Annotated in this window: 102 protein-coding genes and 5 tRNA genes (2 of these 107 running past the window's edge); 56 read left to right on the forward strand and 51 right to left on the reverse strand. The window is 43.3% G+C overall.

Going from position 1 to position 115,343, the window contains the following annotated elements; all coding sequences use genetic code 11:
• Nucleotides 1–603 carry the final stretch of a protein translocase subunit SecD gene (secD, locus tag J3U67_RS01785; protein WP_100140159.1) on the forward strand. The gene continues 1,251 nt to the left of window position 1, outside the view, so 603 of the gene's 1,854 nt are visible here — the last part of the coding sequence; the start codon falls outside the window, past its left edge; its stop codon occupies nucleotides 601–603.
• Nucleotides 604–609: 6 nt separating this feature from the next.
• On the forward strand, nucleotides 610–1,545 hold the full coding sequence (gene secF, locus J3U67_RS01790; protein WP_267403526.1) for a protein translocase subunit SecF: 936 nt from the start codon (nucleotides 610–612) through the stop codon (nucleotides 1,543–1,545).
• A gap of 190 nt (nucleotides 1,546–1,735) precedes the next feature.
• On the opposite strand, the gene J3U67_RS01795 is transcribed toward secF, so the two are convergent.
• Complete coding sequence (locus J3U67_RS01795; RefSeq protein ID WP_267403527.1) at nucleotides 1,736–2,380, reverse strand: hypothetical protein; 645 nt, start codon at nucleotides 2,378–2,380, stop codon at nucleotides 1,736–1,738.
• A gap of 181 nt (nucleotides 2,381–2,561) precedes the next feature.
• Here J3U67_RS01795 and J3U67_RS01800 point away from each other — a divergent pair, with 181 nt between their 5' ends.
• Complete coding sequence (locus tag J3U67_RS01800; RefSeq protein ID WP_267403529.1) at nucleotides 2,562–2,918, forward strand: Spx/MgsR family RNA polymerase-binding regulatory protein; 357 nt, start codon at nucleotides 2,562–2,564, stop codon at nucleotides 2,916–2,918.
• Between the two features lie 20 nt (nucleotides 2,919–2,938).
• Entirely contained in the window at nucleotides 2,939–3,676 is a 738-nt protein-coding gene (locus tag J3U67_RS01805) for a UDP-2,3-diacylglucosamine diphosphatase (RefSeq protein ID WP_267390270.1), read from the forward strand.
• Nucleotides 3,677–3,860: 184 nt separating this feature from the next.
• Here J3U67_RS01805 and rho read toward each other — a convergent pair whose 3' ends face one another.
• Complete coding sequence (gene rho / locus J3U67_RS01810; protein WP_100140154.1) at nucleotides 3,861–5,123, reverse strand: transcription termination factor Rho; 1,263 nt, start codon at nucleotides 5,121–5,123, stop codon at nucleotides 3,861–3,863.
• 870 nt (nucleotides 5,124–5,993) lie between these two features.
• Here rho and J3U67_RS01815 point away from each other — a divergent pair.
• Nucleotides 5,994–6,497, forward strand: a complete 504-nt coding sequence (locus tag J3U67_RS01815; protein ID WP_267403790.1) for an FKBP-type peptidyl-prolyl cis-trans isomerase — start codon at nucleotides 5,994–5,996, stop codon at nucleotides 6,495–6,497.
• A 57-nt stretch (nucleotides 6,498–6,554) separates the two neighbouring features.
• On the opposite strand, the gene J3U67_RS01820 is transcribed toward J3U67_RS01815, so the two are convergent.
• The 4 genes from J3U67_RS01820 to J3U67_RS01835 form a co-directional block, all read right to left on the reverse strand.
• Nucleotides 6,555–6,630: transfer RNA gene (locus J3U67_RS01820), tRNA-Asn, on the reverse strand.
• Between the two features lie 123 nt (nucleotides 6,631–6,753).
• A complete protein-coding gene (gene argB, locus J3U67_RS01825; RefSeq protein WP_267403531.1) occupies nucleotides 6,754–7,665 on the reverse strand; it encodes an acetylglutamate kinase in 912 nt (303 codons plus the stop codon).
• A gap of 246 nt (nucleotides 7,666–7,911) precedes the next feature.
• The gene (gene ruvX, locus J3U67_RS01830; protein ID WP_267403533.1) at nucleotides 7,912–8,376 is read right to left on the reverse strand and encodes a Holliday junction resolvase RuvX; all 465 of its coding nucleotides are present in this window, start codon (nucleotides 8,374–8,376) and stop codon (nucleotides 7,912–7,914) included.
• Nucleotides 8,369–8,947 carry a YqgE/AlgH family protein gene (locus J3U67_RS01835; RefSeq protein WP_100140246.1) on the reverse strand — a complete coding sequence of 193 codons (579 nt, stop codon included), beginning with the start codon at nucleotides 8,945–8,947 and terminating at the stop codon, nucleotides 8,369–8,371. The genes ruvX and J3U67_RS01835 overlap by 8 nt, the downstream gene beginning before the upstream one ends.
• Before the next feature lie 214 nt (nucleotides 8,948–9,161).
• Between J3U67_RS01835 and gpmI the strand changes: the two genes are divergently transcribed.
• The 3 genes from gpmI (at nucleotide 9,162) to J3U67_RS01850 (ending at nucleotide 13,703) form a co-directional block, all read left to right on the forward strand.
• Nucleotides 9,162–10,685: a 2,3-bisphosphoglycerate-independent phosphoglycerate mutase gene (gene gpmI / locus J3U67_RS01840; RefSeq protein ID WP_267403535.1), complete on the forward strand. Its 1,524-nt coding sequence runs from the start codon at nucleotides 9,162–9,164 to the stop codon at nucleotides 10,683–10,685.
• A gap of 38 nt (nucleotides 10,686–10,723) precedes the next feature.
• Nucleotides 10,724–11,983, forward strand: coding sequence for a murein hydrolase activator EnvC family protein (locus J3U67_RS01845; protein ID WP_267403536.1), 1,260 nt, complete (start codon nucleotides 10,724–10,726; stop codon nucleotides 11,981–11,983).
• Nucleotides 11,984–12,119: 136 nt separating this feature from the next.
• Complete coding sequence (locus J3U67_RS01850) at nucleotides 12,120–13,703, forward strand: S41 family peptidase (protein ID WP_267403538.1); 1,584 nt, start codon at nucleotides 12,120–12,122, stop codon at nucleotides 13,701–13,703.
• A gap of 845 nt (nucleotides 13,704–14,548) precedes the next feature.
• On the opposite strand, the gene ppsA is transcribed toward J3U67_RS01850, so the two are convergent.
• Nucleotides 14,549–16,936 (reverse strand): phosphoenolpyruvate synthase, encoded by a 2,388-nt coding sequence (gene ppsA / locus J3U67_RS01855; protein WP_100156956.1) that lies wholly within the window; start codon nucleotides 16,934–16,936, stop codon nucleotides 14,549–14,551.
• Between the two features lie 422 nt (nucleotides 16,937–17,358).
• Here ppsA and J3U67_RS01860 point away from each other — a divergent pair, with 422 nt between their 5' ends.
• From J3U67_RS01860 to J3U67_RS01875, 4 genes are all read left to right on the forward strand, one after another.
• Nucleotides 17,359–18,180, forward strand: a complete 822-nt coding sequence (locus J3U67_RS01860; protein ID WP_100140146.1) for a pyruvate, water dikinase regulatory protein — start codon at nucleotides 17,359–17,361, stop codon at nucleotides 18,178–18,180.
• 264 nt (nucleotides 18,181–18,444) lie between these two features.
• Nucleotides 18,445–19,215 carry a gamma-glutamyl-gamma-aminobutyrate hydrolase family protein gene (locus tag J3U67_RS01865; RefSeq protein ID WP_267403544.1) on the forward strand — a complete coding sequence of 257 codons (771 nt, stop codon included), beginning with the start codon at nucleotides 18,445–18,447 and terminating at the stop codon, nucleotides 19,213–19,215.
• Nucleotides 19,216–19,223: 8 nt separating this feature from the next.
• Nucleotides 19,224–20,558 carry a glutamine synthetase family protein gene (locus J3U67_RS01870; RefSeq protein ID WP_100140144.1) on the forward strand — a complete coding sequence of 445 codons (1,335 nt, stop codon included), beginning with the start codon at nucleotides 19,224–19,226 and terminating at the stop codon, nucleotides 20,556–20,558.
• 86 nt (nucleotides 20,559–20,644) lie between these two features.
• Nucleotides 20,645–22,033 carry an aspartate aminotransferase family protein gene (locus J3U67_RS01875; RefSeq protein WP_267403546.1) on the forward strand — a complete coding sequence of 463 codons (1,389 nt, stop codon included), beginning with the start codon at nucleotides 20,645–20,647 and terminating at the stop codon, nucleotides 22,031–22,033.
• A 49-nt stretch (nucleotides 22,034–22,082) separates the two neighbouring features.
• Here J3U67_RS01875 and J3U67_RS01880 read toward each other — a convergent pair whose 3' ends face one another.
• The gene (locus J3U67_RS01880) at nucleotides 22,083–22,781 is read right to left on the reverse strand and encodes a class I SAM-dependent methyltransferase (RefSeq protein ID WP_267390257.1); all 699 of its coding nucleotides are present in this window, start codon (nucleotides 22,779–22,781) and stop codon (nucleotides 22,083–22,085) included.
• Between the two features lie 159 nt (nucleotides 22,782–22,940).
• Here J3U67_RS01880 and J3U67_RS01885 point away from each other — a divergent pair, with 159 nt between their 5' ends.
• The 5 genes from J3U67_RS01885 (at nucleotide 22,941) to J3U67_RS01905 (ending at nucleotide 31,069) form a co-directional block, all read left to right on the forward strand.
• Nucleotides 22,941–24,881, forward strand: a complete 1,941-nt coding sequence (locus J3U67_RS01885; RefSeq protein ID WP_267403548.1) for a lytic transglycosylase — start codon at nucleotides 22,941–22,943, stop codon at nucleotides 24,879–24,881.
• Between the two features lie 570 nt (nucleotides 24,882–25,451).
• On the forward strand, nucleotides 25,452–25,778 hold the full coding sequence (locus tag J3U67_RS01890) for an HLGFF motif protein (protein WP_100140140.1): 327 nt from the start codon (nucleotides 25,452–25,454) through the stop codon (nucleotides 25,776–25,778).
• A 31-nt stretch (nucleotides 25,779–25,809) separates the two neighbouring features.
• Entirely contained in the window at nucleotides 25,810–27,135 is a 1,326-nt protein-coding gene (locus J3U67_RS01895) for an MFS transporter (protein ID WP_267403550.1), read from the forward strand.
• Between the two features lie 118 nt (nucleotides 27,136–27,253).
• On the forward strand, nucleotides 27,254–30,082 hold the full coding sequence (gene uvrA / locus J3U67_RS01900; RefSeq protein ID WP_267403552.1) for an excinuclease ABC subunit UvrA: 2,829 nt from the start codon (nucleotides 27,254–27,256) through the stop codon (nucleotides 30,080–30,082).
• A gap of 144 nt (nucleotides 30,083–30,226) precedes the next feature.
• The gene (locus tag J3U67_RS01905) at nucleotides 30,227–31,069 is read left to right on the forward strand and encodes a MetQ/NlpA family ABC transporter substrate-binding protein (protein WP_267390253.1); all 843 of its coding nucleotides are present in this window, start codon (nucleotides 30,227–30,229) and stop codon (nucleotides 31,067–31,069) included.
• A gap of 80 nt (nucleotides 31,070–31,149) precedes the next feature.
• Here J3U67_RS01905 and J3U67_RS01910 read toward each other — a convergent pair whose 3' ends face one another.
• From J3U67_RS01910 to J3U67_RS01935, 6 genes are all read right to left on the reverse strand, one after another.
• The gene (locus tag J3U67_RS01910) at nucleotides 31,150–31,719 is read right to left on the reverse strand and encodes a pseudouridine synthase (RefSeq protein WP_267403554.1); all 570 of its coding nucleotides are present in this window, start codon (nucleotides 31,717–31,719) and stop codon (nucleotides 31,150–31,152) included.
• Nucleotides 31,720–31,790: 71 nt separating this feature from the next.
• Nucleotides 31,791–32,585 (reverse strand): ABC transporter ATP-binding protein, encoded by a 795-nt coding sequence (locus tag J3U67_RS01915; RefSeq protein ID WP_100140138.1) that lies wholly within the window; start codon nucleotides 32,583–32,585, stop codon nucleotides 31,791–31,793.
• On the reverse strand, nucleotides 32,582–33,484 hold the full coding sequence (locus tag J3U67_RS01920) for an ABC transporter permease (protein WP_267403556.1): 903 nt from the start codon (nucleotides 33,482–33,484) through the stop codon (nucleotides 32,582–32,584). The genes J3U67_RS01915 and J3U67_RS01920 overlap by 4 nt, the downstream gene beginning before the upstream one ends.
• 99 nt (nucleotides 33,485–33,583) lie before the next feature.
• Nucleotides 33,584–34,588 (reverse strand): ABC transporter substrate-binding protein, encoded by a 1,005-nt coding sequence (locus J3U67_RS01925; RefSeq protein ID WP_267403558.1) that lies wholly within the window; start codon nucleotides 34,586–34,588, stop codon nucleotides 33,584–33,586.
• Nucleotides 34,589–34,875: 287 nt separating this feature from the next.
• Nucleotides 34,876–35,682 carry a squalene/phytoene synthase family protein gene (locus J3U67_RS01930; protein ID WP_267403560.1) on the reverse strand — a complete coding sequence of 269 codons (807 nt, stop codon included), beginning with the start codon at nucleotides 35,680–35,682 and terminating at the stop codon, nucleotides 34,876–34,878.
• A gap of 125 nt (nucleotides 35,683–35,807) precedes the next feature.
• Entirely contained in the window at nucleotides 35,808–36,473 is a 666-nt protein-coding gene (locus J3U67_RS01935) for a DUF421 domain-containing protein (RefSeq protein WP_267403562.1), read from the reverse strand.
• A 369-nt stretch (nucleotides 36,474–36,842) separates the two neighbouring features.
• Between J3U67_RS01935 and rlmB the strand changes: the two genes are divergently transcribed.
• Genes rlmB through J3U67_RS01950 form a run of 3 tightly spaced genes read left to right on the forward strand, consistent with a single transcriptional unit; the run spans nucleotide 36,843 to nucleotide 39,026 of the window.
• On the forward strand, nucleotides 36,843–37,592 hold the full coding sequence (gene rlmB, locus J3U67_RS01940) for a 23S rRNA (guanosine(2251)-2'-O)-methyltransferase RlmB (RefSeq protein WP_267403564.1): 750 nt from the start codon (nucleotides 36,843–36,845) through the stop codon (nucleotides 37,590–37,592).
• A 43-nt stretch (nucleotides 37,593–37,635) separates the two neighbouring features.
• Nucleotides 37,636–38,070, forward strand: a complete 435-nt coding sequence (locus tag J3U67_RS01945) for an NfeD family protein (protein ID WP_267403566.1) — start codon at nucleotides 37,636–37,638, stop codon at nucleotides 38,068–38,070.
• A gap of 2 nt (nucleotides 38,071–38,072) precedes the next feature.
• Nucleotides 38,073–39,026: an SPFH domain-containing protein gene (locus J3U67_RS01950; RefSeq protein ID WP_100152506.1), complete on the forward strand. Its 954-nt coding sequence runs from the start codon at nucleotides 38,073–38,075 to the stop codon at nucleotides 39,024–39,026.
• A gap of 178 nt (nucleotides 39,027–39,204) precedes the next feature.
• Here J3U67_RS01950 and J3U67_RS01955 read toward each other — a convergent pair whose 3' ends face one another.
• The gene (locus tag J3U67_RS01955; RefSeq protein WP_100152505.1) at nucleotides 39,205–39,582 is read right to left on the reverse strand and encodes an Mth938-like domain-containing protein; all 378 of its coding nucleotides are present in this window, start codon (nucleotides 39,580–39,582) and stop codon (nucleotides 39,205–39,207) included.
• A gap of 147 nt (nucleotides 39,583–39,729) precedes the next feature.
• Between J3U67_RS01955 and J3U67_RS01960 the strand changes: the two genes are divergently transcribed.
• The 3 genes from J3U67_RS01960 to J3U67_RS01970 all read left to right on the forward strand — a co-directional run bounded on the left by J3U67_RS01960 (nucleotide 39,730) and on the right by J3U67_RS01970 (nucleotide 43,872).
• Nucleotides 39,730–41,043, forward strand: coding sequence for a homoserine dehydrogenase (locus tag J3U67_RS01960; RefSeq protein WP_267390248.1), 1,314 nt, complete (start codon nucleotides 39,730–39,732; stop codon nucleotides 41,041–41,043).
• A 395-nt stretch (nucleotides 41,044–41,438) separates the two neighbouring features.
• Nucleotides 41,439–41,873 (forward strand): type IV pilin protein, encoded by a 435-nt coding sequence (locus J3U67_RS01965; protein WP_267390247.1) that lies wholly within the window; start codon nucleotides 41,439–41,441, stop codon nucleotides 41,871–41,873.
• A 91-nt stretch (nucleotides 41,874–41,964) separates the two neighbouring features.
• Nucleotides 41,965–43,872 (forward strand): ATP-binding cassette domain-containing protein, encoded by a 1,908-nt coding sequence (locus J3U67_RS01970; RefSeq protein ID WP_267403568.1) that lies wholly within the window; start codon nucleotides 41,965–41,967, stop codon nucleotides 43,870–43,872.
• Nucleotides 43,873–43,927: 55 nt separating this feature from the next.
• Here the strand turns inward: J3U67_RS01970 and J3U67_RS01975 are convergent, their stop codons facing one another.
• From J3U67_RS01975 to pmbA, 3 genes are all read right to left on the reverse strand, one after another.
• Nucleotides 43,928–45,169 carry a DUF1615 domain-containing protein gene (locus J3U67_RS01975; RefSeq protein WP_267403570.1) on the reverse strand — a complete coding sequence of 414 codons (1,242 nt, stop codon included), beginning with the start codon at nucleotides 45,167–45,169 and terminating at the stop codon, nucleotides 43,928–43,930.
• 50 nt (nucleotides 45,170–45,219) lie between these two features.
• Nucleotides 45,220–45,717, reverse strand: a complete 498-nt coding sequence (locus J3U67_RS01980; protein ID WP_267403572.1) for a disulfide bond formation protein B — start codon at nucleotides 45,715–45,717, stop codon at nucleotides 45,220–45,222.
• A gap of 62 nt (nucleotides 45,718–45,779) precedes the next feature.
• The gene (pmbA, locus tag J3U67_RS01985; RefSeq protein ID WP_267403792.1) at nucleotides 45,780–47,111 is read right to left on the reverse strand and encodes a metalloprotease PmbA; all 1,332 of its coding nucleotides are present in this window, start codon (nucleotides 47,109–47,111) and stop codon (nucleotides 45,780–45,782) included.
• A gap of 142 nt (nucleotides 47,112–47,253) precedes the next feature.
• On the opposite strand from pmbA, the gene yjgA reads away from it, so the two are divergent.
• The 8 genes from yjgA to J3U67_RS02025 all read left to right on the forward strand — a co-directional run bounded on the left by yjgA (nucleotide 47,254) and on the right by J3U67_RS02025 (nucleotide 54,908).
• Nucleotides 47,254–47,784, forward strand: coding sequence for a ribosome biogenesis factor YjgA (gene yjgA / locus J3U67_RS01990; protein ID WP_267403574.1), 531 nt, complete (start codon nucleotides 47,254–47,256; stop codon nucleotides 47,782–47,784).
• A gap of 85 nt (nucleotides 47,785–47,869) precedes the next feature.
• A complete protein-coding gene (gene trpC, locus J3U67_RS01995; RefSeq protein ID WP_267403576.1) occupies nucleotides 47,870–48,658 on the forward strand; it encodes an indole-3-glycerol phosphate synthase TrpC in 789 nt (262 codons plus the stop codon).
• Between the two features lie 45 nt (nucleotides 48,659–48,703).
• Nucleotides 48,704–49,483, forward strand: a complete 780-nt coding sequence (gene map, locus J3U67_RS02000) for a type I methionyl aminopeptidase (RefSeq protein ID WP_267403794.1) — start codon at nucleotides 48,704–48,706, stop codon at nucleotides 49,481–49,483.
• Nucleotides 49,484–49,797: 314 nt separating this feature from the next.
• Entirely contained in the window at nucleotides 49,798–50,082 is a 285-nt protein-coding gene (locus J3U67_RS02005; RefSeq protein WP_100140121.1) for a helix-turn-helix domain-containing protein, read from the forward strand.
• A 117-nt stretch (nucleotides 50,083–50,199) separates the two neighbouring features.
• Nucleotides 50,200–51,072 carry a YgfZ/GcvT domain-containing protein gene (locus J3U67_RS02010; RefSeq protein WP_267403578.1) on the forward strand — a complete coding sequence of 291 codons (873 nt, stop codon included), beginning with the start codon at nucleotides 50,200–50,202 and terminating at the stop codon, nucleotides 51,070–51,072.
• Nucleotides 51,073–51,285: 213 nt separating this feature from the next.
• Nucleotides 51,286–52,884, forward strand: a complete 1,599-nt coding sequence (locus tag J3U67_RS02015; RefSeq protein ID WP_267403580.1) for a peptide chain release factor 3 — start codon at nucleotides 51,286–51,288, stop codon at nucleotides 52,882–52,884.
• A 206-nt stretch (nucleotides 52,885–53,090) separates the two neighbouring features.
• Nucleotides 53,091–53,309, forward strand: a complete 219-nt coding sequence (locus J3U67_RS02020; RefSeq protein WP_267390238.1) for a hypothetical protein — start codon at nucleotides 53,091–53,093, stop codon at nucleotides 53,307–53,309.
• 297 nt (nucleotides 53,310–53,606) lie between these two features.
• Complete coding sequence (locus tag J3U67_RS02025) at nucleotides 53,607–54,908, forward strand: threonine/serine ThrE exporter family protein (RefSeq protein WP_267390237.1); 1,302 nt, start codon at nucleotides 53,607–53,609, stop codon at nucleotides 54,906–54,908.
• Nucleotides 54,909–55,182: 274 nt separating this feature from the next.
• Here the strand turns inward: J3U67_RS02025 and J3U67_RS02030 are convergent.
• Nucleotides 55,183–55,269 (reverse strand) — tRNA-Leu (locus J3U67_RS02030).
• 87 nt (nucleotides 55,270–55,356) lie between these two features.
• On the opposite strand from J3U67_RS02030, the gene rnr reads away from it, so the two are divergent.
• The gene (rnr, locus tag J3U67_RS02035; protein ID WP_267390236.1) at nucleotides 55,357–57,696 is read left to right on the forward strand and encodes a ribonuclease R; all 2,340 of its coding nucleotides are present in this window, start codon (nucleotides 55,357–55,359) and stop codon (nucleotides 57,694–57,696) included.
• Nucleotides 57,697–58,133: 437 nt separating this feature from the next.
• On the opposite strand, the gene J3U67_RS02040 is transcribed toward rnr, so the two are convergent.
• The 8 genes from J3U67_RS02040 to J3U67_RS02075 form a co-directional block, all read right to left on the reverse strand.
• Nucleotides 58,134–58,706 (reverse strand): 50S ribosomal protein L25/general stress protein Ctc, encoded by a 573-nt coding sequence (locus J3U67_RS02040; protein ID WP_100140116.1) that lies wholly within the window; start codon nucleotides 58,704–58,706, stop codon nucleotides 58,134–58,136.
• 63 nt (nucleotides 58,707–58,769) lie between these two features.
• Nucleotides 58,770–59,756 carry a ribose-phosphate pyrophosphokinase gene (locus tag J3U67_RS02045; RefSeq protein WP_100140241.1) on the reverse strand — a complete coding sequence of 329 codons (987 nt, stop codon included), beginning with the start codon at nucleotides 59,754–59,756 and terminating at the stop codon, nucleotides 58,770–58,772.
• Nucleotides 59,757–60,315: 559 nt separating this feature from the next.
• Nucleotides 60,316–60,391 (reverse strand) — tRNA-Gln (locus J3U67_RS02050).
• Between the two features lie 30 nt (nucleotides 60,392–60,421).
• Nucleotides 60,422–60,497, reverse strand: a tRNA-Gln gene (locus J3U67_RS02055).
• 17 nt (nucleotides 60,498–60,514) lie between these two features.
• Nucleotides 60,515–60,590: transfer RNA gene (locus tag J3U67_RS02060), tRNA-Gln, on the reverse strand.
• Between the two features lie 10 nt (nucleotides 60,591–60,600).
• Entirely contained in the window at nucleotides 60,601–61,452 is an 852-nt protein-coding gene (ispE, locus tag J3U67_RS02065) for a 4-(cytidine 5'-diphospho)-2-C-methyl-D-erythritol kinase (protein ID WP_267390234.1), read from the reverse strand.
• 19 nt (nucleotides 61,453–61,471) lie between these two features.
• The gene (gene lolB / locus J3U67_RS02070; protein ID WP_267403582.1) at nucleotides 61,472–62,098 is read right to left on the reverse strand and encodes a lipoprotein insertase outer membrane protein LolB; all 627 of its coding nucleotides are present in this window, start codon (nucleotides 62,096–62,098) and stop codon (nucleotides 61,472–61,474) included.
• Between the two features lie 185 nt (nucleotides 62,099–62,283).
• Nucleotides 62,284–65,130, reverse strand: coding sequence for a tetratricopeptide repeat protein (locus tag J3U67_RS02075; protein ID WP_267403584.1), 2,847 nt, complete (start codon nucleotides 65,128–65,130; stop codon nucleotides 62,284–62,286).
• 328 nt (nucleotides 65,131–65,458) lie between these two features.
• Between J3U67_RS02075 and mutM the strand changes: the two genes are divergently transcribed.
• Nucleotides 65,459–66,280 (forward strand): bifunctional DNA-formamidopyrimidine glycosylase/DNA-(apurinic or apyrimidinic site) lyase, encoded by an 822-nt coding sequence (mutM, locus tag J3U67_RS02080; RefSeq protein WP_267390231.1) that lies wholly within the window; start codon nucleotides 65,459–65,461, stop codon nucleotides 66,278–66,280.
• A gap of 12 nt (nucleotides 66,281–66,292) precedes the next feature.
• Entirely contained in the window at nucleotides 66,293–67,105 is an 813-nt protein-coding gene (locus tag J3U67_RS02085; RefSeq protein WP_267403586.1) for a lysophospholipid acyltransferase family protein, read from the forward strand.
• Between the two features lie 27 nt (nucleotides 67,106–67,132).
• Here the strand turns inward: J3U67_RS02085 and pdxH are convergent, their stop codons facing one another.
• On the reverse strand, nucleotides 67,133–67,765 hold the full coding sequence (gene pdxH / locus J3U67_RS02090) for a pyridoxamine 5'-phosphate oxidase (protein ID WP_267390478.1): 633 nt from the start codon (nucleotides 67,763–67,765) through the stop codon (nucleotides 67,133–67,135).
• 187 nt (nucleotides 67,766–67,952) lie between these two features.
• Between pdxH and hemA the strand changes: the two genes are divergently transcribed.
• The gene (hemA, locus tag J3U67_RS02095) at nucleotides 67,953–69,215 is read left to right on the forward strand and encodes a glutamyl-tRNA reductase (RefSeq protein WP_267390229.1); all 1,263 of its coding nucleotides are present in this window, start codon (nucleotides 67,953–67,955) and stop codon (nucleotides 69,213–69,215) included.
• An 81-nt stretch (nucleotides 69,216–69,296) separates the two neighbouring features.
• Entirely contained in the window at nucleotides 69,297–70,379 is a 1,083-nt protein-coding gene (gene prfA / locus J3U67_RS02100; RefSeq protein ID WP_267390228.1) for a peptide chain release factor 1, read from the forward strand.
• A 42-nt stretch (nucleotides 70,380–70,421) separates the two neighbouring features.
• Here prfA and J3U67_RS02105 read toward each other — a convergent pair whose 3' ends face one another.
• Together J3U67_RS02105 and J3U67_RS02110 are read right to left on the reverse strand one after the other, a co-directional pair.
• Entirely contained in the window at nucleotides 70,422–71,306 is an 885-nt protein-coding gene (locus tag J3U67_RS02105; protein WP_267403588.1) for a DMT family transporter, read from the reverse strand.
• Between the two features lie 50 nt (nucleotides 71,307–71,356).
• Nucleotides 71,357–71,626, reverse strand: coding sequence for a DUF1289 domain-containing protein (locus J3U67_RS02110; protein ID WP_100152486.1), 270 nt, complete (start codon nucleotides 71,624–71,626; stop codon nucleotides 71,357–71,359).
• A gap of 232 nt (nucleotides 71,627–71,858) precedes the next feature.
• Between J3U67_RS02110 and typA the strand changes: the two genes are divergently transcribed.
• From typA to mfd, 3 genes are all read left to right on the forward strand, one after another.
• On the forward strand, nucleotides 71,859–73,673 hold the full coding sequence (gene typA / locus J3U67_RS02115; RefSeq protein ID WP_267390226.1) for a translational GTPase TypA: 1,815 nt from the start codon (nucleotides 71,859–71,861) through the stop codon (nucleotides 73,671–73,673).
• Nucleotides 73,674–74,038: 365 nt separating this feature from the next.
• Nucleotides 74,039–74,527, forward strand: a complete 489-nt coding sequence (locus tag J3U67_RS02120) for a DUF456 domain-containing protein (protein ID WP_267390225.1) — start codon at nucleotides 74,039–74,041, stop codon at nucleotides 74,525–74,527.
• 190 nt (nucleotides 74,528–74,717) lie between these two features.
• A complete protein-coding gene (gene mfd, locus J3U67_RS02125) occupies nucleotides 74,718–78,128 on the forward strand; it encodes a transcription-repair coupling factor (RefSeq protein WP_267403590.1) in 3,411 nt (1,136 codons plus the stop codon).
• Between the two features lie 110 nt (nucleotides 78,129–78,238).
• On the opposite strand, the gene J3U67_RS02130 is transcribed toward mfd, so the two are convergent.
• From J3U67_RS02130 to glyQ, 6 genes are all read right to left on the reverse strand, one after another.
• Nucleotides 78,239–78,937, reverse strand: a complete 699-nt coding sequence (locus J3U67_RS02130; RefSeq protein ID WP_267390223.1) for a M48 family metallopeptidase — start codon at nucleotides 78,935–78,937, stop codon at nucleotides 78,239–78,241.
• 248 nt (nucleotides 78,938–79,185) lie between these two features.
• A complete protein-coding gene (locus J3U67_RS02135) occupies nucleotides 79,186–79,947 on the reverse strand; it encodes a lysophospholipid acyltransferase family protein (RefSeq protein ID WP_267403592.1) in 762 nt (253 codons plus the stop codon).
• A 6-nt stretch (nucleotides 79,948–79,953) separates the two neighbouring features.
• Nucleotides 79,954–80,529, reverse strand: coding sequence for a D-glycero-beta-D-manno-heptose 1,7-bisphosphate 7-phosphatase (gmhB, locus tag J3U67_RS02140; protein WP_100140101.1), 576 nt, complete (start codon nucleotides 80,527–80,529; stop codon nucleotides 79,954–79,956).
• 8 nt (nucleotides 80,530–80,537) lie between these two features.
• Nucleotides 80,538–80,987, reverse strand: coding sequence for a cell surface protein (locus J3U67_RS02145; RefSeq protein WP_257377999.1), 450 nt, complete (start codon nucleotides 80,985–80,987; stop codon nucleotides 80,538–80,540).
• Between the two features lie 41 nt (nucleotides 80,988–81,028).
• Nucleotides 81,029–83,092 (reverse strand): glycine--tRNA ligase subunit beta, encoded by a 2,064-nt coding sequence (gene glyS / locus J3U67_RS02150; RefSeq protein ID WP_267403594.1) that lies wholly within the window; start codon nucleotides 83,090–83,092, stop codon nucleotides 81,029–81,031.
• 22 nt (nucleotides 83,093–83,114) lie between these two features.
• Nucleotides 83,115–84,032 (reverse strand): glycine--tRNA ligase subunit alpha, encoded by a 918-nt coding sequence (gene glyQ / locus J3U67_RS02155; protein ID WP_100152480.1) that lies wholly within the window; start codon nucleotides 84,030–84,032, stop codon nucleotides 83,115–83,117.
• A 179-nt stretch (nucleotides 84,033–84,211) separates the two neighbouring features.
• On the opposite strand from glyQ, the gene trhA reads away from it, so the two are divergent.
• The 5 genes from trhA to J3U67_RS02180 all read left to right on the forward strand — a co-directional run bounded on the left by trhA (nucleotide 84,212) and on the right by J3U67_RS02180 (nucleotide 87,172).
• Nucleotides 84,212–84,835 (forward strand): PAQR family membrane homeostasis protein TrhA, encoded by a 624-nt coding sequence (gene trhA / locus J3U67_RS02160; protein ID WP_267390219.1) that lies wholly within the window; start codon nucleotides 84,212–84,214, stop codon nucleotides 84,833–84,835.
• Nucleotides 84,836–84,912: 77 nt separating this feature from the next.
• The gene (locus J3U67_RS02165) at nucleotides 84,913–85,779 is read left to right on the forward strand and encodes a MetQ/NlpA family ABC transporter substrate-binding protein (protein ID WP_267390218.1); all 867 of its coding nucleotides are present in this window, start codon (nucleotides 84,913–84,915) and stop codon (nucleotides 85,777–85,779) included.
• Between the two features lie 78 nt (nucleotides 85,780–85,857).
• Nucleotides 85,858–86,172, forward strand: a complete 315-nt coding sequence (locus J3U67_RS02170; protein ID WP_267390217.1) for a DUF2288 domain-containing protein — start codon at nucleotides 85,858–85,860, stop codon at nucleotides 86,170–86,172.
• 65 nt (nucleotides 86,173–86,237) lie between these two features.
• Entirely contained in the window at nucleotides 86,238–86,642 is a 405-nt protein-coding gene (locus J3U67_RS02175) for a type IV pilin protein (RefSeq protein WP_100140096.1), read from the forward strand.
• Nucleotides 86,643–86,743: 101 nt separating this feature from the next.
• Nucleotides 86,744–87,172 carry a hypothetical protein gene (locus J3U67_RS02180; protein ID WP_100152477.1) on the forward strand — a complete coding sequence of 143 codons (429 nt, stop codon included), beginning with the start codon at nucleotides 86,744–86,746 and terminating at the stop codon, nucleotides 87,170–87,172.
• 91 nt (nucleotides 87,173–87,263) lie between these two features.
• Here J3U67_RS02180 and J3U67_RS02185 read toward each other — a convergent pair whose 3' ends face one another.
• Nucleotides 87,264–88,079, reverse strand: coding sequence for an META domain-containing protein (locus J3U67_RS02185; protein WP_267390214.1), 816 nt, complete (start codon nucleotides 88,077–88,079; stop codon nucleotides 87,264–87,266).
• Between the two features lie 132 nt (nucleotides 88,080–88,211).
• Between J3U67_RS02185 and J3U67_RS02190 the strand changes: the two genes are divergently transcribed.
• Together J3U67_RS02190 and serC are read left to right on the forward strand one after the other, a co-directional pair.
• Entirely contained in the window at nucleotides 88,212–89,027 is an 816-nt protein-coding gene (locus J3U67_RS02190) for a competence/damage-inducible protein A (RefSeq protein ID WP_267390213.1), read from the forward strand.
• A 313-nt stretch (nucleotides 89,028–89,340) separates the two neighbouring features.
• The gene (gene serC, locus J3U67_RS02195; protein ID WP_267390212.1) at nucleotides 89,341–90,444 is read left to right on the forward strand and encodes a 3-phosphoserine/phosphohydroxythreonine transaminase; all 1,104 of its coding nucleotides are present in this window, start codon (nucleotides 89,341–89,343) and stop codon (nucleotides 90,442–90,444) included.
• Nucleotides 90,445–90,901: 457 nt separating this feature from the next.
• On the opposite strand, the gene nadC is transcribed toward serC, so the two are convergent.
• Together nadC and J3U67_RS02205 are read right to left on the reverse strand one after the other, a co-directional pair.
• Nucleotides 90,902–91,750, reverse strand: coding sequence for a carboxylating nicotinate-nucleotide diphosphorylase (gene nadC / locus J3U67_RS02200; RefSeq protein WP_267390211.1), 849 nt, complete (start codon nucleotides 91,748–91,750; stop codon nucleotides 90,902–90,904).
• Nucleotides 91,751–92,032: 282 nt separating this feature from the next.
• On the reverse strand, nucleotides 92,033–92,989 hold the full coding sequence (locus tag J3U67_RS02205) for an NUDIX hydrolase (RefSeq protein WP_267390210.1): 957 nt from the start codon (nucleotides 92,987–92,989) through the stop codon (nucleotides 92,033–92,035).
• Between the two features lie 220 nt (nucleotides 92,990–93,209).
• Between J3U67_RS02205 and nadA the strand changes: the two genes are divergently transcribed.
• On the forward strand, nucleotides 93,210–94,442 hold the full coding sequence (nadA, locus tag J3U67_RS02210) for a quinolinate synthase NadA (protein WP_267390209.1): 1,233 nt from the start codon (nucleotides 93,210–93,212) through the stop codon (nucleotides 94,440–94,442).
• Nucleotides 94,411–95,934: an L-aspartate oxidase gene (gene nadB / locus J3U67_RS02215; RefSeq protein ID WP_267390208.1), complete on the forward strand. Its 1,524-nt coding sequence runs from the start codon at nucleotides 94,411–94,413 to the stop codon at nucleotides 95,932–95,934. Before nadA ends, nadB begins: the two co-directional genes overlap by 32 nt.
• A gap of 3 nt (nucleotides 95,935–95,937) precedes the next feature.
• Here nadB and J3U67_RS02220 read toward each other — a convergent pair whose 3' ends face one another.
• Nucleotides 95,938–96,456 carry a TlpA disulfide reductase family protein gene (locus tag J3U67_RS02220; RefSeq protein ID WP_267390206.1) on the reverse strand — a complete coding sequence of 173 codons (519 nt, stop codon included), beginning with the start codon at nucleotides 96,454–96,456 and terminating at the stop codon, nucleotides 95,938–95,940.
• Nucleotides 96,457–96,726: 270 nt separating this feature from the next.
• On the opposite strand from J3U67_RS02220, the gene arsC reads away from it, so the two are divergent.
• From arsC to J3U67_RS02250, 6 genes are all read left to right on the forward strand, one after another.
• Nucleotides 96,727–97,083 (forward strand): arsenate reductase (glutaredoxin), encoded by a 357-nt coding sequence (gene arsC, locus J3U67_RS02225; RefSeq protein ID WP_100140085.1) that lies wholly within the window; start codon nucleotides 96,727–96,729, stop codon nucleotides 97,081–97,083.
• Nucleotides 97,084–97,752: a YdcF family protein gene (locus J3U67_RS02230; RefSeq protein WP_267390205.1), complete on the forward strand. Its 669-nt coding sequence runs from the start codon at nucleotides 97,084–97,086 to the stop codon at nucleotides 97,750–97,752.
• A 279-nt stretch (nucleotides 97,753–98,031) separates the two neighbouring features.
• Nucleotides 98,032–99,321, forward strand: coding sequence for a glutamate-1-semialdehyde 2,1-aminomutase (hemL, locus tag J3U67_RS02235; RefSeq protein ID WP_267390204.1), 1,290 nt, complete (start codon nucleotides 98,032–98,034; stop codon nucleotides 99,319–99,321).
• A 618-nt stretch (nucleotides 99,322–99,939) separates the two neighbouring features.
• On the forward strand, nucleotides 99,940–100,206 hold the full coding sequence (locus J3U67_RS02240) for a hypothetical protein (RefSeq protein WP_100140082.1): 267 nt from the start codon (nucleotides 99,940–99,942) through the stop codon (nucleotides 100,204–100,206).
• Nucleotides 100,207–100,332: 126 nt separating this feature from the next.
• A complete protein-coding gene (locus J3U67_RS02245) occupies nucleotides 100,333–100,995 on the forward strand; it encodes a response regulator transcription factor (RefSeq protein WP_100140081.1) in 663 nt (220 codons plus the stop codon).
• A complete protein-coding gene (locus J3U67_RS02250; protein WP_267390203.1) occupies nucleotides 100,971–102,377 on the forward strand; it encodes an ATP-binding protein in 1,407 nt (468 codons plus the stop codon). The genes J3U67_RS02245 and J3U67_RS02250 overlap by 25 nt, the downstream gene beginning before the upstream one ends.
• Before the next feature lie 193 nt (nucleotides 102,378–102,570).
• Here the strand turns inward: J3U67_RS02250 and upp are convergent, their stop codons facing one another.
• The 6 genes from upp to murI form a co-directional block, all read right to left on the reverse strand.
• Nucleotides 102,571–103,203, reverse strand: coding sequence for a uracil phosphoribosyltransferase (gene upp / locus J3U67_RS02255; RefSeq protein WP_100140079.1), 633 nt, complete (start codon nucleotides 103,201–103,203; stop codon nucleotides 102,571–102,573).
• Between the two features lie 75 nt (nucleotides 103,204–103,278).
• The gene (gene grxD, locus J3U67_RS02260) at nucleotides 103,279–103,590 is read right to left on the reverse strand and encodes a Grx4 family monothiol glutaredoxin (protein ID WP_267390202.1); all 312 of its coding nucleotides are present in this window, start codon (nucleotides 103,588–103,590) and stop codon (nucleotides 103,279–103,281) included.
• Nucleotides 103,591–103,608: 18 nt separating this feature from the next.
• On the reverse strand, nucleotides 103,609–104,871 hold the full coding sequence (locus J3U67_RS02265; protein ID WP_267390477.1) for an RsmB/NOP family class I SAM-dependent RNA methyltransferase: 1,263 nt from the start codon (nucleotides 104,869–104,871) through the stop codon (nucleotides 103,609–103,611).
• Between the two features lie 9 nt (nucleotides 104,872–104,880).
• Nucleotides 104,881–105,555: a DUF3108 domain-containing protein gene (locus tag J3U67_RS02270; RefSeq protein ID WP_267403599.1), complete on the reverse strand. Its 675-nt coding sequence runs from the start codon at nucleotides 105,553–105,555 to the stop codon at nucleotides 104,881–104,883.
• A gap of 16 nt (nucleotides 105,556–105,571) precedes the next feature.
• Entirely contained in the window at nucleotides 105,572–106,204 is a 633-nt protein-coding gene (purN, locus tag J3U67_RS02275) for a phosphoribosylglycinamide formyltransferase (protein WP_267390476.1), read from the reverse strand.
• 29 nt (nucleotides 106,205–106,233) lie between these two features.
• Nucleotides 106,234–107,043, reverse strand: a complete 810-nt coding sequence (murI, locus tag J3U67_RS02280; protein WP_267390200.1) for a glutamate racemase — start codon at nucleotides 107,041–107,043, stop codon at nucleotides 106,234–106,236.
• A gap of 235 nt (nucleotides 107,044–107,278) precedes the next feature.
• On the opposite strand from murI, the gene tsaE reads away from it, so the two are divergent.
• Nucleotides 107,279–107,749 (forward strand): tRNA (adenosine(37)-N6)-threonylcarbamoyltransferase complex ATPase subunit type 1 TsaE, encoded by a 471-nt coding sequence (gene tsaE / locus J3U67_RS02285; RefSeq protein WP_267390199.1) that lies wholly within the window; start codon nucleotides 107,279–107,281, stop codon nucleotides 107,747–107,749.
• A gap of 2 nt (nucleotides 107,750–107,751) precedes the next feature.
• Nucleotides 107,752–109,071, forward strand: a complete 1,320-nt coding sequence (locus J3U67_RS02290; RefSeq protein ID WP_267390198.1) for an N-acetylmuramoyl-L-alanine amidase — start codon at nucleotides 107,752–107,754, stop codon at nucleotides 109,069–109,071.
• An 89-nt stretch (nucleotides 109,072–109,160) separates the two neighbouring features.
• On the opposite strand, the gene J3U67_RS02295 is transcribed toward J3U67_RS02290, so the two are convergent.
• The 5 genes in view from J3U67_RS02295 to hlyD are tightly spaced (at most 1 nt apart) and all read right to left on the reverse strand, a layout consistent with a single transcriptional unit that may run on beyond the window.
• Nucleotides 109,161–110,549, reverse strand: coding sequence for an efflux transporter outer membrane subunit (locus J3U67_RS02295; RefSeq protein WP_267390197.1), 1,389 nt, complete (start codon nucleotides 110,547–110,549; stop codon nucleotides 109,161–109,163).
• Nucleotides 110,546–111,643, reverse strand: a complete 1,098-nt coding sequence (locus J3U67_RS02300; RefSeq protein WP_267390196.1) for an ABC transporter permease — start codon at nucleotides 111,641–111,643, stop codon at nucleotides 110,546–110,548. The genes J3U67_RS02295 and J3U67_RS02300 overlap by 4 nt, the downstream gene beginning before the upstream one ends.
• Complete coding sequence (locus J3U67_RS02305; RefSeq protein WP_267390195.1) at nucleotides 111,643–112,770, reverse strand: ABC transporter permease; 1,128 nt, start codon at nucleotides 112,768–112,770, stop codon at nucleotides 111,643–111,645. Before J3U67_RS02305 ends, J3U67_RS02300 begins: the two co-directional genes overlap by 1 nt.
• Entirely contained in the window at nucleotides 112,767–114,521 is a 1,755-nt protein-coding gene (locus J3U67_RS02310) for an ATP-binding cassette domain-containing protein (protein WP_267390194.1), read from the reverse strand. The genes J3U67_RS02305 and J3U67_RS02310 overlap by 4 nt, the downstream gene beginning before the upstream one ends.
• A gap of 1 nt (nucleotide 114,522) precedes the next feature.
• Nucleotides 114,523–115,343, reverse strand: partial view of a secretion protein HlyD gene (gene hlyD, locus J3U67_RS02315; protein WP_267403601.1) — the 3' portion only. The gene runs 169 nt beyond the window's last position; 821 of the gene's 990 nt are visible here — the last part of the coding sequence; its start codon lies off the right edge, out of view; it ends in the stop codon at nucleotides 114,523–114,525.

Below are 115,343 nucleotides of genomic sequence, written 5' to 3' on the forward strand. Positions count from 1 at the left end.
CCAATGAAAATTATCGAAGAACGTACCATTGGTCCGTCACTGGGTAAAGAAAACATCAGTAAGGGATTTCACTCTACATTATGGGGTTTTGTAGTAGTTGCTGTATTCATGATGCTCTACTATCGCATGTTTGGCCTGTTTTCAGTGATTGCCCTGTCTTGTAATCTGCTGTTTCTGATTGCTATTCTGTCTGCAATGCAAGCCACACTCACCCTGCCGGGCATCGCCGCTATCGCCCTGACACTTGGTATGGCAATTGACTCAAATGTATTAATTAATGAGCGCATTCGAGAAGAATTGCGCCATGGAAATACACCGCAGATATCAATCAATGCCGGTTATGATCATGCATGGCACACAATTGTAGACTCAAACATCACTTCACTGATTGCTGGTCTGGCTCTGTTGATTTTTGGTTCCGGCCCCATACGTGGGTTTGCTGTAGTGCACTGTCTGGGGATTCTGACTTCCATGTATTCCTCTGTGGTAGTTTCACGTGCCATTGTAAATCTATGGTACGGCCGCAAACGTAAATTAAAAACCCTATCCATCGGCCACATCTGGATTGCTGATAATGCTCCTACCAGTAAAAACAAGGCTTAAATAATTATGGAATTTTTCAAAATCAAACGTGACATTCCGTTTATGAGCTATGGCAAGCTAACAACGGCGATATCACTAATTACTTTTATTCTGGCTGTATTTTTTCTGGTGACACGCGGATTGAATTTTTCAGTTGAGTTCACTGGCGGTACCGTAATGGAAGTGGAGTTTCAGCAGAGTGCGGATTTAAACAAGATTCGCACTGAGCTGGATGGATTAAAACTGGGTGAAGTTCAGGTACAGGCGCTTGGTACTAATAAACAACTTATGATTCGCTTACCCAACAAAGCGAATATGTCCTCCGCTCAGTTATCTAATCAGGTAATGGATCTGCTTAAACAGCATCAGGAAGGCATAAGCTTACGACAGGTAGAATTTATCGGCCCACAGGTAGGTGAAGAGCTGGTAACACATGGGCTGCTTGCTCTGGGCATGGTTGTTCTAGGCATCATTATCTATTTATCCATGCGCTTTGAATGGCGTTTTGCCGTATCCGCCATCATTGCTAATATGCACGACGTGGTTATTATTCTGGGTTGTTTCGCTTTATTTCGCTGGGAATTTTCACTTACTGTACTAGCAGGTGTTCTGGCTGTGCTTGGTTATTCAGTGAACGAATCAGTAGTGGTATTCGACCGTATCCGCGAGAACTTTCGCAAACCCCATATGCGCGGCAAAAGTGTACCGGCAATCATTGATAATGCTATTACCGCCACCATGAGCCGAACAGTTATTACGCATGGTTCTACCGAAGCGATGGTTATTTCCATGCTCGTTTTTGGCGGAGCGGCACTGCATGGATTTGCCATGGCCTTAACTATTGGCATTGTATTTGGTATCTATTCTTCAGTACTGGTAGCCAGTCCTTTACTGCTGATGTTTGGTTTGAACCGACAAAATCTGGTTAAACCACCTAAACGTAAAGAAGAAGCCGTAGTATAAGTACTAAACAACTACCATTGTTATTATCGTGTAAAAATCTCCAGATTAAATAAAAATCTGGAGATTTTTAATATTCGCTAGTGCCAAACCAAATTTTAATCTATATGCGTAATGCCAGATAACCAATTATCTAACTTTCCAAACAATTAATCAGTGAAAATCCATTTGCATTCTATTGATTTTATTACAATCAATGTAGTGCACGTTCATCCTTCCACCCTTTATCAGTCAAGACTAATATCGCAGCACGCCGTTGTGGTTCCTGTAAAGATTTCCACCAGTTTTCATCAGTGGTTTTAATCAGATTTTCAGCCCATTTTTCCGGTACCAACTTGGCATCATAGACCACCTTGGATATAGTCATACCATTGGCTGGTGTGGGTTCAGTAAAGAGCACAATTTTATCTACCTTTTGTGTACCAAGGCAAAGCAGACTACCCTGAGCACTGTTGAGCACATTAGCTTCACCCTTGCTGGTCCGGTAATACACTGCCTGTGGAATATCTGGTCCACCATTTATATTTAATGTGACATCTTTTCCTTGTTCGTATAAATCTGCATCAGTCAGAATATCCATTTGTTTGAGAGCTGTTTTATTGACTTTCTCTCCATCACTGTTTTTTCTGGCAATCCGAATTTCCTTATTTCCCAGAGTAATCATATTATCAATTCCACCCTGAGCGTTGTCTAGTACCAAATTTACCGCCAGACATACCTTATCATTTTTGCCAAATTCATTAATTGCATCTGTAAAATTACTATTACTCGCCTCTTGTCTGCCACTACAGGCGGCCAGTAGCAGGCTGGCGGCAAATAATAAACTGATTTTTTTCATACCGTCTTTCCTCATAAAATAATATTTTTGCACTGGTTCAAGCATACTGCCAATATGCCAGATTAGCAATGCAGACTCTATATCGTGAGTTTAAAAACAATCTGCATGCAACAAACCAACACTTAAGCTCGTCAGAGCAAACCGGTATAATATTCGTCTGTACATTTACATGGTCTTAATTATGAGTATTCGGATATATGGTATCAGCCAATGTAATACGGTAAAAAAAGTGCGTCAGTGGCTACAAGAGCATGAAATTGATGCTGAATTTATAGATTTCAAAAAAACACCTCCCACAGCTTCAGATATCCAATTTTGGCTGACACAAATACCTAAAGAAACCCTTATTAATCGTAAAGGTACCACTTGGCGTAAATTAAGTACCATCGATCAGCAGGATGCACTCTGCAGCAATGAAGCGGCCATACAGCTGATGATGAATCAACCTTCAGTAATCAAGCGTCCTGTATTAATAAATAATAAACAACGCGTACTTGTTGGCTTCGACGCAGCAAAGTACACTGAATTTTTAGCCTGATATTATTAAATCGACAAACCATGAACACCACTATTTTTATTTCAGACTTACATTTGTCAGAACAAACTCCGCCATTAAATAAACTTTTTCAGCGCTGTTTACAACAATGGCAGGGAAATATTGATGCCTTATATATTCTGGGAGATTTTTTCGATGTCTGGATTGGCGATGATGATGACAGTGATTTTATCCGCACCATCAAAAAAGAGCTGAAAGAATTTACTGCCAGCACGCCGATTTATTTTATTCATGGCAATCGTGATTTTCTGCTGGGAGAAAAATTTTCAGCTGAAAGCGGTATCCAGCTATTAAATGCACCACAACAAATTAATCTTTATGGTCATGATTATATTATCATGCATGGAGATGAGCTATGTACCGATGATGTAGCCTATCAGCAATTTCGTATGCAGTCACGTAATCCATTATGGCAGATGGCCGTATTAAGCAAACCCATAGCAGAACGGAGATTACTGGCCGGACAAATTCGTCAGATGAGTGAGACACGTAAAAATAATGAAGGTAAAAGTGAAATCTCTGATGTCACTGAAAGTGCCATCCAGCAACTGATGGAAAACCATGCTCAAGATTCCTTACCAACGCTGATTCATGGCCACACTCACCGCCCTGCCGTACATGAATCTAAACTGAATAATCAGTTATTCAAACGTTATGTTATACAAGACTGGGCTGAAAATTATGGAGGCTATCTCGCTGTCGATGCTAATGGTGTTCATGTACATGAACTTAAACTTTAAGTAGTTCCAACACGATTTTATGCATTTATAATTATCAGAATCATTTACTGTTTAAATATTGTTCAGTCTGATATTAAAAAGCCATACTGTATTTATCAGTATGGCTTTTTATCAGTATTTAAATATCAAAAATAAAAAAGCCGTGTTTACAGATTAAAACACGGCTTAATAAGGTATTATTTGACTATTTACTACCACGCATTAAATCAAAAAAGTCTGCATTATTTTTGGACTGTTTCAATTTATCAATGATGAATTCGGTAGCTTCAATATCATCCATTGGATGCAAAAACTTGCGCAGCAGCCACATTTTTTGCAGATGTTCATTTGATACCAGCAGTTCTTCACGACGCGTCCCAGAACGATTGATGTTGATGGCCGGAAATAGACGTTTTTCTGCCATACGCCTGTCCAGATGCAATTCCATATTACCCGTACCTTTGAATTCTTCGTAAATTACATCATCCATGCGACTACCGGTTTCAACCAAAGCAGTAGCAATAATCGTTAATGAACCGCCTTCTTCCACATTACGTGCGGCACCAAAAAATCGTTTAGGGCGATGCAATGCATTGGCATCAATACCACCAGTCAAAATCTTGCCTGAAGCAGGTATGACAGTGTTATAGGCTCGTGCCAGACGAGTAATTGAATCCAGCAGAATAATTACATCTTTTTTATGCTCTACCAAACGCTTAGCTTTTTCAATTACCATTTCCGCTACTTGTACATGGCGGGTAGCGGGCTCATCAAATGTAGAAGAAACCACTTCCCCACGTACGGAGCGCGTCATTTCGGTTACTTCTTCCGGACGTTCATCAATCAGCAAAACAAGCAGCTCTGCATCTGGATAATTAGCTGTAATTGCATGGGCAATATTTTGCAACATTACGGTTTTACCAGATTTCGGCGGTGCTACTAGTAAAGCACGTTGGCCGAAACCAATTGGAGCAATCAGGTCTATAGCACGGCCGGTCAGATTTTCTCCTGAACGGATATCACGTTCTAATACAAACTGACGATCCGGAAATAATGGCGTAAGATTTTCAAATAGGATTTTATGCTTGCATACCTCTGGGTCATCACCATTGATTTTATCCAGTCGCACCAAAGCAAAATAACGTTCGTTATCTTTAGGTACACGTACACTGCCTTCAATCGTATCACCGGTATGCAGATTGAAACGTCGAATCTGACTGGGGCTGACATAGATGTCATCCGGCCCAGCCAAATAAGATGTGTCCATACTGCGCAGAAAACCGAAGCCATCAGGAAGAATTTCCAGCGTACCAGAGCAGGTAAAAGCTTCTCCCTGCTTCATTTTGATGCGTACAATCGCAAAAACAAGATCTTGTTTACGCAAACGGTTGGCATTTTCAATGCCAAATTCATCAGCTATGCCCAGTAACTCAGACACATGTAAGTTTTGTAATTCAGAAACGTGCATAAAGATTTAAATGAACTTATTTATTAGAATTTAAGATAAGATGAGTCCGTAAACTCATAATAATTCCTGTTACCAAGCCTTAAATGCATGGGTGTATGCAAAAGAAAGGTAAGGGTATTTTTATTGAAAGTCGATTTGGTTTAACTTTGCCACAGCAAACATTAAACAAAGATTTAGAATTGACCTCTTCTTATAAGTTGCAATTCTATTCTGCATGCTCTCATGATGTCAAGCCATTATCAACATTCAATTAACACTACTGGTAAGAATACCTGCAAAATGCCGAACTGACATCAATCAGTCGCCAAGCAATCCCAAATCCATATTTTTCTCTTTCCATTTCGCATGCTTACACTTCAAAGCTGCTATAATTCTGGTTAATATAATTTTTTTCTTGTTATATTAACAATTTTGTTTTAACGATTTATAGATATTCGGAAGTTATATTTGCCCTAATATTAATTTAGGTACATAAGTGTAAATAAAAGCATTTGGTCTCGCAAAGACAACAGTTATCAATTTTCTGTACTTGAGAAGAGATAAACAAGTGTGAATTTAATAAAAAGAAGATTGTAATGATCTATTAATATGTTATTAAGAAGAACAATATTTTCAGCTAAATAGTGTCTGCATTTCCACACAAATAATTCTGTTTTGTAAGTTTTGAAGATAATAAAATGCATTAGTTTTAAACTGATATTCATTCAAATAGGCAAATTCATCACAAAAAAAATATTACCTACAACTTCTACTTTTGTATTGATAATTGCGAAGCTTGATCAGTAAATTTATTTTTTGTGAATGGCTGGCTATAATTGCTTTTCCTTCAACATTTAAAGAGAAATTATGAAAAGCTTGTCTTTAACTATTATGGGTATCTCAACTTTGCTGGCTGTATCGGCCTGCAACTTTGCGGACAACGGTTTTAAAAGTAATAGTAGTGAGCCGGTAGCTGCATCTTCAGCTACGTCAGCCACCCGTAACCCTCAATTAGCTGGAGATGAGTTTCTGGCCAAAAATAAAACTGCACCTGGAGTTACTACTACTGCTTCTGGCTTGCAATATAAAATCAATCATGAAGGTAGTGGTAAAAAGCCGAAAGCAAGCGATATGGTAACTGTTCAGTATGAAGGGCGCTTGATCGATGGCACAGTATTTGATAGCACAGCACAGCGTAATAATCAGCCAGCCACTTTCCCACTTAACGGCGTCATACCTGGATGGACTGAAGGTCTGCAGCTGATGTCAGAAGGCAGTGACTATACATTTTATATCCCGTCAAATCTTGCTTATGGAGAACAAAGCCCGACAAGCGCTATTCCACCTAACAGTGTTTTAATCTTCAATGTGAAACTGATTAAAGTTGGCGAATAACAGATAAAACGTCCACAATGAAAAAAGCACTCAAATAAATGAGTGCTTTTTTTAAACTGGCTCCCCGACCAGGGCTCGAACCTGGGACCTGCGGATTAACAGTCCGTCGCTCTACCGACTGAGCTATCAGGGAATGAGGCGAAATTATAGCGTTTGTAATTTTAGTGTCAAGCTTTTTGAACAATTATACCAATAAAAAAAATTAAATATTTAATTACACAACAATTAAATATTGTCGGCACCTAAATTAGCACTATTAAGCCTGCTCATTCTGACCAAGAATCATAGTACCCACACCTTTGTCGGTGAATATCTCCAGCAGCAGTGCATGTGGCACACGTCCGTCGATAATGTGCGTGTTGTGCACGCCATGCATGGCAGCCTGCAAGGTAGCATTGATTTTGGGTAACATACCATTTTGTAAGGTACCATCCGCGATTAATGCATTAATATCTGCCGGTGTTAAACGGCTTAATAACTGTTGATTTTTATCCAGTACACCTATGGTATTAGTTAGCATAATCAGCTTTTCTGCTTGCAGGCTTTCTGCCAGTTTTCCGGCCACCACATCTGCATTAATGTTAAAAGCTTCGCCCTGCTCACCTACCCCTACCGGCGCCACTACAGGTATATAGCCGTGTTCGACCATTTCCTCTATCAGCGCAGTATCAATAGACTCTACTTCTCCAACCTGCCCGATATCCTGTCGGGCGTTTTCAGGGGTAGAGACATATAGTTTTCTAGCTTTGATAAAATGGTTATCCCGTCCTGTAATACCTACTGCATGTCCGCCATGTTGATTTAAAAGAGAAGTAATTTCCTTATTTACACAGCCACCAAGTACCATTTCAACAATATTCATGGTTTCATTATCTGTCACCCGCATACCCTGAATGAACTGATTATCTTTGCCTATTTTTTGAAGTAGATCATTAATTTGTGGGCCTCCCCCATGAACAATTACTGGATGGATTCCTACCAGTTTCAGTAAAACTACATCTTTGGCAAAACTTTCTTTCAGTTGGGGATCTGTCATGGCATTACCACCGTATTTGATTACCATGGTTACGCCGGAAAAGCGCCGGATATAAGGTAAAGCCTCGGCAAGAATATTGGCTTTAGTGCTGGCCTCCATTTTATCTAAGCTGATACTGCTATCTGTGCTCATTATGCGTCCTAGTCTGATTAAACTGTTTCTCTATTTACTGAGGTTAAGTTTATCCCCGGTTTCGCAAAAATAAAACCAAATAATGTGAACTGCTGTATATTCACGACAGAGAATATACCGGCATTTTTCGCCAGCTAAGTAGATGATTAACAAAAAATGAAAGAAAAGAAAATTCAGAAGTGCGTTTTCTGAAGAAACTCTAATATTGGAATCGATTTGTAATAAAAAAATGTATCAGAACCTCACCTATTCAACCAATTTGGCTTTACAAGCGCCGGAACTGAAAAACGTTGTCAAAATAGCCTGTGCAGCCACTTGATCTAAAACCTGTTTACGTTTTTTTCCAAAAATACCAGCTTCACTGAGCAAACTATCAGCCACGGCTGATGTCCAGCGCTCATCTACCCAATATACGGATAATTGAAAACGCCCATGCAAACGGTTACCAAAACGCCGGCATTGTGCCGTCGCCTCATCTGAAGCACCATCAGCATGAGTTGGCAATCCAACAACCAGAGCCTTTGGCTGCCACTCTTTGATAAGAGAAGCAATACGTATAAATCGTTCTTCATTGCTGATAAGCGTAATAGTTTCCAGCGGATGTACGGTCGACAATTCCGCCTCTCCTACAGCTACACCAATTCGCGCTAATCCATAGTCAAAACCAAGAACCGTCCCACTTCTTAACGGAGATAAAAGCGAATTAGGCATGTCCTGCCAGCCCGCTCAGATTGGTAATATCAATTTTCAGCAACTGCAAAGCGGCCTTATAACGCTGTTTATAGGGCATATCAAACAAAATTTGCATATCTGCAGGTGCAGTAATCCAGCTATTATCAGCCAGTTCCTGCTCCAACTGCCCTGCCGACCAGCTCGAATAACCGATAGTGGCCACAGCCTTATCTACCTCATTTTCCTGAGTAAGCCCCATAATAATATCGCGAGACGTTGTCATAGCAATATCATCAGTGACCATCAAACTGCTTTCCCATGAACCGGCCGGAGTGTGAACCAGAAAGCCTCTGTCTACCTGAACTGGGCCGCCCATAAGAACATTTTGGCCATGGAACCGTTCCGGCGTTGGGGTTTTAGCAGAGTCAAATAGCAAATCCATCATAATCGGTGACGGCTTATTTACAATAATACCCATGGCACCATCGGCACTATGTTCACACAGATAAATCACGCTTTCTTTAAAAAAAGGATCCTCCATTGCTGGCATTGCAATCAAAAAATGATTGGCCAGAGAAAAACTGAAAGAAGTGCCACGTTGAGCAGCCATATTTTGCATATCCATAAAAAAATAAAATCAAACCAGATATAATTAATTTATCGTTAAATTGGGTCTGTCCAGCTGTTTCTCAAGCCAGTGCTTTTAGCTATAATTCTATCTTACTTTAAAGCTGGTTTAATACCATCCTTCTTAGCCAAACTCTATTGGATAATACTGGCACTTTTGTCAGAATACACAACCCACCATCACAGAAAGGCCAATTGTGTCATTAACCAAACCTGTCGTTCTCTTAATTCTGGATGGTTTCGGCCATCGTGCCGGTGGTGATGACAATGCTATTTTACTGGCACATACACCACATATCGATAATTATCGTCAGCACTACGCTTATGGCACCATTGATGCATCTGAGCGCATGGTTGGTCTACCCATAGGACAATTTGGTAATTCAGAAGTAGGACACTTAAATATTGGTGCCGGCCGAGTTGTCCCTCAGGACATCACCCGTATTGATATGGCGATTGAAGATAAAAGCCTAGAAAAAAACATTGTTTTGCAAGAAGCATGGCAGACCCCTAATCGTACCGTGCATCTGCTTGGCCTGTTTTCAGATGGGGGCGTACATAGTCACATTGAGCATTTTTTTGCAGTAATAGACGCGGCTATTGAAGCCGGTATGCAAAAAATAGTAGTGCATCCGTTTCTGGATGGACGTGACACACCTCCCCAAAGTGCACATCCCTATTTATTGCGTTTGCAAGAATATATGCAGCTGCATCCGCAGGTAATATGCGGCGCCATAGTCGGGCGTTTTTATGCCATGGATCGTGACAATCGCTGGGACAGAGTCGAAGCAGCTTACAATGCTTTATTTGGTGATGCACCCTATCATGCTGTTTCACCGATTTCTGCACTTGAAGCAGCCTATGAACGTGGTGAACAGGATGAATTTGTCAAACCTACAATAGTGAGCCCTGATGCAGAACTGAAAAACGGCGATGCGATATTGTTTCTCAATTTCCGCGCCGACCGTGCGCGTGAATTAACTCAGGCGCTTACCTTTGAAAATTTTACCGGTTTCCAACGTCAGCACACAGTACAGCCTGGCTACTTTGCCAGCATCACAGCCTATGGTGCGCAGTTTCCTCATCCGGTAATGTTTGGCCGCCAATCTGTGCGTAATGGACTAGGTGAATTTCTGGCTGCACAAGGACTAAGCCAGCTGCGCATTGCCGAAACTGAAAAATATCCTCATGTGACCTATTTTTTCAGTGGCGGACGTGAAGAACCGTATATAGGAGAAGAACGCATTATGATTCCTTCTCCTAAAGTTACCACCTATGATTTGCAACCAGAAATGAGTGCTGTCGGGATCACTGAAGAAATCATAGACAGCCTGCAACATCATCGCCATGACGTCATTATTTGCAACTTTGCTAATGGTGACATGGTTGGACATACAGGCTCGCTGGATGCTGCCGTCAAAGCAGTGGAAACATTGGATAGCTGTGTTGCGCGTGTGGTAGAAGCCACGCTGGCTGCTGGCGGTGAAGTAATAATCACCGCAGACCATGGCAACTGCGAACATATGTATGATAAAGAAAATCAACAGCCACATACCCAGCATACAGTTGAACCGGTGCCTTTTATATATATTGGCCGAAAAGCTACCATTCATACCGGCGGAGCATTAAAAGATGTGGCACCTTCCTTATTAGCGGTTCTCGGTCTAAACCCTCCATCAGAAATGACGGGGCGCAATCTGATTGAATTTACAAACAATTGATGAAAACTTTTTTCTGTCTTTCTCTAACCTGTTATTGTATGGCAACTTCTGTTGCCATGGCTGCCAGCAATCAAAAAATTCAACCTGGCAGCGAATTGAAACAGGTACATCAGGCCATATCAGCTACTCAGAATCAAATTAGCAAAACAACTGTTGAGCAGAAAAAAATTGATGCCTCTATGGCAGCAACCAGCCAGCAGCTAAATCAAGCTAGGAATGAATTGGGGCGTCTCAGGCAACAGCAACAAACCAGTATGCGCCAGTTAGAAACACTGCAAACCAGTCTGGATAAAACACGTACACTAATAGCCGAAACTCAGACTCAAATTGCACGCTTACTGAATGCTCATTATCGTAATCGCCAACCAAACAGTGTATATCTGCTACTCAAACAGGATTCGACAGACAAAAAAGGGCGCTCACTACAATATATACGCTATCTGAATGAGGCCAACGAAAGAGTGATTCAGCGTTTACAACAGCAACAGACGCGTATGAGTGAGCAGCAACAGGCAGTAGCAAAACAGCAAAATGAGCTATCAAAATTACGCCAGAAGCAGCAGCAAGTGATAAACAAACTGCAAATACGGCATCAAAGTCAGCAAAGTCAATCCACAGTATTAAGTCAGCAATTAACGGTACAAAATAAACAGCTGCAATCACTCAAGGCTGCTGAAAAGCGTCTGAATAATTTGCTGAGCCGATTATCAGCACAGGCAACCATGCGTCGTCTGGCACAAACAAGTAAACCTAGTAAACAAATTTCAGGCAAAATAGAAAAACCGCAGCCACCCAAAACATCTACCAACTCTGTTAACCGTACAGAGTCCGTTCACAATACATCATCTTCAACACTAACCGCTGAAGATATGGCATTACAGGCTACAGATAACATTAACTCACCATTAATCAAAGGTCTGGCTCAAAAACAAGGTCGTCTTCCACGACCGGTAAGCGGTACCATTGCTGGAAGATTTGGTGAAAGTAGACCTAATGGCGGTATCTGGAAAGGATTGTTTTTTGCCTGTAATAACGCTGTTGTGCATAGCATAGCCAGTGGCACCGTAGCTTATGCAGCTTATTTACAGGGGTATGGCAACACAATTATTATCGATCATGGTGAAGGCTATATCAGTATTTACACTGGCTTAGCATCAATAGGAGTCACGGCCAATCATACGATAGACGCTGGTCAAAACATTGGTATAAGTGGTAAATTACCAGACGGCCAGAATGGACTATATTTTGAAATCCGCTATCATAATCAGGCAATGAACCCATTATCATGGCTGCGCTGAAATAGAATATAGCGCACTATTACCTGTACTTACATTATGATGTAAACTTTGGCCTGAATGAAATATATGAATCACCCTTACAAACAGGTTTTCTAGACCTGAATCATTGTCGCTATCAGAAAGAAAAACAGAAATAATGGCTAATTCCCGATTAAAAAAAGCTGCTTTATATACATTAGGCGCTTTCAGTGGCGTGATTCTAACCCTGAGCATACAGGGCTATGCCAATGAAAAATCCGAAGCATTACCCGTACAATCTTTGCATACAATGGCCGAAGTTTATGGACAAATAAAAGCCAATTATGTTGAGAATAAAACCGATGATACGATTCTAGAAGGTGCCATGAAAGGCATGGTTAATAACCTAGACCCGCACTCAGAATATTTAACGGTAAAAGATTATTCCGATTTACAGGAAAGCACTACCGGTGAATTCGGTGGTTTAGGTATGGAAATCAGTTCAGAAGACGGACTGATTAAAATTGTTGCGCCTATCGAAGATACACCGGCCGATCGTGCAGGTATTAAAAGCGGTGATTACATTGTTAAAATTGACAATGAATCTACCCGAAACATGACAGCCACTGAAGCGGTTAAAAAAATGCGAGGTAAACCAGGCACCAGTATCACACTGACTCTGGCTCGTAAAGATGAAACTCAGCCCATTGTGGTACACCTCACCCGCGCTATTATTAAAGTAAAAAGTGTTCGCTTTAAATTACTGGAACCAAATTACGGCTATGTGCGCATTACCCAGTTTCAGGAACACACGGTCAGCTTGCTGGCTGATGCTCTTAAAGAACTGAACAAACAGAATAAAGCACCACTAAAAGGTTTGGTATTAGATTTACGTGACGATCCAGGCGGTTTATTGAACAGTGCAGTGGGTGTTTCCGCTGTATTTCTGAAACCTGGAGTAAAAGTAGTCAGCACTAAAAACCGCGACAAAAAAGAAGGAATGGTTTTACGAACGATTCCTAAAGATTATGTGGTTAAAGGTAACGATCCGCTCATTAATCTGACGGATGAGCTTAAAAGCATTCCTGTAACGGTTTTGGTTAATTCAGGAACTGCTTCTGCATCTGAAATCGTTTCTGGCGCTTTGCAGGATTACAAGCGTGCTGTAATTGTTGGTACGCAGAGTTTCGGCAAAGGCTCTGTTCAGACTGTTATTCCTTTGTCCAACGGCGGTGCTGTTAAACTGACTACAGCCTTGTACTACACCCCTAATGACCGCTCCATACAAGCACAAGGTATCGTACCCGATGTAGAGGTTAAAGATAAAAACCGCACATACGAAAGCCGCGAAGCTGATTTGGGTGGACATTTGAGCAATCCGCTGGGTGGTAAAGAAGTAAATGGTGATCTATTGGGCGGACAGAAAAAATCCACGTCTTCTGCTTCAGCTAGCGAAGCTGCCTTACATGAAACTGATACTACTGCTGATAAAGACAGTACTAAAGATGCCAAAGCCAATACATCAATTACCAACAACTCCAAAAATAACGGCGTTAAAAATACTGACGCATCAAAAGACAGTAAAAAGAAAAAGGATGAAGAAGACTGGCTTGCTCGTCGAGACCCCAATCCAGCCAAGGATGCTCAATTAAAAGCAGCACTGGACTTAGTCAAAGATCCGGTCAAATGGAATCAGTCATTGGGATTAGCGGCCAAAAAACCTGCAAAAACAGCGGATAAAGACAAGAAGAACCAAAAATAATAATTTCTTTCAAAACAGATAGCCAATAAGCTATCTGTTTTTTTATGTAAAGGTAAAACCCAAAAACAGATTACCTTCACCTAAATCTGTCTTTTATCATTCTGATTCAGAATATAGCTTTTAGAAATCAATAATAACTAATATATAGCCTAAGATTAAAGCTTATGAAAATTTAGACAATAATAAAAGCAATGGATTAAATTGCTTCATGCGCTATAAAATCATTGAGCTTTTAGCAAATTTAAATAAAATTGCCATTTATACAACTTTTAGATTCAGGTTATAAATCTGAATGTATTTTAAACATATATTAATTAATCCTACCAATTTGATATTAAATACCCTGACAATGATCAAAAAATAAGAATAAATAATATTATCTTTAAATATATCTATTTTATATCTATAAAATAGATAGTTATTATCATAATTAACCGGATTTTTAAACCCGCTTACATCTAAAATTGAGTTTTTAAACTTTCATTGCAATTTCGAATCAGTTTTCCGCTTTATTAAAATTTCTAATTTAATATGCATTAAGCTAATACTTTTTATTTTAAAAATTAAAATGATAGTAATAAATAAATTAACCAATGAGTTCGAATAGAAATCTAATAGTTTTGTTTTTTACAGATACAATGTTTGCTTGATACGATTTAAATTAGCAATTCCAGTTAAATAGTAAATCCCAAGTCCAAGGATATGCAGCCAGATTAATCAGGATAAATATGTAATATTTAATGATATGTACTTTGATTATAAATACCAAAATACCGTATCGGCTTGAACAGATAAAGATAAAGGCCGCTGTTAGTTAGCGGCCTTGCATTCAATCAATTGAAAACTTATTTTTTCAATTCTTTTGCTAAATACAACCAAGTTTCAATTACAGTATCAGGATTGAGAGAAATCGTTTCAATACCTTCTTCAATGAGCCACTTGGCGAAATCAGCATGGTCTGATGGTCCCTGTCCACAAATACCAATGTATTTGTTTAACTTACGGCATGCCTGAATAGCTAGACTAAACATAACCTTAACAGCAGGGTCACGTTCGTCAAACGTACCTGCAATCGGGCCACCACTATCACGATCCACACCCAAAGTTAATTGGGTCATATCATTAGAGCCGATAGAGAATCCATCGAAGTATTTCAGGAATTGTTCAGCCAGTACAGCATTGGTAGGCAATTCACACATCATAATCAGACGCAAACCATTTTTACCGCGTTCTAAGCCATTGTCTTTCAATGCACGTACTACATTTTCCGCTTCTTTCAAAGTACGTACAAACGGAATCATGATTTCAACATTGGTCAGACCCATTTCATCACGAACGTATTTGAGTGCCTTACATTCAAGCGCAAAACAATCTTTGAAATCTTCTGATACATAACGGGCCGCACCACGGAAGCCCAGCATCGGATTTTCTTCGTGAGGTTCGTATTTGTTACCGCCCAGTAAATTGGCATATTCGTTTGACTTAAAGTCAGACATACGCACAATTACTTTTTTCGGATAAACTGAAGCAGCCAGTGTAGCTACACCTTCTGCAATTTTATCTACATAAAAATCTACTGGAGAGGTATATCCAGCTATGCGGTCTGTAATCTCAGCTTGCATCTGCTCATCCTGCTGGTCGAATTCCAGCAGAGCACGCGGGTGAATACCGATCTGACGGTTAATGATGAATTCCATACGGGCCAGCCCGATACCATAGCCCGGCAAGTTTGAAAAGCTAAACGCCAGCTCTGGATTACCCACGTTCATCATAATTTTAGCAGGGGATTCAGGCATATTATCTAAAGGTATTTCATTAATATCTACTTTCAGCAAGCCTTTATAAACATAACCAGTGTCACCTTCAGCACAGGATACGGTTACTTCCTGACCGTCCTGCAATGCAGAAGTCGCATTACCGCAACCAACTACAGCAGGGATACCTAGCTCCCTCGCAATAATGGCAGCATGGCAAGTACGTCCGCCACGATTGGTAATAATGGCTGAAGCACGTTTCATCACGGGCTCCCAATCGGGGTCGGTCATATCAGTAACCAGCACGTCCCCTGGTAAAACTTTATCCATTTCATCAACGGATTTTACCAATCGTACTTTACCCTGACCTACTTTCTGACCAATAGCGCGGCCTTCTACCAGAATGGTAGATTTGTCATTAATCTGATAACGACGCAATACGCGGCTATTATTTTCCTGAGATTTTACGGTTTCAGGGCGAGCCTGAAGAATATATAGTTTTCCGTCAATACCATCACGTCCCCACTCAATATCCATTGGGCGACCATAATGTTCTTCAATAATCAGTGCATATTGCGCCAGCTCAGTAATTTCTTCGGCACTGATAGAGAATTTTTTCCGCTCAGCAGGTTCTACATCTACAGTCTGTACAGATTTGCCTGCCTGTGCATCTTCTGTGAAAACCATTTTAATCAGTTTAGAACCCATGGTTTTGCGCAAGATGGCAGGACGACCGGCTTTTAATGTCGGTTTATGCACGTAAAATTCATCTGGATTTACGGCACCCTGTACAACTGTTTCGCCCAGACCATATGATGATGTTACAAATACTACCTGATCAAATCCAGACTCAGTATCCATAGTAAACATCACGCCGGATGCGCCTTTATCAGAGCGCACCATGCGTTGTACCCCTGCCGACAGAGCTACGATGTCGTGGGCAAAATTCTTATGAACACGATAAGAAATGGCACGATCATTATACAAAGAAGCAAATACGTGGTGCATAGCTTCTTTGACATTATCATAACCACTAATATTTAAGAATGTTTCCTGTTGTCCGGCAAAGGATGCATCAGGTAAATCTTCAGCAGTGGCGGATGAGCGTACAGCCACACAAATCTGATCTGTACCGGCATCAGCCACCATTTTTTCCCATGCCGCCTGTAAATCAGCTTCCAGCTCAGGCGGGAAAGGAGTATCCATAATCCATTGACGGATTTGTTTACCTACTCTTGCCAGCTCGGCAACATTATCGACATCAAGCGCCTTGAGTTCACTGCTAATGCGTTCACTCAAACCTTCGTAGGCTAAAAATTTGCGGTAGGCTTCTGCTGTGGTTGCAAAACCACCGGGAACACGCACACCTTTTTCGGTGAGCTGTGAAATCATCTCGCCAAGAGAAGCATTCTTGCCGCCAACGCTTTCAACGTCGGTCATGCGCAAATTTTCAAACCAGATTACGTTATTACCGGCCATGATGGTTATCCAATGTGGAGTGGGGAAAGTTGAAGACGGCCTATTCTAACTATTCAAGTATAAAATGTCATGTATTTTTGGCTATTTATCTACTTTATGTGAGCATTGTTTATCTTTGGTCAAATGTATGTAAAGCACAAGCTGTTGAATGAATAAATATTTTGATTCTATTATCAATTATTTGGACAAATATTGCATTTTAATTACTCTTTTAACAACATAAATCTAAAATTATGATATTTTTGATTTAAATCTGCATTTTATTGCTGATTTCTGGCAGGTTCGGTCTGATTTAACTTTATTTTGGCTGAATGTGGAAAAAAAGCTAATTTTAAACATCTGTCCACAGCCAACTTCATTTACAATGTCTGACCATCGGCTTTTATCTACCGATTTTTTAAATTAAATTTGTGTAAATAATTATGAAACCAGTTCGCCAAGTTTTTTTTGTATCTGACCGCACCGGAATTACAGCTGAAAGTATGGGGCTGGCCTTACTGAATCAGTTTGACAATATAGAATTTAAACGGGCTACTTATCCGTTTGTAGACACCGAAGCAAAAGCAAAGGAAATTGTTGCCCTGATTAATACCGCTGCAAGCAAATGTGAAGCACGACCGTTGGTATTTTCCAGTATTGTTGATGAAAATGTACGCAAACTGATTAAAACCAGTGCTGGCATGCACATGAGTTTTTATGATGCCTTTATTGGAGAGCTTGAAGATGAACTGGCTACAGAAGCTAATCACTCTATTGGGCGTACTCATGGCATGCATGATACAGAACGCTATGATAAGCGTATGGAGGCAATTAATTTTGCGCTTAATCATGATGACGGAATTACTGATCGCGAATTACAGAAAGCAGATGTCATTCTGATGGGTGTATCCCGTAGTGGCAAAACTCCTACATGTCTTTATTTGGCGTTGCAGTACGGTATCCGTGCCGCCAATTATCCTCTCATACCTGAAGATTTAGAAAGCAGCGAGTTGCCGAGAATGTTGCAGCCATTTCGGCAAAAACTATATGGTTTGACAATTGAAGCAGACCGTTTACACCATATCCGTTCGGAACGCCGTCCGGACTCCCGTTATGCCAGCCGTGATAACTGCCGCCGTGAAATCTCAACAGCTGAAGAAATGTTTCGCCGATTTAATATACCCTTTACCAATACCACACATAAATCGATAGAAGAACTGGCCGCCAGTATTATGCTGGCTGCAAAATTACAGCGCCGCTTCTAAAGCTATTTTAAAGATTTTGTTAGCCCTGAATTTATTCAGGGCTTTTTTAGATTCATCGGACACTAAAATGTTTTTATGTGTACTGCCAAAAATAACGAAGAGCAAGTGAGAACAGCTCACTGGCAATATTTATTTAAAACTGGAATTAACAACTTATCACTTTAATACTTTAACTTAAGAAATCTTGCCATTTTTTGCGTGGCGTGGGATTATGCAATACAGAATCAGAAACTCTTTTATTTATTAAAATCTTGAGATTAACTTATGCAAGTGCGTCCGGTAATTGGTATTCCGTGTGATGTAAAGCAGATAGGTAAATGGGATTTTCACGCTGTAGGCGATAAATATATTCAGGCTGTACAGAATAGTGTCGGCGACGTGATTTTGCTGCCAGCTCTGGCTGATCAAGATGCATTACAACGCTTGCTGCCTTTAGTAGATGGCATTTTTCTCTCTGGATCCTATTCCAATATTGAACCATGCTGGTATGGCGGAGATAACGCCCGCGAAAACACATTGCACGATAAAGCACGTGATCATACAACTTTACCCTTTATCCGGAAACTGATTGATGAAGGCATTCCCCTTTTGGGTGTGTGCCGCGGTTTGCAGGAAATCAATGTGGCACTAGGTGGCACGCTGCATCAGTATGTACACGAAATCCCTGGTTTTTTAGACCATCGAGAACCTGATAATCAACCAATCGAGGTGCAGTACGGTGACGCACATCCAGTTCATCTGCAAGACGACAGCCTGTTAATGTTATGGATGGCAACAAATCAGCAGCAGTATCCAGTTAATTCATTACATCAGCAAGGAGTAAAAACGTTAGCACCCGGGCTTAGCATTGAAGCAACTGCCCCAGACGGCCTGATTGAAGCTTTCAGGATTGATGCAGCACCTCTATTCGGCTACGCAGTGCAATGGCATCCTGAATGGCTGTATGGGCAGAAACCGCTTTCTATTGCTATTTTTAAGGCTTTTCGTGAAGCATGTATGCAATACAGATTGCATAAGCAAAAGGAATTATTTTAAGGTGACTTATGTATGATGATATATTCAATTGGCTTAAAGAACATGGTATCACTGAAGTAGAATGCATTTTGCCGGACATCACAGGTGTGGCACGCGGTAAAATTATCCCCAAAGATAAATTCATATCTGAGCCTGATATGCGGCTGCCGGAAGCAGTTCTACTGCAAACAGTTACCGGTGAATATCCGCAATCTAGCCTGCTTGATGAAACCGATGCAGATATGGAATTAAAGCCAGACCCGTCTACCCTACGTTTTGTGCCTTGGGCACAAGATCCGACAGCATCGCTAATATTCGATTGTTTCTCCCCCGACGGTCTGCCGGTAGAAACCGCCCCACGCAATGTGCTCAGACGCATTCTAAATCTGTATGAAAATATGGAGCTGAAGCCTATTGTGGCGCCGGAGATGGAGTTTTATTTGATTTCACCCAATCCTGATCCGGATGTGCCGCTTCAGCCACCAATTGGCCGTACCGGACGCAGTGAATTTGGCCGGCGCTCTTATGCCGTGGATGCAGTAAATGAATTTGATCCGCTTTTTGAAGAAATATACGACTATTGTCATGACCAGAATCTGGAAGTAGATACCCTGATTCATGAAATTGGTGCTGCCCAGATGGAAATCAATTTCCTACATGGTCACGCCATGGATTTGGCAGATCAGGTTTTTCTGTTTAAACGAACTGTTCGTGAGTCTGCTTTTCACCACAAAATGTATGCGACATTTATGGCTAAACCCATGGAAGGCGAACCAGGTAGCGCCATGCATATACACCAGAGTCTGGTCGAGGTAGAAACCGGCAATAACGCTTTCAGCAATAATGATGGTTCACCTTCAGAGCTATTTTTCCATTTCATTGGTGGCTTACAGAAATACCTGCCACAAACGATGCCTTTCTTTGCGCCATATGTAAACTCATTTCGTCGCCTAACCCGTTTTACAGCTGCGCCTACCAATGTTGAATGGGGATATGATAATCGCACCGTCGGCCTGCGTGTACCACGTGCCAGTGCCAAAGGCAGACGCATTGAAAACCGGCTCGCTGGTGTGGATGTAAATCCATATCTGGCCATAGCCTGCTCACTGGCCTGTGGTTATCTGGGTATTAAAGAAAAACTACAGCCGCGTGCACCTTTAAGCAGTAATGCTTATTCCCTGCCTTATCAGTTTCCAACCACTTTGGAAGAATCCATCGAACGCTTGCGTCAATGTGAACCCATTCACGATATCCTTGGACAGCGTTTTGTAGAAATGTATATAGCAGTAAAAGAACAGGAAGTATCAGAGTATTTCCGTGTAATCAGCCCATGGGAGCGCAAATATTTGTTATTACATGTGTGAACAACAATATTACCTTTTATGCCTGTTTGAATTTTACTGGCAGGATGACAAACAGGTTATACCTATTTTCTCAAAGGAGCATCGATATGACAAAAAAAACCGATAACAAACACGCTGTAAAACATCATCTGCACCCATTTTCAGATAATGCTCAGCTTAAAAAGCATGGTGTACGCATGATGGTAAAGGCAAAGGGAATTTATGTTTATGACAGCGAAGGCAATGAAATCATTGATGGCATGGCCGGTTTGTGGTGTGTGAACATTGGCTACGGCCAGAAAAAACTGGCCAAAATTGCTGAAAAACAAATGGAAGTGCTGCCGTTTTACAATACTTTTTTCAAAACCACCCATCCGGCCGTAATCAGATTATCCGAAAAACTGGTTGAAATCACTCCAAATAATTTTAATCATGTGTTCTATACCAATTCAGGTTCTGAATCTGTTGATACCATGATCCGCATGGTGCGCCATTACTGGTCGTCAGTGGGCCAGCCAAATAAAAAAATCATCATCGGGCGCTGGAATGGCTACCATGGCTCTACACTTGGCGGAGCCAGCCTTGGCGGCATGAAAAGTATGCATGAGCAAGGTGATTTACCCATTGCCAACATCGTACATATTGATCAACCCTGGTATTACGGTCTGGCCGATGACAATGAAAGTGAAGAAGAATTTGGTATTCGTGCTGCCAACTGGCTGGAAGAAAAAATACTGGCTTTAGGAGCAGATAAAATCGCAGCTTTCGTCGGTGAACCGATTCAGGGAGCTGGTGGAGTCATTATTCCTCCTACTACCTATTGGCCAAGAATAGAGGATATTTGTAAAAAATATAACATTTTACTGGTAGCCGACGAGGTGATTTGTGGTTATGGCCGTACCGGTAATTGGTTTGGATTTGAAACATTAGGTTTTACACCGGATATCTTTACCACAGCCAAAGGTCTGTCATCAGGATACTTGCCGATTGGCGCAGTTTTGGTTAATGACAAAGTAACTGAAGGACTGCTGGCAGGCGGAGAATTCAACCATGGCTTTACCTACAGTGGACATCCCGTCGCAGCTGCAGTGGCGTACGAAAACCTCAATATACTGGATAAAAAAAACATAATTGAAAAGGTACGTACTAAAACCGGCCCTTATCTGCGCAAACGCTGGCAAGAGACTTTCAGCAAATTCAAATATGTAGCTGATATCCGCAGTGAAGGACTGATGTGTGGTTTTACGCTGGTAAAAAACCGTGAAACACAAGAACTTTTTGACGATTTTGGCAGCACAGGTTTGATGTGTCGCGATATCTTTTTCAAAAACAATCTGATTTTCCGTGCCTGTGGTGACCACATGGTCGCTGCACCACCACTAATTATTTCCAAAAAGGAAATTGATAATATGCTCGCCATTGCATCTGCGTGCATGCGTGAATTTGAAGAAATGATGGATAAAAAGCTGAAAACAGATACAGACAAAGCTGCCTGAGATCTGTCAGGATATACATAAGACCTGAATAAATTCAGGTCTTTTTATTTCAATCTAATTCTATACCTTTCATGGCCATATTGCTTACGGGATTTAGTATCAGATTCGTATTTTGCGGCGTCAAAGTTAAAGGTATTGTCCGCTTGACCAATACCAAACCATATATAGCAGCCAAATGCGGCCACCATCGATTACCCATATACTCTATTGTATGATGGTTTGTTCCATAGCATGCAGGAATACCATAGCCCATAAACTGACCTTCTTCCAAAAAAAGGCCGAAGCGCTGCATACGTTTTACAGCTGCACTGGCCGATAACAAATGTAACGATACGGAGATGCCACGTTGATAAAATAAACGCCAGTAACCCTTAACATTCAGACCGGTCAGAATGAGATGACCACCAGGTACCAGTATGCGCGCCATTTCAGCTATCGTCTCATCCGGAGCGGAAAGCGTATCCAGACCATGTGGCCATATAATAGTATCTACACTTTGTTCTGCCCATGGTAAAAAATTATTTTCAGCCACTACCGCAACATTGGCGTCTGCATGATTGTTCTGCACCAGATATTCGGATTCAGCTGCAAAAACCTCTTTGAATTGCCAGTGTGAAAAACCACATTGCATAATGGTACCAAAACGCAACACGGCCAATTTCTGCCGAATAAACTGTTGTTCAAGGCTACTCAGATAAGCACCGAAAGCATGCTGTGTAAGCCAGTCTGTCAATTGCGGATAACTCATTAACCACACCATCGTGTTTATGTTAAATCAATGCCATAGCCATTTAAAAACATCTAGCACATCTTCATGATTACTGTAAAAATAGGGATTTATCCTTGACCGTTAAGGACTTCCTATTTAATATTAATAGGATTTTGCATAAATTTTACGGTTATCCGAATGGCTCAATTGAAGCATATGGTACTAGCACTCACTAGCTTAGTACTCGCCCCTACTATCTCATTTGCCCAATCTTATACCAGTAATGGCATCGGACTATCAATCATGAACCTGAATGCAGCCACCCTAAAAGGGAAAGCGTATTCAACACGTGATATCTGGGGACGCATGCGTCAGGATTTCAGGATGACAGAAGTCAATCCTGAAATTATTCGCCGGCAGGAACAATATTATTCAAGCCATGGCGACTATTTCAACCGTACTATACTGCGGAGTCAGCCCTATTTATATCACATTGTGAATGAAGCCGAAAAACGTCAGATGCCAGCAGAAGTAGCATTGCTGCCATTTATTGAAAGTGCTTTTGTCAGTAAGGCCCAGTCTCGTGTGGGCGCATCAGGTCTGTGGCAATTTATGCCAAATAGTGGACGACAGTACGGTCTGGAACAAACTAATCTGTACGATGGTCGACATGATGTCTATGCTGCTACTGATGCCGCATTAAACTATCTGCAATATCTGTACAGCCTGTTTGGTGACTGGTCACTGGCTCTGGCTGCCTATAACTGGGGTGAAGGCAATGTGGGCAAGGCCATCAAACGCGCCCAGCTAGCAGGGATTGACCCCACATATGAAAACCTGCGCATGCCTAATGAAACACGTAATTACGTACCCAAACTACTGGCTGTGCGTAATATTATTGAAAACCCGCAGGCTTTCGGCATTAATTTGGTTTCCGTGCCTAACCGCCCCTATTTCGAAGCCATCAGCATTGATCAGCCAATTGATATAGATGCTGCTGCGCGACTGGCCAATATTTCTACATCTGAGTTTTTAACACTTAATCCCAGCTTCAAAAGCCCAGTATTTATTCCAAAAGAAAACCGCAAAATGCTGCTGCCGATTACCGCAGTAAACACTTTCGAGCGTAATTATCGCAAAGCAGATAAAAGCAGCTTGCTGTCTTGGAATATTTATAAAGCATTTGCCCCCACCAGCGTAGCTGATTTAGCGGCACAGACCGGAATGAGCAGCGCAGAAATCAAACGTTTGAATAATCTGAGCAGCAATACTGTGCCCGCTGGGCGCAGCCTGCTAATCAGTAAAAACAGTTTCAGCAATCAGAATCTGGATTCTTTCAGCAATACAGATACAGACCCGTTGCTTAATATTGCAATGGCACAGCCTGTTTTGCCCCCCGGCACCTTTGTAACACATCCAGTGGTATCTGTTTCTCAGACTAGCGAGGTGGCGAATACAGACAATCAGCAGGCACCAGTATTAACCCGCACAACTACTGTTACCACTACGGCACTTAATACTGCACAACCTTTGCCAGACAATACGACAGTTCAAACCGTAGCTGTTGCCACTTCTCAGCCTGCCGCCAATTCAGTAGCGCCAGTTGTAGCAGAAAACAATGATGCATTGATGCAAATTGCCCAGAACGCCGAACTACAGGCAGCAGCAGCCGCTTCAGTACAGAAAACACTGGCACAGGCGGAACGTGAAGAAGCTCAGGCAGCACGGTCTGCAGAAATTCGTGCAGAACGCGCTACACGCAATACCATTAATGTGGCCGATAGCCGCAGCAGTATTGCTCACAAAGTGAACAAAGGTGATACTTTATTTTCCATAGCTCAACGCTATAATATTAATGTAGCCGATTTAGTCACCGCTAACAATTTGCGCGGACACAATCTTCAGATAGGACAAGTGCTGAAAATTAGTCCTAATAGCGATAACAAACGTATGCTTGCAGCTGTAGGCAAAGGTAAAGAAACCAAAGGTAGTATTGTTCCGGTATCCTATACTGTTAAAAAAGGCGATACACTCAGTAGTATTGCCCAACGGCTGAATATTCCAGTAAGCAAATTACAAAAAGTACATGGCAAGCAGGTATTGCGTCCGGGCCAGAAAATTAAATTGACCAATCTGTAATCTTTATTAATTATCATCTAAAAAAGGGTTTGTGCTTACTTGCATAAATCCTTTTTTATCTTTTATCAGCTTGATTAGATATAGGAATAATGTATTGATAGTAGCACTGTGTATGCAAAAACTATACTCGCTTATGAACGCTGAGTACTAATTCCTTCATCAGTATCTCCTCCTCTATTGAGCAGATTATCGATTTCATTATTTATGCTTTTAACATTACCACAAACACATTTCAATACTTTATTTCCGTTCCAATCTACTTTCAGACTACATCTAACAATCACTCCAATAATCGCAACTTTCTCTCAGAGCTGGAAACTACAGGACATAAATTACTTGAACAACCAGATTAGTTTATCTAAATGATAGACTAAAACTTATAGGTACAGATATATACAGCAAAAAATCCAACCTGAAAGTTTTATGACAATTTGATAATACAAATACATATTTTGTTTCGAAAAGTATGCAGATTAACATACAAATTTTTTTATAAGCTGCTAGAATTCTGCCAGATTCATGAAAAAAAACAGAATAAGTCCTTTTCAATGCTCAAAGAAAATTTTTATTATGCTCTACTTCAGTATTAACAGTAACGACAATCATCATCTTGGGTTTCTGGTGCTGACTGATGAAGAAGATTCTGCTTACACCGATGGTGCCACTGGTTATTATGCTGTCAAAGCTCAGGCAGATGCAGCAGACCGTCAAGCCTGTGCGGCTCAATGGCAGCTGCTGGAGCAATTATCAGAGCAAGAAAGCCTGAAATGGTACCGGCAGTCGGATTACGTTCAATTGTGTGATGCACAAGACCACATTATTGGACGTTTAAAGCAACAATACTTGAATCTCTGTGGCCAGCATTTTTTGCTATACGATCTAACTGGCACTCTGTAATTATTCAGATCACCCTTTTACAAGGTTATTTATGTCTACACCTGATATGTTGCCTTCTGGCAGTCAGTTTGCTTTTGCCCGCACCCGCAGGTTTCTGCCACTCTTTGGTACCCAGTTTTTCGGCGCTTTTAACGATAATCTGTTTAAAACAGCATTATTTGTATTAATAAGCTTTTATGGGCTGGGAACTCATTCTTGGCTGCCAGCCAGTCAAATGCTCAACGCCGGTGCGTTGTTGTATATCCTGCCCTATTTTCTGTTCTCAGCCTTATCGGGTGAATTATGTAATAAGCTGGATAAAGCAATATTGGCTCGCTGGATTAAAGCAGCTGAAATTGGCATTATGCTGGTAGCTGGAATTGGCTTCTGGTTAGAGTCAGTATCTCTATTAATGCTATGTCTGTTTCTAATGGGTACCCATTCTACCTTGTTTGGCCCGTTGAAATATGCCATCTTGCCGGAATATTTACCACGTTATGAATTACTTAATGGCAACAGCCTGATTGAAAGTGGTACATTTCTTTCCATATTGTTCGGACAAATATTCGGCACCATTCTGGCCGTCACCAATACCGCATGGCTGTTTGGTATTCTATTGTTGGTTGCCATACTTGGACAACTTTCAAGCATGTTCATGCCACGCGTACCGGCTCAGATTCCACAGCAATACATCAATGTAAATATCTGGCACAGCACCACACAGCTTCTCCAACAGACTTATCAGCAAAAAAATGTTTGGGTTGCCATTATCGGTATTTCTTGGTTTTGGCTGCTTGGCTCAGTGTATATTACCCAGCTTCCCACGTTTACCCGTCTGAATCTAGGCGGTAATGAGGCTGTGTTCAATCTGATGCTTACGCTATTTTCACTAGGCATAGGATCTGGTTCCATTGCCTGCGCTCGTCTGAGCCATCATCAACTGCACCTTGGTCTGATCGTGCTCGGCACACTGGGAATGACTATATTTGGTCTGCTGCTGGTGTGGTTTACACAAACACCTCACCAGTCTATAGGCGGTATTAATGAATTTTTGAGCCGCTCTCACAGCTTTTCTATCATGTTGTGCATTATTGGCATTGGATTTTGTGGTGGTTTCTTTTCACTGCCTTTGTATACATGGCTGCAAACGGCCAGTACTGATGCATTCCGTGCTCATGCTATAGCAGCCAATAACATTATCAACGGTTTATTTATGGTCTGCGCTGCCCTGTTGAGTGCTGTACTTATCTGGCTTTCTGACAGTATCAAAATACTATATCTGCTAGTGGCACTCGGCAATTTACCGGTACTATTCTACTTATGGCGCTGCGAAGAATTACACCTTGATTTTAAGAGATTTATTTTACGCAAACATTAAAACGTTTACCGGATAGCGTTAAATTCAAGTTTTAAAATGGGTATAATACCGGATGGTTTTAATAAACAGCAAATTGATTAAAGCCAGCATCCCATTCCTTTTGCTCGGGAAAGGCATTATGTCAGATAACGATACCATTCATATTCGCGGCGCACGCACACACAATCTAAAAAATATTGACCTGGATATACCTCGCCATCAGTTGGTCGTGATTACCGGCCTTTCTGGTAGCGGCAAATCTTCACTGGCATTTGATACATTATATGCAGAAGGTCAACGCCGCTATGTAGAGAGTCTGTCGGCTTATGCACGCCAGTTTCTGCAAATGATGGAAAAACCAGATGTCGATTTGATAGAAGGTCTTTCTCCAGCCATTTCTATTGAGCAAAAAGCCACCAGCCACAATCCCCGCTCTACAGTGGGTACGGTCACCGAAATTCATGATTATCTGCGTTTACTGTACGCTCGCATCGGCACACCATATTGTCCAGAACATAACCTTCCGCTTTCAAGTCAGACAGTTTCGCAGATGGTAGACCATATTTTGGCACTTCCAGAAGAGAGTCGAGTAATGATTCTGGCACCTGCCGTGCGCGGACGCAAAGGTGAATTTGTCGATTATTTTGCTGACTTACAAGTTCAGGGCTTCGCACGAGTTCGAGTAGATGGCGAAGTCTACGCCATAGAAGAAGTACCCAGTCTACAAAAAAACATCAAGCATGATATAGATGTGGTTGTCGACCGTGTAAAAGTACGTTCAGATATCAAACAGCGGCTGGCTGAAAGTTTTGAAACCGCATTGAGACTGGGTAATGAACGTGCACTTGCTATTGAAATGGACTCCGGTCAAGAACATTGGTTTTCTGCCCGTTTTGCCTGTCCTGTATGTTCCTACAGCTTACAGGAACTTGAGCCACGTCTGTTTAGTTTCAATAATCCAGTAGGCGCCTGCCCGAGCTGTGACGGTCTGGGAAGTATGGATTATTTCGACCCTGAACGTGTAGTAATGCATCCAGATTTATCACTGGCTGCAGGCGCCATTAAAGGCTGGGACAAACGCAATACTTTCTATTTTCAGATGATTCAGTCTCTGGCTCATCACTATGATTTTGACATTGATAAACCATTTAGCCAGCTCACTGAAAAAATTCAGAATATTATTCTGTATGGTTCGGGTAAAGAACAGATTGAATTTACTTATCTATCTGAACGTGGCACCCACATTCGCAACCATCCATTTGAAGGAATTATACCTAATCTGGAACGACGCTACCGTGAAACTGACTCCACTACTGTACGCGAAGAATTAACCCAGTATCAAAGCCATCGTGCCTGTCCTGCTTGCGGTGGTGCACGTCTGCGTACCGAGGCACGCTACGTATATGTAGGTGGTAAACCATTGCAGGTAATTAATTCCTGGCCACTGACTACTACACTTGATTTTTTCCAAAACTTGAACTTAGAAGGCAATAAAAAACAAATTGCCGAAAAAATTCTTAAAGAAATTAATGAACGCCTTGGGTTCTTGATTAATGTTGGTCTGAATTACCTCAATCTCGCTCGTAGTGCCGAAACACTGTCTGGAGGCGAAGCACAACGTATTCGTTTGGCCAGCCAGATTGGTTCCGGCCTCACAGGTGTAATGTATGTGCTAGATGAACCCTCTATTGGTCTACATCAGCGCGACAACGACCGCTTACTGGATACTCTTAAGCACCTGCGTGATTTAGGCAACAGCGTTATCGTGGTTGAGCATGACGAAGATGCGATTCGTGCAGCTGATTTTGTTGTTGATATGGGGCCGGGTGCCGGTGAACACGGGGGTAATGTGATTATTGCTGCGCCACCCGCACAAGTTGCCGCCTGCAAGGAATCGGTAACAGGCCAGTATTTAAGCGGTAAAAAAGCTATCAGTATACCTAAGCAGCGTACTCCCATAGACAAAAAACGTTTGCTGGTATTAAGCGGTGCTAGCGGTAACAATTTGAAAAATGTGAATCTAACCTTGCCACTGGGCTTGATTACCTGCATCACCGGTGTATCTGGCAGTGGTAAATCCACTCTGATCAACGATACTTTGGCCAAAATCACCGCTCGGGAACTAAATCGGGCTAGAGAAGAACCGGCACCCTATGATGATATCAAAGGACTGGAACATCTAGATAAAGTAATCAACGTTGATCAATCCCCTATTGGCCGCACACCGCGTTCGAATCCCGCTACCTATACCGGCCTTTTTACCCCCATCCGTGAGCTGTTTGCCGGTGTACCCCTCTCTCGTGAGCGCGGTTATAACGTCGGCCGTTTTTCCTTTAATGTAAAAGGTGGACGCTGCGAAGCTTGTCAGGGTGATGGCGTCATCAAGGTAGAAATGCATTTTCTGCCCGATATCTATGTGCCATGTGAAGTCTGCCATGGCAAACGGTACAACCGTGAAACACTTGAAATACAGTATAAAGGCAAAAATATCAGTGAAATTTTAGAAATGACGGTAGAAGAAGCATGTACTTTTTTTGATGCTGTACCAATGGTCAAACGTAAATTACAAACGTTATTGGATGTGGGGTTAGGCTATGTACGCCTGGGGCAATCTGCTACCACGCTCTCCGGTGGCGAAGCACAACGTGTTAAACTGGCACTGGAGCTGTCTAAACGCGATACCGGCAGAACACTGTATATTCTAGATGAGCCAACCACAGGTTTGCACTTTGCCGATATTGCCTTGCTGCTGGATGTAATCCAGCGCTTAAAAGGCAAAGGCAATAGCATAGTAATTATTGAGCATAATCTAGATGTGATTAAAACTGCCGACTATATTGTTGATCTTGGCCCTGAGGGTGGTGATGGCGGCGGTACAATCATTGCAGAAGGCACACCAGAAGAAGTAGCGGCCAATAGCAAAAGCTATACCGGCAAATATCTTAAACCCATGCTGAAAAATAAATAAATACCCAAATTATCAGACCAATACATTCTGGAACAACCATAATAACTGCTTATGGCTTTACTATGTGTAAAAACCACCAGATATAAGCATTTTATGTTAAGGTAAAGCTCTGCATTTTATTGTGTATCTTCATTAAGGTTAAATATGAAAAAATTGTTATTTGCATTATTATCTGTAGCCGCTATCAGTACAGTTTTGACTGCATGCGGCCAGAAAAACGAAGCTGAACCAGCAGCCAGCACCAGTAGCGCTCCGGCTCCTGCTAAAGAAAAAGTTTTGAAAGTAGCCGCATCGCCCGTACCTCATGCAGAAATTCTACAAGTGGCCAAACCGCTACTGCAAAAAGAAGGTATTGATTTACAGATAGTGCAAATGACGGATTACGTCCGCCCCAATATTGCTCTGGCAGAAAAAGATGTAGATGCCAACTTTACCCAGCACAAACCCTATTTGGATGATTTTGTTGAAAAACACAAAATGCAGTTAACCGCTATTGCCAATATTCATGTAGAACCCATGGGGATTTACTCGAAAAAAGTAAAATCTTTGAATGAAGTTCCGGATGGCGGTTTAGTAACCATTCCCAATGATGCCACCAATGGTGGCCGCGCCTTACTATTGCTTCAGAAAGCAGGTTTAATCAAACTGAAAGCTGATGCAGGTATCAGCGCCACCGTACGTGATATTGTCGACAATCCGAAACATCTGAAAATCACCCCCATGGATGCGCCACAATTGCCCCGTACTCTGAATGACGCCACCCTGTCTGTGATTAATACGAATTTTGCCATGGAAGCCAAACTAGTACCCACTAAGGATGCGCTGTTTATCGAAGAAAAAGATTCTCCCTATGCAAACATTCTGGTTGTACGCACAGGTGATGAAAATCGCGAAGAAATTCAGAAGCTAAAACAGGCCATGACTTCCCCTGAAGTGAAAAAATTTATTGAAGAAAAATATCAGGGCGCCATCATCCCTGCATTCTAAACTTTAAAATTTGCATATCAATAAAACAAACCCTCAGATATTTGTTCTGAGGGTTTATGATGTCAGTAATACATAAAATCTTATAAATCTTCAGGCCTTACCGCTTGCCATTGTCCTAAAGGCAAATCAAGTGAAAAAACATTCAGACGGCCGATACTAACCCGCACCAAACGCAAACAAGGCCAGCCCACTTTGGCACACATGCGACGTACCTGACGGTTTTTGCCTTCGCTGATGCCAATCTGCAACCAAAAGTCAGTTACTGTTTTGCGCTCACGAATTGGTGGTACTCGTGGCCACAGATGTTTGATTTCTGCTGCATCTAGTACACGCACTTGAGCCGGAGCAGCCACAAAATCACCAAGATTTACTCCACGTGATAAGTGCTGCAAAGCCTGCTTATCTGGTTTACCTTCAACTTGTGCCCAATACGTTTTTATCAGCTTGTATTTCGGTTGTGCAATTTTGGCCTGCAAGCGCCCGTTTGCAGTGAGCAAAAGTAACCCTTCACTATCCGTGTCCAGCCTGCCGGCAGGATAAACATCCGGTACTGGCACATATTGCTTTAGAGTAGGATATTTTTCATGAGCACTGAATTGGCAAATCACTCCGTAGGGCTTATTCAGCACAATCAAATCCGGTACCGACATAATATTTTATCCAATCAAACAAAAAAGGCTGCCAAAACCCATCTTAGCAGCCTGTATTCTCAGCACAAAATTCAACTCAGCAATAACGCATCATCGGTGACTTTCTCACCTTGTGTATGCTCGAACATTTGTAATAAATCAGTCACACCCATGCCAGCGCGCTTTTCGCCGTCCACATCCAGCACTACCCGCCCCTGATGTAGCATAACAGTACGGGTACCATGATCCAAAGCCTGCTGCATAGAATGAGTTACCATCATTGCCGTTAATTTGTTTTCACGCACGATACGATCTGTCAGCTCAAGTACAAAGGCTGCAGTTTTTGGGTCTAGTGCAGCAGTATGCTCATCCAGCAACAAAATTTTTGAGCTCTGTAAAGAAGCCATCAGCAGACTGACTGCCTGACGCTGTCCGCCGGAAAGCAAACCGATGCGATCACTGAGCCGATTTTCCAACCCTAAATTAAGCATAGCCAATTTTTCGCGAAATAATTCGCGATATTGCCCCTTAATTGCTGAGCGCAAACCACGGCAGCTTCCCCGTTTCAGTGCCAGAGCCATATTTTCTTCTATCGTCAGCGCCTCACAGGTACCAGCCAACGGGTCTTGAAACACCCGTGCCACCAGCGGTGCACGTTTATAGGCAGGCTCATTGGTAACATTTTTATTATTAATAGTGATTGTGCCGGAATCTACCTGAATATCGCCACTGATAGCATTAAGAAAAGTAGATTTACCAGCACCGTTACTGCCGATTACAGTGACAAACTCACCTTCAGCAATATTTAGGCTCATGCCACGCAAGGCAGGATTTTCTATCGGAGTCCCCGCATTGAATGTCAGGCGTAAATCATCTGCGCGCATCATGATTTTAGTTTCCTTTTAAAATAACGTTTAATCACCGGTAGGCGCAGTGCCAAAACCACCAGAATAGCCGTTATCAGATTCAAATCCTGCGGACCGAAGCCAATGTGTTGCAGTGTATCACTACCCAATGCTAATGCAATAAAGGCTCGATAAAGCACAGCCCCCACAATCACCGCCAGCGTAATCACAATAAAACGTTTGGCGGGAATCAACGTTTCACCAATAATCACCGCAGCCAAACCAACCACAATGGTACCGATACCAATTGAAATATCAGCTCCGCCCTGTGTCTGCACAAACAGCGCGCCACCCAAAGCAATAAAAGCATTAGAAAGTGCCATGCCAAGCAATAAAATACGCGAAGTATTGACACCCTGCGCACGAGCCATACGTGCATTCACACCGGTCGCACGCATGGACAAACCGATTTCGGTGGCAAAAAACCAGTCCAGAAAAAACTTAGCAACCAATACATAGCCAAAAATAACCAGCGGCTGCACCCAGTACTGATTACTGTCGTCAGCATTAAAAAACGGTGTAAACACGCTAGGCTGATCGAGCAATGGCAAATTCGGTGCACCCATAATACGCAGATTCACGGAATATAAGGCTACCATCACCAGAATACTGGCCAAAAGTTGCATGATTTTTAGTGATACATGCAGCCATGCTGTTATCAGGCCTGCACAGGCACCAGCTGCCCCAGCAAGCGCGGTAGCCAGCCAAGGATTCATTCCATGAGTGACGCATACAGCAAACACAGCACCACCAAGCGGAAAGCTGCCATCTGCTGTCAAATCCGGAAAATCCAGAATACGAAATGATATCAGTACACCCAAAGCAACAAGGGCATAGATCAGCCCACTTTCTAAAGCACCAAATAAAGCTATAGAAGACATATAAACAAATGTTTCATTATAGTTGGAAATAAAAACAACATCGGCAAAGCTTATGGCAGCCTGCCGATGTCACGGTTTTCAGCCCTCAGACTGGTAATTCTAATCAATTATTTTAGCATCTTTAAGCAACTGCGGCGGTAAAGTAATTCCCTGTTCAACAGCATGGGATTTACTTACCATCAAATCCAGCTGTTCCGCCGACATACGCTGTGGAGCAATATTGCCCGCTTTTTCGCCTTTCAGAATTCGACCGACAATTTTACCTGTAGCCATACCCAGCTCATGGTAATTCACACCTAAAGCTACTGCTGCACCTCGTTTAACCGAACCAGTATCCGAAGCCACCAGCGGCATTTTCATATCTTTTGCAACTTTATACATGGATTCATAAGCTGAAACAACATTATTGTCCAGCGAAGTGTAAATCAGATTGGCCTTGCCTTGCAGGCTTTTAGTCGCCATAGGTACATCAGTGGTGCGCTGTGCTGGTGCAGCAGCTACATTAATACCATCTTTAGCCAATAAAGATTGCAGCTGACCCAGTACCACAGTGGAATTCACCTCTCCCGGACTGTATACATATCCTACCGTTTTCAGATTTGGCACAACCTGCTTCATTAAAGCAATCTGCGGCTGCAAAGGTAGCTCATCAGATACACCGGTAACATTGGTCTTGCTTGTCTCCCAGCTAGGTACCAGCTTAGCAGCCACAGGGTCGGTCACGGCAGCAAATACCACCGGTATATTACGTGTTGCGGCCACCATGGACTGCGCACTAGGCGTTCCGATCGCCACTATCGCATCAGGATTGCTGCCAGCAAATTTTTTCGCAATCTGGCCTGCAGTAGCTGTATTACCCTGCGCACTCTGAAAATCAAGCTTTAAATTCTTACCCTGTTCATAACCTTCAGCACGCAATTCATCTATTACCCCCTGACGCACCGCATCCAGCGCCGGATGTTCAACAATTGCCGTAATGGCTACCTTTTTCATACCATGATTATCAGTACCGGCTTTTTCACTCTGACCAGAAGGCGAACAGGCTGTAAGCAGACAGGCAGCAGTTAAGCCCAGAATCATTAAGGTTTGTTTTGCTCTGAGCATAGTAATTTCCTCAGCACAGGGTTATTCAAAAACTTTCCGCAATAAAATTGCCATCACCCACTTAATGAAGCAGATGATGGCATAAATTATACAAAAATCCAGTCTGATTGCGTATCGAAATTACCAAAGCAAACTATTTTATACTGAAATAAAAATTCATAATTTAATTTATTTAAGCAATAAAATATCAATAATTAGATTAAATAAAATAAAATATGCTTAAAGATAGCAATTTGTGCCATTTCTCACTTTTCTAATCCTGCAGCCATGATAACTATTCAGGCAACTTAGCCTACAGGATTGAAGCCAAACAACCATGTTTTCCATGCCAGCCGCTGCTGACGTGCACGTGGAACAATTAATTGATAATTCATTATATTTTCTACCCCATCCAGCCTAATCTCTTCCAGCAAAGCTGCTACCGTTGCAAGCACAGCCAGACTGCCACGCTGACGGCGCCGATCTTCCGATGGCAGCATGGCAACAACTGATTTTATCTGCTGTTGCAGCTCAGCCATCGACATATTCAGTAAAGTTTTGAATTCTTCCCCACCTTGTCTGTTTATCACCAGATGAGCCGGAACATTAAAAGCTTGTAATGTTTCTACCGGAATATATAATTTTCCTTGTCGTGCATCCGCTCCAATTCTGGAAAATAACCTAACTAATTCAACTGTTTCACCTACCTTGCCGGCAAAATCCAATGTTTGGGGCACAGAAAATCCTAATACCCTGCTACTTAAACGCCCTTGTACCATCCCAGCTGCCGCTGCATATCTGCGCAACTGAGCCATATCATGGAATCTCGCCTGAGTTAACTCAGTACGATAAGCATCTATCAGTGCCTGTAATTCCGACTGTGGCAGACAATATAATCCAATCAGAGGTAGCAGCGCTTGCATCAGTGGATGTTCGGGTTTATCTGTTGATGCAAACAAACCGTTTATCTGCTTCTCCCACCAGCTGAGTGTAGTCAAAGCCAGATCAGCTTGCGAACAATCCTGTACCACATCCTGCAATTCCTGCTGCAAAGCATAAAGTACGATCAGTGCCTGACGCTGACTACGAGAAAGAAAAGGAAAACGAAAAGCCATGACATTTCTGCCATGGCTTAACTTCTGATAAGAATATTCTAATGGCTGCACAGCAATAAAAACTTTAAACAAAATGCTATTGTAACCTCTTCTGTGCATTTCTCCAGCATTACCATGTAATTCAACTATCTCTCCTGTTTTTCCTTTTTCACTTCACCAGTCTTTAAAATATAATTCAGCTGCCCATTCCAAAACTCAACCATAAAGATATCGTCTTCTGCCAGATGCTCCTGCTGAATTTTTTGTTTCAGCCATTCCTCTTCCTCATGAATTCTCTTTAGTTCGGATTTGCGAAACTCTCCGTCCTTAAATAAAATCAATGAAGGGTATTTTCCTTTATCGGTCAAAACAGTCAGATCACCTCTAGGTTCAATCTGGGCATAATTCACCTCCTGAAAAGAAGTCACACCCTGTGCATGCAATATAGAAGCAATATTCAGAATATCAACTTTATTTCTTTTATCTAAAATATTATCCATCAGAAAGCGTCCATCTTTCATAATCGGAATCGGCTCACCAATAGCAAACATTCTTAAAAATGAAATATGCTTACACGACCAATTTAAAATTGAAATCAGTACCACACCCATCAACAACACAATAATATATTGATAAAATGGAATATCCTGATTATAAATTACCCCGCCGATAATACCGCCGAGGACGAAGTTCCCAATAAAATCCACCGGAGTCATCTGATTTAATTGAGTTTTACCAGTAAAATTCAGATGAAGAATAACAATCAGAAAACCAGAAACAAACTTTGCCAACACCCACAAATAGTATGCCATAGATACTCCTTACGGTGATTAAGGTTATTCATCAACCAAAAGATTGGCTATGCCATTTAGATTTAATAATCTAGATGCCACAACAGACAGTTTACTGCTTCAATATTGCAAACAGAATGACACACTTTAACGCCATTGCAACCCATTGAATCACAATAATAATTTGTAATTACAATTTTTACAAAATCATATAATTTCTTGCATCTTTTATACATACCAAAACTAGCACACTTTTATCAAAGCAAACCAAACATAGCCAGATAAAATCAAATTACATTAACATATTAAATATTATATTTATCAGGTACAATCAGATTGATACTACGTTTTCCGCTATAATTGTCCACTTTACATATTGAAGTAATATCTATGTCTAATCAGCGTCTCATCATCGGGTTTCACGCAGTTAATGCACGTCTATGGCAAAACCCTGGTAGCATTATCGAACTTTATGTACTCGAAGGAAAACATGATGCCCGTATGCGTGACGTCATAAATAAAGCTGAAGCAGAAAATGTACGCATTATCGGCGTTGATAATGCTCGCCTTGATACCTTAAGCAAACACGCGCGCCATCAAGGTGTAGTTGGTTTTATCGATGCCTCCAAACAACATATAGACATAGAAGACGTACTAGATAATCTGAATGAACCACCTTTATTGCTGATTCTGGATGGTATTACCGATCCGCATAATCTAGGTGCCTGCTTGCGCGTAGCCGATGTAATGGGCGTGCACGCTGTCATCGCTCCCAAAGACAAAAGTGCCGGCCTCAATGCCACCGTTAGCAAAGTAGCTTGCGGAGCAGCAGAAACAGTACCTTACATTACCGTAACCAACTTAGCGCGTACCATCCGTGACTTGAAACAGCGCGGCATCTGGATTGTTGGAACAGCCATGGATGGCAGTGATGATTTATATCATTTTAATGCACCACAAGCAGTAGCCTGGGTAATGGGTGCAGAAGGCAGCGGCATGCGCCGCTTAACGCGCGACTTGTGTGATACACTCGTCTCTATCCCCATGTTTGGTACGGTTGAAAGCCTCAATGTCTCTGTCAGCACCGGAATCGTTTTAAGTGAAACGCGCCGGCAACGGGTGTATGCAGCTCATGAATAATTAACAATTCCCTAAAAAACCAATACAAAAAAAGGAGATTTTAATGATATGGTGCATTCTTGCCCTAGTACTGTTTGTACTTGAAATGTTTAGCGGCACTTTTTATTTACTTGTCATCAGTGCTTCATTCTTGAGCGCTGGTTTAGCTGAATGGCTGCTACACACCAGTAACAATACCAACGCAATTTTAGCCACGTTTTTTTCACTTATCGGTATCATTATTGTACGTGTATGGCAAAAGAAGCATCCGCGTGAAAACAAAGCCAAAGCAAGTGACAGTCCTGACTATGGCCAGATTGTTATCCTGTCCAAACCACTTACCGGTGACTTGTGGCAAGTACAATACCGCGGCACCATTTGGCAGGCACGTTTTATTCAGCCTACCCATGCCAAAGCCGGTGACACTGCTCATATCATCAGTCATAACGGAAATATTTTGAATCTCACTCTATCTGCATCTACCAACCATCAGGAATAATCATGATTCTGACCTTTATCTTTCTTGCTGCCATAGTCGTTTTTATTTGCATGGCATTTAAAGTTGTGCCACAACAAGAGGTTTACATTGTCGAACGTCTGGGACGCTATCATGCCACGCTTGAAGCAGGTCTGAATTTTATTATTCCGATAATTGACCGAGTAGCTTATAAACATACACTGAAAGAAATTCCACTGGATGTACCCAGCCAAGTATGCATCACTCGGGATAATACCCAGCTTACAGTAGACGGCATCATCTATTTTCAGGTAACAGACCCTAAACTTGCCTCCTATGGTTCCAGCAACTTTGTCGTAGCCATTACCCAGCTGGCACAAACCACATTGCGCTCAGTTATCGGCCGTATGGAGCTGGACAAAACATTTGAAGAACGTGACGACATCAATCGTACAGTGGTAGCCTCTCTGGATGAAGCAGCCGTATCATGGGGTGTAAAAGTATTACGTTATGAAATCAAAGATTTAGTACCACCACAGGAAATTTTACGTTCAATGCAGGCACAAATTACCGCTGAACGAGAAAAGCGTGCCCGTATTGCCCAATCTGAAGGTATCAAGCAAGAGCAGATTAATCTGGCAGCCGGTCAGCGTGAAGCCGAAATTCAGAAATCTCAAGGTGAAGCACAAGCTTCAATCAATGAGTCTCAGGGTGCCAAAGTCGCTCAAATCAATCGTGCAGAAGGTGAAGCCGAAGCTCTGCGTTTGGTGGCTCAGGCTACCGCTGAGGCCATTCGTCAGGTTGCTGCCGCAGTAAAAGAACCTGGCGGTACCGAAGCTGTCAATCTTAAAGTTGCGGAACAATATGTAGATGCCTTTGCCAAACTGGCAAAAACCAACAATACACTGATTATGCCGGCCAATGTGGCCGATATTGGCAGCCTCGTTAGTGCCGGTATGAGCATAATCAAAGGCCAGAATACAACAATCGTTAAATAAATAGCTGATATAAATAAGATACAGGCTGCCATTCATTCTTACTGGCAGCCTGATTTTTATACTCAAAAGATAATGCCAAGCATTCAATTAAACAAACACTATCTAGCCAATATAATAAACGTATCTACACATTTGGCGACTAATCCATCCATACAGAACTCTGATTCCCAAAAAAACTCTAATTTTCCATTAACGGCCACAACCAAGCCCAAACACTACGGCCTTCACTGCGCAATACCATATATGTACGACAGGCAGCCGCAGTAGTCATGCTTTCTACACCAATTCCTTTGGCTGCCAGCTGAGCAGTCAGCCGCGGATGGATAAAAACATGCTGACTACCCGTACCAATCAGAATAACTTCTGGATGTTTCTGCAAGGCAAGAGCAAAATCTTCAATACTTAATTCTGCCGCATTATTTTTAGCTAATGGCAATACTTCAATATCTGTAATACAAACAGGCTCTGAATATTGCTTTCCATTAATAGTAATTAGTCCCGTATCAATTTCTTCAATCCACAAACCCTGTTTGTCACGGATTTCATCAATCTGCATTAAATATTCCTTACGCCTAAGACACATCTTCAGATAGTGCAGTAGTAGTCAAAAAAGCGGTTTTCCGCTAGCATAGTAGATTATTTACGTAAAATTGCAAGCATCAGTCAATCATACAATCATATTCGTCTAATTTAAGGAGTAAAAATGCAGCCACTTCGCATTGGTTTGCTGGGCGTAGGTACAGTTGGTGGTGGTACCGTCAAACTATTACAGAATAATGCACATGAAATCACCCGCAGACTGGGGCGGGAGCTGATTATTACACATGCAGCCAGCCGAAATCTTGAGCGAACGCGAACAATATGCGGCCCCGATACCAACATTACAGACAATGTATTTGATGTAGTTACAGCTCCTGATGTCGATGTGGTAGTAGAGCTGATTGGAGGTTCAACCATTGCCAAAGATGCAGTGATTCAGGCGATCAAAAATGGCAAACATATCGTTACAGCAAATAAAAAGCTTCTGGCTGAATACGGCAACGAAATTTTCCGGTTGGCCTCTGAGCACAACGTAATGGTGATGTATGAAGCAGCAGTGGCTGGTGGTATCCCGATTATCAAAGCATTGCGTGAAGGGCTAGCAGCCAACCATATCGAATCTATTGCCGGCATCATCAATGGCACCAGCAATTTTATTCTCAGCGAAATGCGTGCTAACGGAAGCACCTTCCCTGAAGCACTGACACAGGCTCAAGCTTTAGGCTATGCCGAGGCAGACCCGACTTTCGATATTGAAGGACATGATGCAGGCCATAAACTTAGCATCATCTCAGCATTGGCCTTTGGTACCCCAATTAATTTCAGTCAGTGTTATCTGGAGGGCATCAGCCAGCTGCAAAGTCTGGATATTTGCTATGCTGAAGAACTAGGCTATCGCATAAAACTCCTTGGTATTACACGCAAAACTCCAGAAGGTATTGAGCTTAGGGTACACCCTACTTTGATACCTGAAAGCCGCCTACTAGCAAAAGTGGAAGGCGTAATGAATGCCGTATCAGTTCAGGCTGATATGATCGGGCAGACATTGTATTATGGTGCCGGTGCCGGTGCCGGTCCTACAGCTAGCGCCGTCATGGCAGATATCATGGATGTCACCCGATTACAGAATGCTGAAGCCAGCTATCGCGTACCTTATCTGGCATTTCAGTCTAGTTCACTACAAAATATTTCCATTCTGCCCATGGATGAAATCACCAGTAGTTATTATTTACGCGTATCTGCCTGCGATGAACCAGGTGTTCTGGGTGAAATAGCCAATATTCTGGCAGCAGAAAATATATCTATCGAAGCACTCATTCAAAAAGGCATTATCAATAAAGAGACTGCGGAAATTGTGATCCTGACCCATTCAACTAAAGAACGCTTTATCAAACAAGCGATGTCACAGATTCAAGCCTTACCACGCGTATTGTCGCCTGTAACGATGATTCGCATGGAAAGTTTACATCCACGCTGATAACACGAAAAAGTATTTAACATATTACAAAACGGGCAATATAGCCCGTTTCATTTTTTTAGTACAAAACAAAAAAGCAACTAAAAATATTCAATTCTATTAATCCACTATTTAAGTAAGTAGATTCATTTCTGTGAAATCAGCCAAATATTAAACAAAAATTCAAACAAATAAAATAAAAATAACTTTTTGTTTATATTTTGATTATTATTTTATTAACCACATTCAATCCCAAAGCAGAATGATTTATTCGAATAAAATATATTCCGTATATATATGTTGTTATAATATAATGCCGATAGTATATAATTATTTATTAAATCATGGTACCTCGCCGATTCCCATTCAGACATCAACTATATTCAGCCACACGATACTCATCGGGATTTAGTTTATTGAATTTATTAATCACGCTTTCCATTATTATAATATTAGCCGCCATAGCCTATCCTTCCTACCGTAAACACATTCTACAAGCCCGACTTCATCAGGCTCAGGCAGATTTACTTATCAACGGACAGTATCTAGCTAAACACTATCTGCATCATATCAGCTACCGAAAAAATGGAAACAGCTGGCCAACCCTACCTATTACACAAAATCAATATTTTTGCTTCCGCTTTCAAGGCAATCCTCGCTTTACCCGAGAAGAGCACTTCACCCTTAAAGCCGTTGCTCTGGATACTAATGAAGAACCACGTATACTTAAACTTAATCAGGATGGCCGAATTATTATGTGTCAAACCAGCAGCAGCCGTTGCGATGAAGAAGAGGACTTTTTTCACGCTAGCCGCCAGCCCGACCAAAGTTGCCAGATTTTTAACCAGTAGCCATACAGGACAACAGCAACAATTCAATGATGAAACTGTTACAATACCGAGTCTTTCTATCACAAATATCCTAACGTAGTCTGGTTGAAATATGAGTATTTTGTCTCTGGATAATGCCTGCTTTGCAGTTGGCCATCACCCGTTATTAGATCATGCTTCTCTGCAAATGGATGCGGGAGAAAAAATCGGTTTCATCGGCCGCAATGGTGCCGGTAAATCAACATTATTAAAAATTCTCGCCGGCGTACAAAAACTGGATGATGGAATACTCACCATTCAAAACGACCAGAAAATCGTTTATGTACCGCAGGAATCGTTTTTCGATCCACAGGCAACTATTTTCGATACCATTGCTCAGGGATTAGGCGAATTACAAAACCTACTGCATGAATATCACGAACTTAGCCAGAATATAAGCGATGATAAAAGCTTAAACCGTTTAACGGAACTACAAAACGAACTGGAAAACCGTAATGGCTGGCAATTTGATGCATTGATTGCCCAAACCTTGAGCGAACTTAACCTACCTGAAAATGAAATTATCGCTAATCTCAGTGGCGGTCAGAAAAAAAGAGTTGCACTCGCACAAGCTTGGGTGCAAAAACCGGATATTCTCTTACTAGATGAACCCACCAACCATCTAGATATTGAGGCAATTGAATGGATGGAAAATCTGCTGAGTAATTTTGCCGGCAGTCTGATTGTCGTCACTCACGACAGACGGTTTCTAGATAAAGTGGCTACTCGTATAGTAGAGCTTGACCGTGGACATCTGCGCAGCTATCCGGGCAGCTTCAGTGCTTACAGTGAAAAAAAAGTACAAGAGCTGGCTGTTGAAGCCGAACACAATCGCTTATTCGATAAATTCCATGCGCAGGAAGAAGCGTGGATACGAAAAGGGATAGAAGCTCGTCGTACCCGTAACCAAGGGCGAGTAAAACGACTGGAACAACTACGGCGAGAACGTGCCGCACGGCGCGAAGTTCAGGGGCAAGTCAGTTTCAACCTTAACCGAGGCGAAGCCAGCGGCAAAATCATCGCCGAACTTGAGCATGCAGGATTTTCCTATGGTAATCACATCATCATGCGCGACTTCTCCGCTGTTATTCAGCGTGGCGATAAAATCGGCCTGATCGGGCCAAATGGGGTGGGTAAAACCACATTTCTGAAGCTGATTTTAGGAGAGCTACAACCCACATCCGGTAAAATCCGTTTGGGTTCACGTCAGGAAGTAGCCTACTTTGACCAATTCCGTAGTGCATTGAATGAAAACGATACCGTTTTCGACACCATCGGCCAAGGTAACGATTACGTAGAAATTGGTGGTCAGCGCAAACATGTTATCGGCTATCTGGAAGAATTTCTGTTCTCACCTGCGCGAGTGCGTAGCGAGGTAAAATCATTGTCTGGCGGAGAACGGAACCGCTTGCTACTGGCTAAGCTGTTTACCCGCGCTGCCAACATACTGGTACTTGATGAACCTACTAACGATTTGGATATCGATACACAGGAATTGCTGGAAGAATTATTACGTGATTATACAGGTACGGTGTTTTTGGTCAGTCACGACCGTACTTTTCTGGATAATGTTGTCACTCAATCCATTGTATTTAGCGGAAACGGCCAGCTAAAAGAGTATATTGGCGGCTATCAGGATTATATTAATGCCCAAAAACGTGAGCAAAGCCTGCAAGCACCTTTAAATATTACAAACAAGGCTAATAACAACACCGCTGATAAAACACGCCCTAAAAATCGGCGCAGTGAAAAACTTTCTTTCAATGAACAACGTGAACTGGACAGCTTACCCGATACAATAGCTGCTCTGGAAGAAGAACAAACAGAATTAAATAAAAAACTTTCTGATCCTGAAATCTTCAAAAACGATTACAAACAGGCTGCACAATGGCAGGCACGTGTTGCAAAAATTGAAGAATTATTGCTAGAAAACCTTGAACGTTGGGAAACACTGGAAGCAAAACAGAAACCCCAAAATTAAACTATATAAAAAATGGCTAGTGCATAAACACACTAGCCATCAATTTAAGCCTGATTCATTTCTTTGGATGACGTCCGCCACCGCGTCGCATACATGCCTCATAGCGTCGGTTAACATTATTCGCATACCAGTTAGTATTGTAATCCTTGCTTAATTTAGGCCCGCTAATCACAACTTGCGGCATAATTGCATACGGAGGATTTTTATTAAACTGACGTTTATAGATTGCTATCACATTCTGATACGTGGACGTATTTTCAAACTCTGCCTGTTTTTCATGCAACAAATCCGAACGAATATCTTCCGGTTTCATTGAAATACCATGGTCAGCAAATAACTGATTCAAAGCAGTTTCAGTCTGACTTGGCATAGATTGAGGGTTATCATCCTTATCATAAACCAATAAATCCCCATCCAAAGCCATATCAAGATTCAATAGCTTATTGATATCCTGTTGAAAAGCAGCGTTACGGCTCGAATACATACCGGAATTATAATCAGCAAACCGATACTGTGCATTATCATAGGCAGCAGGATATTTCATCAGTCGATGAATACCATAATACAAGCCGCCCTCTCGGGTATACATATAATCCCTCAGCTCATTAACAGAAGCGTGGTCACGCTGATGATCACGCGCATATTTTACAGATACCTGCATTGAGCCAATGGTCGTAATGGGATTATTTTCCTCCCCCAAATCCTTGCCCATAAATTTAGCTGCTGCATTAGCTATCGAATCAGCATAAAATTGTTTGGAAACATAAGCAAAAATCTGCCGGTATATCCAGTCTAGCTGCTGCTCGGTTTTTACCGAACGCATTTGTATAAGAAAACTGTTTTCCTTACTGGGTTCATTAATCAATACATATGTAAAGTAGCGCGAAACAGCCGGACCAAGAGCCGGACCAAACTGTTTTACAAACTTCTGCGGTACTTCAGTCTGAAAAGCTTTAATCGCCTTATTTCCTAAGTCAGGTACAGTGGGATTAGCAACAAAATTTGACTCTTGGTCTACTACCGCTACCACACTACATACATTTTCCTTGGTTTTACTGATTTTCAGCTCATCCATAATCTGGCTGATATCAGCTGCCCATGCATCCCGCTCAGCAACACGTGCAGGTATCAGCCGACTTATTTGCGCAGGCTGAGTCAATATTCTACCGTTATCATCCGGAGAATCATCATCCGCTCCACTCCAGCTACCATGCTCCTTACACGCTGATAAACCACACAACAATAATCCGGTCAGTGTTAACCTACCTGCCGTTTTTAGTAAAAATCTAGCTTTCATACCATATACATTCATTCAGGCAAATCAATTACAGAATACACAGAGCATTATCATTTTCTGGAGCGAGTACGACAATGCCATAACCATCCCCATACCCACAGCAATACTGCAACAAAAAATAAAACACTCCATACTGGTAACGGTATCCACAATATATGCTGCACCTCACCACAATTACCGGTACCACGGATAATCGGTTCATACCAGTGAAATAGCGGCGCATCACGCAACCGAAATGTCCATGGAGCTCCGCAAGACGGCTGGTCAATTAAAGGTAAGTGCTGAATATAAATCTGGTAAATCGCCACACAGAGACCGCCAATCGGAGCCAGACTAACCACAATTGCATTAATCACTTTTTCAATACAGTTGCGATTAGGGCAACAAGCACATAACAGAGCCAGCAATGCAGTAAGGATCACCGCCACTCGTTGCACAATACACAATACACAAGGATTCATACCCAAAACATATTGGCCGACAAACGAAGCAGCAGCACACAGTACAGCCAGAAAAAACACATACCATAATGCTTTACGGAAGCTCATCTTAAGTCCTTTCAAACTGACCCAAATCCATCATTTCTATCATTTGATACATATATAGATACTTATGAACCAGCAACAGTCATATCCCCAATGAGAATAGAACCCACCTTGTGCGTACTGCGTTTCAATGCATCGTCAGCGGCACCTATCATCGCCATAAACATATCCTGTAAACGTGACGCAATCGTAATACCTTCTACGGGATATGTTATGACTCCATTTTCTACCCAGAAACCAGCCGCGCCACGAGAATAATCACCCGTAATACCATTTACACCCTGACCCATCATCTCAGTAACCAGCAAACCCGTACCCATAGTCTGCAACAGCTCTGCCTGAGACTTATGCGTATGATTTAAATATAAGTTATGTACACCACCGGCATTACCCGTCGTAGTCATGCCTAGCTTACGCGCACTGTAACTACTCAGAAAATAGCCCGACACATATCCATCTGCAATAATAGTGCGATCATGCGTGGCCACACCTTCGGCATCGAAATAAGTACTGGCCAGAGCTTTTTTTACATGCGGTCTTTCATGTAGACACACCCACGGTGCCAAAATCTGTTTACCCAGAGAATCAACCAGAAAACTAGTCTCTCGATATAAAGCTCCGCCACTAAGCGCTCCCACTAGATGTCCAATCAGACTTCCTGCCACCGTCGTATCAAATACTACAGGATATTTGCCTGTCGCTACAGAGCGACCATCCAACCGACGCACAGTACGGGAAGCAGCAGTCTTACCGATCGTCTCTGCCGTATCTAAATCCTTAGGGTCACGCGCCAAATCATACCAGTAGTCACGCTGCATACCAGACGCATCAGAGGCCACTACACTGCAGGATATACTATGCCGGCTGCCACGCTGATAAGCACAAAAATCATTACTATTGGCATAGACATACTGATAATGGTCTGTCTGAACCTCAGCCCCCTCAGAATTGCTGATGCGTGCATCTGTATCCAGTGCAGCCCGTTCTGTTCGTTTACCAATAGCGATAGCTTCATCAGCAGACAACGGCCAGGGAAAATAACTATCCGTATCACCCACATTAGTAGCCAATAAGTCAGCATCCGCCAGTCCTGCACATTCGTCCTGTGCCGTATAGCGAGCTATATTCAATGCTGCAGTAATCACCTCGTCAATGGCACTTTTATTAAAATCAGCACTACTAGCCCGGCCTTTGGCATGACCCAAATAAACCGTCACATCTAAAGATTTATCCTGTTGATATTCAATATGTTCAACATCCTGATGGCGTACTTGCACATTCTGTCCAACTGATTCACTGATATCAATTTCAGCAGCGCTCGCACCTTGCATCCTAGCTTTATACAATGCCTGCCGGCACAACTCTTGTAACTGTTCAGCACCGTGATGAAACATAATTTACCTTCTTGCCAAGAAGTATGCATTCTAGCATGCTGAATTCAGCACTGGCAGCCGTAAAACAGCCATGCCAACTGAAATAATATGGATTTTTTGCTAAAATACACAAATAAAATTCAGATCCACTAGTGATACCTAACATATGAACAGCCATACTGAAAACATACTTCAGACAGAAGAAGAAGAAGAATGGGTCAGCAAAACCCGTATGAAAAAGCAAATGAATGATTTGCAGCAACTGGGTATGCAACTAACCAAACTATCCGCAGATACTCTTAAAAAAATCAATCTGCCCGAAGACTTATTACAGGCTGTATTAAGCTATCAAAAAATCAGCTCTAACAGCGCCCTCAAACGTCAGGCACAATATATTGGCCGCCTGATGCGGGAAATTGATACCGCACCGATCAGCGATTTTCTATCACGTCTCAAAGGCGAAAACAGCGCACATAATGCCTATTTACAGAGACTCGAACACCTGCGAGAGCGTCTGATTGCCGACGACAATAGTCTCACAGAAGTTATCAGCCAGTACCCACATATTGACATTAACAACCTGCGCACACTGATACGCAATGCGCGTAAAGAACAGGCCGCTGGTAAAGCACCTAAGGCATTCAGATCTATTTTTCAGTTATTAAAAAACGAAATTACCGAAGACACACAATCCTAAAATTCATAAGTCAGACTTAAATTAGATTTATGAATATAGCGGTCATATCTTGTGAACAATCAGCATCCTAGTCCGGACCAAAACCATGAGCGATATCTTAAATAAAATCATTGCCACCAAAAAAAACGAAATGGTTGCAGCCAAGTCCGCTGAAACCCTGGCCGAAGTACGTGCCAAAGCTTATGATCAGGCACCGGCAAGACCATTTTTGGAAGCCATACATCATAAACACCAGCAAGGCAAAGCAGCCATCATTGCCGAAGTAAAAAAAGCCAGTCCTTCCAAAGGACTGATTCGCCCCGATTTCTCACCCGCCGATATTGCTCATGCGTATCAGCAAGGTGGCGCCGCATGCATGTCCGTCCTGACCGACGTAAGCTACTTTAAAGGAAGTCTGGAATACCTGAATATTGCCCGTAATGCCTGCAGCCTGCCGGTATTACGAAAAGATTTCATCATCGACATCTATCAGGTGTATCAATCACGAGCACATAATGCCGATGCCATACTCCTGATAGCAGCAGCACTCAGCCGTACCCAGTTAAATGAATATGAAGCCATAGCCCACGAGCTCGGTATGACCGTATTGCTTGAAATCCATCATGAAGATGAATTAGAGAAATGCATCTCTATGTCTACCCCACTCTGGGGCGTAAATAACCGTAACTTGCGCACTTTTGAAGTAGACCTACAGCAAACCATCAAACTTCTGCCTGCACTAAATGGCAAAACAGTCGTGACCGAAAGCGGCATTTTTACCACAGATGATATACACATGATGCAGCAGCATCAGGTAAATACTTTTCTCATTGGAGAAAGCTTAATGCGCAAACAAAACATAGCAGAAGAACTAAGCCTTCTAGTAAATGCTTGAAGCATAACTATCATTTAAACAGTTTTAATTAGCCTAAAAGGAAAAATCATGGGCGTGATTATTAAAAATGCAGAAGAAATTGCCGCAATGCGCGTAGCCGGCCGGCTGGCAGCTGAAGCACTGGACTATATTGGCCAATTTATCAAACCAGGTGTCACCACCAACGAAATTGACAAACTGATACATGATTACCACATTAACGTACAGGGTGGTTATCCCGCTCCACTGGGATATGGCAATCCACCCTTTCCCAAATCTTGCTGCACATCCGTCAATCATGTTATCTGCCATGGTATCCCCGATGACAAACCTTTAAAAAACGGCGACATCATCAACATCGATGTCACCATCATTAAAGATGGCTTCCACGGAGATTCCAGTCGCATGTATGCTGTAGGCGAAATCAGTCCACAAGCACGCCGCCTAATTAATGTCACCCATGAAAGTATGATGGCCGGTATATCCGTTGTCAAACCAGGAGCAACACTGGGAGACATTGGCTATGCCTGCCAGCAGGTAGCAGAAAATGCCGGTTATTCCATGGTTCAAGAATTCTGCGGCCACGGAGTGGGAAAAGGTTTTCACGAAGAACCACAAGTGTTGCATTATGGTCGCCGCCATACCGGCTTAAAACTACAGCAGGGAATGATATTTACAGTAGAACCAATGGTTAACCAAGGAAAACGCCATTTGCGTATTCTTGGTGATGGCTGGACAGTAGTTACTAAGGACCACAAACTCTCCGCCCAGTGGGAACATGAAGTACTAGTAACAGATAATGGCTACGAGATACTCACAATCAGCCCATTGACAGGAAAACCTTAAAATACCAAAAAAAACGTAAAACTTTACATTAATACAACATCTATATCTGATTTAAGGCAATAAATTTTAAAATAGTTTAATTAAAATAAAAATACACCATTCAAAATCACCTTAAACAGGTAAACCATTAGCAATATTGTATTGAATGTAAAAAATATTGTGATAATATTGAAGTCCATAGATAATTATGCATATTGATAAGTAGGGTTTATTACAATAAATGACCAAACTTACCAAAACAACTAATATTTATGAATGATCATATTAATTAATTTTACTTAAACATAGACAACTCGTTTTAAGGTATAAAAATTATGAAAGCTTTTAAACCTATCAACAATGTGCGCGAAATCCGTAAAAAACTCGGTTTGAACCAGATTGAATTTTGGAGTCAGGTAGGTGTTACACAATCCGGCGGTTCTCGGTATGAAGCAGGCCGCAACATTCCGAAACCAGTTCGCGAACTGGTACGGCTGGTACATGTTGAACAGCTGGAATTAAGCAAGCTCAATCGCATAAATATGGAAGTTGCCGAATTACTGAAAAACGAGCATCCAGATATGTATCAACAACTTAAAGCAAAAGTAGAAGGAAAATAAATCCTTCATTAAGCCCCTTAAACAAAGCTCCGCACCAGATATTGGGCGGAGCTTTTAGCTTGTTAGCTAAGCATTCAGTATTATAATAAAGGCCTGCAAAACAAACAGGATTTTTCCATGACACACACAGCATCTTCCCTGATGCCTTATTTCGGACTGATACGTGTAAGCGGCGAAGATCGAGCAACCTTTTTACACAACCAATTATCAAATGATATCAATCATTTGCCTGCCAACCATGCTTGTTTGGCTACCTACAATACAGCCAAGGGTCGCGTAATAGCCAATATGCTGGTACTTAATCGAGATAATGATATTATTATATTAACCTCAGCCAGCCTCATCGACACCTTACAAAAAAAACTGCAAATATACATCATGCGCAGTAAAGTAAAACTGGAAATCATGACAGACTGGGGTGCAGCAGTCAGCATACCCGAAACGATATCCACAGCATCAGAACCACAGTATGTATTGCCAACTAGCCAGACCAATCAAATCTGGTCCATCACCTTGCCAGATGGCTCAATTATCCAGATTGGACAAACCAGCCAACTGCCCCCGTTTAATGCAGAAGTTATAGAATCATGGAAATTACATGAAATTACCAGCGGTAATCCATGGATTAGCAAAGAGACCACAGAAACCTGCGTTGCACAAATGCTTAATCAGCAACTAATAGGTGCTGTTCATTTCAAAAAAGGCTGCTACCCCGGTCAGGAAATCATCGCCCGCGCTCAATACCGTGGTCAGGTAAAAAGAGGGCTAGCACTTATGGAAATAAACGGTTCAGTTTCAGCAGGTAAACCAATTTTTGACAACCATAATGAAGAAGTCGGACTAATAATCAATCAAGTATCACAGCAAACTTCTACTCTGGCTTTGGCAGTAATCAAACACAGTGCAGCCGAATCAGAACTAAAATGTGACAATAATATTATTGTTATAAAAAAATGTTTTTTTAATCCTGCTAATACAGAAAATTCTTAAGCATTAAATGATGCCCTGAACTTCTGATTATGTACTGACTTAAAATACAAGGCTACACATTTCAAAGCATCTTTTCATGCAAAAATAATAATTTGTTTTTTTTCGCTAAACCACACAATTAACAGTTCTAATATTAATCTGTGCTACAATATAAACATTCTCACAAGACGGCCGTAGCCGTCTTGTTTTATTGTTTGCAGAATACATAAAATCATGAGCCAGATTGCCCAAGAGGCGGCACGCCGCCGTACATTTGCGATAATATCCCACCCTGATGCCGGTAAAACCACCCTCACCGAAAAGCTATTACTGTTTTCTGGTGCCATTCTTTCCGCAGGTACAGTAAAAGGAAAAAAATCTGGCAAATTTGCCACTTCAGACTGGATGGAAATCGAAAAGCAACGCGGAATATCTGTAGCTTCTTCAGTAATGCAATTTGACTACCGCCAACATGTGGTCAACTTACTTGATACACCTGGACACGAAGATTTTTCTGAAGATACCTATCGTGTACTCACTGCAGTTGATAGCGCTCTGATGGTAATTGATGCTGCCAAAGGTGTTGAAGCACAAACCATCAAGCTTTTAAACGTCTGTCGTTTACGTGATACCCCTATCGTCACCTTCATGAATAAATACGATCGTGAAGTGCGGGACTCATTAGAATTGTTGGATGAAGTAGAGAATATTTTGCACATCCGCTGCGCTCCGATTACTTGGCCAATTGGAATGGGCAAAAACTTCAAAGGCGTATATCACATCCTTAACGACGAAATATATCTGTTTGAAGCTGGCGGTGAAAAACTTCCTCATGAATTTGACGTTATCAAAGGCATTGATAATCCGCGTTTAGATGAACTTTTTCCCATTGAAATCCAGCAATTACGTGAAGAAATCGAATTGGTACAAGCAGCATCCAACGAATTTGATTTAGATGCCTTTCTGCGCGGTGAACTGACACCAGTATTTTTTGGTTCTGCCATTAATAACTTTGGCATACAGGAAATTCTTAATGCTTTGATTGACTGGGCACCAGCGCCACAGCCACGGGAAACCTTAGAACGCGTTGTCGAACCAACTGAAGCCAAATTCACTGGTTTTGTCTTCAAAATTCAAGCTAATATGGATGCTAAGCACCGCGACCGTATTGCTTTTCTACGCGTTTGCTCCGGAGAGTTTACTCGCGGTATGAAAATCAAACATCTGCGCCTGAACCGTGATATTGCTGCTTCCAGTGTGGTGACTTTTATGTCTCACACCCGCGAATTAGTTGAAGAAGCATTTGCTGGCGATATCATTGGAATTCCCAATCATGGCAATATCCAGATTGGTGATAGCTTCACTGAAGGCGAACGTCTTACCTTTACTGGTATCCCCTTTTTCGCTCCCGAGCTGTTTCGCGCCGTGCGGATTAAAAATCCATTGAAAATGAAACAGCTACAAAAAGGATTACAACAGTTAGGCGAAGAAGGTGCTGTGCAGGTATTCCGCCCCCACAACGGCGGCGACCTTATACTTGGCGCCGTTGGCGTATTGCAATTTGAAGTAGTCACTGCCAGACTAGCAAATGAATATGGCGTTGATGCCGTATTTGAATCTGTTAGCATCTGGTCAGCACGCTGGGTATCCTGTGCAGATCGGAAAAAACTGGCCGAATTCGAAAAGGCCAACGTACTCAATCTTGCTACTGATGCCGGTGGCAACCTTACTTATCTCGCGCCCAACCGTGTTAATTTAACTTTAACTGAAGAACGCTGGCCAGATATCCGTTTCCATGAAACAAGAGAATTAACAGCGCAAATAAACGAATAACTCATTCATTTTTTAATTCAGAAAAAGCAGCTTGTCAGATACATTACAAGCTGCTTTTTTATCACTAAAACAAATCTGAAATATCCTATGTAACTAAAGCATAAATGTTCAATAAGTCCAATTAAAACCCAATAGTATATGACTTCTTATATAAAATTGAGTTAAACTACTTAATGCTTATAATAATATACTAATGGTATTCTAATATGATAAAAGATCCAGTAATTGCCGAAGAAATCAGAGATTTAATGTTTAAAATAACAAACGATTTAAACCAGACGCTTTTTAAAGTCCAGGATTGTTGTCCTGAAGAAGAATTCAGAGCTTACAGAAGAGTAGTCGGAAGAATTATGGGAGAAATGCTTGATTTCCTAGAGCCTGCATTCAGGGAGCATCCCGAACTCAAACCCAAGGAATGGGATTGAAACAAACTATAAACAATTACTTATAAATAAAATGGTTAATATTGTTTTCCCTACAGAACCATTACTTATATTTAACCGGTTTTAGCCGGTATATTAAATTCATCTTCAATAAAAATAAATCATTTTTATAATCAAATTTTAAAATAAATACTAGCAATTCAGATAGATATTTTTGGAATGAATCAGCAGATTTTTTTCAGCCCTACAATCAATATTAACAAGAATAATTAACCCTGATACTTTCTATAATTACAAGCGTTATAATATCGACTTACATTCTTATCAAATAAAAACATCATGCCACTACCCCTATCTTCCGACGAACTTCAGCTAAACATAAAATCTGATCTGGTATTACGTGTAGGCAAAATATGTCTGGCAGCGGGTACCGGCAGCTACCGTATCAAACAATCTATGCGCCATGTAGCCAGTATGCTGGGAGTAGAAAATCAAGCGCATATTACACTAACCGAAATCAATTCCACCTGTCGTAGTGGCAAACAGTTTAAAACCGAGGTAACCAACATACAAAGTGTAGGCATTAATACCAATAATATTCAATTACTGGAAACACTATTAATTGACATACAAAACCGTTACCAACAAATGAGCGAAAGCGAATTGATTCGCTATCTCGACCAATCTCTGGCGAAAATCGAAAACCAACCGGCTTTATATAATCTTCCACAATCTGCATTATTTGCAGCTATTGCCTGCTCATCATTTACTTTTTTAATTGGCGGAGGGCCGGTAGAAATGCTGGGCGTATTTATTGCATCCGGCTTCGGGCAGGCTCTACGGCGTACGCTGTTACACAAGCACCTGAATCAGTTTGTGGTTACCATGCTGGCAGCTGCTGTGGCTTCAAGTTTATATTTTATGATTATCGGCATCAGCTACATATCATTAAAAATTAATATTCAACATACTGCCGGTTATATAGCTTCAATGCTGTTTCTGATACCCGGTTTTCCACTAATTACCGGGGTACTCGATTTAGCCAAACAAGACTTTTCTTCTGGAATCCAGCGTGTGGGTTATGCGGTGACAGTGATTTTTTGTGCCACTTTTGCTGCCTGGATTGTAGCAGCCGGCATACACATGGCACCAGAACCCATGCTGACTCCTACTCTGTATCCCATATGGACAGCCTTTTTTCGTTTGCTTGCCAGCTTTTTTGGCGTGCTGGGCTTTTCATTATTGTTCAATAGTCCGATTAAAACAGCTTTGACAACTGCATTTATCGGCATGTATGCCAATACTTTACGCCTAGAATTAATTGACTTTACCAACATTCCTATACAGGGAGCTTCATTAATAGCTGCTTTCATTGTTGGTCTCAGTGCGTTTTATTTTAGCCATCACAGTAAATCCCCACGTATTGCTTTGTCTGTACCGGCAGTATGTATTATGGTACCAGGAATTTATATGTTCCGAGCTATGTATTTTCTCCAGCAAAACGATATCATTAACGCCATTAACTGGGGTGCACAAGCCATGCTTATCGTACTTTCTCTGCCCCTAGGTTTGGTATTGGCACGTGTTTGCACAGATAAAGAATGGGCATTCAATCAGTTACCAGTTAATGTAAGAAAGTAGTTCAAATCTTGATATTTTCTTAGTTTTATCAAACTTAATAAATATTATTCTGCAAGGAAAAAATCATTGGAATAGGCTACTGAGGATATCACATCAGACACTATTTTAATTAAACATTGAATATTCGATTTATCACCCTATCCAACTTTAATCTGAATCTGCATATACTCATTGATTAAAAGATAAGGCAATCAATGTGCCCAAAATTTTAGTTTATTACTACATAGTTAAAAAAAAGATATCCAATCGCTTGGATATCTTTTTTTTGGAATTCTGGTGCCCAGGAGAAGACTCGAACTTCCACACCATTGCTGGCACATGGACCTGAACCATGCGCGTCTACCAATTCCGCCACCTGGGCTTTTGCATATATTGCAACTTTCAGTTAAAGTATGTCTTTAGCTGAGGAAATGCATTATATATTCTCTAAAGAGATTGTCAATACTATATGAAAAAAAAATCAGATTTACGCCATCAAGACCCTTATTTAGAACGAGAATTACAGAGATATCCTAATCCTTTACCCAGCCGTGAGTGGATTATTGCCGTTTTGGAAAAAATCGGCATTCCTGTCAAAATCAATGAGCTGGCACAAAAACTCACCATTACTGAGGATGAAAAAGAATTTTTTGAGCGCCGCCTGACTGCTATGGCACGTGACGGACAAATTTTAATCAATCGTCGCGGTGCCGTCTGTGTCGCTAATAAGCTGGCTTTAGTAAAATGCCGAGTGGAAGTTCACAAGGATGATTTTGGTTTTGCAGTACCTTTAAATCCAGGTGATGGCGGTGACTTTGTACTCTATACCCGCCAGATGCGTGGGTTGATGAACGGTGACATTGTTACGGTACGACCAGCAGGCACAGATAGACGCGGTCGGCGTGAAGGTCAGGTATTGGATGTGATAGAGCGTGCCAATCAAGATGTAGTCGGCCGCCTGGCTATAGAGCATGGTGTCGCAATGCTGGTGCCAGAAGACAAGCGATTAGGAGCCAGTATTGTGCTCCAGCCTGATTCATTGGGTAAAGCGAGAACTGGACAAGTGTTGGTAGCCAGAATTGAATCTTATCCTAACGCAACACAGGCTGCAGTGGCGCGGGTAATAGAAATTTTGGGGGATTATGCAGACAGTGGAATGGAAATTGAAATTGCTGTTCGCAAACATCATTTACCTTATCAATTCAGCTCAGAATGTCTGACGCAGGCAGCTAAAATACCCGATCACGTAAAGCCTACTGAGCGAAAAAACCGAGTTGATTTGCGCGAGTTGCCTTTAATCACGATTGACGGTGAAACTGCCCGAGATTTTGATGATGCTGTATATGCTGAAAAAATTGGACGTAACTATAGACTTCTGGTTGCAATTGCTGATGTCAGCCATTATGTTCAGCCCGATGATGCAATTGACCGTGATGCTCAGGATCGCGCGACCAGTGTTTATTTCCCGCGCCGTGTCATTCCCATGTTACCTGAAAATCTTTCAAACGGAATATGTTCACTTAACCCTAATGTTGAGCGTTTGTGTCTAGTCTGCGATATGGTTATCACTTATGCCGGCAATATAAAAAGTTATGAGTTTTATCCAGCTGTTATGCGTTCTCATGCGCGCCTGACATATACACAGGCCTGGGACTGGATTAGTAATGATCAGTTTGACGATCCGCTTAAATTGCATGTAATGAATTTATATAGGCTGTATAAGATATTATTGAAAAAACGTCTGCAACGTGGTGCTGTAGAATTTGAAAGTATTGAAACGCAGATGGTTTTTAATCAGCAGGGTAAAATTGAACGAATTGTTCCAGTTGAGCGCAATGAGGCTCATCGGCTGATTGAGGAATGTATGCTGGCAGCAAATGTTTGCGCCGCAGAATTTCTTAAACAGCACAAGCACCCTACCCTGTATCGTAATCACGCTGGTCCAACCAGTGAGCGTTTAAATACATTGCGAGAACAACTGGCATTGCTTGGCTTGAGTCTGAATGGTGGCGATCACCCAACACCTAAGGATTATGCTGAGCTGAGCGAAAAAATTAAAGACAGAGCGGATCGCAATGTTATCGGTGTGATGCTATTACGCTCAATGCAGCAGGCAGTATATGAGCCTCAAAATATTGGCCATTTTGGTTTAGCATATCCTGCTTATACACATTTTACTTCTCCGATTCGGCGCTATCCCGATCTGACTGTACATCGTGCCATCAAGGCTGTTTTACAGCATAAGCAGTATCAGCCAAAATCATGGACTGAGCTTGGAGTACATTGTTCTTTGGCTGAACGTAAAGCTGATAATGCGAGCCGTGATGTTGAAAACTGGCTTAAAACTTACTATATGCGTGACAAAATTGGAGAGGTATTTTCCGGTACAATTTCCGGCATGGCCAATTTTGGATTGTTTGTTACGTTAGATAATGTCTATATTGACGGTATGATCCATATCAGTGATTTGGGTGAGGATTATTTCAATTTTCATCCAGAATTAATGGCCATTATTGGAGAACGTAGCGGTATTCGATTCAAACTGGGCGATAAGGTTACCGTAAAAGTAGCACGAGCCGATCTCGATACCAGCCGAATTGATTTGGTATTAATCAGTGCCAATAGCGGTAAGCGACGCCAGAAAAATAGTGCCCAAAAAATTCAGAATAAACTGAATGTCTCTTCTTCTGGAAAGACACAAAAAGTAACTAATAAAAAGCAAAAGACAAACAAACTAAATTTAGGAAAAAGCCAGCATCCAAAGTCTGAAAAACGTACACGCAGGCAATCCGGCAGCAAAAAAACCTAATTCTAATTTTATCTTTTATCCATTCATTTTTTAAATAACTATTCTTAGCTGAAAAGCAGCTTAGTTGATATTGCATTTATGATAAAGCTTCTATTGTTGTATCTATGGAAGCTTTTATCTTATTCGTTCAAACTTACTATATTTAATGGCATCTAGGTTTTTATATTACCAATACTAGATAATAGAGAAGATGTATAATTTTAATGCTTTAGTTTATCAATTTATCACAGAAAATTTTTATCTAACTCTTAAAAGTAAATTTTTTAAGCCCAATGATATTGGTTGGAACTTTTGATAATACAAAATCATCGGGCATTTTTATTCTGTCAGGAATACATTGATTAGAATAAGAATAATAAAGAAAAAGCCTAAGTCTGTCTCAACAGATTTAGGCTTTTTATAGATATTAAGATTCAACAGATTGAATTCTTAACAACTTATTTGTTTTTACCAGTAGCTGAAGCAATGGCCAGATTTTCTTTACGACTCAGAGCAACGCAAGTTACGCCTTCCGGTAACACCAAATCAGACAAGTGGCGGATTTCACCAGCGCTAATAGTAGCAACATCCAGTTCCAGCACCGCAGGAATATTTTTCGGCAAAGCATTTACTTCTACACTGGTAGCCAGTAGAGATACACGGCCACTCTGCAATTTTTCTGCTGGAGAAATAGCAGCGTTCAGCAGATGCAGTGGTACGCGGATATTGATGGCTTTATTGGCATCAACAGCCTGAAAATCGATATGTTGTACCTGTTGTTTAAACGGATGCATTTGGAAATCACGTACGATAACGTCGTAGGCTTTACCATTTACGTCCAGCTTGATAATGGCAGTATGGAAAGCTTCTTTTTCCAGAGCATACCATAAGGTACGGTGATCAACAGTAATGGCTACCGGCTCGGTGCCTTCACCGTACAATACAGCTGGTACTTTACCTTCGCGACGCAGGCGGCGGCTCGCACCAGTGCCCTGAGCTTCACGGATTTCTGCTTTAATTTCGTAAGACATAACTACTCCAAGGTTAATCATGCCGTCATCGGCCGCGACCAGCTTAAGACGGCATCTGGGGGATTAAGGGAGAAACATCGCTCCCGGTATGGCCACATCTTCGTTAAAGAGATATGACACGGATTCTTCGTTGCTAATACGACGTACTGTTTCAGCCAATAAGCCTGAAATGCTTACCTGACGAATTCGTTCACAATTCTGAGCAGCTACGGATAATGGAATGGTATCGGTTACCACCACCTGATCGATTTCTGATGATGCTATACGCTCAATGGCTTCACCAGAAAATACCGGATGTGTAGCATAGGCCAATACGCGTTCGGCACCACGTTCTTTTAGTGCAGAAGCTGCTTTACACAAGGTATTGGCCGTATCAATCATATCGTCAATAATCAGACAGGTACGATTCTGGATTTCACCAATCACATTCATGACTTCTGCTACATTAGCTTTGGGACGACGTTTATCAATAATGGCTAAGTCAGTACCCAAAGTTTTGGCCACAGCTCGCGCACGAACTACTCCGCCGATATCAGGGCTGACTACAGTGAGATTATCAATGCGCTGTTTTTCAATATCATGCACCAGAATCGGGGTAGCATAGATATTGTCAACTGGTATATCAAAAAACCCCTGAATCTGATCGGCATGCAGGTCCACGGTGAGCACACGGTCGATACCAGCAGAATACAGCATATTGGCTACCAGTTTGGCTGAAATCGGTACCCGCACTGAACGTGGACGACGATCCTGACGAGCATAGCCAAAATAAGGAATGGCAGCGGTAATCCTGCCAGCAGAGGCACGTTTGAGTGCATCAGCCATGGTAAGGATTTCCATCAGGTTGTCATTAGTTGGCGCACAGGTGGACTGTACGATAAATACATCGCGCCCACGTACATTTTCCAGTAACTCAACTGCGATTTCGCCATCTGAAAACTTTCCTACAGAGGCTCTTCCCAATGAAATGTCCAAATGTCTGGCTACGTTATTAGCCAGCTCTGGGTTCGCATTGCCGGTAAACACCATCAAACTGTCGTATGCTGCCATTTCTGTTGTACCTGAATCCTGTTTTGGTTTGCTTTGGTTTGTGTGAGGTAGATTAAACATTAATCTATGGCTTTCTTCGCACCTAGAATACAGGTGCTTTGTCATCAAACAAGTAGGGCATAATTTTCAGATCAAGCAATTTTACTTACTCTATCAGCTATTATGCTTTCTCGTTACCTTTAATTTAAAAGTAATCACCACTTCTTTTGAAAATATTTGCCGGTATGTAATGGTTTGCTGCAGTATCAGGTGTGAATCAGGTTTCATCAGCGGATATTAGTCATTGCAGATAGCAGCATGATAAACAACCATATCCCTATCACGGTAACTGAATCTGTATGTTTTGCAATCCTTTAACCGGTTTGTCTACCACTAAATTATAAACGTTTATTCCTTGATGCAATTTCGTTGCGTCTAATCGATGCCTGTTTTGCATCAACCAGACTATGCAAGCAGCAGATTATACCACTTTTGGCGGGGTAATCATGCTTTTACTCAATGGTTTGTCATTTAAACATTAAATAAGCGTGTAAGTAGACCTTACACGCTTATCTGAATTTGGCTGGGGAGGTAGGATTCGAACCTACGCATACCGGAATCAGAATCCGGGGTCTTAACCACTTGACGACTCCCCAAAAGGGTTTACTACTATATTATTCCAAGTGTGGCTGGGGAGGTAGGATTCGAACCTACGCATACTGGGATCAAAACCCAGTGTCTTAACCACTTGACGACTCCCCAGTGTTTACATTAACAACTGGCTGGGGAGGTAGGATTCGAACCTACGCATACTGGGATCAAAACCCAGTGTCTTAACCACTTGACGACTCCCCAACAACACACATCATTGATAAAACGGATGCCTCGTCAGGGAAGCAACACAATACGTCTGATGCGCGTCAGAAACTTTATTGTAAACAGCTTGAGCGGCACTTTCAGAATCAAATGACAAAAATACACATGCTCCAGAACCACTCATCATGGGTGAACCATACTCAGCCAAAGCTTCAAATGCTTCCCTTACCGCTGGATACTCAGCTAAAACAACGCTCTGCATATCATTGCGCCAGTGCTGTCCTGCTTGAAAGTCTGGCATTATGCGTGGCTTGGAATTTCGTGTCAAGTCTTTATGTGCAAAAATTTTCGCTGTACTGATATGCACTGGTGGCTTGATAATCACATACCATTGTTTTGGCAAGCATATAGGCACCAAGTCCTCACCAATACCGCGTGCAAATGCATTCTGTCCGAAAATAAAAAATGGCACATCAGCACCTAGTTGTACGCCCAAATGTAGTAACTGGTTTTTAGTTAGATTCAGTTGCCAGAGGCGATTGAGTGCCATTAACACCACTGCCGCATCAGCACTACCCCCTCCCAGTCCTCCACCTATGGGAATCTGTTTGTTTAGCCAAATGTCTGCTCCATGCTTGATGCCGGTATGGCCGCGCAGCAATTGTGCAGCACGTACACATAAATCCTGCTGAGATTCGACACCAGATACGGGCGTATGCATGGTTATGCTGCCATTGGTGTTTTTTCTAAGCCAGATATGGTCATACAGTGCTATTAAGGTGAAAATGGTTTCAAGCAAATGATAGCCGTCTGCGCGGCGACCGATAATGCGTAAATCCAGATTCAGTTTGGCAGGTACCAAGAAATGGCTGGCATCAGCCGCTGGCTGAAAATTATCCATATTATGCTAATTCCTGAGTTCAGGATGTTTTATGCCGTAATTCACATTTGGTTGATGATTGGCTTGGAGTATCAGTATATTCATCAAAAACTAGCCTGATATCAAAACGTGCATTATTCAGCTCTACAATATGGGGACTACGGCTATTTATTTGCGGCTGACGCTGAATAATCCAGCCAGACTGTTTGAGTTTGCCGTCGGGTAGTAGCTGGTAGGGTTCATTCTCAATCCAGTATCCTTGTACCCATTGGTTGAGATGATCAAAGGGTAGTACAAATCCAAGCATACGTTGGCTTAATTCTTCAATGCTGCTGGCGGAAAAAACTTGACCTTTGCTGTCTTCAGCAATAACGCCGTCGCTGTCCTGACATAAAACCCCTACGCTATTGCCCAGAGGTGTTTTTACTTCGATGGTTTGTACTAAACCTAAATTCTGCCAACTGAAGTTGGCGTAGATTCCTTTGCCCTGGTCTTTGATGGCAAGCCGGCCTGAACTATCAAATCCGGATAATGTCTGTTCGTGACCTGCCTGCCAGTCTGAGGTAGTGGTAATTTTCTCTGGTGCCATGCTGCTACAGGCGCTTAAAGCTAAGCTTATAACGGCTGCTGATAGCTGAAGACACGGTTTGCGCAGCAATGAATACATATTATTCCGTTCTGGTTCCTAGTATCGTTTATATATCAATATGGTTTGATTACTAAGTTGATATTCTGGATACAGTCTGCCTGTTCATCAAATGCTGCCGCATATATTGCCATTGCGGTAGCCTCTTAGGAAGTTCAATTAAAATCCGGCTTTCAGACTCATTTAATTAATAGTCTGATTAAGGTTTATTTACTTTGCTCTGTCTGCTCTGATGCTGCTTTGTCAGACAGGCTGGCCGGATTGACAGCAAATTTTTTTAAGGTCTGCTGTAAAACTTTTTGGTCAGAATCCTGATAAGTCAGGCCTTGTGCCCAAACCTGCTTTGCCTGCTGTTGTTCACCCATTTGCCAAAGGACTTCTCCCAAATGTGCAGCAATGGCACTTTCTTTTGTATTGCCATAGGCAGTACGCAGCAAAGGTAAAGCTTTTTTGGAATCACCATTAAGATAATACGCCCAGCCCAGACTATCTTGAATAGCGTAAGAATCTGGTTCAATCTGATAGGCATGTTGCAGAATGGTTAGTGCCTCAGCCCAATGCCGTTTTGACATACTCAGCATGGTATAGCCTAATGCGTTGTAGCCTTCTGCATCATCCGGTTTCAATTCGGTATAGGCACGAAAATCCTTGATTGCTTTTTTTGGCTGATCAAGTTTTTCTGCATAAGTTATTCCGCGGAAATAGAGTATAAGCACTACCGGCAGATTGTTTTTTGTAACGACGGCCTTTTTCTGTGCCTCTTCTAGTTGCTGAGTCAGTTTACGCACATATGCCTTGGGTTCAAGCGTTTTAGAATCAATGTATATGGATAAAGCCTGTGGTATGAATACGCCTTCAAAATACAGCGGTTGTTTACTCTGATTCATGCGCTGAAGCCACTGCTGAGCTGCAGCCAAATTATTTTGTTCCACTTCAAGCATACCCATCAGATATGCTTTATCAGTGGCAAATTTATTCTCGGTAACTTTACTTAGCCATTCACGTGTAGCAGGAAGATTTTTTTCAGAAAAATAGCGTGAGGCTGCCATATATGCTGCTTCACTCCGCTGAGTTGCATTTCCTGTCTGCATGACTTTGTTGATGTTGTCGATAAATGCGGCAGATGTACGTTCGTCATTAGAATATAAAGCACTGGCTTGTTGCAGATAAAAATCCACATTTGACTGTGATGCTTCTTTTTTCGCTGTATTTAGCGGCAGGCTGTCTGGCTTGATACCATGTTTATTTAGAATCTGACTCAGTATTTTACGGTCGCTTTTAGGCTTAAGCCAGCCTTGAGACCATATTCGACGTGCATCTGATTCTCTGCCCAGATGCCAGTATACTTCGCCCAAATGGGCAGCCACTTCACTTTCCGGCTGCTGCTGATACGCATACTCAAGCAAAGGCAAGGCTTTCTGAGCATTACCATTTAAATAATACGCCCAGCCCAGACTGTCGTTGACAGCAGGGGACTGACTACTTAAGGCGTAAGCGCGCTCAAGCAGTACCTGAGCTTCGTGCCAGTTTTCTTTCGGCAAACTCAGTAAGGTATAGCCCAACGCATTCAGGCCATCTACTTGATCTGGCCGCATTTGTACAAAGCGGCGCATATCGGCAACGGCTTTAGCTGGCTCGTTAAGTTTATCTGCGTATAACAAGCCACGCAGAAGTAATAAAGGTGGCACATTTTCTGTGCGCTCTTTTGAATTACCCTGCTCTGCTTTGGCCAACATTTTATTCAGATATTGTTCGTACTGTCGGCTGGTGAGTGAAGAGCTGTTAACGAATGTTTGTAGTCGTAATAAATCGGTCGCGCTGAAGAAAATCCCTGGATTTTTGCTTGCCTGAGCTTTGTTCAACCATTTCTGCGCAGCTGACCAGTGTTTTTCTTCCGCTTCGAGCGAACACATCATAAGCGCTTGATCAAAAGCAAATTGGGGATCATCAGCTTTTGCCACCCATGCACGTGATGCTGCTAGGTTGTGTTCATCATAATAGCGCATAGCTACCATGATTGCCGCTTTACTGCGCTGATTGCGGTTACCCAGTTCGGCTATTTTTTCAGCATAAGAAGCAATAGTAGCGGTGTCCGCTTTCTGACTAACGGCGAGGAATGCAGCCTGCAAATAAAGATCGGCACTTTTGCTTCTGGCCAGCAAAGGTTGCAGGGTCTGATAGGCTTGCTGCAATTTGTTATTTTTAATCAGTAACTCTATATATAAACTTTGCCATTTAGAAGGCATACTATCTACACCGGTTTGCTGATAGAAATCCAGCAGATATTGTGGCTGTTTAATATTTATTAAGTTTAGAGTGAGCTGGCTAGCCGGAAAAATATCGCTATCTAAACGCACCAGTGCCTGTAATGCTTTGATGGTCTGCTCTTCATGTGCACCGGTTACCCCATAGATGGCATCAGCAATCATAGCTTCGGCCATCTCAGGATGTAGTAATGCAGTTTTGTGGATTGGCGTATTCAGTTCATCCGAGGCATTCAAGTGGTTCAAGCGAAATTGTGCCAGTTTTAAAAACAGCCGACGCAGCTGATAATCGTTGGCATGAGATAAAACGGCGTCTGTGTTTTTGACTACTTGCGTGAAATCGTTTTTGGCCAATGCCAGCTCCCACAACAGGCGCTGTCTAGCAGGAGTTTCATTTGGTTCGATTTGCTTCCAGCGCTCAGCAATAGCTTGCGCTTCGGCTATTTTATTGGATCCAAGAGCCATTTCCATAGCACGTTCAGCAACTTCAGGCTCCTGTGTATGTTCGAGCATGCGCATGTCTGTTGCCAATGCGATATCGCTTTTTCCCTGCGAATAAATAAGTTCGCTAGCAAAGAGGGTGAAGATGTCATTAGCACGGCTAGCAATAGTAAGACGCCTTTGTAGTGATTCAGCATCATCGGGTGAAGTAATTTGGTTTACCCGCTCTATTCTGGTCTGAATCGAGGGTATTGATGTCGGCCGTTCTTGAGTATTGCCCGCATTAGCCGCACTGATGGCGATTAAGCTCATAACAATCGGGGTAAGGCGATGAATCCAACGAGGCATTAAACTTCTCCAAATATGCTGATCAGTTGTTGTAAAGACTGATTTTAAACTAATAACAATTCTATTACGGTATGGGCTGTTTCGATTTATTCAGCTAAATCAGATGTCTGTTCATTTATGTTATGCAAACAATCTTGAAAACCGGCCGTTGCCCGCTTAATAACTATTTTTCATTGCGGTAAAGTAATTTGCTACTTTACCACAGACATTTTTGGCTGCGCATACATCTAACAGTTTTATCTTACTGCCCATGGCAGAGGTATACACTTTCAAATTTATTTTCATGATGATATTGTGTCGATTTTATTCAGAATTTTATCATTAAATTATGCCCGAACTTCCTGAAGTTGAAACCACTCTGCGAGGAATTGCGCCTTATATTGTGAATCAGACTATTGACTGTGTTGAAGTGCGACAGCCACGGTTGCGCTGGCCGGTGATGGAGAATCTGAGTGCGCAACTTGAGGGTGAAATAGTTGTTTCGGTGAAACGGCGGGCAAAATATCTGTTAATTGGATTAGTTTCAGGAACCTTGATTATTCATTTAGGTATGTCTGGAAGCCTGCGTATTTTTACTGACTCCAGCGCGCCAGCAGTGAAAAAACATGACCATCTGGATATTATGTTTACTAATGGCACTTTGCTGCGCTTTCATGATCCCAGACGCTTTGGGGCGGTCTTGTGGTTTGTTGGCGTAGTTGAACACCATCCTCTATTGGCTAATTTAGGACCAGAACCTCTAAGTGAAAAATTTAATGAGGAATATTTGCAGCAAAAACTGGCTAAACAAAAGCGAGCGATTAAACTGGCAATTATGGATAATCATACGGTGGTGGGTGTAGGCAATATTTACGCCAATGAGGCACTATTTCGCTCCGGCATTCATCCTGCAGCAGCCGCCATGAGCTTAAACAAAATTCAGGTTAATGCACTGACTAGAGCTATCAAGCAAATATTGGAGGAAGCAATTAATGCTGGTGGGAGTACGCTGCGCGATTTTGTAAACAGTGCTGGTAATAGTGGCTATTTTCAGTTACAACATTATGTATACGGACGAGCTGGAGAACCGTGTTTAAAATGCGGCCATCCGATTGAGAAAATGGTATTGGGGCAACGTAGCAGTTTTTATTGCCCTCATTGCCAAAAATAACGACAAATAACAATGACATTATCAAAATCTACTTCTTTTTTTACCCGCTATAAACGTATTTTTAAACTGGCATTGTGGCTACGACAAACCATCAGACGGGTTAATCATTTTGAGCAACTCAGTGCAACCGAACGGAATGGAGAACTGGTTTCCATTGGAAGAAATTTGCTCAACATACTTCATATTAAGGTAGAACCGCAACAACCTCTACCAAATACAGCCAGTATGCCGTGGCTGACTGTGGCTAATCATGTGAGTTGGTTGGATATATTTGTGCTGATGGCCTATATACCAGGCGGGTATATTGCCAAACAAAGTATTCAGTCGTGGCCTATATTGGGCAAACTTGCTACTAATGGTGGTACCGTCTACATTAACAGGCTGTCACGGCAGGATATTAGCCCTGTGATTAAAGCTATCAAAGAAGCTTTGCTGCAAGGCAGAAATGTGCTCTTTTTTCCCGAAGCGTACACCTCTGAAGGTTTGACCACCTTACCCTTTAAAGCTGCTCTATTTCAAGCCGCCATTGATGCAAATCGGCCGGTAATGTCTGTTGCCATACGTTATTACGATACACAGGCCAAACGCACACCTAAAGTAGCCTTTGCCGGTAAAACCAGTTTGCTGCGCAGTCTGTGGAACATAGTTTCGATACCTGAAATTACAGTAAAAGTGGATTTTGCTGAACCACTAATGATTACAGAAAATAAACATGCAGATCGTTTTCAACTTAAAACGATGGCAGAAGAATTTATTCAGCAGAAAGTTCTGAGCGACAGCCCGCTGGCTACAACTTTCGCAAACAAAATGAACCGTGAGCAATAGTATTAACTAGAAAAATGTCAGCAAATTCTATGGTGCTAATCGCTGCTTAATCCATAGGCCTTTTTCTCGCATATACTGAACACGGTCATGCAGACGGCTAGGTCTTCCCTGCCAAAACTCCACAAGATCAGGCTCGACCAGATACCCACCCCAATGCGGAGGACGTGGTACGTTCAGCAAGTATTTTGCTCCAAACGCAGCGGCACGAGTCATCAGCACGGCTTTGCTACTGATAACCGAACTTTGCTCACTTGCCCAGGCTCCGATACGGCTGCTGTAGGGACGGGAACGGAAATAAGCATCAGAATCTTCAGCAGCTAGCTGCAGTACTACGCCCTCCACCCGCACCTGACGTTCCAGCTCTGGCCAAAAAAAAGTCAGTGCAGCATAGGGATGCTGGCTTAAAGCACGACCCTTACGGCTATGATAATTGGTAAAGAACACAAAGCCCTTTTCGGTCACTTCTTTTAATAATACGATGCGCGCATTAGGACGGCCATGTTGATCCACTGTAGCTACATTCATCGCAGTAGGTTCATTCACTTTGGCATGTATGGCTTCTGTTAGCCACTTTTGAAACTGTTCTAGTGGATGAGCACAACAATCGGCTTCACTAAGTGACTGTTGGCTGTAATCCTGACGTATGTCATGCAAATCCAGATTATTCATAGTATTAATTTATACATACAAAAATGATGATAGCAGTGCAAGACCGTCTTGCTGATTTTTCGGTACTAATAGCGTATAATTGAGCACTTTAACAGCTTTATATTTAATCGTAATATAAAGTCTGGTTGGCAATTATCCTACCCGCCGCAGCGGGTAAACGCAAATAACTTCAGGCAACATGTCTTTAACCGTTATCGGACTTAATCACCAAACCGCTCCTGTTTCTGTGCGCGAACGTCTGGCCTTTCCGGCTGCTGTACTGTCAGAAGCACTGTGTTCACTCGGCTGTCAGACAAATATTGCTGAAGCGATGATCTTGTCCACCTGTAATCGCACCGAAATCTATTGTATTGGAGATGCTGACGCTGCCATACAGTGGTTGGCCAGTTATCATCAGTTACCATTCACAGAATTCGCACCTTATCTGTACAGACTGCACGATGTGCAGGCCATACAGCATGCTTTTCGGGTGGCTTGCGGTCTGGATTCCATGGTGCTGGGTGAACCACAGATTCTGGGACAGCTTAAAGAAGCAGTGCGCATAGCTCGCTGTCAACATACTTTACACCAGCACCTGAATGCATTATTTGAAAAAACCTTTGCAGCAGCCAAAGAGATTCGCAATGAAAGTGCCGTTGGTGAAAATTCAGTGTCCATGGCGGCGGCAGCGGTGAAAATGGCTGCACAGATATTTCCTGATATTGCCGCGTTGAATGTGTTAATGGTGGGTGCCGGTGAGATGATTGAGCTAGTGGCTACCTATTTTGCTGCAGAGCATCCGCGACGCCTTACGGTACTTAATCGCACACTAACCAGAGCTCAGGAGTTGTGCAGCAAATTGAATAACGGTGCTAATGCCCGTATTCTGACGGACTTACCTGATATCCTGCCCGAATACGATGTGGTGGTGTCCTCCACTGCCAGCCCGTTTCCGGTCATTGGCAAAGGCTTGGTCGAACGGGCACTTAAACTACGGCGCGGTATGCCTGTATTTCTGCTTGATTTAGCTGTGCCACGTGACATCGAGACTGAAGCCGGCGAGCTCAACGATGCTTATCTATATACTGTGGACGATATGGTCAGTATTGTGCAGCATGGGCAGGCTGCCCGACAGCAAGCTGCCGCAGCTGCAGAAAAAATGGTGGCTTCCAAAGTGGCTGAATTTATTGCCTGGCAGCAGACACGCAGCAGTGCACCCTTGATTTGCGCTTTGCGTAGCCAAGGCGAAGAACAGCGCTGCAAAGTGGTAGCTAAGGCTATGCGCCGCTTGCGTAATGGCACAGCAGTTGAAGAAGTATTGCAACGTCTGAGCCATGAACTTACCAATACTCTCCTGCATGCCCCTACTCGTGCGCTGAATAAAGACAGCCAGCAACATCCTGAGCTGGCAAAGGCCATTAGTTTGATTTATCACCTGAATGATTCACATTTACAGCAGTAAATGTAATTCAGCAATAGGTTTGCAGTAGTACTCACCAAAAGTTTCAATTGATTAAAAGTTTAAATAATTACAGGATTCCAGATGAAACCTTCATTGATAGAAAAGTTACAGCACCTGACAGAACGTCTGGAGGAAGTAACCGCATTGCTGGCTTCTCCTGATGTTACCAACGATATAGACGAATATCGTCGCCTCACTCGTGAACATGCAGAACTCACGCCGGTGGTGGATACATACCGCCAGTACACACAAGCGCAAACTGATCTGACAGCTGCTGAAGAAATGCTGACAGACCCAGAATTAAAAGAATTTGCAGCAGAAGAAATTACCCATGCGCGCAATCAGATTGCTCAGTTAGATGGTGAACTGCAAAAACTGCTCTTACCTAAAGATGAAGACGACGATAAAAATATATTTATCGAAATCCGTGCCGGTACCGGCGGTGATGAAGCAGCTTTGTTTGCAGGTGATTTGATGCGCATGTATACCCGTTTTGCCGAACGTATGGGCTGGCAGGTAGAAATTGTATCAGCCAGTGAAAGCGACTTGGGCGGATATAAGGAAGTGATTGCACGTATTGCCGGCATGAATGTATACAGCCAGCTCAAATTCGAATCAGGTGGACATCGAGTACAACGTGTACCGACTACTGAAAGTCAAGGCAGAATACATACTTCAGCCTGCACCGTAGCCATCATGCCCGAAGCTGACGAAGTTGCGGAAGTACAGTTGAATCCGAATGATTTGCGTATTGATACCTTCCGTGCATCCGGCGCCGGCGGACAGCATATCAATAAAACCGATTCGGCCGTACGTATCACCCATCTACCCACCGGTATGGTAGTAGAATGTCAGGATGGCCGTTCACAACATGCGAATAAAGCACAGGCAATGAAGGTACTTGCTTCACGCTTATACGAACAGCAGAAGCATGCAGCTCATGCCAAAGAAGCAGCCGAGCGCAAAAGTCTGATTGGCAGTGGTGACCGCAGTGAGCGCATTCGCACATACAATTACCCTCAGGGACGGGTCACAGACCATCGCATAAATCTTACTTTACATAAACTTGATTTTATTATGGACGGTGATTTAAGCGAATTGACACAGGCACTGATAGCCGAGCATCAGGCTCAGCAGCTGGCGCAGCTCAGCAATGCCAGCTAAAGCACAAAAAAGCTGTTCTGGTACACCAGAACAGCTTTTGTTTTACATACCTGGCAAAATCGAATGAAGACTGCTGCCGTAAAACAGAAACCAGATAGCAGCTATGGCCAGCACAATACCCGCTAGATTCAAGCCATTAATTTTTTCTTTAAATATCAGAGCACCAATTACCGTAGCTAGCGTAATCACACCCAGATTCATGCCAGCAAATACCAGTGACGGGTTCTGCTGAAACTGCTGATGAGCACGAATATAAAACAAAATATTAGCAAAATTCAGACAGCCCAGTAGTAAACCGGCCAGAATACTGGCTGCATTCCAGACCGTTCGGCGTAAAAGCAAATAGCCTATAATCAGCACAGCAGCCAAAATAAATGCTATCAGCAAAGTCGGGGCAAAAGCTGTGCCGCTTTTAGCCATCTGCTTAAATAAAATATCCGTAGTGCCATAACACAGCCACACCCCGAAAAGACAGCCTGCGGTACTGAAAAACCCACCCTTTTGCTTACTTTTAGGCGATTTTTCGCGATAAAGTAACGCCAGCAAAGCCATCAGAGCTAGTGCAATCCCAATTATTTTATTATTACTCAGGCTTTCACCAAACCATATAAAAGCCGCCAGTATAGGTAAAAATAACGAAAGGCGCTGTGCCGCATCTGTTTTAACCATACCGGCCTGCTCAATGGCTTTGCCCAACACAATAAAGCCTAGTGGCAGCCCGATACCCAGTGCAAGAAAAATTATCCAGTGGTGGGCATAAACTTGCCAGTCTGATAACTGTGGATGCAGAAACAACCAACTGCATAGAGCGGCAACTGGATAACCCACCGCTACCGCCTGAGCAATAACCACTCCATTTCTACGTGCTACTTTCAGCAATACGGATACAGCCACACTACATAAGATACTGATAATCAGAAAATGCATTTTTTCCCCTAAAACAAAATTTAGCGCAGATTAACAGCTTATTCAGAATTTTAAAAATCAAAATCCGCCTGTATCCATAATTTTTCTATTAAACTGTCCTTGTCTTCACCAATTTGTCGTGACTGCTGCAACAGTTGTTCAAGCTTGCGCCGGCGCAATTGACATAAACGCAGTACCTGCTGCTTCTGCCTATCAGAAAACTTTAACCAATACAGACGCTCATCCCTACTGCGCAGGCAACCTTTGCAATAGCCTTTATGATTACTTTCACATACGCCGCGACAGGGGCTCGGAATAACAAAAAATTCCAACTGTTCCATTACGCAGATTCCTATGTATAAAACAATACAGCATTTGTAGATAACATCTTTAGCCGATAAAGCACAATAGACACTTCATGGCTATAACCTGGCAGCAGTCGAAACAAACCCGCGCGATTAAGATTAGCAGACAGCCTGATTTTGCTAAAAATTCCACGAAAAGCAGAGTAAATGTTATAATTCAAGGTTAATTTACCTCTGAATAGCAAATACAACTAGGTTACACACCCCCATGAGTAAAAAAATTCGCAATATTGCCATTATCGCACACGTCGACCACGGCAAAACCACACTGGTAGACCAGCTACTACGCCAGTCTGGTACATTTCGTGCCAACCAGCAAGTAGACGAACGGGTAATGGACAGCAACGATCTAGAAAAAGAGCGTGGCATTACCATTCTGGCTAAAAATACTGCCATCGAATATGAAGGCTATCACATTAATATCGTCGATACCCCGGGACACGCTGATTTCGGCGGCGAAGTAGAACGCGTACTGGGCATGGTAGACTGCGTACTACTACTGGTCGATGCACAGGAAGGCCCGATGCCGCAAACCCGCTTTGTTACCAAAAAAGCACTGGCACTGGGATTAAAACCAATTGTGGTTATCAACAAGATTGATAAGCCTAGTGCACGTCCAAACTGGGTAATCGACCAGACTTTCGAACTTTTTGACAAACTGGGTGCCACAGACGAACAGCTCGACTTTCCCATTGTTTATGCTTCCGGTTTGACTGGCTTTGCTAAACTGAATGAAGAGGACGAATCCAACGACATGCGTCCGCTGTTTGAGACCATTCTCAAATATACACCTGAACCGGCCGGCGATGCCGACCAACCTTTGCAATTGCAGATTTCCCAGCTGGATTATGACAATTACACCGGCCGTCTCGGTATTGGCCGTATTCTGAACGGACGCATAAAACCGGGTCAGGTAGTTGCTATTATGAATGAAGACCAGCAGATTGGTCAGGGAAGAATCAATCAGCTACTTGGCTTTAAAGGTCTAGAGCGCATTCCACTACAGGAAGCAGAAGCTGGTGATATCGTCACCATTTCCGGACTAGAAGATATTGGTATCGGCGTCACCATCGCAGATCGCGAACAGCCACAAGGCTTACCAATGCTCAGCGTGGACGAACCTACTCTTACCATGGACTTTATGGTAAATACCAGCCCTTTGGCCGGTACAGAAGGCAAATTCGTTACCAGCCGTCAGATTCGCGAACGTTTGCAGAAAGAACTGCTGACTAACGTTGCTCTGCGGGTGGAAGACACCGCCGATGCCGATGTTTTCCGCGTTTCCGGCCGTGGCGAACTGCATCTAACCATTCTGATTGAAAACATGCGCCGCGAAGGTTATGAGCTAGCCGTGGGTAAACCACGCGTAGTATTCCGCGAAATCGACGGCATAAAATGCGAACCCTACGAAAATCTGACTGTCGATGTAGAAGACAACACCCAGGGCGCTGTCATGGAAGAGTTGGGCCGCCGCCGTGGTGAACTTACCAATATGGAAAGTGATGGCAAAGGACGCACTCGCCTAGAATATCGTATTCCAGCTCGCGGCCTGATTGGTTTTCAGGGCGAATTCATGACCATGACTCGTGGTCAAGGACTGATGAGCCATGTATTTGATAACTACGCACCGGTGAAGGCAGAAATTCCCGGCCGTCGTAATGGCGTACTGGTTTCACAAGAACAAGGTGACGCTGTTGCCTATGCACTGTGGAACCTTGAAGACCGCGGCCGCATGTTTATCAATCCGGGCGAGAAAATTTACGAAGGTATGATTATTGGCATTCATAGCCGTGATAACGATCTAGTAGTCAACCCTCTGAAAGGCAAAAAACTGACCAATGTCCGTGCCTCCGGTACCGATGAAGCTGTGCGCCTTACTCCGCCCGTTTTAATGTCTTTGGAAGCAGCTGTAGAATTCATTGATGATGATGAACTTGTAGAAATCACTCCTCAGACCATTCGCCTGCGTAAACGTTATCTAAGCGAGCAGGAACGGCGCAAACACTTTAAAAAACTGGATTGATTCCGACCTTTCCAGCACAACAGGCAGCCTCAAAATGGCTGCCTGTTTCAGCATTTACACAATAAAAACCGTTCGCATACCATTATATGGTATTCACCTTCATCGCTGATTGCTGATCACAGCTTTAACAGCAAAATAAGTTTAAGAAGAGAATCATGGAGTTTTCATATATGTATACATTACCAACGGCCACTGCGTCCAGAACAGACATCAATATACAAATACCATTTCCAACTGCTACAATTATTGGTTGGTCCTAACCGATTACATAACTTTTACCTTCACAACATAATTTACTCTTGAGTGTGACAGCAGCATCCCCAATCTACAAATATTATTCCTTTTTTCGCGAGGACTTATCTGCCATGACCTCAGTTTTGGTGATATTGGCTATTGTTTTATTACTTATCGGGCTGTTAGGTACATTTATGCCCGCCCTACCCGGATTGCCACTTATGTTTGGCGGCGCATGGCTATTGGCTCTAAGCAGCGATTATCAGATTATGGGTACAGGCACACTGATTACGTTGGCAATTCTCACCGCCTTAGGCTGTGGTATGGATTACATGGCTGGCGTACTTGGAGCCAAGCATAGTGGTGCCAGCAGAAAAGCCATCTGGGGGGCTTTTATCGGTGCTATTATCGGCATGTTCTTTGCCCTTCCCGGTATGATATTAGGCCCGTTAATCGGAGCAGCAACCGGTGAATTCATTGCCAGACGTAATTTAGTGGCCGCTGGGAAAGTAGGATTCGCTACCCTAATTGGCCTAGTTCTCGGCGTTGTTGCCAAAATCGGCTGCGCATTTGCCATTCTGATCACAATCGCCGTGATGTATCTCTATCATTTATATTAACTGAATATTTAACTAACCACCAAGAGAAAAGGCTACTGTATTTGTAATAGAATACATAGCCTTTACTTTTTAAAATTTTATCCATTCTCACGTATGCGGCAATGATTGCCGGTCGGCGCAGGCTTGTCTTATCATAGCTTGCCCATAACTAGTGAAAATCTAATTAATTATTTCCTATAAAACAGAAACTATGTCCGCTGTTGCCCCTTTTGCGTTACCCAAAAGCAGTCAGACCGTACACTGGCCGGATTTAAATGCTGGTAGTCTGCCATTTCTTCTCAGCAAGCATTTGCCTGAAAAAAAACTAAAAATTGTTCTCACAGCGGATGCAGAGCAGGCTATCCGTATTCAGACGGCATGGCAGTTTTTTGACCCAGCTGCGCGTATTGTATTTTTTCCTGACTGGGAAACCTTACCATATGAACATTTTTCTCCCCATCAGGAGCTGGTATCCGAACGCCTTAGCACATTATGGCAATTAAAAAACGGACTGGTTGATGTTTTACTGTTGCCGCTAGCCACAGCAATGCAAAAAATCGCCCCGCCTTCATTTTTGCTTGGCCGTACATTCTGGCTCAAAACCGGCCAGCAATTGGACACTGATGCACTCAAACAAAGCCTGATAGAAGCAGGCTACAACCATGTTACCCATGTAGTAGCCACCGGTGAATTTGCCACCCGTGGTGGGATACTGGATATATTCCCGATGGGTAGTGACACTCCATTCCGTCTCGATTTATTTGATAATGAAATCGACACCATTAAAACATTCGACGCCGATACTCAGCGCACCCTGAACAGTGTTGAAGAAATCCGCCTGCTGCCTGCACATGAATTCCCCACCGACAGCGATGCCCAAAAAATTTTTCGTAGCCGTTTTCGTGAAGAAATCAGCAGTGATCCCCGTAAAGCAACAGTCTATGCAGCTGTATCCGAAGGCCACTTCGGTGCCGGAGTGGAATATTATCTGCCTCTATTCTTTGAAGAAGAATGTGTCAGCATTTTTGACTACATCAATCAGGATGCTATTCTGGTCAGTCTAGGAGATATACACAACGAAGCAGCACGTATCTGGCAGGATGTTAAACAGCGCTATACCATGGCACAAGGCGACCCAGCCTATCCACCGCTGGCTCCGCATTATTTATATATGAGTGAAGACCAGATTGGGGCACGCATCAAAGCATATGCGCGTGTGGTACCGGAGCTAAGCAACCATAATAGCTACACCTTGCCTGATGTTGCCGTCGATAGACAGTCTGACGATCCTCTGCACTCTCTGAAAGCTTTTTTGCAACAGTGGTCTGGTAAAGTATTAATCTGTGCTGAAAGCCTTGGCCGACGTGAAACCATGCTTAATTTCATGCGTGAGTATCAATTGCAGCCACATATCGTCAGTGGCTGGGCAGATTTTCTTCAAGCCAAGGCTGAGTTGTGTTTGACCATTGCACCATTAAGCTATGGCTGCCTGTTGGCCGAACAAAGGTTGGCCATCATCACCGAAGCCGACTTATATCAATACGTCGTACGTGGTCGCCGCACCCGCCGCAAACACAGTGCCGTTTCCGACGGTATGCTGCGTGATCTGGCAGAAATCAAAATTGGCGACCCTGTTGTACACGAACAGCATGGCATTGGTCGCTATCAAGGTCTGGTAACACTTGATCTGGGTGAAGGTGCCAGTGAAATGATGCTGCTGGAGTATGCCGAAGGTTCACAGCTATACGTACCAGTCAGCCAGCTGCAATTGATTTCCCGCTATGCGGGTAGCGCACATGAAAATGTTAGCCTGCACAAACTCGGACATGGTGCATGGGATAAGGCACGGCATAAAGCTGCTGAAAAAGCCAGAGATACTGCTGCCGAACTCTTAAACCTCTATGCACGGCGTGAAGCACAGCAAGGGCATCGCTTCAACCTAAACGAAATAGATTATCAGGCCTTCGCCAATGGCTTCGGCTATGAAGAAACTGAAGATCAGGCGGCCGCTATTGCCGCCACTCTTAAGGATTTATGCGCAGAAAAACCAATGGATCGGCTTATTTGCGGCGATGTAGGATTTGGTAAAACGGAAGTTGCCTTACGGGCAGCTTTTGTAGCCGCTATGGCTGGCAAGCAAGTCGTGGTACTGGCTCCAACTACTCTGCTGGTTGAGCAGCATGCCCAGAATTTTGCCGACCGCTTTGCAGATTTTCCCATTAAAGTTGCTCAACTTTCACGTTTTAATACCAGCAAACAGACACAAGCCACGCTTGCTGGACTAGCAGATGGCACTGTTGACATTGTTATCGGCACACATAAACTGGTTCAGCCGGATGTCCATTTCAAAAATCTTGGTCTGGTCATCATCGATGAAGAACATCGATTTGGCGTTCGTCAGAAAGAACAGCTAAAAAGCCTTCGCGCCAATGTTGACGTACTGACTCTTACCGCCACACCGATTCCACGCACCTTGAGCATGGCTTTAGAGGGTCTACGTGATTTTTCCCTGATAACCACCGCACCCAGCCGCCGTTTAGCCGTTAAAACCTTTGTCCGTCCCCTCAGCGATGGACTGATACGTGAGGCAGTAATGCGCGAACTGAAACGTGGTGGCCAAGTTTTTTTTCTGCACAATGAAGTAGACACCATCGCTAATGCTTATGAAAAACTAAGTAGTTTATTGCCAGAAGCACGCATTGGCATTGCACACGGACAGCTACGAGAGCGCGAGCTGGAACAAGTAATGCGTGACTTTCTACAACAGCGCTATAACGTACTGCTATGTTCAACCATTATCGAAACTGGCATAGACATCCCTAATGCCAATACCATTATCATTGAGCGTGCAGATAAATTCGGTCTGGCACAACTACATCAGCTGCGCGGCCGTGTAGGTCGTTCCTATCATCAGGCCTATGCTTATCTACTTGTGCCCGAAGCCATGACCAAAGATGCTCAGAAACGACTGGAAGCAATTGAAATGGCCGATGATTTAGGCGCCGGTTTCACTCTAGCGATGCAAGACCTGGAAATTCGCGGTGCTGGTGAAATTCTCGGAGAAGGTCAGTCTGGTGAAATGATTCAAGTAGGTTTCACCCTCTACACTGAAATGTTAAAACAAGCAGTACGCAATTTGAAAAAAGGCCGCGAACCGGATTTAGATGCGCCACTAGGCATTACCAGCGACATTAAACTACACAGTCCAGCTTTGTTGCCAGAAAGCTACTGTCCAGACATCCATGCACGCCTCGTTTTGTACAAACGGCTGGCCAGCAGTGAAACCGAAGCTGAAATAGACCAGATTCACGAAGAATTAATTGACCGTTTTGGCTTGCTTGAACCGGCAGTATCCACACTGATCGCCAGTCACCATCTGCGCCTCGAAGCAGCAAATCTGGGTATAGATACCATAGATGCCAGCAGCGAAAGCATAACGTTCACATTTGGCAAGCATCACTGTATTAATCCGGCAACCATCGTTGCCATGATGCAAAATGATAAAAATTACCGCCTTGTCGGTGCAGACAAACTCAGAGTGAATATCGGCATAGAAGACGTGCAACAACGAGTGCAAATAATCAAGAATATTATGAAACAACTCGCAGTAGATGCCAGCTGAAACCGAATGTATTTATATCTGACACCAGCTTTTTAACACACTCATTGAGATTTACTTGTATATCATTCAGCGCAATTACAGCTTACTACAATTGCGCTGTTTGCCGATTTTTAGCGCACATTATCCAGTGCAAACAACTCAGATCCATGCCGTTTCAACCATAAACGCGCATCATGCGTCTTTGATGTATATTTGGCCACCATTGCCCAAAAGTCCCTACCATGATTCGCATAGCGCAGATGACATAATTCATGAATACAAACATAATCAACCACAAACGCCGGAGCTCCAATTAAACGCCAATTTAGACGGATACCGGTACGCCTGCGGCATACACCCCAAAATGTACGTGCTTGAGTTAACGCCATAGATGCGGGTTGTTGCTGTATCACAAGTGCCCAATACTGTAAACGCGATATTAGCTCAGTCTGAGCACACTGCCTTAGCCACGTTCGCAGTATATCAGGCGCGGATGCTTCAGATGTCTCTGGTAACAAAAAGCCCTGTTGCTGATACCATTGTACAGTCGAGAGCCCCTTAGCAAAGGTATAAGAGAAGCGTTGCCCACGATACCAGATAGTGTTCGGTAACTCTGTTTTAATAGATTCTGACTGCTGCCACAATCGTTTAAGCGCCGCTTCATTGGCACCAAACCATTTCTGCAATTGTTTCAGGGAGACAAAAGGCGGTATATTGACAATCAACATAGAAGCCGAAGCGACGCGTACAATGATATTTTTCCGCGCCGTCCGCCGCAAGTGAAACTTGATAACACAGCCATCTTGAGTAGTGTGAATAATCACCGACATATTTATGCTCAAGCAGAATTCTAATCGGCAGACGCGAATAAACGTAACAGATTTATCAATGTATGCACAACCTAGCCATTGCTTAATCAAAGTATTTATGAAAATCAACTATCTCTTCTTTAAACAGCCATGTAGAAACTAGATTTTGATTACAGACAACTAAGCAACACTAAGTTAGCCAATTAAAAAACAATAAATCGTAATTAATGAATTGATTTTCAATCTATTATTTGGCCTCATTAAATTGATTAGTGAGGTAAGACAGGCGTGGGTACTTGAGGATTTTTCGGTGCAAAAGGTCCCACACCCTGAATTTCTATCTGTTTGTCTTCTATCCACTGCTCACAATGCTTAATTAGCTCTTCAGGATTATGTGCCTGTTCATAGTGTATTGGCGCACCAATCACTACGGTCACTTTACCTGGATACTTCAAAAAAGAGTCCTTAGGCCAGAATTCACCACTGTTTAAGGCTACTGGTATCAAATTAAGATGTAGTTCCTGAGCCATGCGCGCAGCGCCTTTTTTATAATGACCGCGATAGCCCGGTTTAATACGGGTACCCTCAGGAAAGATGCAAATCCACATGCCTTTCTGATGGCATATTTTGCCCTGACTGATTATCTGCGCATTTGCTGCTTTGGGATTATTACGGTCTATCCCGATAGTGCCACGCCATTTCAACGCCCAGCCAAATACCGGAATCCGAAAAAGCTCACGTTTTGCCACAAAAGCCAGATCTGGGAAAAAATACAACATAGCCAGCGTTTCCCAGCCCGATTGATGTTTACAACATACAATACCCGGTTCCTGCGGAATATTTTCCCGGCCAATTACTTCATATTTAAGGCCAATAATATGTTCCAGCATCCAGAACAGGGTTTTACCCCATGCAGTTGTCGTCCATGTCACGCCTTTAGGGACAAGCATGGAAACAATCACCGCCATCAGCCAAACTAGCGAGAATATACACAAACAAAACCAGTAAATTAAATTACGTAACAACAGCATGTTAAATTATTCCTCGGCTGATTTTTCAGCCTGTGTACGACAGAATTTAGCAAAATCAAGCAAATCGTCATACACCTGCGTATCTTCAGGCAAAGTTTCCATTTTTAGCGTTTCTTTGCCTTTCCCCGTTAATACCAGTATTGGATGGCCTCCGATGGCTGCTATTGCTTCCATATCACGAATACCATCACCGACCAGCCATGTATCCTCTGCTCTCATATGTAGCCGGTCGAGTATATCCAGCAATAAACCCGGCTGAGGTTTGCGGCAATGGCATTTTGCATTGCTGGTGTGCGGACAAAACCACACACCGCTCAGTCGACCACCAGCTTTCTGAATATAATTGTGCATTTTCCCATGCACTTCATTCAGTTGTTCCATCGTGACTTGATTGCGCCCGATACCCGACATATTTTCTGCTACCACTACCGTGTATCCGCTTTGAGTTAGAAAGGCCACCGCATCCATGCTGCCTGGCAGAGGATGCCATTGATCTGGATCACTAATAGGCTGCGGCTGCATTGCATTGAGCACCCCATCTCGATCAAGAATAATTAGTTTGCCTTTTCCACTCAATATCATAAATATCCTTACTGTGCAGGTTTCAGACTTTGCCTCCACTGCATCAGGGCACTATCAAATACCCCGTCCAGTAAAGCCTGATTTTCATCGGAAATTTCGACATGATAAAAGCTTTCCAGCGCCGGCGTATTCAGTGTTTGGACATAATCTTCCATAAAACGACCATACCCCTCCTCTTCATCATCGTAGTAATACAGAGAAAAGCGGCATCCTTCTTCGTTAAAATCACTGTCTTCCAGACAGCCAGCCATATTATTTAGTACAAATTCAGCACCACTTATCGCCTGTGCCTTTAAAGCGCCCATGTCTTCTTCTGCTGCTTCATCCCATTCTGGATTGTACAGACCACGCCGCACAATCCAAGACCAATAATATCCCATGTGTGTGGCCGCATTGGCCAGAGCCAATGCCGGCGGATAATCTTCTTCAGTATGAAACACCACATTATCTAATATCATAATTCAGCTTTCATCTATTAAGGGAACGGGTTAAGGCAGTACTACTCATTCAAAAGAGCAATATCAGCCACAGCATTCATCTGGTGAGACAAAAACAGTAATAAAGCCAGACGATTATTTCTGATTGCCTCATTTTCATCCATTACCATTACATTAGTAAAGAATACATCCACCTTTTTTTTAATACCGGTGAGTTCGGACAATGCCTGAATAAAGTCTTGTTTTCTCATAGCTGCCTGAATGCGCACAGCGACTTCTTCAGTAGCATGGTATAGATTCAGTTCATCCTGTTCTTGCAATTTTGAAGAATCAACAGCTGGCAAAGCTGATACGTCCGTTTTTTTCAGCAGATTATGTACACGTTTATTCGCAGCGATCAGCGCTGTTGCTTCCTCAAGCTGCTTAAACTGGGTAACAGCGGCTAAACGCGCGTCTAATTCACCCAAATCATCCACTTGTCCTGCAAGTACCGCGGCAACCACATCCTGCTCATAATTATTCTGCAACAGAATATCCAGTCGAGCCTGCATAAATCCGGCCACTTCAGCTACAGTATTTTCCGCTAGTTTACCGGCAGGGAAAGTAGCAAACGCGGCCTTTAGTAATGGCTGCAGCGCCAAATGATGCTGCATGAGCATGCGCAAAATACCCAGAGCACTACGACGCAAGGCATATGGGTCTTTATCACCAGTAGGAACAAGGCCGATACCCCAAATACCTATCAAGGTTTCAAGTTTGTCAGCCAGTGCCACTACCGTTCCCAACACATTATCCGGCAAGACATCATTAGCAAAGCGTGGCCAGTAATGTTGTTCTATCGCGACAGCAACATTTGGATTCTCACCATCATGCAACGCATAATATTTGCCCATTGTGCCTTGTAATTCAGGGAACTCTCCTACCATATCAGTCAGTAGATCAGCTTTAGCCAGTTCTGCAGCACGTGCAGCCAGATTAACATCTGCATTTAACAACGGAGCAATTGTTTTAGCTAGACGGATAATTCGCTGAACTCTTTCAGCCTGACTACCCAGCTTATTGTGATAAACCACATTTTGTAAACGAGGTAGACGGCTGGCCAACGTAAATTTCTGATCCTGACGGTAAAAGAATTCTGCATCGGCTAGACGAGCACGCAATACCCGTTCATTACCATGAATAATGTGAACTGGATTTTCAGTCTGTAAATTAGACACTAGCAAGAAGCGGTTAATCAGCTTACCGTCACCGCTAAGTAGTGGAAAATATTTTTGATTCTGCTGCATGGTCAGAATCAGGCACTCTTGTGGTACCTGTAAAAAACGCTCATCGAAACTTGCCTGTAGTACCACCGGCCATTCTACCAGCGCGGTTACCTCATCCAACAGTCCATCTGCATAAGCCACATGCGCATGCAGCGATTCGGCCGCAGTGCTTAAATCTTGCTCAATACGAGCACGACGATCAGCAAAACAAACTACTACTTTACCTTGTTCCAGCATTTGCTGTGCATAATCTTCAGCATGCTGAATAATAATTCTGCCTTCGCTCAGGAAGCGATGGCCTAAAGTCCAATTTTGGCTACTCAGACCCAATACACTACCAGCAACGATTTCACTGCCATGCAACATAATCAGTCCGTGCACCGGCCGTACAAAAGTAAACGTACTACTGCCCCAGTGCATAACCTTGGGAATAGGCAATTTTTTAATAGCCTGATTAAGAATTTCGCTTAAGAGAGCACTTAAGGGCTGGCCTGCCTGCGTATATTCATACGCATACACCATCTGTTTGCCATCATTTATCTGTGTAAGCTGACTAATTTCAACCTGATTGCTGCGTGCAAATCCCTGCAAGGCTTTAGTGGGTTCACCATCTTTCATACCGGCTGCCACACTAGGCCCTTTTTTGATAATGCGCTGGTCTGCCTGTACTGCTTTTACATTCTGAACCAGTACGCCCAAACGTCTTGGCGCAGCAAAGACCTGATAATCAGCCACACCATCTGTGAGCTGTGCTTTTTCCAGTCCGTCCACAACTCCGGCAGCAAGACTCTCGCCCAAATTATTCAGCGCCTTAGGTGGCAGTTCTTCAGTACGCAGTTCAATTAATAAAGGAGCATTCATGCAAATAATACTTTCATTCGAATCAGGCTGTGTGGCCGGTAGATTTTTTGTTCAGTAGAGGGAAACCAAGTTTTTCACGGCTTTCCACATATTTATGCGCCACCGCACGACTTAATGCACGCACACGGCCAATATAGGTGGCACGTTCGGTTACCGAAATTGCACCACGCGCATCAAGCAGATTAAATGTGTGTCCTGCTTTCAGCACCAGTTCATAAGCAGGTAGTGCTAGACTAATATCTTCAACAGCCAACAGACGTTTGGCTTCAGCTTCATAATCATTAAACTGTGTCAGAAGCCAATCAGCATTACTGTATTCAAAGTTGTAAGTAGACTGTTCAACCTCATTCTGATGGTAGACATCACCGTAGGTCACAATCTGTCCGTCTAGCGTTTTCGCCCAGACCAGATCGTAAACATTGTCTACACCCTGTAAATACATTGCCAGCCGTTCAACACCATAAGTAATTTCACCGAGCACTGGCGAGCAATCCATGCCCCCCACTTGCTGAAAATAAGTGAACTGAGTGACTTCCATGCCGTTAAGCCAAACTTCCCAGCCTAATCCCCAGGCACCAAGCGTTGGATTTTCCCAGTCATCTTCCACAAAACGGATATCATGCTGACGTGGGTCTATTCCCAGCTCCTGCAAAGAAGCCAAATACAATTCCTGAATATTATCTGGAGCCGGCTTTAACGCTACCTGAAACTGATAATAATGCTGCAGACGATTAGGATTTTCTCCATAGCGTCCGTCTTTAGGCCGGCGGGAGGGTTGAACATAGGCAGCAAACCACGGCTCAGGCCCCAGCGCGCGCAGACAGGTGGCCGGATGGCTGGTACCCGCACCCACTTCCATATCCAGCGGCTGCAATACCACGCAGCCATGACGAGCCCAGTAGTTCTGTAATGTAAAAATTATTTCTTGGAAAGTCAGCATGAAAGGAAATTTCTGATAGTCTGCAAAATTATCTATTTTACTGTGCTTACTAGCAGTTGAACAGCCATCATTCAGTACTAAAACACTACCTCATAGCAAATAATAAACGAAAAAACACTTGCACCCTAACGCAGGTAGTGAAACGATAGACTCTTAATTAATTGCCAAGTTATTTCAATATGTATTATGGCGAACGTTTTAACGCTTACTCTCACCTGACCGGCTTTATACTATCTATCATTGGAACGGTCTTTCTGCTAATAAAATCTGTACTGTATGGCGATGCTTATCGAATAGTCAGCTCGGCCATATATGGTGGTAGTCTGATATTTCTGTATGGTATCTCCACTTTGTATCATTCCATCCGCTCACATCACGCTAAAGCCGTACTACAAAAATTTGACCACTGCGCCATATATTTGCTGATTGCCGGTAGTTATACTCCTTTTACACTCACCACACTCAACGGCGGCTGGGGCTGGTCCCTATTTGGTATCTCATGGGGACTGGCAATATTTGGTATCATTCAAGAAGTGACTATCGGGCGTAAAAGTGAAACTCGTATTCTATCCTTGATACTATATTTATTGATGGGCTGGCTAATTATTGTTGCCATCTATCCACTGATACACCACATGTCCGCTCCCGGCCTCTTCTGGCTTATTAGCGGTGGATTGGCATACAGTATTGGCATATACTGGTTTATTAATGATGAAAAAATCCGCCACGGACATGGCATCTGGCATATTTTTGTGATGCTGGGCAGTCTAGCGCAATTTATTTGTGTCTATGCCTACATATGAGAACAAGAGTCAGATGCGTCTGATAAAAGACACTAAACAATCATTCTGCATACTAACGATTAAAAGAAAGACATTGTGTGAAAATAATTCTGAACACCCTCTTTGTTTGCCTGAGCCTCCTGTTCCTTTCAGCCTGTGGTGGCGAAAAAACTCAGCACTCCGCTGCTTCATCAGTTCAAACAAAAAAAGAAATTATCATCGGCACCACTGTAGGCGATTTTGCTGACATGGTGCGCGATCAGGTCAAGCCTGAACTGGAAAAACAAGGCTACCACGTTCAGCTATTGGAGTTTACGGATTATGTCCGTCCCAATCTTGCTCTGGCAGATAAATCTATCGACATCAATGTATTTCAGCATAAACCTTATCTAGATGATTTTGCCCAGTCTCGTCATCTGGCCATCATGCCCGTGTTTCAAGTTCCAACTGGTCCGCTCGGTATCTACAGCGGCAAACTACATGAGCTGAGAGCAGTCAAAAGTGGTTCTAGTGTCTCTGTTCCTAACGATCCTTCTAATCTTGCCCGCGCATTGGTGATGCTGGATAAGCTCGGCTGGATAAGTCTAAAAAACAATATTAACCCGTTGAAGGCCTCACTAGCAGATATAGCCAGTAACAATAAACACATCAAGCTGGTGGCGCTGGAAGCAGCCCAATTACCTCGTTCTCGTCACGATGTGGATTTTGCGGTCATCAATGGCAATTTTGCCACGAGCTCAGGACTAAAGTTCACATCAGCATTATTCCTTGAACCTGGCTACACCTATGTCAACTGGGCAGCAATTCGCGCGGCTGATAAAGATACCCAATGGGTAAAAGACATTACTGCTGCGTACAATTCAGCAGCGTTTAAACAATATGCGTTTAAACGCTTTGCCGGATATAAATATCCAGAATCATGGGGCATACAAAGCACTCCTCCTGCATCTACTGCGTTACAATAATTTTTGAAGTGGTTTTAACAGGCATTTTGTTACCGGTATCTATAACAAAATGCCTTTTTTAGCAAACATAAGATAAACATGAAACCAGATGATTTAAGTATGAATACTGAAGTACCATTGGAACATAAAATTAATCTGGAGACTGCCCGTATCAGCTGGCACGAACTCCAACCCTATTTTGCCCGCGGCAACTGTATTTATATTGCACCTGAGCTGGATTTAGTTACCATTGCACATAAGATAGCAACAGACGACAGTGCTGCCATTGCACTTTTGATTCAGGAAGGTAAAATTAGCAAAGTCAGCGACATAATGGCACAGCAATTTTTTGATAATAATCAGTCGATGTGGGCTGTTGTGGTAAAACCTTATGTGCTGGTGCAGCCAGATTAAGCCCGTATCGAGAGCAGATAAATCATAAGCAATTAATCAGCATTCATAATAAGGAAGAGAATACAATGCATCGTCACCATTACGGTTTCACCATGATTGATATGATGATAACCATCGTTATTATTGCCATTCTGACTGCCATCAGCTATCCCACTTATCATAATTTTGTTCTTAAAGCCAGAGCAGAAAATGCACGCGCTGATATCTTATCCAATATAAACATGCTGGAAAGGTATTATTCCCAAAACAAAACATTTGTCGGCTACAACAAACTTGAGCAGAATCGAAGTAAAACTTTTTTTACTTTAACAGGTATATACAATCCTAGCAGCTATACACTAATTGCTACCCCAAAGGCAGCTAATAGTGGGGAAACAAAAAGTGTAGTCTATAGTAGTTTAAAGGGCATGCTGCTTTGTACTAACCAAAAAGATGATAATGGAAATTATACAGATTGCGATATTTTCTAGTTTTCAATAGTTAAATATTGATCTGAACCACTACATTTTTTTTCCAAATCACAGTATTCATTGAAACGTTGAATCACTCAACTAAGAAAAAGAGAAAACACATGCAAATACTGAAATCAGTCCTCTTGATCACCACAATATTTACACTGGCCAATACTGCTCTAGCTGCAAGCCATCAGCCTACAGACGAGAGTTATATTAATGATGATGCTGAAAGAATTATGAGCCAAATGTTGCATCAGCAACAACAGATTGAAAAAGAAATTGAGAACCTATCTGCCTCCATCCAACAAGATGAAAATCAGGTTAAACTGTTTAAGAATTGCAAACAACCTGAATGTCATCAATACAGTGAAACCACTTCTTTCCGTCTAGAACCGAACCATCAATTTACTTATCAAAATCAAGTCAGCAAAGATGGCCGCAGCAAATCCATTAGCCGCAGTGGCAGACTGATTCAAAATAAAAATAATCAGACACTGATACTTGATAATGCGGCAGGTCAGCCAGAAATCTACTTAAAACAATAAATTCAGTTCAATTTCTTACGCACTGAAATACCAGCATAATAAAAGGCAATGAAATTTCATTGCCTTTTTCTGCTTCAATAACCCGTACTGCTTATTTACGTTGATGTTTATGTTTAGGTGTATTCACCGCTGAGCGCTCAATAATCTGATCCAATTTATAAACATATTGGCTTTCTGCAGAGGCATCGGCTGGTTTAATTTCATATACGTTCAAACGTAAAACTTGATTTTCGGACGGATTAAACTGCCAACCATCAATCGTACCAGCGAAATTACGCCATACACCATTTTTAACTTTGATACCCTGCTCGTTATAGGTCACTTCACGTACTTTCAGGCATTGAGCAGCACCCTGCGCTGTCTGACAAGCCTGAGTTTCTGGGCTAATTTCCCAAAATACCACTGTTGGTTGTCCATACTGTGCTGTTGCAGTAGGCACACCCCGCCACAGCAAATGCTCACCTCGGCGATTTTCAATCCATAGCTTTGGTTCAGCATTCTGACTATCTTCAGTATTCAATAAACCAGCATGTAACTTCTGGCCGTTCATAAAAGATACAACTGCTGCATCCTGCGCCATGACATCGGGAGCACACGCTTTCATCGTACTTACCGGCGCCTGAATGTGCATATCTTCTCCGTTCAGTTGGTAAACCGAACTGATATTATTACAGCCACCAGAAACATTTAGCCGCTGACCGTTAAAATTCAGTTTCAGATTGGTATTGCCTGCAAGGCTAGCCAAAGGTCGGCCGTGCCGGTCTGTAGCTTCTGCCAACTGCCAATCATAAGCACTGAGTAGCTGCGCATTCGCCGCACGCATATTCACCTTACGGTCAGAAGTGTGGGCACAGGCAGCAAGACTACCTGCAACCAAGGCAGTGATGGCCAATTTTTTGATACTCATAATCACATCCTTGCTAAAATAACACGACACCTGCACATTAAAATAAATTTGAGCATAAAACAATAGCCACGTTTTATATCATTGAAATATATAGCCATACTGCAACAACAAACACAACTCAGGAGAACCAGCATGCAAATCGGCATCATTATTATCGGCGATGAAATTCTGAATGGATCAAGACAAGACGGTCATTTTATATTTTTTAAACATTTATTTAAGCAACACGGCCTTCAAATGGCATGGGCACAGTATCTGCCCGATGACTGCGATACCATTACTCGCCAGTTGAAACAGTCTTTTGAAGAAAAACTACCCGTATTTGTAACCGGCGGTATTGGCGCAACACCAGATGATCACACTCGCCAAGCTTGTGCGGTTGCTTTGAATCTACCCTTGCAGGCTCATCCTGAAGCACTAAAAAATATTGAAGCAATTTCAATCAGACAAGGCGACACACTTAATAGTCCATCTCATTTACAGCGTGCCAAAATGGCTGAATTTCCACAAGGGGCAGCGCTTATTCCCAATCCGTTTAATAATATTGCCGGCTTTTCTATTAAAGAGCATTATTTTTTCCCCGGCTTTCCCAAAATGGCACACCCCATGGCTGAATGGGTGCTGAATACCTATTACAGCAAGAATTTTTTTCAGCATCAGATCACGGCTAAAGCCGCGCTGGTTGACGGTGTACCTGAATCCAGAATCGCCCCCTTGATGGAGCAGATTGAACAAAAATGGCCAGGTATCAAAACGTTTAGCCTCCCAACTATTCGGGAAGATTTGCCTAACGATGAACAAATCCATCAATATCGTTTGGAATTTGGTTTAAAAGCATGGGATAAAAACTGCGAAAATCTACCTCAAGCATGGCATGAAGCTCTACACAGCTTAAAGCAGCTTGGGGCCACCAAAATTACCTTACTGGAAAACAGCAGTGAGGGCTAAATCAGATTCTCTATGCGATTAAAGGGGTCTGACAACCAGATAAATCCGGTAATTTATAGAAAATTTACCTGAGCAAAAGCAAAATAAAAGGGTTTCAAACTAAATCTTTCTCGCTCACAGGCAGAAAAAACCATACTTTCGCTCCTTTACATGCAAAACGGTTTTGTATTTGCCTTTCATTTGGCAAACAACTAGAATTCCAGCAACTCAAGACTTCACCTGGTTTTGCGTTAAACCTCAACGCGGTATGCAACATTTCCACGGGACGCAAAACCTCTATACATACAGCTTAGCAACAGGTTTTAAATTATTCATGACAACACTGCACAAATACAATTTTTCTGCCGGTCCGGCCATTCTACCTGAGGCCGTATTACAGACAGCTCAGGCTGAAATGCTGGATTACAATGGTACCGGCACTTCAGTCATGACCATGAGCCATCGTTCCGATGCTTTTCTCAGTATCCTGCATCATGCAGAACTGGATCTGCGTCAGTTGCTGCATATTCCAGATAATTACAAGGTTTTGTTTATGCAGGGCGGCGCCAGTGCTCAGTTCAATATGGTTGTCATGAATCTAGCCAATGGTTTTAAACGGGTGGACTCTGTTGTGAGTGGCAATTGGAGCCGTATCGCCCACAGCCAGATGGGTAAACTATCTGATGCTGAGATTCATCTTGCTGCCCATGGTGGTGATCTGTATAACTATACTGATGTTCCGGCACCAGAAACTTGGGACGTTGATCCAGATTCTGCTTTCGTTCACTACTGCATTAATGAAACTGTGCATGGCCTGCAGTATCGCAATATTCCCAAACCCGATGGACTACCACCGATTGTCTGTGACATGTCGAGTGAGATACTTTCACGGCCAATTAATGTTGCGGATTTTGGCTTGATCTATGCCGGTGCACAAAAAAATATCGGCCCTTCTGGTGCCACCATTGTGATTATCCGTGAAGATTTGCTTGAACGCTGCTCCGATCGCATACCGGACGTATGGAATTACCATAGCCATATTATCCGTCAGGGCATGTATAACACACCAGCCACCTATCCGATTTATATTTCTGGTTTGGTATTCCGCTGGCTACAGGCCAATGGTGGTGTGGAACAGATGCAGGCTATCAATACCATGAAAGCAGAAACTTTGTACTCCGCCATAGATAACAGTAATGGTTTTTATATCAATAATGTAAAAGAACATGCGCGTTCGTACATGAATGTTATTTTCCACACACCTGAAAAAGAGCTGGATAAGCTATTTGTGCAACAAGCTAATGCGTATGGATTATGTACGTTACAAGGCTACAAATCCATGGGAGGCATGCGTGCCAGTATTTATAATGCTATGCCATTACAGGGTGTAGAAGCCTTAGTGAGCTTTATGCAAGAATTTCAACGCCGATACGGTTAATAGATTCTGTTTTGTATCAGTACGGTGCAGCCATATGAGGCTGCACCTTTTTATATGAATCATTCTGTTTTCTATGCATGTGTAAAAAATTAAAACACTAATTTTTTATTACAGCCATATTTACAATTCAAACTAACACGCAATAAAACGATAGTATTCAGGATGCAGAAATATTTAAAAGCCGCTACTTGCCTCACTTTACTGTGTGTTATCATCAATAAACCTGAAAGTGTTTTCTAACTCAAGCACTTCGGCCATTTCCTAAATTGAAAACGTCTGAAACCCACCTACTATGTTTTCTGGTTTCGTAACCTAATCCATTATTGTATTTTTGATACTTTCTATAACAAGCAGGCTTAAAAATTAGCAATATTCTGTTCCATATAAGCTTAGCAAAGTGGAAAATATCAAACATAATAAGAATTTCATCTTTCTGGTCCAGGAAAGTCAATCAGGTTTACTGATAATCCAGACCAATATCAAGATAACGCACGCTATGCGTCAGATAGCCCATTGCCAGAAAATCTACACCGGTTTGTGCTGCAGCCAAAAGTGTATCTGGACGTAAATTACCAGATGCCTCTGTTTGACATTGCCCTTTGCACCAGCTTACTGCTGTTCGCAATTCTTCCACAGACATATTATCCAGCAATACTAAATCAACACCTACATCCAGTACCGGACGCAGCTGTTCTAGCGTATCTACCTCCACCTCTATAGCAATAAGATGTCCTGCATAAGCTTTTGCTTGCCGTAGGGTAAGGGCAATGTCACCTCCGGCCAGAGCAATATGATTATCTTTAATCAGAATAGCATCGTCCAGTCCCATTCGATGATTACGTCCCCCACCCATTCGTACTGCATACTTCTGAATAGCGCGCAGGCCAGGCAAAGTTTTTCTGGTACAGGTGAGCAAGGCACCTGTAGGCGCAATCAGTGTCTGAAGTTCGTGTGTGGTAGTGGCAATACCGCTTAAATGAGTCAGAAAGTTTAGGGCTGTACGCTCAGCAGCCAGAATAGCCCGAGCATTACCTGTAACCTGTGCCAGCACAGTATTTGCGGGAATGATATCACCATCATTTTGATATATTTTAAATTTTAGATTAGAGTCGATTAATGCAAAGCTTTGCCGTGCCAGTTCTAGCCCGCATACTACTCCTTCTGCCCGAGCCACGATGCTGAATTGTGCAAGGCTCTCGACCGGTACAACTGCTTGGGAGGTAATGTCTCCGCGGCGCCCCAGATCTTCCACTAGTGCTGCCTGTACTAATGGACGCGTAATAATTTCAGGTAAATCATTCATCATGATTTTCTCATTTGTATTTATACTCGTTTAGAGTATATATGAGATAAGACTTTTACGAAAAGGAAAATTTAGACAGGTCTTGATTTAATTTTTGCTATAAGGTTGATGCGCGCCAGAAGTGCGTTCAGTGTTCACAATGCCAAAAGCAGGATTAGATAAACTCTAATTCTGTATTTTAATAAAGTAAGCATCTTAGCTCTGCCGCAACATGTGCGGCATATGTATCCCTATGATATTTATGTCAAAAAATTTTGTTAAAAATCTTTATGATACAGAAAGGTATTAGATGTGATTACCAATCAATGGGAGCCGATAACCGGAAAGCAAGCTTTCTTGCAATACATTTTCATTAAAACGGTATAGTTGTGCCGGACGTCCACGCTCTGCAACCATAGTTTCACCAGTAGCTACAACAAGCTGCTGATTGTTAACCAAACGACGAAAATTTTGTTTATGCAGCTCCACACCATTCAATACTTCAATACTGCGCTGCAACTGATACAGAGTGAATTGGGGCGGCATTAAATCAAAAATAACTGGCCGGTATTGTAATTTAGCGCGCAATCTCGACACAGCCGTAGCCAGAATCCGACGATGATTAAATTGCATGGGACGACCAGTTAATTGTGGCGGAAGCTGATTATCATAATACGGTGACTCAGCAATAATGCCAGTCTCATACATCAACTCATAGCGCAGCAGAGCATTTTCGGCAATCCAGTGCTGCCCGTTTATACCCCAACATAAATTCAGGCGTTGCTGCCGCTGATTACGGATTTCCTGATTGGGTGCGGCATCTACCCAGTTCTGCATCGGCAGAATCAACTGGTTGAGAATATGCGCATGTTGCGGACGACGGCTGTCTTCCCATGGAAAGTATTCATACCAGTCTTGCCATTTTGCTTCCAGCGTCAGGCCACTTTCAGCCGTCTCTTTTACTAGACCTAGATAACTAATATTGATAACTGCCTGACCATTGTGATGGCTACGCTTCATGTCAACAAAAGTATACAGCTGTTCAATATAGCCAAGTGGCTGACCGGTCTGCTGATGTACCCATGTTCTTGCTCCAGCCTGCAAAGAGTGGTGCACTGGTTTTAACGGACCAAAAGGCAATAAGCTGCCATCGTGAATGGTAAGCACGCGGGCACTAAAATCCGTTACTGCAAACAACACGGCCACCAGCTCAGCTGCACTATCGCTATAACTGGATGAGGGTAAATCAGCTGTTGTGTGCATGCAGATAATACTCCTTAATCAACACTCATTAATTGTAAAGAAAATGTTGCCAAAAAACAAAACCTGCGCAGCCGGTTTTTATGAATCAGCCATTCATTCAGCTCTTTAATGAAATCACACCATTATCAAATCTATTTACTTTCTTCCCGTCACGTTCTTTACATGTTGCTTTATATACTCATATTGAGCATAATAATTTAATCCTGATTAAGGAGTGTCTATGCAAACTGTACCCAACCATAAGCAATGGCGTGCTTTTGATTATGAAAAACCATCTGTACAGCTAAAAAAATATGCTACTGATGCAGCTACGCATGGTCAGCCTGCCACGACCGTACTGGAATGTGCATGGGCGAAAATTCCATCGCAACCAACTAAAGAACAGAAGCAGGCTTATTCTGAGCAAATTACTACATTATTGCAGCAGCATCAGGCAGTAATGCTCGCACATTACTATGTTGAACCAGAATTACAGGATTTGGCTCTTGCTAGCGGAGGTATGGTGGGCGATTCGCTTGAGATGGCGCGCTTCGGTGCCCGCCATCCGGCACAGACACTGCTGGTAGCCGGAGTGAAATTCATGGGCGAAACAGCGAGCATACTTAGTCCAGAAAAAACCATACTCATGCCGGATTTGCAAGCAACTTGTTCTTTAGACCTCGGGTGTCCGGCAGATGAATTCACAGCTTTTTGTAATCAGTATCCGGAACGAACTGTCGTGGTTTATGCCAATACCAGCGCTGAGGTTAAAGCCCGTGCCGATTGGGTTGTTACCTCTTCGATTGCGATTGAAATCGTATCTTTTTTACATGCTCAGGGTAAAAAAATTATCTGGGGACCGGATAGGCATCTAGGCGAATACATTCAGAATCTGACCGGTGCTGATATGGTGCTGTGGCAGGGCTCCTGTTTGGTGCACAATGAATTTAAAGGGCAAGAACTGGCATTGATGAAAGCCCGTTATCCGCACGCTAAAGTATTGGTACATCCTGAATCGCCGGCAACAGTAGTGGCTCTGGCAGATGTGGTTGGTTCTACCAGCCAGTTGCTACAGGCAGCAATCAACGATACGGCTGATTCTTTCATTGTAGCCACTGATCAAGGCATTCTGCATGAAATGACCAAACAGGCACCAGCAAAAACATTTCTGGCGGCGCCCACTGCCGGTAATGGTGCTACTTGTAAATCGTGTGCTTTCTGCCCATGGATGGCCATGAACGGTCTAGAGTCCTGTATCGATGCGCTGAACCACCAAGAGCAGCATCGCGTACAACTTCCAGCAGCATTAAGCCAGCAGGCCAGCTTGTCGATCCGGCGCATGCTTGAGTTCTCATCAGCCTGGCGTGAATTTCAAGCTTTTAGCTCTACATCTAATACTTTAAATATTTTATCCGATCAGTTTATTCCTTGGATCAGACAACATGACCACTTTGCCTCCCTGCTCAACTGCTGAGACAGATGTGCTGATTGTTGGTGCCGGTCTGGCCGGACTGACAGTGGCTTTATCTTTACCTGAACATTTTCATATTACGGTTGTAGTCAGGCAAGACTTGTCAATATGTGCCAGCACTCTGGCGCAAGGCGGTATAGCCGCTGTAATCGATGAAGCAGACAGTGTGGCTGAACATGTAGCCGACACCCTTATTGCCGGAGCAGGAAGCTGTGATGAAACTCAGACAGCCACCATTTTGGTTGAAGGTGCTAATGCAATTGAGTGGTTATGTGCGCATGGGGTGGAATTCACGCGTGAAAATGGGCAATTACATCTCACACGCGAAGGTGGACATGGCAAGCGGCGAATTGTGCACGCAGCCGACCACACAGGACACAGCATCACCGAAACCCTTCAGCAACAGCTTCTGGCTCGCCCCAATATACAAGTACTCACCCATACTTTCATAAATGAGGTGATACTGGAAAATACTGTTTGCACTGGCGCCAGTGTCACGATAGCAGACAGTGGTGAAACCATTCTCATTCGAGCTAAACATACGGTATTGGCAAGCGGTGGTCTGGGTCAGTTATTCTCGCTGACCACTAATCCACTTACCGCCACTGGGCATGGCGTCGCTGTAGCTGCGCTGGCGGGTTGCAGAACACGACAGCTTGCTTTTGTACAGTTTCACCCCACTGCGCTTGCACTACCAGCTAATCCGTGTTTTCTGATTTCAGAAGCAGTACGTGGAGAAGGCGGCATTCTGCGCAACAGCCAAGGGCAGCGCTTCATGCCTCAATATGATGAGCGCGCCGAATTGGCACCCCGAGATATCGTCGCTCGTGCCATCGCTGCTGAAATAGCCAAATCTGGCCATCATTGTGTCTATTTGGACATTACGCATTTATCTGCTGACTTTATCCGCACACATTTCCCGCAGATTTATCGGCATTGCTTAAAGCAAGGGCTTGATATTACCTGCGAATTCATTCCAGTTGCCCCGGCAGCGCATTATGCCTGTGGCGGTATTATCACCGACACGGCTGGCCGTACCGATGTGCCACAGCTATATGTTATTGGCGAAACCGCCAGTACGGGCTTACACGGAGCCAATCGTCTGGCCAGTAATTCTTTGCTGGAATGTGTCGTTGTTGGGCGGGCGGCCGCCGCCAGTATGGCCGCTTCAGATTCTCATACCCTGACTTGGCCTCAACATCTAAAGAAAGAATCGACCGAGCTATTGTGGCAACAGCCCGTGCAGACATCTGTTTCAGTGCCAGATATGCATACATTTAGCCTACAAGCACTGCAAAAACTCATGAGCCGATATTTTGGTATATGCCGACGCACTGAAGACATGCACACATTACACATGCAGTTACAGCAATGGTACCTGCATGCTGTCAGCCAGACAGATAAACTGACTCTGGTTACAGCACTACTGATGGTACAAGACGGTTTAAATCAAACAGAAAATCGTGGTGCACACTTTAATGTTGATATTGCTTAAAATTTATATATGTATTTTACGTTGAGCACATTGTTTTTTGGCGGCTGCAAGCGCCTGATTAAGCTTGTCTTCAGTTAACCTACCAATCAAAGACTGTTGAAAACCGCATTCTGTCGCCCGTACCTGCGTGTAAGGTATGCCGCCAATACTATTGCCGAACTGTCTCATCCAAGCTCTGCTGTCCGTGCCGGTGTAGCGATATAGCGGGTAGCTGACTTTTATCTGACGGGTAAAGCGTTGTAAATTAGCCTCAGTGTCTAGTGCCACCCCTGCTACGTTTACCCTGCCTTTACCTGATTTCTGTTGCTGAAGATACCAGCGCGAAAGCATAGGCATTTCACTACGGCAGGAAGCACACCATGTCGCCCAGATATTAATCACTTGTACAGTACTATTTGCTGGCAATACTGCGGCCTTACCTTGAGGCCAGCTTTGCAGCTCTGCTGCCTGCACGTGCAATCCGCCAGAAATCAATAAACTTAATACCACTGTTTTTTTCAAAACACGGATGAATTGAAACATAGCCTTTCCTAAATATTACGTTTCACAGCAGTAATTATAAAATATTTTATTTACAATTTCGGCGCCAACGCGGCAAGCTGTTTATTCACCATACTACTTTTAGTTTTAATACCTAAGCCAAGCATGTATTTTTATTCAAATAATTTATTTACACTCACTACTGAAACTTAGTCTGATCTTTAAAATAATTAATAATACTTGTCAAAATTTGAAGTTTCGTCCACACTTCCTATTTAGATTTTCCATTTATTTTGAAGTTCAGGGATAATCATGACAAATACCGTCATACTGTATCATAACCCTAATTGTTCTAAATCCCGTGCCGCCTTGTCTTTACTACAGGTTCGCAATGTCAACACTAAAGTCATTCCCTACCTGACCGAACCATTATCCGAGGCACAGATTCGCGCGCTAAAGCAGAAGCTGGCCATCCATTCTGCAAGGGAGATGATGCGCAGCAAAGATGATTTATATGCACAGCTCAATCTGGTAGAGGCAGATGAAGATACCTTGATTGCAGCTATGGCTGCCCACCCTATTCTCATTGAGCGTCCTATTGCTGTCTTTGGCGATCATGCAGCCATCGGCCGGCCGTTAACCAATATTGAAGCCTTATTAGAGCAATAAATGTCCAATGGCACACGCTTCGGCTTCTGGTATTGTCTGCGTAGTGTGATTACTGCCGGTAGCTTGTTTGTTGCCGCCAATTACGCCATCAGTATGGCGACTGTCTATCAGTTTAGCCATCCGCAGCTGCTCAGTGAAGCCGATGCAGCCATTGTGCTCGGTGCTGCGGCATGGGATAAGCGCCCGTCACCGGTTTTTCGTGAACGTATCAATCATGCCATCAATCTTTATCGCGCGGGAAAAGTAAAAAAAATACTATTCACCGGTGGTAGTCCGCGCAGCGGTTTTATGACTGAAGCAGCGGTAGGTCGTCGTTATGCTATTCGCAACGGTGTAGATGCCAGCGATATCATTTATGAAAATCATTCACGTGACACTTGGCAGAATCTGGTGAATGCTCAGGCAATTGCTGAAGATAATGATATAAACACTTTTATTATTGTTAGCGATCCCTATCATTTGGCGCGAGCCTGTATCATGGCCCGCGACTTAGGATTGGATGTACAGGTTTCTCCCACCCCTACTACCCGTTATACCGCTACCCAGTCCAAACTACGTTTTCTGGCTCAGGAAAGTTATACCCTCATGGTCTACCAGTGGGTCAAGCATCTCGCTCACTTTCCCCAGTTGATTCAGTCATTCCGCAGCAAATTTTCTTCTTTTTCCTAAGCCAACCGGCACTGGCAGAGCAATGAAATAGCTGCTGGCTACAGGATACCCTTACGCGTTTCGTTATTTGCCAATCAGGATATAGCATTATTTTCTGTTGTTTGAATCTTTATTGCTATGTGTAGCAATTGAAACTTTTTATGCCAGCCTGTTTGGACACACTATGAAGCATCTAAGCGGCTGAATGATTCAAGTCCCTTATCGAGTGTGCACAATCAATAGTATGATTATCCCTAAATGCCATTCATCCGGCATCATTTTATAACAGAGGTTAAAATCATGGATCGAAATCAGCAATTATTCGAACAGGCTAAAACCATTATTCCCGGCGGCGTGAATTCACCGGTAAGAGCCTTTGGCAGCGTTGGTGGTATTCCCCGCTTTATTAAAAAGGCGCAGGGTGCCTATGTGTGGGATGAAAATGAAAGCCGCTATATCGATTATGTCGGTTCGTGGGGTCCGGCTATTGTGGGGCATGCACATCCGGAAGTAGTAGAAGCCGTGTGTCACGCAGCAGAAAATGGCCTGTCTTTCGGTGCACCCACCGAAAATGAAATCCGTATTGCCGAAGCAATCCGCCATATTATGCCGAGTATGGAACAAATCCGGCTGGTTAGCTCCGGTACAGAAGCCACCATGAGTGCTATACGGCTGGCTAGAGGTTTTACTAAACGTGACAATATTATCAAGTTTGAAGGCTGCTACCACGGCCATTCTGACAGTTTACTGGTCAAAGCAGGTTCGGGTCTGCTGACTTTCGGCCATCCCAGTTCTGCCGGAGTACCTGAGGATTTTAGCCGCCATACGCTTGTGCTGCCCTACAACGACATTGAAGCATTAGAGCAAACTTTTGCCAGCAAGGGCGACAGCATTGCTTGTGTGATTGTAGAACCGATCGCCGGCAACATGAATATGATACCGGCCACATCAGAATTTGTGCAGGCCATGCGCAGACTCACTGACCAGTATGGCAGCGTATTAATTTACGATGAAGTTATGACCGGTTTTCGTGTCGCACTGGGCGGTGCACAGTCTATTCACGGTATCAAACCTGATTTAACCACCATCGGTAAAATCATCGGAGGCGGCATGCCGGTAGCGGCTTTTGGCGGGCGTGCAGATATTATGTCCTGCGTTTCCCCCTTGGGTCCTGTATATCAGGCTGGCACTTTATCTGGTAATCCAGTATGTGTAGCTGCAGGACTTAAAACGCTGGAAATTATCCAAAGACCAGATTTCTACAACACACTCAGCGCCCGTACTTTAGAACTGAGTAAAGGTTTGGCCGCCATTGCAGAAGAAGCAAATATTCCTTTTACTAGTCGCAGTATAGGTGGGATGTTTGGCTTTTATTTCACTGCCGAGCTTCCGACTTGTTTTAGCGATATGCAGCGGTGCAATCAGGTATTGTTTAAAGAATTTTTCCATGCCATGCTGGCTCGTGGCGTCGCTTTCGCTCCATCTGCTTATGAGTCCTGTTTTGTTTCTGCCGCTCATAACAGCGAAATCATTGCTGACACACTGGGACTGGCTGCTGAATCCATGACTGAAATTGCTCGTACTGTTTAACACAGTTATTTTTTATTTGTTACCGGCGTAACCTTTTTGGATACGCCTTTTTTATTCTGCTGAGAATGTTTGAAACACAACAAATATACGCTGCTTACACAAGTCTATGGTCTCAGTTTTAACCAGAAACTCATTAGCATAACTTTTGAAATTCAAATAATTAATCGTGCTTTTGATATCTCCAATTTTATCTCTGACTTCTCGGAAAAGGTTTTCGCTATTCCGATGTATAAATAGAGTTTAATAATGAGATTTTTGACATTTTATTGCGTAATATGGCAATCGCAGATGATGTTTAATCTGGCTTTTCTACCGTTTTTTTAAAATTTTCTCGGGCATTGACGCTAATTTGCGCTTACATTTGTCAGATAGCAGTTAATAAGCGTCATTTTATTTCACTAAAAACGGCTACTATGCCCGCAAAATACCTAAAAACTTGAAGATTAAAAAGAAAATTAATTTAAACCTGTAGTATATATAATTTATTAACTTATAATTACATTTATTTAACAATAAAATACATTTATCTAAGTCTTGCCTAAGTATTGGCGACCATACTGTTCAGCAACAAGAACCGAGATGGTTATTGTCCTAAACTACTTAAATTGGAGATTTGTCATGAAAAAAATCACTGCTGCTGTTGTAAGCGCTATTTTTGGTTTAACTGCTGCTGCTTCTTTTGCTGCTCCTGCTGCAGCCACCACTACTACTACCACTAACACCACTGCTGCTACAACTACTGTAAAACCAGCTGCTAAAACTGTTAAACCGGTTGCTAAAAAAGCTCAGGTAAAACGCACTCACGCTAAAAAAGCACACGCCAAAAAAGCTGCTGCTAGCACTACTACTACCAAACAAACCACTACTACAACTGAAGCAAACTAATCAGTCTGCGGTTAACGTTTGAACAAAACCGTTTCAGGTATCCTGAAGCGGTTTTTGTTATCATAGGCAGCCTGAAGCCTGAAACAATATCGGCTCAACACTGTCTACGTGGAAAATTGTTAACCCATGCGAATTTTACTTCTTGAAGACGACAAGATGATAGCAGAAGCACTTAGCGATATGCTTCATGTTGCCGGTTTTGCAGTTGATTGCGTGACTGACGGCTTAGCCGCAGAAAACGCCTTACAGCCTAACATCTATGATATCGCTTTACTAGATATCGGTGTACCCAAGCAGGATGGTCTTAGTGTATTGCGCCATCTACGTGCAAAAAACTTTGATTTGCCTGTAATTTTGATTACTGCCCGTGATACAGTGGAAGAACGAATCAACGGTCTTGATAGTGGTGCAGACGACTACGTAATCAAGCCTTTTGCCCCTACGGAGCTACTAGCGCGGATCCGTGCACTTCTGCGCCGACGTAGCGGGCATGCCAGTCCAGTGTTGAGCAATGGCATTATCACCCTGAATCCGGCAACACGGGAAGTAAGTGCCAATGGACAATCTACTCGTTTGTCAGCCAGAGAATATGCCTTACTGTACAGTCTGCTGTTGCAGCCGGGTACAATATTGTCGAGGCAGGAGCTGGAAGAAAAAATCTATGGCTGGAATGAAGAAGTGGAAAGCAACGCCGTAGAAGTAGTTATTCACGGTATTCGCAAAAAACTCGGCAGCAATGTCATTAAAAATGTGCGGGGTCTGGGATGGCTGGTGGATCAACGCGGATAGTTTCATCGCTTCAATGGCGCTTATTATTGGTAATTACTATTGTAGTTACCTTCATTGCCATCATCGGCGATATTCTCGCCTATCAGACTGCTTTTCGCGAAACACAAGACTTGCAGGATGCGCAGCTGGAACAGATTGCCCATTTACTCGACCCACGCAGCTCCATTTTGCGTCGGGACACACAAGAAGATCTTAACTTTCCTGAAAGTGCACGCACGTTGCCCAAACCACGTGTACTGGCACAAACGCTGGATTCGCCTTATCTTAATATACTGATGGGTGATGACAATGCAGTGCAGAACTTGCAACAGTTACAGGATGGCTTTCACAATTTCACTACTGTAGCACGGCACTGGCGTGTATACATCCTTACCCGTGAGCGCGAACGAATCGTTGTCGCTCAGCGCACAGCCTACCGCAATCACATTGCCAAAGACAGCGCCCTGAGCGTGGTATGGCCGTTCTTGATTCTCATGCCCCTACTGTGGCTGTTTACCGCTATCTGGATTAGACGTCTATTTCGTGCTACGCAGGAAATGAGCACCGAACTGACTGCCCGCAATGCCAATGATTTATCGCCTCTGGACACCAAGCATGTACCCACAGAAATCCGTCCGTTTATTATTGCTTTAAACCGACTGTTTAGCCAATTGCAGGCGGCAATAGAGCATGACAAAAAATTCATTAGCCATGCTGCACACGAATTACGCACGCCCATCACTGCACTAACCATTCAGATAGCGCGTTTTGATGATCCAGATTTAACAAAGGACATACAGCATAAGCTTATCGGGCAAATTAGAGCCGGTATTGCACGTACTGAGCAATTACTCACCCAGCTGCTATCCATGGCACGGGCACAGCATCAGCAACAGCAGCACATACAAGCAGCCCATGCCAGCACCGACTTACTCCCTTTATTGCGCGACCTGATTGCAGAAATATTGCCACTGGCAGAACAAAAACAGCAAAATTTAAGTGTAGATATCAATGAAGACATCAAACTACCAATCAGCACCAATGATTTACATACAATTTTAAAAAATATTCTGTGCAATGCCATTAAATACACACCGGCCGGTGGCCACATCAGCATTCATACCCAACAAAATGCAGAAAATGAATTATCTATGTGGATTGAAGACAATGGTCAGGGCATCGCTGAATCAGAAAGAAAACTTGTTTTCGAACCGTTTTACCGCATTCTTGGTAACAATGAAAACGGTAGTGGTCTCGGATTAGCCATCGTAAAAACGCTGTGTGAACAGTGGCATATAAGTATTAGTCTGGCTGATTCCAGCTTGCATAACCATGAAGATAAACCCGGGCTGGCTGTGATTCTACTTTTTAGCATTCCTGACATCCAAATCCAGCCACAATAACGGCCAAATAAAATAGAACTGTAGGAATGGCTGGTTATAATAATTTCCGCCGATTTAATTTACAGAATGTTCCCTGTTTACGGAAGTCTTTTTTCTTTTGGCATAAAAAAACAGAATACTTAGTCTAAGTATTCTGTTTTTAGTATATGCATGTCTGACCCATTGTCAGCAGGTGAAAGAATCCGATTTCAGATTACCAGTGTTTGGTACCGAAAATCTTATCGCCTGCATCACCTAGTCCAGGAATAATGTAGCCATTTTCATCCAGATGATCATCAAGAGCAGCCGCATAGATGGTGACATCGGGATGAGCCTCATTAACGGCTTTCACACCTTCTGGAGCAGCTACCAGCACCAGTGCCTTGATATCCTTACAGCCTTTTTTCTTCAGTAGCTCAATGGTGGCATTCATAGAACCACCAGTAGCCAGCATTGGGTCGATAATCAGAGCCGGACGTTTATCCATCTGGCTGACAAATTTTTCAAAATAAGGTACAGGTTCGAGGGTTTCTTCATCGCGCTGCAAGCCCACCACACTGATTTTAGCAGTTGGAATCAAATCCAATACGCCGTCGAGCATACCCAACCCAGCACGCAGAATTGGCACTACGGTTACCGTTTTACCTTTAATTTGGTAAGCATCTATCTCACCACACCAGCCCTGCATTTTGACAATTTCAACGTCAAAATCACGGCTGGCCTCATATGCCATTAAACGCGCCAGCTCTTTAGTCAGTGTGCGAAAACGATAGGTACTGCAATCCTCTTCACGCATCAGTGACAGTTTGTGCTTTACCAGCGGGTGGTCAATCACATTAATATTCATAGCCTGTTCCAAAAAATAATTGCTATAACACCTGAATGAAATCAGCTAGTTGAAAATCCTCTGAACCAATTCTGGTCAGACAGAGGCCAACAAAGTCTGCAATTCTCCTGCTTCATACATTTCCAGCATAATGTCAGAGCCACCAGCAAATTCGCCTTTCACATACAACTGCGGGATAGTCGGCCAGTCGGCATATTCTTTTATACCCTGACGGATTTCTTCATCTTCAAGTACATTCACAGTATAAAAGTCTTTTAAACCAGCTGCCTGCAGAATTTGTACTGCACGGGATGAAAAACCACACTGTGGGAATTGTTTTGTCCCTTTCATAAACAACACCACTGGATGTTCGGTAACAATGTTTTTAATTCTTTCCTGAGTACTCATTTACTTTCCTTGTTTCATTTACTTAATGCGTGTTAGCACAGCGGCAAAAAAGCCGTCTGTATGATGTTCACTGGTTGATAGTTGAAGATAATCACTGTGCATGGAAGACGGCGTATGGCTTTTAAGCAACGTATTCACCGGTTCGATGTGCCAGCCGTTATTGGCCGCCAGAAAATCATTTAACTGTTGCTGGTTTTCTGCCTCCAGAATACTGCATGTGGCATATACTAGCCGGCCGCCGGGACGTACCAACGCTGAAGCTGCTTGTAGTATAGATTGCTGCTGTTGCTGCAATGCAGCAACATTGTCACTGTTCTGGCGATATTTTAAATCAGGATTTCGGCGTAAAGTTCCCAGACCTGAGCAGGGTGCATCCACCAGCACACAATCTGCCTTCGCTTTGAGACGGGCAATGCGGGCATCGTGCTCATTATCGATACGCTGTGGATGAATGTTGGTTAATCCAGCGCGCACCATACGCGGCTTAAGATTAGCCAGCCGTTTTTCTGCCACATCTAAAGCATACAATCGTCCGCTACCGGCCATCATTGCGCCCATAGCCAGTGTTTTACCACCGGCGCCGGCACAAAAATCTACAGCAATCTGTCCGCGTTTTACACCCGTTAGTAATGCCAGCAACTGGCTGCCTTCATCCTGGACTTCCAGTACGCCATCCAGAAACAGTGGGTGACGGTTTAAAGCCGGCTTATCGGGAAAACGAATCCCCCAAGGTGAATAGGGGGTGGCTTCTGCACGCAGACCTTCAGCCTGTAGCGCAGCCAAAATTTTATCACGTTTACCTTTCAGGGTATTGACCCGTACATCCAGCGGTGCTGATTGCATGACACTGCGGCCATAAGCAACAATTTGCTCATCATCCCAATCCTGCTGCTGGAGGCATTCAATCATCCATTGCGGCAATTCTGCTGCTGTGGAAAGCGTACTAGCAAATTCAGACTTGTGGGCTTTTAGCTCTACCAACCAATCTTTCTCATCGGTATCACACAAAGTCTCTACCGCATGAACACTGAGGCCTCGGCCTAAAACCAGCGCAGCGAGTGCCGCGCGCCGAGGCTTATTATGCGGTTTTGGCAACATCTGCTGGATTTTCTGTAAATGCCGGATGGTGGCGAATACCGTTTCAGCTATTTCTTGCCGGTCACGAACACCAAGTTTGCGCTCACGGCGGAAAAAAGATGACAGCACGACATCTGCCGGCTGGCGGAATGTTAACACCTGCGCTAATGCGGAAGTGGTTAAATCTAGTTGTTGTGCATTGATCATAATTGTTTAAATAGCTTTTCCGTTTATCTGGCCAGCCTTCAGCTGCAATGTATATACTTTACCATTGTCCATATAACTGATGCGTACCGGAATATTGTTCAGCTGCGGTGCAAATGCATATTCCACCCGATCATCACCACGACTGATGCTGTACTGGCTGATTTCGATGTGCTGCCCATTAACCATTATTTGAGCGGAGCCCAGATTTTTAACCGCATCCAGCGGGTATACTTTCTTGCCATTGGTTAAATACGTATTTACCGGAAGTTTTCCCTGATTAAAGCCAAGCTGCCAGGCCAATGCAAACATATCATACACTGGTCCATTTACTGCTAGATGTCTGCTGGTATCGGATACCCTGCCATAATCCACACTCTGCCCGTTAAACCGTGCCTGAGCGTAGAGTTTACCAAAACGACTGTCTGTGTAGGTAAGCGGATTAAGCATTGTCCCGCTTACCGTACCGCTAGAGACAAACTGCATTTGGTAAATCAGCAAGCTGAGATCAGTGCTAATCTGAAACTGCCCGCCTTTTTGCTCAAAATCCATATTGACTGACAGACCATTATTGTCAACAAACTGTAATTGTGCCCGCTGCGGTAATTCTCCCGCATGAATTATAGAAGCCAGCATTAAACCAGCCCAAACCAACACTATTTTCGCCCACAATTTCAATTTCATACGCCACGTACACCAATCAATTTTTTAAGCAGACCAAACCATCAGTTATACCAGCTTCCAATCTGTTTACTCTGTTACCTTGTATTACCAGATTGCCTGCAACAAAATCAGCCACTGCCTGCGGCAAGAGCTGATGTTCAATCCGTAGCACGCGCTGAGCCAGAATTTCAGCTGTATCGCCATCCAGAACAGGGACGACACCCTGTGCAATAATTGGCCCACAATCCAGTTCAGCTGTAACAAAATGAATGGTGCAGCCAGCCACGCGGCAACCACTCTCCAATGCCCGCTGATGCGTATGCAGTCCGGGAAAAGCAGGCAGCAAAGAGGGATGGATGTTTATCAGCCGGCCCACATAATGCGTGCAAAATACCGGCGTTAATATCCTCATAAAGCCAGCTAAAACTACAAGGTCGGGCTGATACGTATCAATACGCTCCATCAGTGCCCTGTCAAATGCGTCTCGGCCTTCATAGTCTCGATGATTTAGTGCTTCAGTTGCCAGCCCATGCTCAGCCGCCCAAGCCAAACCTGCTGCATCACCCTGATTACTGATGACTGCTACAATTTTTGCCTGTGCAATATTAGATTTTACTAAGGCTTGCATATTGCTGCCACGTCCGGAAATCAGAATCACAACTCTTTTCATCATGTCAGTTTCTCCCTCTTGCTGAAGTTTTATCCCAAAGACACCATTTCCAGCTGCTCCAAACTGCGCCCGAGAAAGCGTTCTCCGATAGTCTGAAAGCGCAAGGGAATATCACTGACATAAAACCTGTATTTCGCGCCGGTATGATCTGGATTGGCCAGCTGATTTTCTTCCAGTGCTAACGCCGTGGCTTCTGCAGTAGTAATGGCTGAATCAACCAATTTTAGTCCCGGTGCTTCCTGTCGAATTAAGGGTTTGAGTAAAGGATAATGTGTACAGCCCAATACCAGTGTATCCACATCTTCAGCCAGTATCGGTTTTAGATATTCGCGTGCAGTCAAGCGAGTGACTTCATGATCTAGCCAGCCCTCTTCCACCAGTGGTACCAATAGGGGACAGGCCTGTGAGAAAACCCGTGTTTGCGGGTTCTGCTTGTGAATCGCCCGTGCATAGGCATTGCTGTTAACAGTGGTACTGGTAGCAATCACACCGATATGATTATTGCGTGTGCTATTCAGTGCTGCCTGCGCACCGGCAGCTATCACATCCAGTACCGGCATACTGCCGGCCAACTGCCGGATTCTCTCACGTGCTACTGCCGCTATGGTATTACAGGCCACCACTAGCGCCTTCACATCATGCTCTAGCAAAAACGAAACAATCTGTTCGGTATAGGCTTCGATGGTGTGTCTGGACTTCACCCCATACGGTACTCGTGCCGTATCCCCGAAATAAATAATATTTTCATTGGGCAGTCGTTCCATTAACGCCCGTACCACTGTCAGGCCGCCTACCCCGGAATCAAATACGCCTATCGGGCGCTTTTCAATTGCTGTCATGAGTCTCTTCATCTGTAGCCTAAACCATTCAGCACACCGTGCCCTGAACCGGTACAGACCCTTTAATTAAGGTAATTATAACATTGACCCGCGCTTATACTTACAGCAGAGCTATCATAGGCGTAGTAAAAATTCGGAATCAATTTGGCAAAATCACAAAACTGCTAAACTTTAATACTTTCACTCTTACAAACTTTATCGCATAATAAACCCGTTTTATTTATCTAAACTCATCATGTCTGCCTCTCACATCCAAGAAACTGTTCTGGCCGATGAAAACGATACCCTACACTTGGGCAGCCGTTTTGCTCAGCATATTAGCCCGCCATTAATCATCTGGCTGGAGGGAGATCTAGGTGCAGGCAAAACCACTTTTACCCGCGGACTGCTCAGTGCACTGGGCCATCAGGGTGCAGTCAAAAGCCCTACATATAATATTGTCGAAACTTATTCCTTCAATCGATTTGATTTGCATCACTTTGACTTATACCGATTTCAAAGCCCTGAAGAATGGCTGGATGCAGGACTAGACGAACTAATCACTTCAGACAGCGTTGTTCTGATTGAATGGCCGCAGCTTGGCGGTGATCTGGCTCCGCCAGCCGACATTATTTTAAATATCAGAATAAAAGAAAATGGCCGTACCGTACGAATGAGCGCCCTCACGGCCACTGGAAAACACACTCTAAACAAGATCACAGAATAACCATGCCTATTCACATTAGCCGCCGGAAATTATTGATTGCTTCCACCGGTTCGCTTTTAATTAGCCTTACTCCATTTGCCCGTGCCGCTCAGGCCGGTGCCGACATCGTAGCTTCTCGTATCTGGCCGGCCACAGCCTATACCAGAATGACTTTGGAATCTACCACACCTATCCAGTTCAAGTATTTTCAGTTGAAAAATCCGGACAGATTGGTCATTGATATTCAAGGTTCCGCCACCAATCAGGTATTGCGGGAGCTGAGCAGCAAAGTGATTCCGATGGATCCGTATATCGCAAGTGTCCGTATCGGCCAGTTTAATCCTGAAACCATCCGTATCGTGATGGATTTGAAAACCACCGTTAATCCGCAAGTGTTTTCGCTGGCGCCAGTGGCCAATTTCAAAAATCGTCTGGTTGTGGATTTATATCCTACCGCTACAGTGGCTATGGAGCAGGAAAAAAACGACCCATTAATGGCACTGTTACAAGACTACAGCCACGGCAAGGTCAATAGCGATGGCACAACCCGTCCTCAGGCCACTGCCTCCACACCGCCGGTACAAAAAACACCTGTAATCAAACCGCCGGTGACTAATCAGCCACCACAGCCCGGCAAACCAAACAAGCTTAACCGCCAGCCGGTTATCATGATTGACCCAGGACATGGTGGTGAAGATCCCGGAGCAACCGGCCCATCTGGGCTGCATGAAAAGGATGTAGTACTGGCTATCGGCAGAGAAATAAAAAAAATACTCGATTCATATGGTTATAAAACCTATATGACTCGCAACGAAGATATTTTTATTCCGTTGGGAGTACGCGTAGCCAAAGCACGTAAACTGCAAGCTGATGTGTTTGTCTCCGTTCATGCCGATGCCTTTACCAATCCATCTGCCAAAGGTACAGGGGTTTATGCCCTTAGCCCCAAAGGCGCCACCAGTGCAGCAGCCAAATATCTGGCGCAGACGCAGAATGCGGCCGACTCAATCGGCGGGGTAAATTATTCTACAGACAAAAATGTCAACAATACCTTGTTTGACCTTACCCAGACAGCCACTATTAACGACAGCCTAAAACTAGGCAAGGATGTTTTAAATCAATTAAGCCGAATCAATAATCTTCACAAAGGTAGTGTTGATCAGGCAAATTTTGCCGTCTTAAAAGCACCGGATATACCTTCAATACTGGTTGAAACTGCTTTTATTTCCAATCCAATTGAAGAACGTTTACTATCCAGCAGTGATTTCCGTCAGAAAGTGGCCAGCTCCATTGCCAGCGGCATAAAGGAATACTTATCTACCGCAATATTGGCTCGACGTTAACAAAATTTCTGTGTTGAACCTATACACGTATATTCCACTTGCCACTTAGATAACGCTATTTTTAGCGGGCAGTAATTGGATTTGCATGCTCAAATGCCTCCGCCAAGTGCCTTGACCACATCTACCATGGCACTGCTGGCTTTGCCTTGAGCCAGTGCAAGTGAGTACTGTGCCTCGGCATACTGCCGTTGCGCTTCAAGTACATCTGCCATAGATATATCGCCGGCACTGAAGCGCCGCTGCTGGCTGCGGAAAACTTGCTGCGCCTGCACCGCTGCTTCAGTCCACTTCGACACAGATTTTTGATAATATTGATAATTGCTCATCGCAGTTTCAGATTCATTCAACGCTTTAAGCACTGTTTGCTCATAATCCACTGCCGCCATTTTCTGTCTTGCCTGCGCAGCGTGTATTTCCGCTCTGATTTTGCCCCCATCCATAATCCGCCATGAAATAAACGGAAATACCGACCAGCTCTGATTAGATGAGCGGACTAATTTACCGGATGATAAAGCATCGAAACCACCATTGGCATTAATGGTGAGTTGCGGAAACTGTGCGGCAACCGCCACCCCCACCTCAGCATTGCTGGCTGCTAATTGACGCTCAGCAGCACGAATATCCGGCCGCCTACGCAAAATATCTGCTGGACTACCTGCCGGAATAGCCGGCAAAGAGCGTACTGGAATAGCAGTGCTGACTAGGAATAACTCCTTATTTGGCTGACCACCGGTCAAAATACTCAGCGCTAATGCTTCGGCACGGATGCGGGCTTGTATTTCTGGAATAGCAGCCTGAGCAGACAATAGACGTGTATCGATATTCTGAATTTCTATTTGAGCCAAATCTCCGGCCTGCACTCGGCGCAACACAATTTTACGTGTTTCACGCAGTGCCTCCAAAATACTCTCTTGAGCTTGTAATTGAGCCTGCGCACTTCTCATATCAAAATAACTGCGTACAATTTCTGAAGCCACGCTAAGTCTAATGGCATCAGCATCTTCCTGTAGCTGCTGATAGCGTGCCGCATCCGCGGCTACACTATTACGCACACGCCCAAACAAATCAATTTCCCATGTAATAGCGGTGCCAGCATAATTTCGCGTTTGATAGCGCTGATTGGGTAAGCTAACGTTGTCACTGTTGCGACTACGTGTACTACGTCCCTCTGCATCCGCTGTCGGCCAAAAACCACTGCGCGTACCAGCCAGTATTGCACGCGCTTCTTCGATTTTGAATACGGCATGGCGGATATCATGATTATTGGCTAGTCCCTCATCTATAAGCCGGTCAAGTAGCGGATCATGAAAATTTTGCCACCATTGATCCAGAGCCTCTGCCGGTTCATTATCTTTTTCAGGCAACGTCCATTGTTTGGGTATCTGGACAGCGGGTGGTCCCTTATACTGCGGTGCACTGATACAGGCACAGAGCAATAAAGTACTAGAAAACAAAATGGATAAGCGCAATCTATTCATGTTAATTTTTTCCGTACTGAAATAATCGCAATGCCCAGTGTTACACAGCCAATCAAGAGCATCGGCCACGCATTATGGAAAATATCCTTTGCTGGCATATTTTTAAGAAACACACCATGCAGTATGATGAGATAATGTTTAAACGGCATCAGCTCTGCCAGCCATTGCAGCACCTGCGGCATATTTTCCACCGGCGTGGCAAATCCAGACATCATCACCATCGGTATCATGACCCCAAACACCCCTAGAATTGCCTGCTGTTGAGTGGAACAAAAAGCTGATATGGCCAGTCCGATGCCGATAATGGAAACAATGAATACCATCATCGCCATCAGTAACAGCAGCAATGAACCGGTAAACGGAATGCCGAAAATCAACACTGCCGCTAGAATCATCATTAAAGACAACACAATACTGATGATGAAACCAGGGACACATTTAGCAATGATAATTTCAGCCGGTGTACAAGGCGAAACCAGCAGCTGATCAAAGGTACCCAGCTCCCGCTCACGTGCAATCGACAACGCAGCTGTCATCAGCGCAATCACAAATATCAGAATGCCAGATAATGCTGGTACAACAAACCATCGATAATTCAAATTCGGATTAAAGAAATTTCTAGCCGCAATCCGTTCTGTCTTCTGTGCCTGCACACCCATATTCTGGACAATTCTCTCAATATAGGAATAGGCAATTTGGCCGGCATTGGCACGACGTCCATCTATAATCACCTGCAAACTGGCAGATTGACCGGCAGCGATATCTCGAGAAAAATCTTCTGGAATAGTAATCGCCAACAGCACCTGTTTGCGGTCTATATCGGCATGCAACGCAGACGGATTGTCTGTCACCAGCACCTCTCTTACAAAACCAGCATGTTCTATGGTTCGCACCAGCTCCTGCGACCAATAACCATTGTCACGGTTATAAACCGATACTGTAACATTGCGCACATCCAGAGTAATCGCGAAAGAAAAAATCATTAACTGCATAATCGGCGGCACAATCAGAATAAATCGCGCCCTTTTATCACGCAGCAAACACAGAATTTCCTTGATAATCTGGGCGCGCAGTTGAAGCGAAAACAGCATCATTATCCCTCCAGACTTCTATGACATTTTGCTCGTGCCAGAACAAACAACAGTGCCCCGATTAATAGCATGGCTAGCATATCGGTCAATAAGAGCGACCAAATATTGCCTACCAGAAAAACCGTTTGCAGCGCCTCAACAAAATAACGCGTTGGAATAATATGAGTAATCAATCGGATCGGCCATGGCATACTGTCTATTTCAAATAGAAAACCGGACAACATAAACGCCGGCAAAAAACCCGTGAAAGCAGCCAACTGCGCGGCAATAAACTGATTTTTAGCTAATATCGATATCACCAGCCCCTGTCCCAGAGCCGGAATCAAAAATACTGCAGCCAGCATCATCAGCACCAGCCAACTACCCCTGAGCGGCACATCGAAAGCAAATACGGCCATTAGCGCCGAACCAAGCGTTGCCAGCATACCCAGCACAAAATAAGGCAACAATTTGCCCAGCAGTATTTCCGTAATCGTTGCGGGGGTAGATAGCAAGCCTTCCATCGTCCCACGCTCCCACTCTCTGGCCACCACCAGCGCCGTCAAAAGCGTACCAATCATCGTCATAATAATGGCTATAGAACCCGGAATCAGTGAACGCCGGCTTTCCAGTTCTGCATTAAACCAGAAACGAGGCTGGACTGATACCGGTGAAACAGTACTCTGACCATGCTGAGCTAACCACAGCGAAGCAATCCCTTGCGCATAGGCTGTAACAAAATTTGCGGTATTAGGTTGTGACCCATCCGCAATCACCTGAATCAGCAGATCATTATTACGGCTATGTAAACGAGTTTCTACGTCAGCAGGAATCACAACATAACCTCGAATTTTACTGGCTATGATTGCTGCTTTTGCCTCCTGAGTATGACGCATAGGCAAAACAGTAAAGTAACGTGAACCAGAAAAAGCTGCTGCCAGCGATTGTGCCGTCGGCGTATCTGAGCTTAGTACCACACCTACCGGCACTTTACGCACATCCAGCGAAACAGCAAAAGCAAACAGCAGCAACAAAATAACCGGCAATACAAAAGCGACGAATATTGCCGAAGGGTCGCGTACAATTTGTAGGCTTTCTTTATAAATAAGTGCACCAAGACGGTTCTTAACAGCACTTTTCCCCTGCTTCATACGGCCTCCGTACAGCCATTACGTTCAGCAGAGTTTGCACAATCCGCCGCATCAATCAATCGGATAAATGCCTGCTCCATCGTTGGTTCATCTCCTGCACTTGTACGTACCTTTTCTTTCAACCGGTCGGGTGTATCCAAAGCAATCAACCGTCCCTGATACATCAGAGCCACACGGTCACAATATTCTGCCTCATCCATAAAATGTGTCGTTACCATCACCGTCATCCCTTTCTGCACCATTCCGTTAATATGAATCCAGAATTCCCGACGCGTAATTGGATCTACACCAGAAGTGGGCTCATCCAGAAATAAAACCGGAGGACGATGCATCAGTGCACAAGCCAATGCCAGCCGCTGTTTGAAACCTAAAGGCAACTCATCAGGTGAATGTCTGAGATAAGGTGTCAGCTGAAAAATCTGAATCATCTCCTCAATGCGCTGCTGCTTGGTGCCCCCACTTAAACCATACATACCAGCAAATAAATTCAGGTTTTGCTCCACATTCAGCAAGCCATAAAGTGAAAACTTCTGCGCCATATAGCCCAGTTGCAACTTGGCTTTTTTAGTAGCATGGCGCAAATCCAGTCCGGCCACATGCGCCTGTCCACTGCTCGGACGCAACAAACCACACAACATTTTAAACGTGGTGGATTTACCTGCTCCATTGGGACCAAGCAACCCGAAAATCTCACCTTGTTTTACCTGAAAGCTGGAATCATCTGTGGCTATAAAATCCCCAAATTTTTTTGTTAGATGAATACATTCCACAGCGGCCGTGGCTAAATTAGGAAAAGAAGACATCTTTGCCGCCAGTGCCGACGTCCCTTTCGGACCTCCACCAAGTAAATCAATAAACGCATCTTCAAATCGGGGTGCCAACGGACGGATCGCGCCCCCTGTGTCCGCAGCCAGCGCCTCAATTTCTCTCGCATCATGACCGTGTCTGAGAACCAGTCGTAAAGAAGCCCCCTGAATTGTTCCATCACAGACACTATCCAAATTCAATGCCCTACTCAAAAGAGACCGCCGGTTTTCACTAAAACCATTTAATCCAAAACTTCTCCCTTGTAGTCTGGCCGTCAAGTCTGATGGTCTACCATCAAATACCAGTTTGCCTTCATTTAGCAGCAGCACCGAATCACACTTCTCCGCCTCATCCAAATAGGCTGTTGCCCATACCACAGCGACTCCGTCACCAGTCAGCTTTGCCACCATCTGCCACAAATCCTGCCGGCTTAAGGGGTCTACACCAACACCAGGTTCGTCCAGCAATAAAACATCAGGGGCAGCCATCATCGCACAGGCCAATCCCAGCTTCTGCTTCATCCCACCGGAAAGCTGACCAGCAAGGCGCTTGGAAAAAGGCTCCAGACGGGTAAATGCCAGCAGCTTACTGAACGATCTTTGGCTTTCCTGCGCATTCAGACCGCGCAATCTGGCATAAAGCTTCATGTTTTCAAGTACAGACAAATCCTCATACAGACCAAAACGCTGCGGCATATAACCCACATTAAAAGCAATTTTGTCCACATCCTGAACTGAATCCAGCCCAACAATATTAATATGCCCACTAGCAGGTGCCAGCAAACCAGTCATCAGCCGCATTAGCGTTGTTTTTCCTGCGCCATCTGGACCAACCAGTCCTGTGAGCCGGCCGGGATAAATAACCGCACTAACATCATGTAGCGCCCAGACCTCACCAAAACATCGCGAAACCTTATCCAGCACCACCGCAGGCCGCTGCGCCATTTCAGACTCCCTTATCGCTCAGCCGAATCGTCACCGGCATACCCTGTTTCAACGCATCATCATCATTCAATACAGTAATTCTGAGCCGGTAAACCAAATCAGTACGCAAATCCGTGGTTTCAACAGATTTAGGCGTAAATTCTGCACGCGGTGAAATAAAACCTATCTGGCCGGAATAAACTTTAGCTGAAGAATCCGTGTAAATAAAAACACGCGTCCCTTGTGCAATTTTGCCTAAAGCCGATTCATCAACATAAGCACGAACATATACCGGCTTGCGCAGCGACAGCGTATACACTGCATCTTGCGTACTTAGCATACTGCCCGGTTCCCGCACTCGGCTCATCACCACAGCATTATCTGGGGCCCGTAGCACCGTATCATTTAAAGCAGTATGCGCCTGTGCCAAACCTGCTTGCGCGCCCCGCAACTGCGCCCTCGCTGCCGCAATTTCTTCAATTCTCGCACCTGATTTTTGCAGCGATAAAGTCTGCTGTGCCGAAGCCAGTGAAGCCACCGCTACATCTCGATCCCGACGTACTTGTTCTAGCGTTTTTTCACTTGCATCGCCTGCTTTGACTAATTGCTGCTGACGCTTTAAATCCGCTTCGCTCTGCTGCAACATCGCCTGTGCTTTTGTTACTGCAGCAGCTGCTACTTTTATATCCTGCAGCCTGTTTCCGGCTTCAAGTTTTTGCAGCTCTGCCTGTGCTTTTGCCACTTCAGCCTCAGCCTGTGCTAATGCATGACGATAAGGCATATCATCCAGCAATGCCAATATTTGCCCTTTTTTAACCTTATCACCCTCTTTCACTTTTACAG

The sequence above is a fragment of the Snodgrassella sp. B3837 genome, assembly GCF_026535955.1.
GTDB lineage: Bacteria > Pseudomonadota > Gammaproteobacteria > Burkholderiales > Neisseriaceae > Snodgrassella > Snodgrassella alvi_E.

Excerpts from the sequence above, each read along its gene's own strand:
- J3U67_RS02015 (WP_267403580.1), top strand. The coding sequence starts at position 51,286 with ATGAGCCAGATTGCCCAAGAGGCGGCACGCCGCCGTACATTTGCGATA.
- J3U67_RS02075 (WP_267403584.1), bottom strand. The coding sequence starts at position 65,130 with ATGCCTCGTTGGATTCATCGCCTTACCCCGATTGTTATGAGCTTAATC.
- tsaE (WP_267390199.1), top strand. The coding sequence starts at position 107,279 with ATGTCTGCCTCTCACATCCAAGAAACTGTTCTGGCCGATGAAAACGAT.
- J3U67_RS02300 (WP_267390196.1), bottom strand. The coding sequence starts at position 111,643 with ATGATGCTGTTTTCGCTTCAACTGCGCGCCCAGATTATCAAGGAAATT.
- J3U67_RS02135 (WP_267403592.1), bottom strand. The coding sequence starts at position 79,947 with ATGCTGTTGTTACGTAATTTAATTTACTGGTTTTGTTTGTGTATATTC.
- nadC (WP_267390211.1), bottom strand. The coding sequence starts at position 91,750 with ATGATGAATGATTTACCTGAAATTATTACGCGTCCATTAGTACAGGCA.
- J3U67_RS01835 (WP_100140246.1), bottom strand. The coding sequence starts at position 8,947 with ATGGCTGCTCAACGTGGCACTTCTTTCAGTTTTTCTCTGGCCAATCAT.
- mfd (WP_267403590.1), top strand. The coding sequence starts at position 74,718 with ATGTCCGCTGTTGCCCCTTTTGCGTTACCCAAAAGCAGTCAGACCGTA.
- J3U67_RS02005 (WP_100140121.1), top strand. The coding sequence starts at position 49,798 with ATGAAAGCTTTTAAACCTATCAACAATGTGCGCGAAATCCGTAAAAAA.
- murI (WP_267390200.1), bottom strand. The coding sequence starts at position 107,043 with ATGACAGCAATTGAAAAGCGCCCGATAGGCGTATTTGATTCCGGGGTA.
- J3U67_RS02010 (WP_267403578.1), top strand. The coding sequence starts at position 50,200 with ATGACACACACAGCATCTTCCCTGATGCCTTATTTCGGACTGATACGT.
- J3U67_RS02085 (WP_267403586.1), top strand. The coding sequence starts at position 66,293 with ATGACATTATCAAAATCTACTTCTTTTTTTACCCGCTATAAACGTATT.
- ispE (WP_267390234.1), bottom strand. The coding sequence starts at position 61,452 with ATGGATAATTTTCAGCCAGCGGCTGATGCCAGCCATTTCTTGGTACCT.
- J3U67_RS02310 (WP_267390194.1), bottom strand. The coding sequence starts at position 114,521 with ATGGCGCAGCGGCCTGCGGTGGTGCTGGATAAGGTTTCGCGATGTTTT.
- glyS (WP_267403594.1), bottom strand. The coding sequence starts at position 83,092 with ATGAATGCTCCTTTATTAATTGAACTGCGTACTGAAGAACTGCCACCT.
- glyQ (WP_100152480.1), bottom strand. The coding sequence starts at position 84,032 with ATGCTGACTTTCCAAGAAATAATTTTTACATTACAGAACTACTGGGCT.
- J3U67_RS02295 (WP_267390197.1), bottom strand. The coding sequence starts at position 110,549 with ATGAATAGATTGCGCTTATCCATTTTGTTTTCTAGTACTTTATTGCTC.
- ruvX (WP_267403533.1), bottom strand. The coding sequence starts at position 8,376 with ATGCCTAATTCGCTTTTATCTCCGTTAAGAAGTGGGACGGTTCTTGGT.
- J3U67_RS02175 (WP_100140096.1), top strand. The coding sequence starts at position 86,238 with ATGCATCGTCACCATTACGGTTTCACCATGATTGATATGATGATAACC.
- J3U67_RS02205 (WP_267390210.1), bottom strand. The coding sequence starts at position 92,989 with ATGCACACAACAGCTGATTTACCCTCATCCAGTTATAGCGATAGTGCA.
- J3U67_RS01960 (WP_267390248.1), top strand. The coding sequence starts at position 39,730 with ATGCAGCCACTTCGCATTGGTTTGCTGGGCGTAGGTACAGTTGGTGGT.
- J3U67_RS01915 (WP_100140138.1), bottom strand. The coding sequence starts at position 32,585 with ATGATGCGCGCAGATGATTTACGCCTGACATTCAATGCGGGGACTCCG.
- hemA (WP_267390229.1), top strand. The coding sequence starts at position 67,953 with ATGTCTTTAACCGTTATCGGACTTAATCACCAAACCGCTCCTGTTTCT.
- J3U67_RS02045 (WP_100140241.1), bottom strand. The coding sequence starts at position 59,756 with ATGGCAGCATACGACAGTTTGATGGTGTTTACCGGCAATGCGAACCCA.
- gmhB (WP_100140101.1), bottom strand. The coding sequence starts at position 80,529 with ATGATATTGAGTGGAAAAGGCAAACTAATTATTCTTGATCGAGATGGG.
- rlmB (WP_267403564.1), top strand. The coding sequence starts at position 36,843 with ATGTCTAATCAGCGTCTCATCATCGGGTTTCACGCAGTTAATGCACGT.
- J3U67_RS01955 (WP_100152505.1), bottom strand. The coding sequence starts at position 39,582 with ATGCAGATTGATGAAATCCGTGACAAACAGGGTTTGTGGATTGAAGAA.
- J3U67_RS01935 (WP_267403562.1), bottom strand. The coding sequence starts at position 36,473 with ATGGCATACTATTTGTGGGTGTTGGCAAAGTTTGTTTCTGGTTTTCTG.
- J3U67_RS02180 (WP_100152477.1), top strand. The coding sequence starts at position 86,744 with ATGCAAATACTGAAATCAGTCCTCTTGATCACCACAATATTTACACTG.
- arsC (WP_100140085.1), top strand. The coding sequence starts at position 96,727 with ATGACAAATACCGTCATACTGTATCATAACCCTAATTGTTCTAAATCC.
- J3U67_RS01850 (WP_267403538.1), top strand. The coding sequence starts at position 12,120 with ATGGCTAATTCCCGATTAAAAAAAGCTGCTTTATATACATTAGGCGCT.
- J3U67_RS02120 (WP_267390225.1), top strand. The coding sequence starts at position 74,039 with ATGACCTCAGTTTTGGTGATATTGGCTATTGTTTTATTACTTATCGGG.
- J3U67_RS02130 (WP_267390223.1), bottom strand. The coding sequence starts at position 78,937 with ATGTCGGTGATTATTCACACTACTCAAGATGGCTGTGTTATCAAGTTT.
- J3U67_RS02040 (WP_100140116.1), bottom strand. The coding sequence starts at position 58,706 with ATGTCTTACGAAATTAAAGCAGAAATCCGTGAAGCTCAGGGCACTGGT.
- J3U67_RS01875 (WP_267403546.1), top strand. The coding sequence starts at position 20,645 with ATGACAAAAAAAACCGATAACAAACACGCTGTAAAACATCATCTGCAC.
- J3U67_RS01870 (WP_100140144.1), top strand. The coding sequence starts at position 19,224 with ATGTATGATGATATATTCAATTGGCTTAAAGAACATGGTATCACTGAA.
- J3U67_RS02240 (WP_100140082.1), top strand. The coding sequence starts at position 99,940 with ATGAAAAAAATCACTGCTGCTGTTGTAAGCGCTATTTTTGGTTTAACT.
- nadA (WP_267390209.1), top strand. The coding sequence starts at position 93,210 with ATGCAAACTGTACCCAACCATAAGCAATGGCGTGCTTTTGATTATGAA.
- J3U67_RS01815 (WP_267403790.1), top strand. The coding sequence starts at position 5,994 with ATGGGTATCTCAACTTTGCTGGCTGTATCGGCCTGCAACTTTGCGGAC.
- J3U67_RS01795 (WP_267403527.1), bottom strand. The coding sequence starts at position 2,380 with ATGAAAAAAATCAGTTTATTATTTGCCGCCAGCCTGCTACTGGCCGCC.
- J3U67_RS01910 (WP_267403554.1), bottom strand. The coding sequence starts at position 31,719 with ATGTCGGTACCGGATTTGATTGTGCTGAATAAGCCCTACGGAGTGATT.
- J3U67_RS01920 (WP_267403556.1), bottom strand. The coding sequence starts at position 33,484 with ATGTCTTCTATAGCTTTATTTGGTGCTTTAGAAAGTGGGCTGATCTAT.
- J3U67_RS02245 (WP_100140081.1), top strand. The coding sequence starts at position 100,333 with ATGCGAATTTTACTTCTTGAAGACGACAAGATGATAGCAGAAGCACTT.
- J3U67_RS02220 (WP_267390206.1), bottom strand. The coding sequence starts at position 96,456 with ATGTTTCAATTCATCCGTGTTTTGAAAAAAACAGTGGTATTAAGTTTA.
- lolB (WP_267403582.1), bottom strand. The coding sequence starts at position 62,098 with ATGTATTCATTGCTGCGCAAACCGTGTCTTCAGCTATCAGCAGCCGTT.
- J3U67_RS02270 (WP_267403599.1), bottom strand. The coding sequence starts at position 105,555 with ATGAAATTGAAATTGTGGGCGAAAATAGTGTTGGTTTGGGCTGGTTTA.
- hemL (WP_267390204.1), top strand. The coding sequence starts at position 98,032 with ATGGATCGAAATCAGCAATTATTCGAACAGGCTAAAACCATTATTCCC.
- J3U67_RS02185 (WP_267390214.1), bottom strand. The coding sequence starts at position 88,079 with ATGAGTATCAAAAAATTGGCCATCACTGCCTTGGTTGCAGGTAGTCTT.
- J3U67_RS01890 (WP_100140140.1), top strand. The coding sequence starts at position 25,452 with ATGCTCTACTTCAGTATTAACAGTAACGACAATCATCATCTTGGGTTT.
- J3U67_RS01805 (WP_267390270.1), top strand. The coding sequence starts at position 2,939 with ATGAACACCACTATTTTTATTTCAGACTTACATTTGTCAGAACAAACT.
- J3U67_RS02190 (WP_267390213.1), top strand. The coding sequence starts at position 88,212 with ATGCAAATCGGCATCATTATTATCGGCGATGAAATTCTGAATGGATCA.
- J3U67_RS01970 (WP_267403568.1), top strand. The coding sequence starts at position 41,965 with ATGAGTATTTTGTCTCTGGATAATGCCTGCTTTGCAGTTGGCCATCAC.
- purN (WP_267390476.1), bottom strand. The coding sequence starts at position 106,204 with ATGAAAAGAGTTGTGATTCTGATTTCCGGACGTGGCAGCAATATGCAA.
- trpC (WP_267403576.1), top strand. The coding sequence starts at position 47,870 with ATGAGCGATATCTTAAATAAAATCATTGCCACCAAAAAAAACGAAATG.
- J3U67_RS01980 (WP_267403572.1), bottom strand. The coding sequence starts at position 45,717 with ATGAGCTTCCGTAAAGCATTATGGTATGTGTTTTTTCTGGCTGTACTG.
- J3U67_RS01905 (WP_267390253.1), top strand. The coding sequence starts at position 30,227 with ATGAAAAAATTGTTATTTGCATTATTATCTGTAGCCGCTATCAGTACA.
- J3U67_RS01945 (WP_267403566.1), top strand. The coding sequence starts at position 37,636 with ATGATATGGTGCATTCTTGCCCTAGTACTGTTTGTACTTGAAATGTTT.
- rho (WP_100140154.1), bottom strand. The coding sequence starts at position 5,123 with ATGCACGTTTCTGAATTACAAAACTTACATGTGTCTGAGTTACTGGGC.
- J3U67_RS01865 (WP_267403544.1), top strand. The coding sequence starts at position 18,445 with ATGCAAGTGCGTCCGGTAATTGGTATTCCGTGTGATGTAAAGCAGATA.
- yjgA (WP_267403574.1), top strand. The coding sequence starts at position 47,254 with ATGAACAGCCATACTGAAAACATACTTCAGACAGAAGAAGAAGAAGAA.
- J3U67_RS01950 (WP_100152506.1), top strand. The coding sequence starts at position 38,073 with ATGATTCTGACCTTTATCTTTCTTGCTGCCATAGTCGTTTTTATTTGC.
- J3U67_RS01880 (WP_267390257.1), bottom strand. The coding sequence starts at position 22,781 with ATGAGTTATCCGCAATTGACAGACTGGCTTACACAGCATGCTTTCGGT.
- J3U67_RS01885 (WP_267403548.1), top strand. The coding sequence starts at position 22,941 with ATGGCTCAATTGAAGCATATGGTACTAGCACTCACTAGCTTAGTACTC.
- J3U67_RS01975 (WP_267403570.1), bottom strand. The coding sequence starts at position 45,169 with ATGAAAGCTAGATTTTTACTAAAAACGGCAGGTAGGTTAACACTGACC.
- typA (WP_267390226.1), top strand. The coding sequence starts at position 71,859 with ATGAGTAAAAAAATTCGCAATATTGCCATTATCGCACACGTCGACCAC.
- mutM (WP_267390231.1), top strand. The coding sequence starts at position 65,459 with ATGCCCGAACTTCCTGAAGTTGAAACCACTCTGCGAGGAATTGCGCCT.
- J3U67_RS02170 (WP_267390217.1), top strand. The coding sequence starts at position 85,858 with ATGAAACCAGATGATTTAAGTATGAATACTGAAGTACCATTGGAACAT.
- J3U67_RS02250 (WP_267390203.1), top strand. The coding sequence starts at position 100,971 with ATGGCTGGTGGATCAACGCGGATAGTTTCATCGCTTCAATGGCGCTTA.
- J3U67_RS01800 (WP_267403529.1), top strand. The coding sequence starts at position 2,562 with ATGAGTATTCGGATATATGGTATCAGCCAATGTAATACGGTAAAAAAA.
- uvrA (WP_267403552.1), top strand. The coding sequence starts at position 27,254 with ATGTCAGATAACGATACCATTCATATTCGCGGCGCACGCACACACAAT.
- J3U67_RS02230 (WP_267390205.1), top strand. The coding sequence starts at position 97,084 with ATGTCCAATGGCACACGCTTCGGCTTCTGGTATTGTCTGCGTAGTGTG.
- J3U67_RS02020 (WP_267390238.1), top strand. The coding sequence starts at position 53,091 with ATGATAAAAGATCCAGTAATTGCCGAAGAAATCAGAGATTTAATGTTT.
- rnr (WP_267390236.1), top strand. The coding sequence starts at position 55,357 with ATGAAAAAAAAATCAGATTTACGCCATCAAGACCCTTATTTAGAACGA.
- prfA (WP_267390228.1), top strand. The coding sequence starts at position 69,297 with ATGAAACCTTCATTGATAGAAAAGTTACAGCACCTGACAGAACGTCTG.
- J3U67_RS01895 (WP_267403550.1), top strand. The coding sequence starts at position 25,810 with ATGTCTACACCTGATATGTTGCCTTCTGGCAGTCAGTTTGCTTTTGCC.
- J3U67_RS01930 (WP_267403560.1), bottom strand. The coding sequence starts at position 35,682 with ATGGCTTTTCGTTTTCCTTTTCTTTCTCGTAGTCAGCGTCAGGCACTG.
- J3U67_RS02290 (WP_267390198.1), top strand. The coding sequence starts at position 107,752 with ATGCCTATTCACATTAGCCGCCGGAAATTATTGATTGCTTCCACCGGT.
- J3U67_RS02105 (WP_267403588.1), bottom strand. The coding sequence starts at position 71,306 with ATGCATTTTCTGATTATCAGTATCTTATGTAGTGTGGCTGTATCCGTA.
- argB (WP_267403531.1), bottom strand. The coding sequence starts at position 7,665 with ATGAGCACAGATAGCAGTATCAGCTTAGATAAAATGGAGGCCAGCACT.
- upp (WP_100140079.1), bottom strand. The coding sequence starts at position 103,203 with ATGAATATTAATGTGATTGACCACCCGCTGGTAAAGCACAAACTGTCA.
- trhA (WP_267390219.1), top strand. The coding sequence starts at position 84,212 with ATGTATTATGGCGAACGTTTTAACGCTTACTCTCACCTGACCGGCTTT.
- J3U67_RS02305 (WP_267390195.1), bottom strand. The coding sequence starts at position 112,770 with ATGAAGCAGGGGAAAAGTGCTGTTAAGAACCGTCTTGGTGCACTTATT.
- J3U67_RS02110 (WP_100152486.1), bottom strand. The coding sequence starts at position 71,626 with ATGGAACAGTTGGAATTTTTTGTTATTCCGAGCCCCTGTCGCGGCGTA.
- secF (WP_267403526.1), top strand. The coding sequence starts at position 610 with ATGGAATTTTTCAAAATCAAACGTGACATTCCGTTTATGAGCTATGGC.
- serC (WP_267390212.1), top strand. The coding sequence starts at position 89,341 with ATGACAACACTGCACAAATACAATTTTTCTGCCGGTCCGGCCATTCTA.
- grxD (WP_267390202.1), bottom strand. The coding sequence starts at position 103,590 with ATGAGTACTCAGGAAAGAATTAAAAACATTGTTACCGAACATCCAGTG.
- J3U67_RS01925 (WP_267403558.1), bottom strand. The coding sequence starts at position 34,588 with ATGCTCAGAGCAAAACAAACCTTAATGATTCTGGGCTTAACTGCTGCC.
- J3U67_RS01845 (WP_267403536.1), top strand. The coding sequence starts at position 10,724 with ATGGCAACTTCTGTTGCCATGGCTGCCAGCAATCAAAAAATTCAACCT.
- ppsA (WP_100156956.1), bottom strand. The coding sequence starts at position 16,936 with ATGGCCGGTAATAACGTAATCTGGTTTGAAAATTTGCGCATGACCGAC.
- J3U67_RS01860 (WP_100140146.1), top strand. The coding sequence starts at position 17,359 with ATGAAACCAGTTCGCCAAGTTTTTTTTGTATCTGACCGCACCGGAATT.
- J3U67_RS02145 (WP_257377999.1), bottom strand. The coding sequence starts at position 80,987 with ATGATATTAGATAATGTGGTGTTTCATACTGAAGAAGATTATCCGCCG.
- J3U67_RS02025 (WP_267390237.1), top strand. The coding sequence starts at position 53,607 with ATGCCACTACCCCTATCTTCCGACGAACTTCAGCTAAACATAAAATCT.
- nadB (WP_267390208.1), top strand. The coding sequence starts at position 94,411 with ATGACCACTTTGCCTCCCTGCTCAACTGCTGAGACAGATGTGCTGATT.